This is a genomic window from Streptomyces sp. CA-288835, assembly GCF_050936385.1.
Lineage (GTDB): Bacteria > Actinomycetota > Actinomycetes > Streptomycetales > Streptomycetaceae > Streptomyces.
The window spans coordinates 3,249,921-3,364,029 of sequence record NZ_JBNJMW010000001.1 but is presented as its reverse complement, the minus strand read 5'-3'; the positions used below and the strand labels follow the sequence as shown (position 1 = coordinate 3,364,029).

General features: G+C 69.6%; 107 protein-coding genes and 1 tRNA gene (2 of these 108 only partly in view). 65 read left to right on the top strand and 43 right to left on the bottom strand.

What is annotated here, in order from left to right; translation table 11 throughout:
* Positions 1–238 carry the 5' end (the start) of a VOC family protein gene (locus tag ACQEVY_RS14985; protein WP_432948628.1) on the bottom strand. Its footprint begins 515 nt before the window's first position, so only the first 238 of its 753 coding nucleotides appear in the window; it begins with the start codon at positions 236–238; its stop codon lies off the left edge, out of view.
* A gap of 67 nt (positions 239–305) precedes the next feature.
* Here ACQEVY_RS14985 and ACQEVY_RS14980 point away from each other — a divergent pair, with 67 nt between their 5' ends.
* The 11 genes from ACQEVY_RS14980 (at position 306) to ACQEVY_RS14930 (ending at position 10,515) form a co-directional block, all read left to right on the top strand.
* Positions 306–3,455, top strand: a complete 3,150-nt coding sequence (locus ACQEVY_RS14980; protein WP_432948626.1) for an ATP-binding protein — start codon at positions 306–308, stop codon at positions 3,453–3,455.
* A 143-nt stretch (positions 3,456–3,598) separates the two neighbouring features.
* Positions 3,599–3,973, top strand: a complete 375-nt coding sequence (locus ACQEVY_RS14975) for a gas vesicle protein (RefSeq protein WP_432948624.1) — start codon at positions 3,599–3,601, stop codon at positions 3,971–3,973.
* 150 nt (positions 3,974–4,123) lie between these two features.
* Positions 4,124–4,522, top strand: coding sequence for a gas vesicle protein GvpJ (gene gvpJ, locus ACQEVY_RS14970; protein WP_328768716.1), 399 nt, complete (start codon positions 4,124–4,126; stop codon positions 4,520–4,522).
* A gap of 102 nt (positions 4,523–4,624) precedes the next feature.
* Positions 4,625–5,335, top strand: a complete 711-nt coding sequence (locus ACQEVY_RS14965; RefSeq protein ID WP_432955219.1) for a GvpL/GvpF family gas vesicle protein — start codon at positions 4,625–4,627, stop codon at positions 5,333–5,335.
* Between the two features lie 3 nt (positions 5,336–5,338).
* A complete protein-coding gene (locus tag ACQEVY_RS14960) occupies positions 5,339–5,590 on the top strand; it encodes a gas vesicle protein GvpG (RefSeq protein WP_432948621.1) in 252 nt (83 codons plus the stop codon).
* A gap of 145 nt (positions 5,591–5,735) precedes the next feature.
* Entirely contained in the window at positions 5,736–6,206 is a 471-nt protein-coding gene (locus ACQEVY_RS14955) for a gas vesicle protein (protein WP_432948619.1), read from the top strand.
* Complete coding sequence (locus tag ACQEVY_RS14950; protein WP_432948617.1) at positions 6,203–7,267, top strand: GvpL/GvpF family gas vesicle protein; 1,065 nt, start codon at positions 6,203–6,205, stop codon at positions 7,265–7,267. The genes ACQEVY_RS14955 and ACQEVY_RS14950 overlap by 4 nt, the downstream gene beginning before the upstream one ends.
* Complete coding sequence (gvpJ, locus tag ACQEVY_RS14945) at positions 7,264–7,458, top strand: gas vesicle protein GvpJ (RefSeq protein WP_432948615.1); 195 nt, start codon at positions 7,264–7,266, stop codon at positions 7,456–7,458. Before ACQEVY_RS14950 ends, gvpJ (ACQEVY_RS14945) begins: the two co-directional genes overlap by 4 nt.
* Positions 7,459–7,465: 7 nt before the next feature.
* Entirely contained in the window at positions 7,466–7,771 is a 306-nt protein-coding gene (locus tag ACQEVY_RS14940; RefSeq protein WP_432948613.1) for a gas vesicle protein K, read from the top strand.
* 165 nt (positions 7,772–7,936) lie between these two features.
* Positions 7,937–9,715, top strand: coding sequence for an aminotransferase class I/II-fold pyridoxal phosphate-dependent enzyme (locus ACQEVY_RS14935; protein WP_432948611.1), 1,779 nt, complete (start codon positions 7,937–7,939; stop codon positions 9,713–9,715).
* Positions 9,712–10,515 (top strand): phosphatidate cytidylyltransferase, encoded by an 804-nt coding sequence (locus ACQEVY_RS14930; RefSeq protein ID WP_432948609.1) that lies wholly within the window; start codon positions 9,712–9,714, stop codon positions 10,513–10,515. Before ACQEVY_RS14935 ends, ACQEVY_RS14930 begins: the two co-directional genes overlap by 4 nt.
* Before the next feature lie 128 nt (positions 10,516–10,643).
* Here the strand turns inward: ACQEVY_RS14930 and sodN are convergent, their stop codons facing one another.
* Positions 10,644–11,039, bottom strand: a complete 396-nt coding sequence (sodN, locus tag ACQEVY_RS14925) for a superoxide dismutase, Ni (protein WP_189320739.1) — start codon at positions 11,037–11,039, stop codon at positions 10,644–10,646.
* A gap of 145 nt (positions 11,040–11,184) precedes the next feature.
* On the opposite strand from sodN, the gene sodX reads away from it, so the two are divergent.
* Entirely contained in the window at positions 11,185–11,619 is a 435-nt protein-coding gene (gene sodX / locus ACQEVY_RS14920; RefSeq protein WP_432955218.1) for a nickel-type superoxide dismutase maturation protease, read from the top strand.
* Here sodX and ACQEVY_RS14915 read toward each other — a convergent pair.
* A complete protein-coding gene (locus tag ACQEVY_RS14915; RefSeq protein ID WP_432948607.1) occupies positions 11,523–12,152 on the bottom strand; it encodes a CGNR zinc finger domain-containing protein in 630 nt (209 codons plus the stop codon). The genes sodX and ACQEVY_RS14915 overlap by 97 nt on opposite strands.
* A gap of 95 nt (positions 12,153–12,247) precedes the next feature.
* Between ACQEVY_RS14915 and ACQEVY_RS14910 the strand changes: the two genes are divergently transcribed.
* A complete protein-coding gene (locus tag ACQEVY_RS14910; protein WP_432948605.1) occupies positions 12,248–13,006 on the top strand; it encodes a class I SAM-dependent methyltransferase in 759 nt (252 codons plus the stop codon).
* A gap of 98 nt (positions 13,007–13,104) precedes the next feature.
* Here the strand turns inward: ACQEVY_RS14910 and ACQEVY_RS14905 are convergent, their stop codons facing one another.
* The 3 genes from ACQEVY_RS14905 to ACQEVY_RS14895 are packed head-to-tail and all read right to left on the bottom strand — an operon-like array spanning position 13,105 to position 15,810.
* On the bottom strand, positions 13,105–13,866 hold the full coding sequence (locus ACQEVY_RS14905) for an amino acid ABC transporter ATP-binding protein (protein WP_432948603.1): 762 nt from the start codon (positions 13,864–13,866) through the stop codon (positions 13,105–13,107).
* A complete protein-coding gene (locus ACQEVY_RS14900) occupies positions 13,863–14,813 on the bottom strand; it encodes an amino acid ABC transporter permease (protein WP_432948601.1) in 951 nt (316 codons plus the stop codon). Before ACQEVY_RS14900 ends, ACQEVY_RS14905 begins: the two co-directional genes overlap by 4 nt.
* Before the next feature lie 34 nt (positions 14,814–14,847).
* Complete coding sequence (locus ACQEVY_RS14895; protein WP_432948599.1) at positions 14,848–15,810, bottom strand: ABC transporter substrate-binding protein; 963 nt, start codon at positions 15,808–15,810, stop codon at positions 14,848–14,850.
* A 551-nt stretch (positions 15,811–16,361) separates the two neighbouring features.
* Between ACQEVY_RS14895 and ACQEVY_RS14890 the strand changes: the two genes are divergently transcribed.
* From ACQEVY_RS14890 to ACQEVY_RS14875, 4 genes are all read left to right on the top strand, one after another.
* A complete protein-coding gene (locus ACQEVY_RS14890) occupies positions 16,362–17,585 on the top strand; it encodes an NAD(P)-dependent malic enzyme (RefSeq protein ID WP_432948597.1) in 1,224 nt (407 codons plus the stop codon).
* Between the two features lie 744 nt (positions 17,586–18,329).
* Complete coding sequence (locus ACQEVY_RS14885; protein WP_432948595.1) at positions 18,330–19,298, top strand: zinc-binding dehydrogenase; 969 nt, start codon at positions 18,330–18,332, stop codon at positions 19,296–19,298.
* Positions 19,299–19,385: 87 nt separating this feature from the next.
* Positions 19,386–19,595 carry a helix-turn-helix domain-containing protein gene (locus ACQEVY_RS14880; RefSeq protein WP_010984411.1) on the top strand — a complete coding sequence of 70 codons (210 nt, stop codon included), beginning with the start codon at positions 19,386–19,388 and terminating at the stop codon, positions 19,593–19,595.
* Positions 19,595–20,182, top strand: coding sequence for a Clp protease N-terminal domain-containing protein (locus ACQEVY_RS14875; RefSeq protein ID WP_432948592.1), 588 nt, complete (start codon positions 19,595–19,597; stop codon positions 20,180–20,182). The genes ACQEVY_RS14880 and ACQEVY_RS14875 overlap by 1 nt, the downstream gene beginning before the upstream one ends.
* Positions 20,183–20,249: 67 nt before the next feature.
* Here ACQEVY_RS14875 and ACQEVY_RS14870 read toward each other — a convergent pair whose 3' ends face one another.
* The 7 genes from ACQEVY_RS14870 to ACQEVY_RS14840 all read right to left on the bottom strand — a co-directional run bounded on the left by ACQEVY_RS14870 (position 20,250) and on the right by ACQEVY_RS14840 (position 29,610).
* Positions 20,250–21,299, bottom strand: a complete 1,050-nt coding sequence (locus tag ACQEVY_RS14870) for a helix-turn-helix transcriptional regulator (RefSeq protein WP_432948590.1) — start codon at positions 21,297–21,299, stop codon at positions 20,250–20,252.
* Between the two features lies 1 nt (position 21,300).
* On the bottom strand, positions 21,301–22,218 hold the full coding sequence (locus ACQEVY_RS14865) for a DUF4097 family beta strand repeat-containing protein (protein ID WP_432948588.1): 918 nt from the start codon (positions 22,216–22,218) through the stop codon (positions 21,301–21,303).
* A gap of 228 nt (positions 22,219–22,446) precedes the next feature.
* On the bottom strand, positions 22,447–22,629 hold the full coding sequence (locus ACQEVY_RS14860; RefSeq protein WP_033320086.1) for a DUF6104 family protein: 183 nt from the start codon (positions 22,627–22,629) through the stop codon (positions 22,447–22,449).
* 175 nt (positions 22,630–22,804) lie between these two features.
* Positions 22,805–26,674, bottom strand: a complete 3,870-nt coding sequence (locus ACQEVY_RS14855) for a multifunctional oxoglutarate decarboxylase/oxoglutarate dehydrogenase thiamine pyrophosphate-binding subunit/dihydrolipoyllysine-residue succinyltransferase subunit (RefSeq protein ID WP_432948585.1) — start codon at positions 26,672–26,674, stop codon at positions 22,805–22,807.
* Positions 26,675–26,780: 106 nt separating this feature from the next.
* Positions 26,781–28,037, bottom strand: coding sequence for a HAMP domain-containing sensor histidine kinase (locus tag ACQEVY_RS14850; RefSeq protein WP_432948583.1), 1,257 nt, complete (start codon positions 28,035–28,037; stop codon positions 26,781–26,783).
* A 35-nt stretch (positions 28,038–28,072) separates the two neighbouring features.
* Positions 28,073–28,810, bottom strand: coding sequence for a response regulator transcription factor (locus ACQEVY_RS14845; protein ID WP_328768693.1), 738 nt, complete (start codon positions 28,808–28,810; stop codon positions 28,073–28,075).
* 113 nt (positions 28,811–28,923) lie between these two features.
* Positions 28,924–29,610, bottom strand: coding sequence for a spermidine synthase (locus ACQEVY_RS14840; protein WP_432948581.1), 687 nt, complete (start codon positions 29,608–29,610; stop codon positions 28,924–28,926).
* Between the two features lie 64 nt (positions 29,611–29,674).
* Here ACQEVY_RS14840 and ACQEVY_RS14835 point away from each other — a divergent pair, with 64 nt between their 5' ends.
* Entirely contained in the window at positions 29,675–29,821 is a 147-nt protein-coding gene (locus tag ACQEVY_RS14835) for a hypothetical protein (RefSeq protein ID WP_432948579.1), read from the top strand.
* 26 nt (positions 29,822–29,847) lie between these two features.
* On the opposite strand, the gene ACQEVY_RS14830 is transcribed toward ACQEVY_RS14835, so the two are convergent.
* Positions 29,848–30,303 (bottom strand): ASCH domain-containing protein, encoded by a 456-nt coding sequence (locus ACQEVY_RS14830; RefSeq protein WP_432948577.1) that lies wholly within the window; start codon positions 30,301–30,303, stop codon positions 29,848–29,850.
* A gap of 29 nt (positions 30,304–30,332) precedes the next feature.
* On the opposite strand from ACQEVY_RS14830, the gene ACQEVY_RS14825 reads away from it, so the two are divergent.
* Entirely contained in the window at positions 30,333–30,845 is a 513-nt protein-coding gene (locus tag ACQEVY_RS14825) for an HAD domain-containing protein (RefSeq protein ID WP_432948575.1), read from the top strand.
* A gap of 18 nt (positions 30,846–30,863) precedes the next feature.
* Here the strand turns inward: ACQEVY_RS14825 and ACQEVY_RS14820 are convergent, their stop codons facing one another.
* Positions 30,864–31,523 carry a M15 family metallopeptidase gene (locus tag ACQEVY_RS14820; protein WP_432948573.1) on the bottom strand — a complete coding sequence of 220 codons (660 nt, stop codon included), beginning with the start codon at positions 31,521–31,523 and terminating at the stop codon, positions 30,864–30,866.
* Positions 31,524–31,582: 59 nt separating this feature from the next.
* Positions 31,583–32,182: a DinB family protein gene (locus ACQEVY_RS14815; RefSeq protein ID WP_432948571.1), complete on the bottom strand. Its 600-nt coding sequence runs from the start codon at positions 32,180–32,182 to the stop codon at positions 31,583–31,585.
* A 160-nt stretch (positions 32,183–32,342) separates the two neighbouring features.
* Here ACQEVY_RS14815 and lon point away from each other — a divergent pair, with 160 nt between their 5' ends.
* Together lon and ACQEVY_RS14805 are read left to right on the top strand one after the other, a co-directional pair.
* Complete coding sequence (gene lon / locus ACQEVY_RS14810; protein WP_432948569.1) at positions 32,343–34,760, top strand: endopeptidase La; 2,418 nt, start codon at positions 32,343–32,345, stop codon at positions 34,758–34,760.
* A gap of 143 nt (positions 34,761–34,903) precedes the next feature.
* Positions 34,904–35,386 (top strand): MarR family winged helix-turn-helix transcriptional regulator, encoded by a 483-nt coding sequence (locus ACQEVY_RS14805; protein ID WP_328768684.1) that lies wholly within the window; start codon positions 34,904–34,906, stop codon positions 35,384–35,386.
* A gap of 31 nt (positions 35,387–35,417) precedes the next feature.
* Here the strand turns inward: ACQEVY_RS14805 and ACQEVY_RS14800 are convergent, their stop codons facing one another.
* Positions 35,418–36,203 (bottom strand): protein phosphatase 2C domain-containing protein, encoded by a 786-nt coding sequence (locus ACQEVY_RS14800; protein ID WP_432948567.1) that lies wholly within the window; start codon positions 36,201–36,203, stop codon positions 35,418–35,420.
* A 357-nt stretch (positions 36,204–36,560) separates the two neighbouring features.
* On the opposite strand from ACQEVY_RS14800, the gene ACQEVY_RS14795 reads away from it, so the two are divergent.
* From ACQEVY_RS14795 to ACQEVY_RS14775, 5 genes are read left to right on the top strand one after another with little or no spacing between them, the layout of a single operon-like run.
* Complete coding sequence (locus tag ACQEVY_RS14795; protein WP_432948565.1) at positions 36,561–39,833, top strand: sensor histidine kinase; 3,273 nt, start codon at positions 36,561–36,563, stop codon at positions 39,831–39,833.
* The gene (locus ACQEVY_RS14790) at positions 39,830–40,336 is read left to right on the top strand and encodes a roadblock/LC7 domain-containing protein (RefSeq protein WP_432948563.1); all 507 of its coding nucleotides are present in this window, start codon (positions 39,830–39,832) and stop codon (positions 40,334–40,336) included. The genes ACQEVY_RS14795 and ACQEVY_RS14790 overlap by 4 nt, the downstream gene beginning before the upstream one ends.
* Complete coding sequence (locus tag ACQEVY_RS14785; RefSeq protein WP_432948561.1) at positions 40,333–40,746, top strand: DUF742 domain-containing protein; 414 nt, start codon at positions 40,333–40,335, stop codon at positions 40,744–40,746. Before ACQEVY_RS14790 ends, ACQEVY_RS14785 begins: the two co-directional genes overlap by 4 nt.
* Positions 40,727–41,365, top strand: a complete 639-nt coding sequence (locus ACQEVY_RS14780) for a GTP-binding protein (protein ID WP_432948559.1) — start codon at positions 40,727–40,729, stop codon at positions 41,363–41,365. The genes ACQEVY_RS14785 and ACQEVY_RS14780 overlap by 20 nt, the downstream gene beginning before the upstream one ends.
* Before the next feature lie 48 nt (positions 41,366–41,413).
* Positions 41,414–42,694 carry a styrene monooxygenase/indole monooxygenase family protein gene (locus ACQEVY_RS14775; RefSeq protein ID WP_432948557.1) on the top strand — a complete coding sequence of 427 codons (1,281 nt, stop codon included), beginning with the start codon at positions 41,414–41,416 and terminating at the stop codon, positions 42,692–42,694.
* On the opposite strand, the gene ACQEVY_RS14770 is transcribed toward ACQEVY_RS14775, so the two are convergent.
* From ACQEVY_RS14770 to ACQEVY_RS14755, 4 genes are all read right to left on the bottom strand, one after another.
* On the bottom strand, positions 42,640–43,926 hold the full coding sequence (locus ACQEVY_RS14770) for an NlpC/P60 family protein (RefSeq protein ID WP_432948555.1): 1,287 nt from the start codon (positions 43,924–43,926) through the stop codon (positions 42,640–42,642). The two genes, ACQEVY_RS14775 and ACQEVY_RS14770, sit on opposite strands and share 55 nt — an antisense overlap.
* A gap of 101 nt (positions 43,927–44,027) precedes the next feature.
* On the bottom strand, positions 44,028–44,390 hold the full coding sequence (locus ACQEVY_RS14765) for a hypothetical protein (RefSeq protein ID WP_432948553.1): 363 nt from the start codon (positions 44,388–44,390) through the stop codon (positions 44,028–44,030).
* Positions 44,387–45,112, bottom strand: a complete 726-nt coding sequence (locus ACQEVY_RS14760) for a TetR/AcrR family transcriptional regulator (RefSeq protein WP_432948551.1) — start codon at positions 45,110–45,112, stop codon at positions 44,387–44,389. The genes ACQEVY_RS14765 and ACQEVY_RS14760 overlap by 4 nt, the downstream gene beginning before the upstream one ends.
* A 708-nt stretch (positions 45,113–45,820) precedes the next feature.
* The gene (locus ACQEVY_RS14755) at positions 45,821–46,759 is read right to left on the bottom strand and encodes an AurF N-oxygenase family protein (protein ID WP_432948549.1); all 939 of its coding nucleotides are present in this window, start codon (positions 46,757–46,759) and stop codon (positions 45,821–45,823) included.
* A gap of 143 nt (positions 46,760–46,902) precedes the next feature.
* Here ACQEVY_RS14755 and ACQEVY_RS14750 point away from each other — a divergent pair, with 143 nt between their 5' ends.
* The 3 genes from ACQEVY_RS14750 (at position 46,903) to ACQEVY_RS14740 (ending at position 50,850) form a co-directional block, all read left to right on the top strand.
* Positions 46,903–48,009 (top strand): ferritin-like domain-containing protein, encoded by a 1,107-nt coding sequence (locus ACQEVY_RS14750; protein ID WP_432948547.1) that lies wholly within the window; start codon positions 46,903–46,905, stop codon positions 48,007–48,009.
* Between the two features lie 106 nt (positions 48,010–48,115).
* Positions 48,116–48,718, top strand: a complete 603-nt coding sequence (locus tag ACQEVY_RS14745; RefSeq protein ID WP_432948545.1) for a Uma2 family endonuclease — start codon at positions 48,116–48,118, stop codon at positions 48,716–48,718.
* Between the two features lie 170 nt (positions 48,719–48,888).
* Positions 48,889–50,850, top strand: a complete 1,962-nt coding sequence (locus ACQEVY_RS14740) for a sensor histidine kinase (protein ID WP_432948543.1) — start codon at positions 48,889–48,891, stop codon at positions 50,848–50,850.
* A gap of 30 nt (positions 50,851–50,880) precedes the next feature.
* Here ACQEVY_RS14740 and ACQEVY_RS14735 read toward each other — a convergent pair whose 3' ends face one another.
* Both ACQEVY_RS14735 and ACQEVY_RS14730 read right to left on the bottom strand, forming a co-directional pair.
* Positions 50,881–51,777, bottom strand: coding sequence for an SH3 domain-containing protein (locus tag ACQEVY_RS14735; RefSeq protein ID WP_432948541.1), 897 nt, complete (start codon positions 51,775–51,777; stop codon positions 50,881–50,883).
* A gap of 143 nt (positions 51,778–51,920) precedes the next feature.
* Positions 51,921–52,352, bottom strand: coding sequence for a protein-tyrosine phosphatase family protein (locus ACQEVY_RS14730; protein WP_432955216.1), 432 nt, complete (start codon positions 52,350–52,352; stop codon positions 51,921–51,923).
* A 164-nt stretch (positions 52,353–52,516) separates the two neighbouring features.
* Here ACQEVY_RS14730 and ACQEVY_RS14725 point away from each other — a divergent pair, with 164 nt between their 5' ends.
* On the top strand, positions 52,517–53,320 hold the full coding sequence (locus ACQEVY_RS14725; protein ID WP_432948539.1) for a nuclease-related domain-containing protein: 804 nt from the start codon (positions 52,517–52,519) through the stop codon (positions 53,318–53,320).
* Here the strand turns inward: ACQEVY_RS14725 and ACQEVY_RS14720 are convergent.
* Entirely contained in the window at positions 53,317–54,525 is a 1,209-nt protein-coding gene (locus ACQEVY_RS14720) for an erythromycin esterase family protein (RefSeq protein WP_432948537.1), read from the bottom strand. The two genes, ACQEVY_RS14725 and ACQEVY_RS14720, sit on opposite strands and share 4 nt — an antisense overlap.
* 58 nt (positions 54,526–54,583) lie before the next feature.
* Between ACQEVY_RS14720 and ACQEVY_RS14715 the strand changes: the two genes are divergently transcribed.
* On the top strand, positions 54,584–55,291 hold the full coding sequence (locus tag ACQEVY_RS14715; RefSeq protein WP_432948535.1) for a TioE family transcriptional regulator: 708 nt from the start codon (positions 54,584–54,586) through the stop codon (positions 55,289–55,291).
* On the opposite strand, the gene ligD is transcribed toward ACQEVY_RS14715, so the two are convergent.
* Positions 55,288–56,169, bottom strand: coding sequence for a non-homologous end-joining DNA ligase (gene ligD / locus ACQEVY_RS14710; protein ID WP_432948533.1), 882 nt, complete (start codon positions 56,167–56,169; stop codon positions 55,288–55,290). The genes ACQEVY_RS14715 and ligD overlap by 4 nt on opposite strands.
* A gap of 51 nt (positions 56,170–56,220) precedes the next feature.
* Between ligD and ACQEVY_RS14705 the strand changes: the two genes are divergently transcribed.
* The 7 genes from ACQEVY_RS14705 (at position 56,221) to ACQEVY_RS14675 (ending at position 65,849) form a co-directional block, all read left to right on the top strand.
* Positions 56,221–57,252 (top strand): Ku protein, encoded by a 1,032-nt coding sequence (locus tag ACQEVY_RS14705; RefSeq protein WP_432948531.1) that lies wholly within the window; start codon positions 56,221–56,223, stop codon positions 57,250–57,252.
* Positions 57,253–57,940: 688 nt separating this feature from the next.
* Positions 57,941–58,030, top strand: coding sequence for a K(+)-transporting ATPase subunit F (gene kdpF, locus ACQEVY_RS14700; protein ID WP_067057375.1), 90 nt, complete (start codon positions 57,941–57,943; stop codon positions 58,028–58,030).
* 8 nt (positions 58,031–58,038) lie between these two features.
* Positions 58,039–59,703, top strand: coding sequence for a potassium-transporting ATPase subunit KdpA (gene kdpA, locus ACQEVY_RS14695; protein ID WP_432948528.1), 1,665 nt, complete (start codon positions 58,039–58,041; stop codon positions 59,701–59,703).
* The gene (kdpB, locus tag ACQEVY_RS14690; protein ID WP_432948526.1) at positions 59,700–61,856 is read left to right on the top strand and encodes a potassium-transporting ATPase subunit KdpB; all 2,157 of its coding nucleotides are present in this window, start codon (positions 59,700–59,702) and stop codon (positions 61,854–61,856) included. Before kdpA ends, kdpB begins: the two co-directional genes overlap by 4 nt.
* Before the next feature lie 4 nt (positions 61,857–61,860).
* On the top strand, positions 61,861–62,493 hold the full coding sequence (locus ACQEVY_RS14685) for a potassium-transporting ATPase subunit C (protein ID WP_432948524.1): 633 nt from the start codon (positions 61,861–61,863) through the stop codon (positions 62,491–62,493).
* A 63-nt stretch (positions 62,494–62,556) separates the two neighbouring features.
* Complete coding sequence (locus tag ACQEVY_RS14680) at positions 62,557–63,234, top strand: response regulator (protein ID WP_432948522.1); 678 nt, start codon at positions 62,557–62,559, stop codon at positions 63,232–63,234.
* A 56-nt stretch (positions 63,235–63,290) separates the two neighbouring features.
* Positions 63,291–65,849, top strand: coding sequence for an ATP-binding protein (locus tag ACQEVY_RS14675; RefSeq protein WP_432948520.1), 2,559 nt, complete (start codon positions 63,291–63,293; stop codon positions 65,847–65,849).
* On the opposite strand, the gene ACQEVY_RS14670 is transcribed toward ACQEVY_RS14675, so the two are convergent.
* The 5 genes from ACQEVY_RS14670 to ACQEVY_RS14650 all read right to left on the bottom strand — a co-directional run bounded on the left by ACQEVY_RS14670 (position 65,839) and on the right by ACQEVY_RS14650 (position 73,477).
* Positions 65,839–67,158, bottom strand: a complete 1,320-nt coding sequence (locus tag ACQEVY_RS14670) for a PP2C family protein-serine/threonine phosphatase (RefSeq protein WP_432948518.1) — start codon at positions 67,156–67,158, stop codon at positions 65,839–65,841. The genes ACQEVY_RS14675 and ACQEVY_RS14670 overlap by 11 nt on opposite strands.
* A 125-nt stretch (positions 67,159–67,283) precedes the next feature.
* Positions 67,284–68,042 carry an IclR family transcriptional regulator gene (locus ACQEVY_RS14665; RefSeq protein ID WP_432948516.1) on the bottom strand — a complete coding sequence of 253 codons (759 nt, stop codon included), beginning with the start codon at positions 68,040–68,042 and terminating at the stop codon, positions 67,284–67,286.
* 191 nt (positions 68,043–68,233) lie between these two features.
* Positions 68,234–69,685 (bottom strand): amino acid permease, encoded by a 1,452-nt coding sequence (locus ACQEVY_RS14660; RefSeq protein WP_432948514.1) that lies wholly within the window; start codon positions 69,683–69,685, stop codon positions 68,234–68,236.
* Positions 69,686–70,055: 370 nt separating this feature from the next.
* The gene (locus tag ACQEVY_RS14655) at positions 70,056–71,687 is read right to left on the bottom strand and encodes a PucR family transcriptional regulator (protein WP_432948512.1); all 1,632 of its coding nucleotides are present in this window, start codon (positions 71,685–71,687) and stop codon (positions 70,056–70,058) included.
* Positions 71,688–72,247: 560 nt separating this feature from the next.
* Positions 72,248–73,477 carry a PP2C family protein-serine/threonine phosphatase gene (locus ACQEVY_RS14650; protein ID WP_432948510.1) on the bottom strand — a complete coding sequence of 410 codons (1,230 nt, stop codon included), beginning with the start codon at positions 73,475–73,477 and terminating at the stop codon, positions 72,248–72,250.
* 842 nt (positions 73,478–74,319) lie between these two features.
* Between ACQEVY_RS14650 and ACQEVY_RS14645 the strand changes: the two genes are divergently transcribed.
* Positions 74,320–75,102 carry a polysaccharide lyase family 7 protein gene (locus ACQEVY_RS14645; protein ID WP_432948508.1) on the top strand — a complete coding sequence of 261 codons (783 nt, stop codon included), beginning with the start codon at positions 74,320–74,322 and terminating at the stop codon, positions 75,100–75,102.
* Positions 75,103–75,175: 73 nt separating this feature from the next.
* Here the strand turns inward: ACQEVY_RS14645 and ACQEVY_RS14640 are convergent, their stop codons facing one another.
* Positions 75,176–75,592, bottom strand: a complete 417-nt coding sequence (locus ACQEVY_RS14640) for an arsenate reductase ArsC (protein WP_432948506.1) — start codon at positions 75,590–75,592, stop codon at positions 75,176–75,178.
* A gap of 112 nt (positions 75,593–75,704) precedes the next feature.
* Here ACQEVY_RS14640 and ACQEVY_RS14635 point away from each other — a divergent pair, with 112 nt between their 5' ends.
* Positions 75,705–76,013 carry an ArsR/SmtB family transcription factor gene (locus ACQEVY_RS14635; RefSeq protein ID WP_432948504.1) on the top strand — a complete coding sequence of 103 codons (309 nt, stop codon included), beginning with the start codon at positions 75,705–75,707 and terminating at the stop codon, positions 76,011–76,013.
* Positions 76,010–76,813, top strand: coding sequence for an aquaporin (locus ACQEVY_RS14630; protein WP_432948502.1), 804 nt, complete (start codon positions 76,010–76,012; stop codon positions 76,811–76,813). The genes ACQEVY_RS14635 and ACQEVY_RS14630 overlap by 4 nt, the downstream gene beginning before the upstream one ends.
* 25 nt (positions 76,814–76,838) lie before the next feature.
* Here the strand turns inward: ACQEVY_RS14630 and ACQEVY_RS14625 are convergent, their stop codons facing one another.
* Complete coding sequence (locus ACQEVY_RS14625; RefSeq protein ID WP_432948500.1) at positions 76,839–77,216, bottom strand: ArsR/SmtB family transcription factor; 378 nt, start codon at positions 77,214–77,216, stop codon at positions 76,839–76,841.
* A gap of 258 nt (positions 77,217–77,474) precedes the next feature.
* Here ACQEVY_RS14625 and ACQEVY_RS14620 point away from each other — a divergent pair, with 258 nt between their 5' ends.
* Together ACQEVY_RS14620 and ACQEVY_RS14615 are read left to right on the top strand one after the other, a co-directional pair.
* Positions 77,475–78,857, top strand: a complete 1,383-nt coding sequence (locus ACQEVY_RS14620) for an NAD(P)-binding domain-containing protein (protein ID WP_432948498.1) — start codon at positions 77,475–77,477, stop codon at positions 78,855–78,857.
* A 28-nt stretch (positions 78,858–78,885) separates the two neighbouring features.
* Complete coding sequence (locus ACQEVY_RS14615) at positions 78,886–79,290, top strand: ArsI/CadI family heavy metal resistance metalloenzyme (protein WP_432948496.1); 405 nt, start codon at positions 78,886–78,888, stop codon at positions 79,288–79,290.
* A 38-nt stretch (positions 79,291–79,328) separates the two neighbouring features.
* Here the strand turns inward: ACQEVY_RS14615 and ACQEVY_RS14610 are convergent, their stop codons facing one another.
* The 6 genes from ACQEVY_RS14610 to ACQEVY_RS14585 form a co-directional block, all read right to left on the bottom strand.
* Positions 79,329–80,018, bottom strand: coding sequence for a hypothetical protein (locus tag ACQEVY_RS14610; protein WP_432948494.1), 690 nt, complete (start codon positions 80,016–80,018; stop codon positions 79,329–79,331).
* A gap of 76 nt (positions 80,019–80,094) precedes the next feature.
* Positions 80,095–81,123, bottom strand: a complete 1,029-nt coding sequence (locus ACQEVY_RS14605) for a LacI family DNA-binding transcriptional regulator (protein WP_432948492.1) — start codon at positions 81,121–81,123, stop codon at positions 80,095–80,097.
* A 71-nt stretch (positions 81,124–81,194) separates the two neighbouring features.
* Positions 81,195–82,712, bottom strand: a complete 1,518-nt coding sequence (locus ACQEVY_RS14600; RefSeq protein ID WP_432948490.1) for an alpha-N-arabinofuranosidase — start codon at positions 82,710–82,712, stop codon at positions 81,195–81,197.
* Positions 82,713–82,880: 168 nt separating this feature from the next.
* Complete coding sequence (locus ACQEVY_RS14595; RefSeq protein WP_432948488.1) at positions 82,881–84,644, bottom strand: ankyrin repeat domain-containing protein; 1,764 nt, start codon at positions 84,642–84,644, stop codon at positions 82,881–82,883.
* Positions 84,645–84,822: 178 nt separating this feature from the next.
* Positions 84,823–85,479, bottom strand: coding sequence for a response regulator (locus tag ACQEVY_RS14590; protein ID WP_432948486.1), 657 nt, complete (start codon positions 85,477–85,479; stop codon positions 84,823–84,825).
* A gap of 2 nt (positions 85,480–85,481) precedes the next feature.
* Entirely contained in the window at positions 85,482–86,624 is a 1,143-nt protein-coding gene (locus ACQEVY_RS14585) for a sensor histidine kinase (RefSeq protein ID WP_432948484.1), read from the bottom strand.
* Between the two features lie 254 nt (positions 86,625–86,878).
* Between ACQEVY_RS14585 and ACQEVY_RS14580 the strand changes: the two genes are divergently transcribed.
* Positions 86,879–87,517, top strand: a complete 639-nt coding sequence (locus ACQEVY_RS14580) for a hypothetical protein (RefSeq protein ID WP_432948482.1) — start codon at positions 86,879–86,881, stop codon at positions 87,515–87,517.
* Here ACQEVY_RS14580 and ACQEVY_RS14575 read toward each other — a convergent pair.
* The 4 genes from ACQEVY_RS14575 to ACQEVY_RS14560 all read right to left on the bottom strand — a co-directional run bounded on the left by ACQEVY_RS14575 (position 87,508) and on the right by ACQEVY_RS14560 (position 92,442).
* A complete protein-coding gene (locus tag ACQEVY_RS14575; RefSeq protein WP_432948480.1) occupies positions 87,508–89,634 on the bottom strand; it encodes a TIR domain-containing protein in 2,127 nt (708 codons plus the stop codon). The two genes, ACQEVY_RS14580 and ACQEVY_RS14575, sit on opposite strands and share 10 nt — an antisense overlap.
* A gap of 178 nt (positions 89,635–89,812) precedes the next feature.
* Positions 89,813–90,757, bottom strand: a complete 945-nt coding sequence (locus tag ACQEVY_RS14570; RefSeq protein ID WP_432948478.1) for a hypothetical protein — start codon at positions 90,755–90,757, stop codon at positions 89,813–89,815.
* 436 nt (positions 90,758–91,193) lie between these two features.
* A complete protein-coding gene (locus ACQEVY_RS14565; protein ID WP_432948476.1) occupies positions 91,194–91,931 on the bottom strand; it encodes a DUF1963 domain-containing protein in 738 nt (245 codons plus the stop codon).
* A gap of 127 nt (positions 91,932–92,058) precedes the next feature.
* Positions 92,059–92,442 (bottom strand): AQJ64_40280 family protein, encoded by a 384-nt coding sequence (locus ACQEVY_RS14560; RefSeq protein WP_432948475.1) that lies wholly within the window; start codon positions 92,440–92,442, stop codon positions 92,059–92,061.
* Between the two features lie 379 nt (positions 92,443–92,821).
* On the opposite strand from ACQEVY_RS14560, the gene ACQEVY_RS14555 reads away from it, so the two are divergent.
* Positions 92,822–93,094, top strand: coding sequence for a potassium transporter TrkG (locus ACQEVY_RS14555; protein WP_432948473.1), 273 nt, complete (start codon positions 92,822–92,824; stop codon positions 93,092–93,094).
* 157 nt (positions 93,095–93,251) lie between these two features.
* On the opposite strand, the gene ACQEVY_RS14550 is transcribed toward ACQEVY_RS14555, so the two are convergent.
* A tRNA-Arg gene (locus tag ACQEVY_RS14550) sits at positions 93,252–93,323 on the bottom strand.
* Between the two features lie 184 nt (positions 93,324–93,507).
* On the opposite strand from ACQEVY_RS14550, the gene ACQEVY_RS14545 reads away from it, so the two are divergent.
* The 20 genes from ACQEVY_RS14545 to ACQEVY_RS14450 form a co-directional block, all read left to right on the top strand.
* Positions 93,508–93,960, top strand: coding sequence for a response regulator (locus tag ACQEVY_RS14545; protein ID WP_432948471.1), 453 nt, complete (start codon positions 93,508–93,510; stop codon positions 93,958–93,960).
* Positions 93,961–94,127: 167 nt separating this feature from the next.
* Positions 94,128–95,444 (top strand): ArgS-related anticodon-binding protein NrtL, encoded by a 1,317-nt coding sequence (nrtL, locus tag ACQEVY_RS14540; protein WP_432948469.1) that lies wholly within the window; start codon positions 94,128–94,130, stop codon positions 95,442–95,444.
* 22 nt (positions 95,445–95,466) lie between these two features.
* Positions 95,467–96,858: a diaminopimelate decarboxylase gene (gene lysA / locus ACQEVY_RS14535; RefSeq protein ID WP_432948467.1), complete on the top strand. Its 1,392-nt coding sequence runs from the start codon at positions 95,467–95,469 to the stop codon at positions 96,856–96,858.
* A 178-nt stretch (positions 96,859–97,036) separates the two neighbouring features.
* Positions 97,037–98,329: a homoserine dehydrogenase gene (locus ACQEVY_RS14530; protein WP_432948466.1), complete on the top strand. Its 1,293-nt coding sequence runs from the start codon at positions 97,037–97,039 to the stop codon at positions 98,327–98,329.
* Between the two features lie 6 nt (positions 98,330–98,335).
* Positions 98,336–99,394, top strand: coding sequence for a threonine synthase (thrC, locus tag ACQEVY_RS14525; protein WP_432948464.1), 1,059 nt, complete (start codon positions 98,336–98,338; stop codon positions 99,392–99,394).
* Positions 99,395–99,657: 263 nt separating this feature from the next.
* Positions 99,658–100,575: a homoserine kinase gene (gene thrB / locus ACQEVY_RS14520; protein ID WP_328768607.1), complete on the top strand. Its 918-nt coding sequence runs from the start codon at positions 99,658–99,660 to the stop codon at positions 100,573–100,575.
* Positions 100,576–100,959: 384 nt separating this feature from the next.
* Entirely contained in the window at positions 100,960–103,002 is a 2,043-nt protein-coding gene (rho, locus tag ACQEVY_RS14515; RefSeq protein WP_432948461.1) for a transcription termination factor Rho, read from the top strand.
* Positions 103,003–103,384: 382 nt separating this feature from the next.
* Entirely contained in the window at positions 103,385–104,518 is a 1,134-nt protein-coding gene (locus ACQEVY_RS14510) for an LCP family protein (RefSeq protein WP_432948459.1), read from the top strand.
* A gap of 268 nt (positions 104,519–104,786) precedes the next feature.
* Positions 104,787–105,008, top strand: coding sequence for a 50S ribosomal protein L31 (gene rpmE / locus ACQEVY_RS14505; RefSeq protein ID WP_151478101.1), 222 nt, complete (start codon positions 104,787–104,789; stop codon positions 105,006–105,008).
* Between the two features lie 101 nt (positions 105,009–105,109).
* Positions 105,110–106,186 carry a peptide chain release factor 1 gene (gene prfA, locus ACQEVY_RS14500; protein WP_432948457.1) on the top strand — a complete coding sequence of 359 codons (1,077 nt, stop codon included), beginning with the start codon at positions 105,110–105,112 and terminating at the stop codon, positions 106,184–106,186.
* Between the two features lie 96 nt (positions 106,187–106,282).
* A complete protein-coding gene (gene prmC / locus ACQEVY_RS14495; RefSeq protein ID WP_432948455.1) occupies positions 106,283–107,122 on the top strand; it encodes a peptide chain release factor N(5)-glutamine methyltransferase in 840 nt (279 codons plus the stop codon).
* A gap of 80 nt (positions 107,123–107,202) precedes the next feature.
* Complete coding sequence (locus ACQEVY_RS14490) at positions 107,203–107,850, top strand: L-threonylcarbamoyladenylate synthase (RefSeq protein WP_165340667.1); 648 nt, start codon at positions 107,203–107,205, stop codon at positions 107,848–107,850.
* Positions 107,847–108,518: a protein-tyrosine-phosphatase gene (locus ACQEVY_RS14485; protein ID WP_432948452.1), complete on the top strand. Its 672-nt coding sequence runs from the start codon at positions 107,847–107,849 to the stop codon at positions 108,516–108,518. The genes ACQEVY_RS14490 and ACQEVY_RS14485 overlap by 4 nt, the downstream gene beginning before the upstream one ends.
* A gap of 124 nt (positions 108,519–108,642) precedes the next feature.
* A complete protein-coding gene (gene glyA / locus ACQEVY_RS14480; RefSeq protein WP_328768599.1) occupies positions 108,643–109,893 on the top strand; it encodes a serine hydroxymethyltransferase in 1,251 nt (416 codons plus the stop codon).
* Between the two features lie 130 nt (positions 109,894–110,023).
* Positions 110,024–111,424 carry an MraY family glycosyltransferase gene (locus ACQEVY_RS14475; protein WP_432948450.1) on the top strand — a complete coding sequence of 467 codons (1,401 nt, stop codon included), beginning with the start codon at positions 110,024–110,026 and terminating at the stop codon, positions 111,422–111,424.
* A gap of 259 nt (positions 111,425–111,683) precedes the next feature.
* On the top strand, positions 111,684–112,121 hold the full coding sequence (locus ACQEVY_RS14470; RefSeq protein ID WP_328768597.1) for a hypothetical protein: 438 nt from the start codon (positions 111,684–111,686) through the stop codon (positions 112,119–112,121).
* Between the two features lie 273 nt (positions 112,122–112,394).
* Positions 112,395–113,165: a F0F1 ATP synthase subunit A gene (gene atpB / locus ACQEVY_RS14465; RefSeq protein ID WP_432955214.1), complete on the top strand. Its 771-nt coding sequence runs from the start codon at positions 112,395–112,397 to the stop codon at positions 113,163–113,165.
* 79 nt (positions 113,166–113,244) lie between these two features.
* A complete protein-coding gene (atpE, locus tag ACQEVY_RS14460) occupies positions 113,245–113,478 on the top strand; it encodes an ATP synthase F0 subunit C (protein ID WP_037695385.1) in 234 nt (77 codons plus the stop codon).
* A gap of 41 nt (positions 113,479–113,519) precedes the next feature.
* A complete protein-coding gene (locus ACQEVY_RS14455; protein ID WP_432948447.1) occupies positions 113,520–114,068 on the top strand; it encodes a F0F1 ATP synthase subunit B in 549 nt (182 codons plus the stop codon).
* Positions 114,065–114,109, top strand: the 5' portion of a protein-coding gene (locus ACQEVY_RS14450) for a F0F1 ATP synthase subunit delta (RefSeq protein WP_432948445.1). Its footprint extends 777 nt past the window's final position; the window shows 45 of its 822 coding nt (coding positions 1–45); its start codon is at positions 114,065–114,067; its stop codon lies off the right edge, out of view. The genes ACQEVY_RS14455 and ACQEVY_RS14450 overlap by 4 nt, the downstream gene beginning before the upstream one ends.

Genomic DNA, 114,109 nt, shown 5'->3' with positions numbered 1-114,109 from the left:
CGGGGACGTCCTCGGGACACAGGTCCAGGTGGGCGCCTCCGGGGCCCGAAGTGACGCCCTGTGCTTTTACGCAGGCGTCTCCTGCTTCCGATTCTTCCGCTAGCAGGGTTACGAACTCGTCCTGGTCGCCCCGCGGTGGGGACAGGCGTGTTCCGGTGACCGTCGTCCAGAAGTCGCAGGCCCGGCCGTAGGTTTCGGCGGGGCGGTCGATGAAGGCGTACGTCCAGCGGATGCTCATCGGGGGATCGTAGGTCGGGCCTGGACGGTCGGCATTCCAATAAGCCGGGGCTGGCTAATCTGCTGCGGTGACCATCGAGTTGACGCTGTTGACGCGGGTTTCGTATCGCGACCGGGAGATCACGGGGCCCCGGCTGCGCGGGTTGCTCGCTCTGCTCGCGGAGGATCTGCGGGTAGGGGCCAGTACGGCCCGGCTGGTGGACGGGCTGTGGCCGGAGGAGCAGCCGGAGAACCCGACCAAGGCGCTTCAGGTGCTCGTTTCCCGGGTGCGGTCGCAGCTCGGTCCTGACGTCGTCGTCAGCACCGCGACCGGTTACCGGCTCGCCCTGGCCGAGGACCAGGTCGACAGCTCCGCCGTGCTGCTGTGCACCGCCGAGGCCGCCGCGCACGCCCGGGCGTGCGAGCACGCGGAGGCGCTTGCGCGCGCCGAGGCCGGGCTCGCGCTGTGGGACGGCGCACCGGCCGGCGGCAGCGACGTACACGATGATCCGGTGTCCGCGCTGCGGGCGGCGCGTGCCCCGGCGTACGCGGCGCTGACGCGGGCCCGCGCGCTCGCCCTGTCCCGGCTCGGCCGCCGCGCGGAGGCCGTCGAGGCGCTCGCGCGGCTCGCGGGCGAGTTGCCGCGTGACGAGGAGGTGCTGCTCGAACTGCTGCGCTGCGAGGCCGACACGGCGGGGCCGGCCGCCGCGCTGGCCCGCTACGACGCGTACCGCCGTCGACTGCGCGACGGACTCGGCACCGACCCCGGGCCCGCCCTGCGGGCCCTGCACCAGGAGTTGCTGCGGGGCGAGGCGCCCGTGGTCCGGCACGGGATCCCGTACGAGCCGAACCCGCTGCTCGGCCGGGACGACGACATCGCCGCCGTGGCCGGCCTGCTGCGGTCCTCGCGGGTCGTCTCGGTCATCGGGCCCGGCGGCCTGGGCAAGACCCGGCTCGCGCATGCCGTCGGCCGCGCGGCGGAGCAGCGGGTCGTGCACTTCGTACCGCTCGCCGGTGTCACCTCCGACGACGACGTGGCCGGGGAGGTCGCTTCGGCCCTCGGCGCCGGCGAGTTCGCACGTACCGCCGGGCTGCCCACCGACCTGCTTGCCGGCATCGCGGGCGCCCTGGGACCGTCCGCGCTGCTCATCCTCGACAACTGCGAGCAGGTGGTACGCGGCGCCGCCGAACTCGTACGGGCCCTGGTGTCCACGACCCGCGACCTGCGGGTGCTCACCACGAGCCGGGCCCCGCTCGGCCTGTCCTCCGAATCCGTGTATCTGCTCCCGGAGTTGAGTCTGCCGACGACCGTCGAGCTGTTCGGGCAGCGGGCCCGGGCGGCCCGGCTCGGCGTCGAACTGCCCGCCGGAACAGTTGAGGATCTGTGCCGCCACCTCGACGGGCTGCCGCTCGCCGTGGAGTTGGCGGCGGCCCGGGTGCGGGTCATGGCCGTCGACGAGATCGCGCGCCGCCTCCAGGACCGCTTCACGCTGCTGCGCGGCGGCCCGCGCGACGCGCCGCAGCGGCACCGCACGCTGCTCGCCGTCGTCGACTGGAGCTGGCATCTCCTCGAACCGGACGGACAGGCCGCGCTGCGGGCCCTGTCCGTGTTCCCGGACGGCTTCACCGAGGATTCCGCCCGTCAACTCCTCGGTGATGAGGACGTGTTGGAGGTGCTCGAGCATCTCGTCGACCAGTCGCTGCTCAAGGTCGGGGACACCGTGGCGGGCGTACGGTTCCGGATGCTGGAGACCGTACGGGAGTTCAGCACCGCCCGGCGGGAGGAGGCGGGGGAGAGCGAGCGGGTGACGAGGCAATTCCTCGCGTGGGCCCGGGACTTCGGGAGGGCGCACCACGATGCGGCCTTCGACGCCGAATCCGTGGCGGGCCTGGAGCGGATCCGCGCCGAGCAGGACAATCTGCTGCATGCGCTGCGGCTGGCACAGGTCCGCGATGACCGGCCCGCGATCGTGGGCGTCGCCGCCGTACTCGCCGGGCTGTGGAACATCGACTCCAGCTACCAGCGCACCATCGCGCTGATCGAGGAGACCGGCCGGACCCTCTCCCACTTCCGGCCCGAGCCCGGCTTCGTGGAGGTCACGCGGACCCTGGCGACCCTCTTCGCCTCCAACGTGCTGACGCTGCAGGGCCCGACCCCTCGCGCGCTGCGCGCGGTGACCGTCCTGCGCAGGCTGCCCCCGGCCCCGCCGGACACCCTGGTGCGCGCCGCGGCGATCGTGGTGAGCGGGATCCTGGGACCCGATCCGACCGCGCTCGCGACCCTGTGCGACAGTCCCGAGCCGCTGGTGGCCGGTGTCGCGAACGCCGCCGAGAGCTACGTACGAGAGCGCGAGGACGATCCGGAGGGGGCGCTCAGGACGGCGCGGCGGATGCTGGAGGCGTTCGAGCCGCGGGGGACGCCCTGGATGCTGACCATGGCCCACGCCCGGGTCAGCGAACTGTGTGTCCAGCTCGAACGCGGCCAGGAAGCGCGGCGTCACCTGCTGACCGCACTGCGCCTCCAGGACCAGCTCTTCGGCACCGATGCCGACGACACCGGGGTGCGCTGGGCCCTGGTGATCGCCTCTCTCCAACTCGGTGACATCGACGCGGCGGAGTACTGGCTCGAGCAGACGGTGGGCAAGGCGGACGAGGGGTTCGGGGTGCGGATGTACGACCTCGGGCTGCGGGCGGAGGTCCTCATCGCCCGCGGGGACGCCGAGGCCGGACTCGAAGTGTGGCGGCGTGCCGCCGATCCCTCGGCGAACGCCGACGGTCCGCTCTTCGGGGGCGAGGCGACCGGCCTGGAGCCGTGGACGCTGGAGGCCGAAGCCGTCACCGTGACCGCCCATGCGCAGCAGGGCCGCCTCGATCTCGTGGAGGGCTTGGTCCGTGAACTCCCGCGCAAGACAAGGGCGATGCTCTCCCAGCCGACCGCCGCGCTGCCCGCGTACTACATGGATCTGCCCGTCTGCGGCGCGCTCCTGCTGGCCCTCGCGATGGTCGACCTCGACCGGGGCGCCATCCGTTCGGGAGCCCGCCTGATTGCCCTCGCGGAACGCTGCCGCTTCCTGCGTTCCTTCCAGCCGACCATGTCCTCCGCCCGCGCCCGCGAAGCCGCCCGCAACGCCGACAAGGCGGCCTACGACGACGCGGTGTCGACGTACGCCGCCCTGGGGCGGGACGCGCTGCGGGCTGCCGCGCTGGAGGCGCTCCGGGAGCGGGAGCAAGGTCTCTAAGGGTGGGGCGGTTGAAATCGCGAGCCGATCGGTGAAACCCGGGGGAACTTCGCGCAGGTCGGCGGCGTGGTGGCTGCTGATGGTCACAGGATCTTCGGCAGATCCCCTCCCCACATGGGCCCCGGAGTTGGCACGGTAGGGGCATGGCAAGCACAGAATCGGACGACCCCGACGCACCCACGACCCCCAGGACGCAGCGCGCTGTGAAAGGCGCCACGCCGACGGGTTCCACGAACGAAACGGCCGGGAGTAACGGCCGTGTGACGGCCGCTCAGGCCATGAGCGGCGCGGCGGCTCAGCTCGCCGAACTGCTCGGCACCGCCCCGGATTCCGTTTCCGCGCTCCGGCCGACACAGGACGGCTGGACCGCCGACGTGGAGGTTGTGGAGCTGGTACGGGTTCCCGACACCATGACCGTCATGGCCACCTTCCGCGTCACGCTGGACCTGCGCGGACAGCTCCTCGGCTACGAACGGGTGCGCCGCTACGCCCGCGGCCAACTCGACCAGAAGCGTTGAGACCCCGGCAGTAGACCCCGGCGGTCCGCTGCTCCAACTTCCGCTTCCGACGGCGGTTTTCGGTCGCCCCCGTGAACACGGCCGCTGTGCCTCCCGTACGTACCTGTGGAACGGCGAGCACAGCGAAGGGAACCCGAACCCGTGACCGTCATGACCACAGCAAGCGGAACGCAACCCGTTGCCGCCTCCAGTTCCAGCGGTTCGGGGACCGCCGGGCTCTACGACATTCTCGAACTCATCCTGGACCGCGGGCTCGTCATCGACGTGTTCGTCCGTGTCTCGATCGTCGGCATCGAGCTGATCAAGATCGACATACGCATCGTCATCGCCAGCGTGGACACCTATCTGCGCTTCGCCGAAGCCTGCAACCGGCTCGACCTGGAGTCGGGCCGGAAGGCGCCCGCCCGGCTCACCGACATCGTCGGCGACATGGTCGAGAGCGGGGCCAGGGGCACGACGAACGGCGCGATCAGCGGCGCCGTAGACGGCGTCGTCGACGCGGTCGGCGACTTCTTCGGCGGCGACGACGAGGAGGGGAAGAAGCGGTGAGCAAGGAGGAGGAGCAGCAGAAATGGGGGCGGCGCGGTGAGTGACGCCCCGACCCACCCGGCGCCGGCCTCACCGGTCCCGGATCCGGCACCCGACCCTCCCCTGTACGTCTACGCCATCACCGGCTCCGACCATCCCCTGCGGCTCGACGGACTACGGACCGTCGGCGGCATCGGCGGCTCCCTGAGCGCGGTGGTCCGCGGCTCTCTCGCCGCCGTCGTCAGTCCCGCACCCGCCGAGCTGCGCCCCAAGCGCCGTGATCTCACCGCCCACCAGGAGCTGCAGGAGCGGCTGATGGCGGACGGGGCGGTGCTGCCCATGCGGTTCGGGATGCTCGCCCCCGACAGTGTGACCGTCGGAAGAGCGCTGGAGGAGAAGAGCGAGGAGTACACGCGCAGACTCGCCGAGCTGCACGGCACTACTGAGTTCAACCTCAAGGCCGCACGTGCCCAGGACGACCTGCTGCGCGAGGTGCTGGGCGAGTCCGAAGAGGCCCGCAGACTCAATGAGCTCACCCGGGACGGCAACGGCACGTACGAGGACCGCGTGGCCCTCGGCGAGTTGCTGGCCAAGCAGGTCGACGCCCGGCAGCGGCTGCTGGCCGAACAGGTCGTGCAGCAGTTGTCCTCGCTGGCCCGCGCCAGAGTCGAGGGCCCTCCGGCGAAGGACGACTTCCTCAACGTCTCGTTCCTCGTCGCACGCGCTCACGCCCACGAATTCACCGAGGCGGGGCAGCAGTTGGCGCGCGACTTCGGCGAGGGCTACGACTTCCGGCTGCGCGGCCCCCTGCCCCCGTACAGTTTCGCGGCCTGACCCATGGGCCTGCTGACCGGCATCCTCACGCTGCCACTCGCGCCCCTGCGCACCACGATGTGGGTCGCCGAGCAGGTACGGGACGCCGCCGAAGCGGAGTACTACGACCCGGCCCCCGTCCAACAGGCCCTGACCGAACTGGAACGGGCCCTGCTGGACGGGCGGATCGACGAGGACGAGTACGACCGCCGCGAGGACGAACTGCTGGACCGACTCGACGAGATCACCGCATGGAGACGAGCCTCCGGATCATGACGCCACGACGCAGCACGCAACGAGGCATCACGCCATGGCACATCGGGCGACGACGCGTCACGCCACGACGTATTGGGCAGCGACGCGTCACGCCTCGGTGCATCGGGCAACGACGCGTCACGCCACGACGTATTGGGCAGCGGCCATGACGCAACCGGTGGCAGGCATGCTCGGCGGATCGGCGTCCCGCCTTCCGTCCCCGTACGAGCAGGGGCCGGGCGGGCAGGGCGCCAACCTCGCCGACATCCTCGAACGGGTCCTCGACAAGGGCGTGGTGATCGCGGGCGACATCCGGATCAACCTGCTCGACATCGAGCTGCTCACCATCAAGCTGCGGCTCATCGTCGCCTCCGTCGACAAGGCGAAGGAGATGGGCATCGACTGGTGGGAACACGATCCCACCCTCTCCTCCCGGGCCTCCCAAGCTTCCCAGGCGAGTTCCGGTGCCGCGGAGCAGCCCGTCGCCGAGCGGCCGGACGCGTCGCTCGAGGAGCGGCCGGACGGGCGGTCTCTTGCTGAGGCCGAGGATCCCGTCCGTTCCCTCGCCGAGGAGAACGAACGCCTGCGCGCGGAGATCGCCGCGCTGCGGTCCGCCGACAGGAGCCCTGCCTCATGACGCACACCGATATCGCCACGGACACCGATGTGAAGACCGACTTCGGCACCGGCATCAAGGCCGAGGTCAGAGCCGGCATCGACGCCGAGATCAACGACCGCGTCGAGCCAGGCCTCAAGACAGACCTCAGGACGGACGTCGAGACCGAGGTCGGCACCGGAACCGGAACCGGCACCGGCACTGGCGCGAAGACGGACATCGTCTACGCCTACGCCGTGCTGCGCCGCACCCCGGAGGCCGCCCGTGCGGTCGCGGACCTGCGCGGTGTCGCGGGCGAACCGATACGCCTGCTGGAGTTCGGCGACGACGCACCGGATGGCACTTCGGATGGGTCTCCGGACGAGGCACACGAGGCCCAGGATGGTGCCCGGGACGACGCACCGGACCACCCCCCGGCGCTCGCCGCGGTCGTCGGCACCGTCCCCGCCGCGGAGTTCGACGAGGCGTCCGTCAGAGCCGGCCTGGAGGACCTGGACTGGCTGGAGGCCACGGCCCGCGGGCACCACGCGGTGGTCGCCTCGCTCACCGGCCGCGGCATCGCCGTGCTGCCGCTGCGCCTGGTCACCGTCTACCGCGACGAGGGCCGCGTACGGCAGACCCTGGAGGACCGCCGCGACGACTTCCTGCCCCTGCTGGACCGCGTCACGGGCCACGTGGAACTCGGCGTCAAGATCTACGCGGCTCCCGACACCGAGTCACCCGACCCCGAACCGGCCAAGGGCCTGGGCGTCGGCCGCGCCTACCTGGCCGGACGCCGCCGCCGTAAGCGCTCGACGGAGGACGCCTGGCAGGCCGCCACCGACACCGCCGCTCGCCTGAGGGAACTCGCCGGCACCCTCGCCGTGGACCGCGTGGCCTTCCGCCCGCAGAGTGGCGAACTCGCCGGCTCGGCCCCCGGCCCCAACGTCAGCAATGACGCTTACCTCGTCCCCGAGGACCGGGTAGGCGACTTCCGCACCCGCGTCCTGGCAGCGGCTGAGGGCCTCCAGGGCGTCCATGTGGAAGTGACCGGTCCCTGGGCCCCGTACTCCTTCTCCCTCCCCGCGGAACCCGTCTCATGACCGCAGCCACCGTCGCCGACCGTCCGGTCGCCCTCATCGATGTCCTCGACCGCCTCCTCCAGGGCGGCGTCGTCATCACGGGCGACCTGGTCCTGTCCATCGCCGACGTCGACCTCGTACGCATCGATCTGCGCGCCGTCATCGCTCCGGTCGCCGCCGCCGCTGTCGACGCCGCCGCCCAGCCGCAGTGAGGCCGCCATGCCCCCGCCCCCGGAAGCCCGTACCGCCGCCCGCCGCCTGTCCACCGACCCGGACACCGTCGAACGCGACCTGGTCAAACTCGTCCTGACCGTCGTCGAACTCCTCCGTCAGCTCATGGAACGCCAGGCCCTCCACCGAGTCGACAACAACGACCTCACAGAGGACCAGGAAGAACGCGTAGGCCTGACTCTGATGCTCCTCCACGACCGCATGCAGGACCTCTGCGCCCGCTACGACCTGCGGCTGGAAGACCTGAACTTGGACTTGGGGCCCCTGGGGACGCTGCTGCCGCCGTCCGACTGAGGGTCCCCACCAACTCGCCCGCCACTGGCCCCCGTTGGACGGAGCACGCGGTGGGCGACCGCGCCTGAGTACGCGTACTCAGGCGCACTGTGTCGCTCGGCGCTGTCGCGGCCGACCCGCGTTCCCCACGATGGGACCGGCCCGCCCGCGTCGGAAGAGGTGCTCATGGGACGTGACCTGCAGCTGCGCGCTGCCACTCCGGAGGATCTGGAGTGGATCCACGAACTGCGCCACCGGGTGTACGCACGGGAGCTGGGCCAGCATGCGCCGGTTCCGTCCGGCCGACTGCGCGACGGGCTGGACGGCGACAACGTCTACCTGGTCGCGGCGCGCGGCGCGGACCGGATCGGCTTCGTCAGCCTGACTCCGCCGTGGTTGGGGCGGTACGCACTGGACAAGTACCTGACCCGCGACGAGTTGCCGCTGCTGACCGAGGACGGGCTCTTCGAGGTACGCATCCTCACCGTGGAGCCGCGCTGGCGGACCACCGCCGCGGCACCGCTGCTGATGTACGCGGCGCTGCGCTGGATCGCCGCCCGGGGCGGTCGCCGGGTGGTGGCGATGGGGCGCACCGAACTGCTCGACATGTACCTGGCCGCCGGCCTGCGCCCCGTCGGCCGAACCGTCCACAGCGGTGCGTTGACGTTCGAGGTGCTGACCGGCAGCGTGACCGAGCTGACGAAGGTCACGAGGGACCGTTACGGCACCCTGTTGGAACGTCTGCGGTCCGCAGTGGACTGGCGGCTGGACATGCCGTTCGCACCCCGGCCGGACGGCTGCGAACACGGCGGCGCCTCGTTCACCGCCATCGGCACGGACTTCCGTAGCCTGCACCGGCGCCATCGGGTCGTCGCGGCCGACGTACTGGACGCCTGGTTCCCGCCGGCTCCTGGGGTGCGGGCGGCGCTCGCGGAAGACCCGGCCTGGGCCGCCCGGACCTCGCCGCCGACCGGCGCCGAGGGCCTGCTGGCGGAAATCGCCGCGGCCCGGGAGCTGCCGACTGAGACGCTCGCGGTCGGCGCCGGCTCATCGGACCTGATCTTCCGGGCGTTCGGCCAGTGGCTGACCCCGCAGAGCAGGGTGCTCCTGATGGACCCGGGTTACGGCGAGTACGCCCACGTCACGGAGCGGGTGATCGGCTGCCGGGTGGACCGGTTCCGGCTGCGGCGCGAAGACGGCTGGCGGATCGATCCGGCCCGGCTGTCCGCTGCCGTCGCCTCCGGCCGCTACGACCTCGTGGTGGTGGTCAACCCGAACAACCCGACGGGACGCCACGCACCGGCCGCGGAGCTGCGCTCGGTGATCGCCGCCGCGCCGGCCCGGACCCGCTGGTGGATCGACGAGGCATACCTGGGCTATGTCGACCTGACCGAGTCACTCGCCGGCCTCGCCGCGACGGACCCACGGGTGGTGGTCTGCAGCTCACTGTCCAAGATGTACGGGCTGTCCGGTCTTCGCGCGGCATACCTGGTGGCCGAGCCGACCACCGCAGCCCAGCTACGCCTGCGGACACCGCCCTGGCCGGTCAGCCTCCCGGCACAGCTGGCCGCCGTGGCAGCCCTGCGCGACCCGGCGTACTACAGCGACTGCTGGCTTCGCACCCACGCACTGCGCCGGCAACTGGCCGCCGACCTGGCCGGGCTGGACGAGACCGTCGTGGTCGAGGAAGGGGTGGCGAACTTCCTCACCATGACCCTGCCGTCCGGCGGGCCGAGTGCCGCACAGGTGGTGAACGAGTGCCGCCGCCACGACGTCTACCTACGCGACCTGTCGCCGTTGTCGTCGGCCTACGAGGGACGCACGGTGCGCATCGCGGTCAAGGACACCGCCGAGAACGCGCGCATTGTGGACGGCTTTCAGGCCGCCCTGGAGGTACTGCGACCTGGTTCGGCCTCACTAGTTTCGATGCCTGCGGGTGTTCCCGCCGCCGGATCCGCCCGGTGATCACCGTCGCCTCCCTGGCGCCCTACCTCGGCGGGGCGCTGGCCCTTGGCGGCCTCGCGGTGGTGGCGTCCCGGCGCCGGGAGCTGCTGATCCGGTGGTGCGCCTGGGCAGTCGGAGTGCCACTGGTCACCGGCGCGTTCTGGTGGGGCAGTCCGGGCGCCGCGGCCATCGCCATCGCCGTAGGGGCGATCGCGGCGATGGAGTTCGGCGGGCTGATGCACCTGGGCCGGCCAGACCGGGTCGTACTGGCCGCGGCGGTGGCAGGCGTGGTGCTGACCGCCTGGCTGGCGCCCGGACAGGAGCTCCGGGCGGTCGCGATCGGGGCGCTCGCGGTGGCCGCGGTGCCGCTCCTGTCCGGCGACGCCGACCACGGCCTGCACCGGCTCTGCACCGGTCTGCTCGGGCTGGCCTGGCTGAGTGTGCTGGCCGCGCTGGTGCCGCTCGGGGCGAGCGCGCTCGCGCTGTTCGTGGCGGTCTCGATCGCCGACATCACGGCGTACTTCGCCGGTCAACGGCTGGGCGGGCCGCGGCTGTCGCCCCTGTCACCGGCCAAGCGATGGAGCGGGACCCTGGCCGGGGCGGCGGCCGGCGTCGGCGCGCTCGCCGTGCTGTCCGCGCTGAGCTGGCCGATGGCGGTCGCGGCGGCGGTCGGCGGCCCGGCAGGCGACCTCCTCGAATCCATGATCAAAAGAGGCGCCCAGGCGAAGGATGCCGGTAGTTGGCTACCCGGCTCCGGCGGCCTGCTGGACCGGATCGACTCGCTGCTGATCGCACTGGCCGTCCTGCTGGTCCTGAGCTGACCTGCGCCCGGACAAAAAGGAACGCACCCGGTCCGTCGTGGCCGCCATACTCGGCGCCCCGAGGACCGGGTGCGGAAAGGGAGACGCTGCAACCAACGTAATCGCAGGTCAGAGAGCCTGATCAAGGATCAGGCCTTCTTGGTCTCCCAGAAGATCTTGTCGACCTGGGCGATGTAGTCGAGGGCCTTCTGGCCGGTCGCCGGGTCCGTGGAACCCTTGGCGGCGGAGAGGGACTTCAGGGTGTCGTTGATCAGCTGGTGGAGCTCCGGGTACTTCTCGAAGTGCGGCGGCTTGAAGTAGTCGCTCCACAGCACCGAGACGTGGTGCTTGGCGAGCTCGGCGCGCTGCTCCTTGATGGTCGTCGCCCGGGCCTGGAAGTGAGGGTCGTCGTTGCCGGCCATCTTTTCCTGGATGGCCTTCACCGACTCCGCCTCGATACGGGCCTGGGCCGGGTCGTACACACCGCAGGGCAGGTCGCAGTGTGCGCTGACCTTGACCTTGGGGGCAAACAGGCGGGAGAGCATTGAGCTGTCCTTCCTCGTGATCGTCTTCTCAGGTGGGACATTACTCCGTGCTGGACGGGATTTCGCGAGTGCCCCCATGGGCTTAGGACAAAAGTCCGGGGTCAGACTGAGACTGGTGGAGGATAGGACCGGGGAGGTGCCGGTGATGCCGGAGCTGTCGCAGGAGACCGAGCGCGGGAGGGCTGTCTTGCCTTTCGGGGTGGCCGAAGTGACCGGGCCGTCCATGGTGCCCACGCTGTATCACGGGGATCTGCTCGTGGTGCAGTACGGAGCGCGCGTCAGGCCCGGAGACGTGGTCGTTCTGCGTCATCCGTTCCAGCAGGACCTGCTGGTCGTCAAGCGCGCCGTGGAGCGGCGCGAGGGCGGCTGGTGGGTGCTCGGGGACAACGCGTACGCGGGCGGGGACAGCACGGACTACGGGACCGTGCCCGAGGAATTCGTCCTCGGAAAGGCATGGTTCCGGTACCGGCCCCTGAAGGAGGGTCAGCGTTCGCCGCTCGCGGTCGCGCGCTGGGCGCTCTCGGCCGCGCGGCCGGTGTTCCCCGACCGGTCGGCCTCCAGGCGCTTGCGGGCGCGGTAGGCGGCGACGTTGGCGCGGGTCGCGCAGCGGTCCGAGCAGTAGCGGCGGGAACGGTTCGTCGAGGTGTCGAGGTAGGCGTTGCGGCACGGCGCGGCCTCGCACAGGCCGAGGCGGTCCACGCCGTACTCGGTGAGGTGGAAGGCCAGACCCATCGCGGCGATCGCGGCATAGCCGGCGGTCGCGTTCGAGGGGTGGTCCGCCAGGTGCATGTGCCACAGCGGGCGGCCGTCGTCGTCCCGGAAGTCGTGCCCGGAGATCTGCGGGCTCACCGGGAACTCCAGGAGCAGTGAGTTCAGCAGGTCAACAGCGAGCGTCTCGTCGCCGCCGTCCGCCGCCTCGAAGACCGCCCGCAGCCGCGCCCGTACGCCCCTGAAGCGGGTGACGTCGGCGTCCGTGGCGCGGCGGGCCGCCGAGGCGTTGACCCCGAAGAGGTCGCGGACGGCCTCGACCGAGGTGAGCGAGTCCTTGCCCCGGGCCGGTTCCTCGGTGTTGACGAGACGTACGGCGTAGTCCGAGTAATAGGCCAGTTCCACTTGTAGTCCTTACGAGGGCGCTCTATGGTCGTGCTGCGAGCGAGTAATGGCTGACTGTGATTCCAGGGTATTACTCCTGGAGGGGAGGGGCTTCCATGACCACCGTGACCGGAGCCGACTGGCATGCCTGGCAGGAGAGCTGGGACCGGCAGCAGGAGTGGTACCTCCCGGACCGTGAGGAACGCTTCCGGGTCATGCTCGACATGGTCGGGGCCCTGGTCGGCCCCGCACCGCGCGTACTCGACCTGGCATGCGGTACGGGAAGTATCACGGCCCGGCTCCTGAAAAGGTTCCCGGAGGCCGTCAGCACTGGCGTCGACCTCGACCCCGCGCTGCTGGCCATCGCCGAGGGCACCTTCGCCGACGACGACCGCGTCACCTTCGTCACGGCCGACCTGAAGGACCCCGACTGGACGACAAAGCTGCCGTACGACTCGTACGACGCCGTCCTCACCGCGACCGCCCTCCATTGGCTGCACCTCGAACCCCTCGCGGCCCTCTACGGTCAGGTCGCGGAACTCGTCCGCGACGGTGGTGTGTTCATGAACGCGGACCACATGATCGACGAGTCGACGCCGAGGATCAACGCAGCGGAGAGCGCGCAGCGGCAGGAGCGGATGAACCGGGACAAGGAGGCCGGCGTACTCGGCTGGACCGAGTGGTGGCAGCTCGCCGCCCAGGATCCGGTACTCGCCGAGCCGACCGCCCGCCGCTTCGAGATCTACGGAGAGCACGCCGACGGCGACACCCCGTCCGCCGAGTGGCACGCGCGCGTGCTGCGCGAAAAGGGCTTCGCGGAGGCCCGGGCCGTGTGGCGTTCGCCTTCGGACGCGCTGGTCCTCGCGCTCAAGTGACGAGGACGTGGCGGCACGTTGGGGCATGACGGCACATGAGTAAGGGGCGGTACGGGCATCCCGTACCGCCCCATCTCGTACGTACCGTCAGAGGACCTTCAGAGAACCTTGGACAGGAACGACTTCGTCCGCTCGTGCTGCGGATCCGTCAGTACGTCGCGGGGGTGGCCCGACTCGACGACCACGCCGCCGTCCATGAAGACCAGGCTGTCGCCGACCTCGCGGGCGAAGCCCATCTCGTGGGTGACGACGATCATGGTCATGCCGGACTCGGCGAGGTCACGCATGACGTCGAGGACGTCGCCGACCAGCTCCGGGTCGAGGGCCGAGGTCGGCTCGTCGAAGAGCATCAGCTTCGGCTCCATGGCCAGCGCGCGGGCGATCGCCACGCGCTGCTGCTGGCCGCCGGAGAGCTGCGAGGGGTACGTCCCGGCCTTGTCGGCCAGGCCCACCCGCTCCAGCAACTGGCCCGCGCGCTCCCGCGCCTGCGCCTTGCTGACGCCCTTGACCTGGACCGGGGCCTCGATGATGTTCTCGAGAGCCGTCATGTGCGGGAACAGGTTGAAACGCTGGAAGACCATGCCGATGTCCCGGCGCTTCAGGGCGACCTCGTTGTCCCTGAGCTCGTACAGCTTGTCGCCCTTCTGGCGGTAGCCGACCAGCTCTCCGTCGACGTACAGACGGCCCGCGTTGATCTTCTCGAGGTGGTTGATGCACCTCAGGAAGGTCGACTTGCCGGAGCCGGAGGGGCCGATGAGGCAGAAGACCTCGCCGGACTGTACTTCCAGGTCGATGCCCTTGAGGACCTCGACCGGGCCGAACGACTTGTGGACGCCCTCGGCCTTCACCATGGCGGTCATGCGGCACCTCCCGGCGTCGATCCTGGACGGTTGGAGAGGGACAGCATGTTCGCCTTGATCTTCTGGAACGGGGTGTCCGGGAGCGTACGGCTGGAACCGCGGGCGTAATACCGCTCCAGGTAGTACTGGCCGACGCTGAAGACCGAGGTCAGCACCAGGTACCAGGCCGCGGCGAGGAACAGCATCTCGGCCGGGGCGCCGGACGTCTGACCGATGTCCTGGGCGACACGAAGCAGCTCCGAGTACTGGACCACGGACACCAGCGAGGTCGTCTTCAGCATGTTGATGACCTCGTTGCCCGTGGGCGGCACGATCACGCGCATCGCCTGCGGGATGACGATCCGGCGCAGGGTCTTGCCGTGGCTCATGCCGAGCGCGTGCGAGGCCTCGGTCTGGCCCTCGTCGACCGAGAGGAGGCCGGCGCGGCAGATCTCCGCCATGTACGCGGCCTCGTTGAGGCCGAGGCCCAGCAGCGCCGTCAGGAACGGGGTCATGAACTGCGACCACTCGTCCTTGTAGACCGGCCCGAGGTTGATGTACTCGAAGACCAGGCCCAGGTTGAACCAGACGATGAGCTGGACCAGGACCGGGGTGCCGCGGAAGAACCAGATGTAGAACCACGCGATGGACGAGGTGACCGGGTTCTTCGACAGCCGCATCACCGCCAGCAGGATGCCGCCGACGACGCCGATCAGCATGCACAGCACCGTGAGCAGCAGCGTGTTGCCGACGCCGCTGAGGATGCGGTCGTTGAAGAGGTAGTCCGGGATCGCGCCCCAGTTGATCTTGCCCTGGGAGAACGCGTAGATGACCCCGCCCAGCAGGGCGAGGGCGATGACGGCGGAGACGTACCGTCCGTAGTGACGGACCGGGATGGCCTTGATGGCCTCCGGGCCGGCCGGCGGGGTGTCCGCCGGTCCGTCCGTCTTGTCGATGTCAACAGTCACGGGTGTTGCCTTTCAGTGCCCGCCGGCCGCGCGGTCACTTGCCGCCGTTGATGGTGGCTTCCTTGACGGCGCCGTCCTCGACGCCCCACTTCTTGATGATCTTGTCGTACTCGCCGTTCTCGATGATCGCGTCCAGGGCGGCCTTCAGCGCGTCCCGCAGCTCGGTGTTGTCCTTGGCGACCGCGATGCCGTACGGGGCGGCCTCGACCTGCTCGCCGACGAGCTCGAAGTCCTTGCCTCCGCCCGAGGTCTTCACCGCGTACGCGGCGACCGGGAAGTCGGAGGAGCCGGCGTCGGCGCCGCCACCGCGCAGGCGGGTCTGGGCCTGCTGGTCGTTGTCGAAGGCCTCGATGGTGATCGTCTTGCCGCCGGTGCACTTCTTCGCCTCGGCCTTGGCGAGGTCCTCGGAGACCGTGCCGCGCTGCAGAACGATCTTCTTGCCGCACAGGTCGGACCAGGTCTTGATGCCCTGGTCGTCGCCCTTCTTGGTGTATATCGAGACACCGGCGGTGAAGTAGTCGACGAAGTCGACGCCCTCGCCGACCTTCTTGCCCGTCTCGGAGTCGACGCCCTCCTGGCGGTCCTTGGTGTCGGTCATCGCGGACATGGCGATGTCGTACCGGTCGGAACGCAGACCGGTGATCAGCGTGTCGAACGTGCCGTTCTCGAACTCGAACTTCACGCCGAGCTGCTTGCCCATGGCGGCGGCGATGTCGGGGTCGATACCGACCGTCTTGCCGGAGTCGTCCTTGAACTCGACCGGCGCGTACGCGATGTCGGAACCGACCTTGACGACGCCCGCGTCACGGATCTCCTTCGGCAGCTTGTCGGCCAGCGGGGCCGCTTTCGCCGAAGAGGTGTCGGTGCTGTCCGAGCTGCTGCTCTCGGTCTGGTCACCGCAGCCCGTGAGTAGCAGGGCGCCGGCGACCGCGATCGCACCGACCGCGGCCATCCGGGAGCGGGCGGCGGTCGTACGACGGGTGGAGCTTGCGGTCATGGTGATTCCTCCGGCGGAAGGGTGGAGTGCCGATGGGTCGACGAGAACACACACCTTTGTGGGTGTCGCGACCTCGTGTGATGACGGCAATCTTGCCATTCGGACGGATCCCCTCAGGGTGCCCGCTATGTCAAAATCGGATAACGGGTGACCCCCGACCCGTGCCGGACCGGTCGATCATGACCGGATCTTGTGCGGATTCTTCGCCTTCTGGCCGGAAGATCTTCGGTGCTTCGCGCGATGCGAGCGGCCGCCTCTGCGCACTTGCGGCGCCCTGCTGACTTGTCAGGATGTGTCTGTGTATACGGGCACAATTCCTGCCAGCGTCATGTGACCTTGGTGTTATGGACTCGTCGGCGACGGCGTCCGTCCGGTAAGAAGGTTCCTTACACCCCTCATCCGGGGCTCAGGGCGCGTGTGCGGCGCGCCCGTCGCGTATGTGCCCGTACGTACCCGTACGTAGCCGTCACATCAGGGACATACGCGGTGCCCGCCCACCCCTCACCCGGAGTGGACACCCTCAACCGTTCAAGACTTAAGGGGTAAAACAAGTGGCAGCGGAGATCGTCAATCCTCGCAGCGACGGCAGTACGGATAAGGACGGCGGCGCCGAGCCTCTCGATTCCATCGACCCGGCGTTCGCCCTGCACCGGGGCGGGAAGATGGCCGTGCGGGCCACCGTTCCCGTCCGGGACAAGGACGACCTGTCCCTCGCTTACACGCCCGGCGTCGCGAAGGTGTGCAGCGCCATCGCCGAGCAGCCGGAACTCGTCCACGACTACACGTGGAAGTCGTCCGTGGTGGCCGTGGTGACGGACGGTACGGCCGTGCTCGGGCTCGGCGACATCGGGCCCGAGGCCTCCCTCCCCGTGATGGAGGGCAAGGCGATCCTGTTCAAGCAGTTCGGCGGGGTCGACGCGGTGCCGATCGCTCTGGCCACGACGGACGTCGACGAGATCATCGAGACCGTGGTGCGGCTCGCGCCGTCATTCGGCGGGGTCAACCTCGAGGACATCTCGGCGCCCCGGTGCTTCGAGATCGAGCGGCGGCTGCAGGAGCGGGTGGACATTCCCGTCTTCCACGACGACCAGCACGGGACCGCTGTCGTCACGCTGGCCGCCCTCAGGAATGCGGCTCGGCTGACGGGGCGGTCGCTCGGGGATCTGCGTGCGGTGATCTCCGGTGCGGGGGCGGCCGGCGTCGCCATCGCCAAGTTCCTGCTCGAGGCGGGGCTCGGGGATGTCGCGGTCGCGGACCGCAAGGGTGTCGTGTCCGAGGACCGGGACGATCTGACGCCGGTCAAGCGGGAGCTTGCCGCGCTGACCAACAAGGCTGGGTTGTCGGGGTCGTTGGAGGCCGCGCTCGCCGGCGCCGACGTCTTCATCGGGGTGTCCGGCGGTACGGTTCCGGAGCCGGCCGTCGCTTCCATGGCCGAGGGCGCGTTCGTGTTTGCGATGGCCAACCCGAATCCCGAGGTGCACCCCGATGTCGCGCACAAGTACGCGGCTGTGGTGGCGACCGGGCGGTCCGACTACCCCAACCAGATCAACAACGTGCTGGCGTTTCCCGGGATCTTCGCGGGGGCGCTGCAGGTGCGGGCGTCTCGGATCACGGAGGGGATGAAGATCGCGGCGGCCGAGGCGTTGGCTGCGGTCGTCGGGGACGACCTTGCCGCGGATTACGTCATCCCGTCGCCGTTTGACGAGCGGGTTGCTCCTGCGGTCACGGCGGCGGTCGCCGCTGCCGCTCGGGCGGAGGGTGTCGCTCGGCGTTGACGCCGGCGTCGCCTCCGGCGGTTGGGCGGTTGGGTTCGTTGTCGACCGCGGGTTGAGTGTGGCTGGTCGTGCCCACGCGGCGGAGCCGCATATGTCACAGCCTCGCGCCGCTTGGGTTTGTGGTGGGTGCGGGGCCGCGTCGGGGGTGTCCGTCCTCGGACCGGCGCGCGTTGCGGTTGGCTGGTAGAGGGTGCTCGGGGTGGCGCGCCGGCCGCTGCGGGCGCACACCCCCGCCCCGTCCCCTTGCCGCCGTGGGCGGCCGCGGGGCCATGGGGGTGCGGGCTCCCTCCGGGCGGGCTTCCCGGGCCGCGGGCTTGCTCGGGGCGCGGGCGCCTTCCCGGCCGCGGGCTGCCCGAGTGCGGGCGCCTCCCCGGCCGCGGGCAGTCGCAGGCTTTTGCTTTTAGGGGCGCGGGGAACTGCGCGACCAGCCACAATGCACCCGCAGCCGCGACACGACTGTCACCCCCACCCCGGTAGGCACCCCACTCACCCGGAAATCCACCCACCCGCGGTAGGCGCCCAGCTCCTGGAGGCACCCCGCCCATCCCACAAACCCACCCACCCGCCGAAGGCGCCCCCCACCCCGCCGGAGGCAGGGGGCCTGGGGGCGCAGCCCCCAGTTTCGGGAAGGGGCGGGGCTGGGGGAACTACGCGACCACCCACGACGGACCCGCAGTCGCCCACGCACCGAACCCACCACCCCCGTGGGCGCCCCGCTGAACCGAAGCCGGTTAGGGTCGGCACATGTTTGCTGCATACGCTGCACGTATTGATCGGGATCAGCCCTTGAACGGGCTGGAGTTGGGCGAGCGGCCCGCCCCCGTGGCTCGGGACGGCTGGGCGACCGTGAACGTCAGGGCCGCTTCCCTGAACCACCATGACCTGTGGTCGCTACGGGGCGTGGGCCTCCCGGAGGACCGGTTGCCGATGATCCTCGGGTGCGACGCCGCCGGGGTCGACGAGGACGGCAACGAGGTGGTGCTGCACTCCGTGATCGGGCAGACGGGACACGGGGTTGGACCCAAGGAACCGCGTTCCATCCTCACCGAGCGGTACCAGGGAACGTTCGCGGAACAGGTCTCCGTACCCGCCTGGAACGTACTGCCGAAGCCCAAGGAGCTCTCCTTCGAGGAGGCTGCCTGTCTGCCCACCGCCTGGCTGACGGCGTACCGCATGCTCTTCACCAACGCCGGCGTACGCCCCGGCGACTCCGTTCTCGTACAGGGCGCCGGAGGCGGTGTGGCCACCGCCGCGATCGTGCTGGGGAAGGCTGCGGGGCTGCGGGTCTTCGCCACCAGCCGTGACGAGGCGAAGCGTAAGCGGGCCGTGGATCTGGGCGCCGTGGAGGCCGTGGAGTCCGGTGCCCGGCTGCCGGAGCGGGTGGACGCGGTCATCGAGACCGTCGGTGCCGCCACCTGGTCCCACTCCGTCAAGTCCCTCAAGCCCGGCGGCACCCTCGTCATCTCGGGTGCCACCAGCGGCGACCGTCCCTCGCACGCCGAACTGACCCGCATCTTCTTCCTCGAACTCAAGGTCATCGGCTCCACGATGGGCACGAAGGATGAGCTGGAGGACCTGTTGTCCTTCTGCGCCGCGACCGGTGTGCGTCCTGTCATCGATGAAGTCCTGCCGTTGGATCGTGCCCGTGAGGGGTTCGAGCGGATGGAGTCGGGTGAGCAGTTCGGGAAGATCGTCCTCAACCCCGCCTCCTGACGCGTCTGCCTCCGTGCCTGTTCCTTGCACACCCCTTGATGTCAACCGCGGTTGACATCAAGGGGTGTGTCAACGTACGTTGACGTCATGACCGAAGCAACAGATCTTGCCGAGCGCGCGGGTGACCGCGATCCGCGGATCGGGCTGCGGGCCGTCTCCGCCTTGCGGCGGCTGCTGGAGCAGCTCGAAGCGGTGCAGGTGCGCAGTGCGCGCAATCAGGGTTGGTCGTGGCAGGAGATCGCCGCGGAACTGGGTGTCAGCAGGCAGGCCGTCCACAAGAAGTACGGGAGGCAGTGATGTTCGAACGGTTCACCAAGGACGCCCGCGTGGTGGTGCTGGGCGCGGTCGAGCACGCCGAGCGGATGGGTGCGGAGACGGTTGAGGAGCAGCACGTGCTGTTGGCTCTGCTCGATCGTGAGGGCAGCCGTGGGGCGTTCGCTCTCGCCTCCCTGGGGCTCGACCGTCAGAAGGAGTCCGTGAAGGAGGCCCTGGCCGAGGCACGGCGACGGGGTGGGCTGTCGCGCGCCGAGGCGGACGCCCTGTCCGGTCTTGGCGTTGACCTCTCGGAGATCGTCTCCAGGGTCGAAGAGGCCCATGGCGTGGGCGCGTTGGGGGCCGACGGGAAGGACAAGGGGCGCGGCAAGGGGTGGTGGTCCGGGTTCATCGGCGGTCATCGTCCTTTCACTCGTGGCGCCAAGAGCCTTCTTACGGAGTCCCTGCGCATCGCTACCGCTCACAAGGACCGGCATATCGGTGACGAGCACCTCCTGATCGCCCTCACTTCCCGCCCCGGCGTCCCTGCGGAGGTGCTGGCCGATCATGGCGTGACGTACGCGTCGCTGCGGCGTGTGCTCTACGGCGGCGGCGAGGCCAAGGCCGGCTGAGGCGAAGGGTCAACTGGGGTGCGGCGCCCGGCGCTTCCGAGGGCACCGCACCCCGAGGGCTCCCCGCTCAGCCCTTGGGCCGCAACACCACCCCTATGTGTGCCGCCGCCGTCGACAAGTGGCGGCGGCACTCGCGCAGTTGGTCCTCCGTCACGCCGTTGTCGCGGGCCGCGTCGCGGATGTCGTCGCGGAAGCGGTCCAGGAGGCGGTCGAGGTCGCGGGTGGGTTCGCCGGTCGAGTCGTCGTGCGCCCAGGCGGGTTCGTAGTCGGCGGGGAAGTCCTCGGGGGTGACCGTGTAGTCGGGCTCCGGTGTCCGCTCCCTCTCCGGCCGGCCTGCGCCGGCGTCCTTCCCGAAGCCCTTCCCGAACTCGCCGAATTCCTTGGCCAGTTCGGTAAGGCCCTCCCGTACGCCCGTGGGCCAGTCGCCCCGTGCGAAGTGGTCCTGTACCTGGTCCTGGACGCGCTTGGCGACGCGCTGGAGTTCCTGAGCCTGGGCCCGCGCCCTTTCCTGCGCCTCCTTGGCCTGTCGGCGCGCCCGCTGGGCCTCCTCGCGGGCCCGTCGGCTCTCGTCCTTCGCGCGCCTGGCCTGTTCCTTCCACTCCTGCTTGACGCGGCGCATCTCCTCCTTCGCGGTACGCCACGCCTCCTTCTCCATGTACTCCGTGGAGTCCCCGTGGGCGGCCTCGTGCTCCCCCTGCCACCCCTTGGCGCCGCCCGAGTTGGGCCTCCGGCGCGCCTCGCTCGCCGCCGCCCGCATCTCGCGGCGCAGGTCACCTGCCGCGCCCCGTACATCGGCCCGGATCTCGGCGGCCAGCTCCGCCACCGACTCGCGGATCTCCAGCTCCAGGTCGGCCAACTCGCCGCTGCGGTCGGCCAGCTCGGCGCGGCCCGCGTCCGTGATCGCGTACACCTTGCGGCCGCCCTCGGTGGTGTGGGTGACCAGGCCCTCGGCCTCCAGCTTGGCCAGGCGGGGGTACACGGTGCCGGCCGAGGGCGCGTACAGGCCCTGGAAGCGCTCCTCGAGGAGCCGGATCACCTCGTACCCGTGGCGCGGCGCCTCGTCCAGCAGCTTCAGGAGGTAGAGCCGCAGTCGTCCGTGGGCAAAGACGGGAGGCATGTCAGAGCCCCTTCTTGTCGTTCGGGCTGTCGGACGGGGAGTCAGCGGGGCTCTCGTCGGATGGGCCGGTGCCCGTAGTGGTGTCCTTCGGATCGGCGTCCCATGGCTCGTCCTCCGACGGAGGCCTCCGTAGCAACGCGATCGAACCCGAGACCGTCGTCGCCTTCAGCTTTCCGGTGCCCGAGCCCAGGCGGCCGGTGATCTTGTGGGCGCCCCACTGGCCGCTGACCCGGAGGTCGTCGAAGGCGTTGGAGACGGTGCCGCTCGCGGTGTCGACCTCGACCTCCGCGTCCGCGGGGTGCGGCAGCCGGACGGCGATCTCCCCCGAGACGTTGTTCAGCCTGACGTCGGTGGGGCTGTCCGTGTCGAGGTCGACGATCATCGAGCCGCTCACCGAGTCCGCCCGCACGCTGGAGCCCGAGCCCTCTACGACGGTGAGGTCACCGGAGACGGAGTTGAAGCGCAGGTCGCCGGTGACGGCCTGGGCCTCCAGGTTCCCCGAGACCGTGTCGGCGCGTACGGGGCCGGAGAGGCCGACGAGTGTCGTGTCTCCCGTGACGCCCTTCACCACCGTCGGGCCATCCACCCCGGAGACCACGGCGGCGGCGCCGACCACACCCACCTCTACGCGTGCATGCGCCGGAATCGCCAGCGAGACCACCGCCCCGCGGCGCCAGCCCTTGCGGTCGAGCCACTTGAGGAAGCCCTTCCACGGCAGGTCCTCGTACGCAACCGTGAGCGTGCCGTCCTTGTGGGTCACCACGAGAGGTGGTCCCTCTATCTCGGTCACCTCGAGGCGGGTGGAACCTTCGTCCACCCCCACGACGTTCACCGTTCCGTTGACGAGTCGCACGTGGAGTTCCGTCACGGGGTCATCGAAGGTGAGCTTCTTGGGCTCGGCGACTGACCACTCGGACATGGTGCTGACCTCCTCGACGCGAACGAACGGACGTTGCGGAACATCGCGACAGGCGGCACCGGCCAGCACTAGCCCAGACCGGTCGCGCCATATCGCGTCTTCCGTTATTCACGATATATCGCGGTCACGGAAAGTCAAGACACCCGTTCCAGTGATCTCGCAGGAGGTGAATGCGCAGGTTCGACGGGTCCCGACGGGTCCCGATGGATTCGACGGGCGTCGCGAGCCCTACTCGTCGTCCTCGTCGTCGTCCAGCCGCGCCAGCCAGGTCGCCAGCCGCTCCACCGGCACCTCGAAGTCCGGGTTGAGATCGACGAACGTACGGAACTGCTCGGCGAGCCACTCGAAGGTGACCTCTTCCTCGCCGCGCCGCTTCTCCAGTTCCTCGATGCCACGGTCGGTGAAGTACACGGGTGCTCTCCTGGGGGCGTAGGTCTGACGTCTCCAGGTTATGCGGAGCCGGACCTTCGGCCGCACGCGCCCGTACGGGCCCGCACGCACCCGGATACGCCGGAGGGCCCGGCCCCGAGACGAACTCGGTGCCGGGCCCTCCGGACGGTGCCCTTCAGGGACGTACGCCCGAGACTTACGCCTCGAACACCTCCCGTACCAACTGCTCCTGCTCAGCCTGGTGCCGCTTCGCGGAACCCACCGCCGGAGACGAGCCGTGCGGGCGGGAGATGCGCCGCAGGCGCTCGCCGTGCGGGATGTCCGCGCCGACCGCGAGGTCCAGGTGGTCGATGAGGTTGAGGGCGATGAAGGGCCAGGCGCCCTGGTTCGCCGGTTCCTCCTGGGCCCAGAGGTACTTCTCTACGTTCGGGTACTTGGCGATCTCGGCCTGGAGCTCGGCACCCGGGATCGGGTACAGGCGCTCGATGCGGATGATCGCCGTGTCCTTGGCGCCGCGCTTCTGACGCTCGGCCTCGAGGTCGTAGTAGACCTTGCCGCTGCAGAAGACGACCTTGCGGACCGCCGCCGGGTCCACCGACGCGTCGCCGATGACCGGCCGGAAGCCGCCCGTCGTGAACTCCTCCGCCTTCGACGCCGCGGCCTTCAGACGCAGCATCGACTTCGGGGTGAAGACGACCAGCGGCTTGTGGTGCGGGTTGTGGACCTGCCAGCGCAGCAGGTGGAAGTAGTTCGACGGGAGGGTCGGCATGGCGACCGTCATGTTGTTCTGGGCGCAGAGCTGGAGGAACCGCTCCGGGCGGGCCGAGGAGTGGTCCGGGCCCTGGCCCTCGTAGCCATGGGGGAGGAGCAGCGTGACGCCGGACGTCTGCGCCCACTTCTGCTCCGCCGACGAGATGAACTCGTCCACGACCGTCTGGGCGCCGTTGACGAAGTCGCCGAACTGCGCCTCCCACAGGACCAGCGCCTCGGGGCGGGCCAGGGAGTAGCCGTACTCGAAGCCCATGACCGCGTACTCGGAGAGCAGCGAGTCGTAGACGTTGTAGCGCGCCTGGTCCTCGGAGAGGTACTGGAGCGGGGTGTAGTCCTCGCCGGTGTTCTGGTCCACCAGGACCGCGTGGCGCTGGCCGAACGTGCCGCGGCGGGAGTCCTGGCCCGACAGACGGACCGGGGTGCCCTCCATCAGCAGGGAGCCGAAGGCCAGGGTCTCGCCCATGCCCCAGTCGATCGTGCCGTCCTCGATCATCGCCGCGCGCCGCTGCATCTGCGGCATCAGACGCGGGTGGACGGTGATGTGATCGGGGATGTTGACCTGCGACTCGGCGATCCGCTTCACGACCTCCTGGGAGACCGCGGTGTCCACGTGGACCGGGAACTCCGCCTCGGGCTGCGGGACATGCACCTCGGCCGGAGCCTGGGCGGCCTCGCGGACCTCGGTGAAGACCTTCTCCAGCTGGCCCTGGAAGTCCTGCAGCGCCTGCTCGGCCTCTTCCAGCGTGATGTCGCCGCGACCGATGAGGGACTCGGTGTAGAGCTTGCGTACCGAGCGCTTCTTGTCGATCAGGCTGTACATCTGCGGGTTCGTGAACGACGGGTTGTCGGTCTCGTTGTGCCCGCGGCGGCGGTAGCAGATGAGGTCGATGACGACGTCCTTGTTGAACGCCTGCCGGAACTCGAAGGCCAGGCGCGCGACGCGGACGACGGCCTCGGGGTCGTCGCCGTTCACGTGGAAGATCGGCGCCTCGATCATCCGGGCCACGTCGGTGGAGTACATCGACGAGCGCGCGGACTCCGGCGGAGCCGTGAAGCCGACCTGGTTGTTGATGATGATGTGGACCGAGCCGCCGGTGCGGTAGCCGCGCAGCTGCGACATGTTCAGGGTCTCGGCCACGACGCCCTGGCCCGCGAAGGCCGCGTCGCCGTGCAGGGCGATCGGCAGGACCGTGAAGTCCGTGCCGCCCTTGCCGATGATGTCCTGCTTGGCGCGCGCGACGCCCTCCAGGACCGGGTCGACCGCCTCCAGGTGCGAGGGGTTCGCGGTGAGCGACACCTTGATCTGCTCGCCGTCCAGGCCCGTGAACGTGCCCTCGGCGCCCAGGTGGTACTTCACGTCACCGGAGCCGTGCATCGACTTCGGGTCGAGGTTGCCCTCGAACTCGCGGAAGATCTGCGCGTACGACTTGCCGACGATGTTCGCGAGCACGTTCAGCCGGCCGCGGTGGGCCATGCCGATGACGACCTCGTCCAGGCGGGACTCGGCGGCGCTGTCGATGACCGCGTCAAGCAGCGGGATGACGGACTCGCCGCCCTCGAGCGAGAAGCGCTTCTGGCCGACGTACTTCGTCTGCAGGAAGGTCTCGAATGCCTCCGCCGCGTTCAGCCGGCGCAGGATGCGCAGCTGCTCCTCGCGCTCAGGCTTGGTGTGGCCGCGCTCGACGCGGTCCTGGATCCACTTGCGCTGCTTCGGGTCCTGGATGTGCATGAACTCGACGCCGGTGGTGCGGCAGTACGAGTCGCGCAGGACGCCGAGGATGTCGCGCAGCTTCATCATCGACTTGCCGGCGAAGCCGCCGACCGCGAACTCGCGCTCCAGGTCCCACAGCGTGAGCCCGTGCTCGGTGATGTCCAGGTCGGGGTGCTTGCGCTGCTTGTACTCCAGCGGGTCGGTGTCGGCCATGACATGGCCGCGGACCCGGTAGGAGTGGATCAGCTCGAAGACGCGGGCGGCCTTCGTGACGTCGTCGTCGTGCGAGGCGTCGATGTCCTTGAGCCAGCGGACCGGCTCGTACGGGATGCGGAGGGCCTCGAAGATCTCGTCGTAGAAGCCGTTCTCACCGAGGAGGAGGTTCGCGACGATGCGGAGGAACTCGCCGGAGGCGGCGCCCTGGATGACCCGGTGGTCGTACGTCGACGTCAGGGTCATGACCTTGGAGATGCCCAGCTTGTTGAGCGTGTCCTGGGACGTGCCCTGGAACTCTGCCGGGTAGTCCATCGAGCCGACGCCCATGATGACCGACTGGCCGGGCATCAGGCGGGGCACGGAGTGGACGGTGCCGAGGCCGCCGGGGTTGGTCAGGGAGACCGTGACGCCGGAGAAGTCGTCCATCGTCAGCTTGCCGTCGCGGGCGCGGCGGACGATGTCCTCGTAGGCCTGCCAGAACTCGAAGAAGTTCAGCGTCTCGGCCTTCTTGATGCCGGCGACGACGAGCTGACGGTCGCCGTTCGGCTTCACCAGGTCGATCGCGAGGCCGAAGTTGACGTGCTCCGGCTTGACCAGGGTTGGCTTGCCGTCCTTCTCGGCGTAGTGGTAGTTCATCGACGGCATGGCCTTGAGGGCCTGCACCATCGCGTAGCCGATGAGGTGGGTGAAGGAGATCTTCCCGCCCCGGGCGCGCTTGAGATGGTTGTTGATGACGATGCGGTTGTCGAAGAGCAGCTTCACCGGGACCGCACGCACGGACGTTGCCGTGGGCAGCTCCAGTGAGGCGTTCATGTTCTTCGCCACGGCCGCGGCGGGGCCGCGCAGCGGTACGTACTCAGGGCCGCCCGGTGCCTCGGTCGCGGGAGCGGCCTTGGCGGGCGCGGCCTTCGCGGCGGCCGGCTTGGCGGCGGCAGCGGGCTTGGCGGGAGCCGGGGCCTGAGCCGGGGCGGCGGCTGCGGGCTTCGGCGCCGCGGGGGCGGCCGGAGCGGGCGCGGCCGGAGCCTGGCCGTCGGCGGAGGCCGGGGCGGCGGGAGCCGGAGCCGCGGGCGCGGCCTGAGCGGTCGATGGGGGTCCCCCCGCGCGAGTGGATTCGAGCGTGGGGGAGGTTCCTGCGGCCCCCGCGGCCGCAGTACGCGACGTGGCCGAGGCGGCGACGCCACCCGGCTTGTAGTCGGCGAAGAAGTCCCACCAGGCGCGGTCTACCGAATTCGGGTCCTGGAGGTACTGCTGATAGATCTCGTCGACGAGCCACTCGTTCGGACCGAAGGCGGCGGCCGGATTCTTCCCGGCCTTCCCGGCTTGGTCGTCTGTGGAGATGCTCGAGTTACTGGGGGACTGTGGCGACACGGCGGCAACCGCCCTCTTCCGCTTCACAAGGTGATGGACAGCGGGAATTAAGGCTACGCCTCCATAGCCGCTGCATGCAGGCCGGGCGGGTTGATCGTCATGTAAGTCACATCGAAACGCGTGTTTCGGTGCTGGAAATGGCGGGAAACAAGCGCGGTTGCCCTGTGGATGCCCCGCGGAATCCGTGCATCTCGCCCTGCTCTTGCGACTCGGGCTCGAACGCCGCGTCAGCCTTGAGCGGAGGAAGCCCCGGAAGAGTGACCTTGATCCGGCAGCCGCGCTGGGATTCGGCCACTCCGATCCGGCCGCCGTGCAGATCGACCGCCCACCGCGCGATCGCCAGCCCCAGACCCGTACCGCCGTCGCTGCCCGGACCGTGCGGTGCGGCGACTCCACCCCGGTTGAAACGCTCGAAGACCCGGTGCCACTCCGACTGCGGAATCCCGGGGCCCTCGTCCAGCACCTCCAGATCGAGCGACTCCGGATACTCCCCGCGCCGCGCCTTCACCGTCACGCGGCCGTGCGGCGGGCTGTGCTTGACCGCGTTGTCGATGAGGTTGGCGACGACCTGGTGGATTCGCTCCGGGTCGGCGTGCGCGGTCAGCTCGGGCGGCGACACGTCCAGGTGCAGATGCACGTCCGTACGCGTGTGAGTGCCCGACCCCGAGGAGATGCCGCCGCGCGCGGAGACCACCATGTTGGCCTCCTTCAGTACGCCCGACAGATACGGCCACACCTCGAAGCGGCGCTTGCGCAGCGGTACGACGCCGTTGTCCAGCCGGGACAGGTCGAGCAGCGTGTCCACCAGGCGCCCGAGGCGCTCGGTCTGCTTCAGCGCCGTACGCATCGTTTCGGGATCGGCGGCCGAGACGCCGTCCACGACGTTCTCCAGGACCGCGCGCAGTCCGGCGATCGGCGTCCGCAGCTCGTGCGAGACGTTCGCGACGAGCTCCTTGCGCTGGCGGTCCTGGGCCTCCAGGTCGTCGGCCATGCGGTTGATCGTCTGGGCCAGGTCGCCCAGTTCGTCGCGGCGGTCGGCGCCCTTGACCCGGCTCGTGTAGTCGCCGTGCGAGATGTTCCGGGCGACGGTGTTCATCTCGTCCAGGGGAGACGTCAGCGAGTGCGCCACGAACTGCGTGATCAGCAGGGTCGCGATCATCGAGAAGACGGTGATGAAGCGCAGCTCGGTCTCCGTGCGCACCGCGATCATCATCAGCACAGTGGTGATGAAGACCGAGACGACGACCAGCGCGCCGAGCTTCGTCTTGATCGAGAAGGGCCGTACGCCCGCCCAGAGGCTCGCGCTCCAGCCGCTCGCCGCCCTCTTGCGCGGATCGTCGCGCGTCTCGTCGGCCTCGCTCATGGAACAGCCTCCTCAGAAGATCGGGCTCGTCGGACTCAAGGAGTGGGAGTCTCCAGCGCGTAGCCGACGCCGTGCACCGTACGGATCCGCTCGGCGCCGATCTTCCGGCGCAAGGCCTTGATGTGACTGTCCACGGTACGGGTGCCGGAGGCGTCCGCCCAGTCCCACACCTCGGCGAGCAGCTGCTCGCGGGAGAGCACCGCACGCGGCGTATTGGCCAGGCAGACCAGCAGATCGAACTCGGTGGGCGTCAGATGAACGTCCTCGCTGCGCACCCGCACCCGCCGCTGCGCGTGGTCGATCTCCAGCTCGCCCAGGCGCAGGATGCCGGAGCGAGGCGTCGACGCGGCGACCACGGCGCGCTCCACGCGGCGCAGCAGCACATGGACGCGCGCTGCCAGCTCGCGCATGGAGAAAGGCTTCGTCATGTAGTCGTCGGCGCCCACGCCGAGCCCGACGAGCATGTCCGTCTCGTCGTCGCGTGCCGTCAGCATCAGCACCGGCACCGGGCGCTGGGCCTGCACGCGGCGGCAGACCTCCAGGCCGTCGAAGCCCGGCAGCATGATGTCGAGGATCAGCAGATCGGGCTGCCAGGCCTCGGCCGTGTCGACGGCGGCCGGTCCGTCACCGGCGGTTTGCACGAGAAATCCCTCGGCCCGCAACCGGGCGGCGATGGCGTCCACGATCGTCGGATCGTCCTCGACCACCAGCACCCGGCGCTGTGCGCCCTGCGTCGCCGCCGCGCCGTTGTGGGAGGTGTGTGTCTGCTCCATCGCCCGCCCCTGAGGTGTGCTTTCCGGAATCGTGGGGGTGATTCCATGACTGCGCTTGACGCTTGAATGATCTGCGTCAGGTCAGCAGAGTACGGGCAGTGACCACCGCTCGGCTATCCAGGCCCGACAGCGAGATGTACGACGTCCGGAACGCCCCGGGCAACCGGGATCTCTTCGGTACGCACCTGCCGGAACCCGGCATTCCTCAACCTTCCCTCGAAATCAGACGAGGGCTGGGCCGACCACACGGCCAGCACCCCTCCTGGCCTCAACACCCTTGCGCACGCGGCGAGTCCGGCCGCCGAATAGAGGCTTTCGTTGCCCTCCGTCACGGTCCATCCCGGCCCGTTGTCGATGTCGAGACAGAGCGCGTCGTATGTGTCGGATGTCTCATTGACATAAGCGATCAAATCGTCATCGACGATCTCGGTACGCGGATCCGCGAGCGCCACGGCCGAGATCTCCGACAACGGCCCGTCCAGATGCCAGTCGATGACGGCCCGCTCCCGCTCGACCACCGCGATACGCCCCCACCGCGGATCCCCGGCCGCATGCGCCAGCGAGAACCCGACCCCGAGCCCGCCGATCAGCACACTCGGCTCCGGCCGCCCGTCCAGCGCATCCCGAGCGGCGTCAACGAGCAACCGCTCGGACCGCCCGTCCGATGTGTCCATCAGAAAACACCCGTTGGCGATGATCTGCAGCAACTCGCCATGCCGCCGCAGCACGACTTCGCCGTACGGGCCGTTGCGGCGGTCTATGACTACGGGGGCTACGGGGCTGTCGTACGCGGTGGTCATGCACCCATCTTGGCAAGTCCTTGAGGGGAGGGTCAGCCGGTGCACGGGGGCACGTGGTGGGCGCGTGCGACTCGATGTGGTGCGGGAGTGCGGCCAGTTGGGGGTGGTGCGTGGGGAGTACGACGGTGGGGGCGCCGCTTTCACGGAGATTGAGGGCGGTGCAGGCCAGGCACGGCAGGTGAGCCGGGTGCCGACCGGGTGCGGCACGTGAGGCGGGTACCGACCTGGGGCGGCAGGTCAGCCGGCGGAGCGGAGGTCGGAGACGAGCCGGAAGCGTTCCAGGACGGCGGGCGTCGTGTCGTCCACGGTGAAGCCGGGGTCCAGCAGCTCCGCGCGCATCTCCTCGCTGTGCCAGAACCGTTCGTGGCCGGCCCGCCACTCGGCCACGCTGGTGTATCCCTCACCCTCATCCACCGCGTGGGCGAGATCCACCTGCGCCAGCGGGACGACGCGGGCGCCGGTCAACTCGATGACTCCCACCGGCCGGTCGTCGGAGTCGAGGACCACGGAACGGCTCCCGGCCTCCGGGAGGGGCTCCCCCTCGTGCTCGTACTCCACAAGAAGCTGCGTCGTGGAGGTCTTGGATCCGTCGAGGATCGCCGCGACAAGCCGGTCGCGCAGCGGGCCGGGGAAGGCGAACTCGGCTTTGGGCAACGATGCGAGGCCTTCGGGCGAGGCCGAGTCGGTCGTCATGTGGTGACGGTAGTCCGTAGCCTGCGGTCATGGCCGAACAAGCCGAACAAGCGGAGCGCCCGCTGCTCTTTCTGGACGTCGATGGAACGCTCCTGCCCTATGGGGGAGCGCGTCTTCCCTCGGTTCTCGAGGACTGGGACGCCTGGCAGGACGTGTCGAATCCGCAGCTGGCGAAGATCGATCTCGCGCATGGTCCGCGTTTGCTGGCGCTGTCCTGCACCTTGGTGTGGGCCACGGCCTGGATGGACGATGCCAACGAGGTGATAGCTCCGCTGCTCGGCCTGCCCGAGCTTCCCGTGGCGGACCTGCCGGACGCTCCGGAGGAAGACGAGGCAGGCGGGCTGCACTGGAAGACCCGAGCCCTCGTCGAGACCGCGGCGGGACGCCCGTTCATCTGGGTCGACGACGAGATGACCGATCTCGATCGCACCTGGGTGTCAACGCACCATCCAGGGCAGGCACTTCTCCACCGCGTCGATTCAACGATCGGCCTCGTCGATACGGACTTCGCCGTGCTCGAGGAGTGGCTGCGCGCAGCGTGAGTGACGGCCCCGGGCGCCTCAGGCAAGCTCCCGTGGCCCGTAGACGGCGTGGTCGGCGCCCGTGGCGAGTGCCCAGTAGCGGTCGCCGTAGGACCAATGCCACCACTCGGTCGGGTAGTTGACGAGGCCCACCGCCGTCAGCGCATCAACGAGAAGCTGCCGGTTGGCTCGCGCTTCCGGGCCGATGTTGGGGGCGGCGGTGTAGCAGGCTCCTTCGCTCTCCTCTGGGCTGGCGTTCACCCGGGTTCCCATGTCGAGTTCCTGGCCGTCGGCCGTGACGAGGGTGAGGTCGACGGCGGCGCCGGCGCTGTGCGGGGCGATCTCCGGAGGGGACACGTAGCGGCTTGCGGCAGAGCGGAGTTGTTCCGGGGTCCAGTCGGGGTTGTTGCTCCGAAGCTCGTCGGCGTACCCCTCGAAGTACGAACGCTGCAAGGCGGGTGGCCGGTATCCCTCGACGAACAGCAGACGGACGCCGTCCGGCAGCAGCTCTTGTGCGTCGAGGAGCCGGGTCAGGACGCCTTCCCGCAGGTGGGCGAAGGCCCCTGAGGCATCATTTCTGCGGGCGTCGATGTCGATCGGGAAAGGCTCGTGGAGCCGGACGTCGAGGAGCGGTTCGCCGCAGTCCACCACGGGTATGGCGGCGATCTTCGGGTCTGACATCAAAACGATCTCGGGCATGGACCGATCATGGCCTAACGACTCCCGGCGTCAGCCCCAATCGTCTGCCTGGTCCGACGTCACGCGTCCCGTTCGGCTTCCCGAGCCGCACGCTCCAGCCGGGTTCGATAGTTCTCCCACCACGCTGCGTCGCCCGGCGGCAGGCTGTCGTTGCCCTTGTTCATTCCTGCGGTGCCGTCCATGAGTTCCCGGAGGATGTCGGCGTGGCCTGCGTGCCGGTGTGTGTCGGCGATCATGCGGACTACGGCGTGATGCAGTGTCACCTCGTCTCTGCCGTTGGGCCACCACGGCACCCTGCCGATCGTGTCCAGCGCCAGCGCGTCGATCGTGGCGTCCGCGTGGGCCCACGACCGCCGGTAGAGCCCCACGATGTACTCGCGTGACTCGTCGGCCGTGGCCCACATGTCCGCGTTGGTTTCCGCACCGTCGTCCATCCAGGGCAGCGGCTCGCCGGACGGTCGTCCGAAGGTGTCGCCGAGGTAGGCCAGCTCCATGGTTGCCACGTGTTTGACCAGGCCCAGGATGTTGGTGCCGGTCGGCGTCAGGGGGCGGCGGGCGTCGTACTCCGAGAGTCCTTCGAGCTTCCAGAGCAGGGCGTCGCGGGCGGACTGCAGGTAGAAGTGCAGGTCGGCCTTGGGATCCGGGTCCGGTGCGGTCATGGGGTCAGTCTGCCGTTCGGGTGATCAATGTTCACCGGCTTTGTTCACCCGTTGAGGTGTCTGTGATCGCTGACAGCGAACGGCCCTTGGCGGCGGGAACATTCCACAACCCCTGTGCATTGAGTCTGCATAACTCAACTTGACTGCCATAGGGGAGACCATGACTTCGACGTCCACACCGCTCACCCTGCCCGTGCTGCCGCTCGACGACGAGGTCGTGCTGCCCGGGATGGTGGTGCCCCTGGACCTGAACGATGCCGATGTACGAGCCGCGGTGGAGGCCGCGCAGGCCGCCGCACGGTCCAGTGGGAGTAGCAAGCCGAAGGTGCTGCTTGTTCCGCGGATCGACGGCACGTACGCGAGTACGGGTGTGCTCGGAACCGTCGAGCAGGTCGGCAGGCTGGCCGACGGCGACCCGGGCGCGCTGATCCGCGGGCGTGGGCGGGTGAAGATCGGGGCCGGGACCACCGGGCCAGGCGCCGCCCTGTGGGTCGAGGGGACGAGGCTCGACGAGAGCGTGCCCGATCCACTGCTCGGTCAAGTGACCGACCTCGTCAAGGAGTACAAGGCCCTCGCCACCAGCTGGCTGCGCAAGCGCGGTGCCTGGCAGGTGGTCGACCGGGTCCAGGCGATCGACGACGTGTCCGCCCTCGCCGACAACTCCGGGTACTCGCCCTTCCTGACCACCGCCCAGAAGGTCGACCTCCTCGAGATCGCCGACCCCGTCGCCCGGCTGAAGCTCGCCACCACGCAGCTCCGCGAGCACCTCGCCGAGCAGGACGTCGCCGAGTCCATCGCCAAGGACGTACAGGAAGGCGTCGACAAGCAGCAGCGCGAGTTCCTGCTGCGACGGCAACTCGAGGCCGTACGCAAGGAATTGCGCGAGCTGAACGGCGAGCAGGACGGCGAGGAGTCCGACGACTACCGGGCCCGCGTCGAGGCCGCCGATCTGCCCGAGAAGGTCCGCGAGGCCGCCCTTAAGGAGGTCGACAAGCTGGAGCGGTCGAGCGACCAGTCGCCCGAGGGCTCCTGGATCCGGACCTGGCTCGACACCGTGCTCGAGCTGCCCTGGAACGAGCGCACGCAGGACGAGTACGACATCCAGGGCGCCCAAGCGATCCTCGATGCCGAGCACGCCGGTCTTGAGGATGTGAAGGAGCGGATCACCGAGTACCTGGCCGTGCGCAAGCGGCGCCTGGAGCGTGGACTGGGAGTCGTGGGCGGGCGGCGCGGCGGTGCCGTGCTCGCGCTCGTCGGGCCGCCCGGTGTCGGCAAGACCAGCCTCGGCGAGTCCGTCGCGCACGCGATGGGGCGCAAGTTCGTACGGGTCGCCCTCGGCGGCGTACGCGACGAGGCCGAGATCCGCGGTCACCGGCGTACGTACGTGGGCGCGCTGCCCGGTCGTATCGTCCGCGCCATCAAGGAAGCCGGGTCCATGAACCCGGTCGTGCTGCTGGACGAGATCGACAAGGTCGGCTCCGACTTCCGGGGCGACCCCGCCGCCGCCCTGCTGGAAGTCCTCGACCCCGCCCAGAACCACACCTTCCGCGACCACTACCTGGAGGTCGAACTCGACCTGAGCGACGTGGTGTTCCTCGCCACGGCCAACGTCCTGGAAGCCATTCCGGAGGCGCTGCTCGACCGGATGGAGCTCGTACGGCTCGACGGTTACACCGAGGATGAGAAGGTCGTCATCGCCCGCGACCACCTGCTGCCGCGGCAGTTGGAGCGGGCCGGGCTGGAAGAGGCCGAAGTCACTCTCGACGAGAGCGCGTTGCGCAAGCTCGCCGGTGAGTACACGCGCGAAGCGGGTGTACGGAACCTGGAGCGGGCCATCGCACGGCTGCTCCGCAAGGTCGCCGCTCAGCATGAACTCGGCGAGCGGAAGCTGCCGTTCACGGTCGGCGAGGGCGATCTGCGCGGGCTGATCGGCCGGCCGCACCATGTGCCCGAGTCCGCTCAGGACCCGGCCGAGCGCCGTACGGCCGTTCCCGGTGTCGCCACCGGGCTCGCGGTCACCGGCGCGGGTGGCGATGTGCTGTACGTGGAGGCGTCGTTGGCCGATCCGGAGACGGGTGCCTCCGGTCTGACCCTCACCGGTCAGCTCGGCGACGTGATGAAGGAGTCCGCGCAGATCGCGCTCTCCTTCCTCCGCTCGCACGGCGCCGAACTCGAGCTGCCCGTGGGCGACTTGAAGGACCGGGGCGTGCACATCCACTTCCCTGCGGGCGCGGTTCCTAAGGACGGGCCGAGCGCGGGCGTGACGATGACGACGGCGCTTGCCTCGCTGCTGAGCGGGCGGCTCGTCCGTACGGATGTGGCGATGACCGGTGAAGTCTCGCTGACCGGGCGGGTGCTGCCCATCGGCGGCGTCAAGCAGAAGCTGCTGGCCGCGCATCGGGCCGGTGTCAACACCGTCATCATTCCCAAGCGGAACGAGGCCGATCTGGACGATGTGCCCGCCGAGGTTCTGTCGAAGCTCGACGTGCACGCCGTCACGGATGTTCGGCAGGTGCTGGAGCTGGCGTTGTCGCCTGCGGCTCGCGGGGCGGGTTCGGAGGTTCCGGTCGCGGCGTGACGGACGTCACCGGGAGGTGAGAAGGCCCGGGTTCCCTTGCGGGGCCCGGGTCTTCGCTACGTCCGGGAAATACCCCCGGAGCTGCGGGAATGGCTAAGCTTCGGCGAAACTTTCAGGATCGTGCAGCTTAGTCAGGGGCCGATGTGGGTGAGGGTGGTAACGGTGAGGGGCAGGCGTTGCGGGCGGGGCAGGGTGTGGATCAGGAATTCCTGGCCCTGGAGCGGGAGTTGACCGTTCTGCTGCGGCGTGCGCGGGCCTCGTCCGGGGAGATGGCCCGGGAGGTTCACCCCGACCTGGAGTCCGCCGCGTACGGGCTGCTCGCACGCCTGGACGAGCGGGGCGGTCAGCGTGCCACCGAGCTTGCCGCCTTCATCGGTGTCGGCAAGGCCACCATGTCTCGGCAGCTGAGGGCCCTCGAAGAGCTGGGCCTCATCACCCGCGAGCCCGACCCCGCCGACGGCCGCGCCTGGCTCGTCCACCTCACGGAGGAGGGCCGGGCCCGGTTCCGTACGGTCCGTGATGCGCGGCGGGCGCGTTACGTGCGGCAGCTCGCGAACTGGGACCGTAAGGAAGTCGCTGAACTGGCCCGGCTTCTTCACCAGTTGAACCGGAGGAGCGAGGGCTGAACTGCGGGGAGGGCAGGGGCGTACAGGTGGATCACAGCTCGACGTACACCACCGTCGCGTCATCATGCACCTTGCTCCGCCCCAGGAACTCCCGCTCCGTATCCCCCCGTTCGAGTGCCCGCACCCGGTCCACCAGCGACTGAGCCCCCTCCTTCCGCACCAGCGTGACGAGGTCCGCCCAGTCGCCCTGCCGGAACTTGTCCACCCAGCGCGTGGCGCCGTCCGTCAGGGCGGTGAGCGTGCGGACTTCGGCGCGGGGGAGCGTGCCGGTCACCGCGCGGGTCGCCACCGACGGGTCCGCGGCGGCGGTGAAGAAGCCGCCCTCCTTGTTGCGGATCGTCGCATCGGTGATCGCGTGTGTGGCCAGGGAGGCGCGGGGGACGCGGGCGAGGCGGTCGTCGAGGAGGGGCGTGACCGTGCCGGAGGGGGACTCGGCGAGGAGCGCGGAGTCGGAGAGGACCAGGTACTCGATCTCATGCGCGGACCAGCGGGCGAGGACGACAGTTGCCTGAGGGGTTCGTGGGTGAGAAAGGTCACAAGTGGCGCGATGGGCGTCTGCGGTGCGTGAGATGGCCTGCGCCAGCACCTCGGCGAGGGTGAGATCTCGCCGTGAAGCGGACAGTTCACCCAGCGCCCCGCCGAGCCGTGCCGTGAACCACGGGACCGAGTGCCGGCAGCCCACCTCGGTCGCCGGCGGAGTCACTCCGTCAAGCACGACAAGTGAACCGCCCTGACCGGAGGCGGGGAGCCCGGCCGCCGCGTAGTCCTCGTTCGGGCGGGCAGGATCACCGGGGACCGAGATCAGTTCCGTGCGCATCCGGCCAGTCTGCACGAGCCCTTCACAAGCTTCGTCAAAGGCTGGCAATCGTCGCCGAATTGGCGCGGAGGAGCAGGTCACCCGCCGGAAATGAGGCGGAATAAAGGGCTCCGCCGGAGCGCGGCGGCGCATCTTGCCACCGGCTGCCGCGGGAGTCCACCCGGCCCGCCACGCAAGGTCGCTGCACAGGCCAGAAGAACTTGCCCACCCCTGCCTCACCGATGTTCACTCCTTTGGGTGGCGGGTCAGGCGTTGCGCGGCCACTGCCCACCGGCACTGGGAGGGTCGGAAGCCGTAACGGTGACGACACGTTCGCTGACGGACCGTCACCAGGGCCCACGGGTAAACGAGTCAAGAATGCGAGCATCGGTGCAGAAGATGCGGCCTCGGCGCAAAGGCAGTCAGTCGGCCTCGGGAGAGGCCCCCGGGCGCACGCCGGGCTCCCCGGGCTCCCCGGAACCGGCCTCGTCGGCGGCGCCGGAGCACACGCGGAACTCCCCGGCAGGGACGCCGGGTTCCCCCGACCCCGCAGGAACCGCCAGAGTCACCGGAATCGCCGGACAGGGCCGCCCTGCCCACGTACGCACCCGCCTGATCGTCGCCGTCGCTGTGGTGGCCGCCGCGATCGCCGCAGCCGGTGCCCCCTCCATCGTCACCGCCTCCAGCGACCTGAACGACTCCCAGAACCTCGTCACCCTCGCCGACCGCACCAAGGACGCGCTGACCCTCGCCCACGCGCTGGCCGACGAACGCGACGAGGTCACCTCCTACATCGCGGCCGGCCGCCCCGACGGCGAAGGCCCCTCCGAGCGGCACAGCGCCCGCGTCGACCGGCAGGTCGACGAGCTGAGCACCGAGGAGGCGCCCGCCGAGCTGCGCAAGGACCTCGACGAGATCTCCTCCGTTCGCAGAGCAGCGCTCACCGGCAAGAGCACCGCTCTCGAAGCGCATCAGGCGTACTCCGCCGCCATCGCCGAACTCCACGGCCTCGCCGAGACCCTGGCCGAGCGGCTGCCACCCCGCGCGGGCTCCGGCGCGCACGCGCTCGCCGACCTCGACACCGCCGTCCAGCAGGCCGCCGCCACCCGCGGACTGCTCCTCGCCGCGCTGAACGTGCCCACCAGGACCGAGACCGTCACCGACCCGGCCACCGGCGAGACCAGCAGGAAGTTCACGTCGTCCACGGCCGACACCCGGACGCGCAACGCCCTCACCGCCGCCGCCCAGCAGGCGAACGTCCGCGAGCAGGCCGCGCTCGCCGACTTCCACGACGGCGCGCCGAGCACCGACAGCGCCTCGTACTACTCCACGGTGACCGGCCCCGACGTCACCTCCGCCGAGAGGTACCTCGCCACCCTCGTCGACCGGGCGACCCTCTCAGAGTCCGAACTCGGCACCAACACCGAGAAACTGGACGCCGCGCTCTCCGCCCGCGTCGAGCAGATGCGGGGCATCGAGGCCTCCCTGAACAGCCAACGGGCCAAGGATCTCGCCCAGTTGCGCGACGACGACGTCACCGCGCTGGAGATCCGTATCGCGCTCCTCGGCTTCCTGATGCTGGTCGCCGTCGGCGTCTCCACGGCCATGGCCCGTACGCTGACCCGCCCGCTCGCCGTCCTCCGTCTCGGCTCGGCCCGGCTCGCCGCCGACCCGGCCGCCGAGGAGCCGGTGAAGTTCACCGGCCGCAACGACGAGTTCGCCCAGGTCGTACGCTCCGTAAACGCCCTGCACGCGCACGCCGTCGCCCTCCACGAGCGGCTGAAGACCCTGGAGAGCGACCGCAAGCACCTCATCGGCGGGCGGCAGGTCATGGCCGACGAACGCGACAAACTGCGCCGCGAACTCGCCGAGGCCGGCGCCCACTTGGCGCAGGTACGGCAGAGCATCCACGGCACCTTCGTCAACCTCTCGCTGCGCACCCTCGGCCTCGTCGAGCGGCAGCTCTCCGTCATCGAGCAGCTCGAGGAACGCGAGCAGGACCCCGACCGGCTCGCCACGCTCTTCCGCCTCGACCACCTCGCCACCGTCATGCGCCGCCACAGCGAGAACCTGCTGGTCCTCGCGGGCGCCGAACACGGCCACCAGCACCCCGAGCCGGTCCCGCTCGTCGATGTCGCCCGCGCCGCCGTCAGCGAGATCGAGCGCTACGAACGGGTACGGATCGCCGCGTTGCCGCCGCACGCGCACCTCGCCGGGTTCGCGGCGGACGACATCAGCCATCTGATGGCCGAACTCATGGAGAACGCCACGTCGTTCTCGCCGCCCGACATCCCCGTCGAGGTCTCCGGCTGGCTCCTCGAGAGCGGCGAGGTCATGCTCTCCGTACACGACGAGGGCATCGGCATGACCACCGAGCGCCTCGACCAGCTCAACACCCGCCTCTCGGACTTCGACCCTGAAGACGCCTACGACACCTACGACCCGGAGAGCGGCGAGGGCCTCGGGCTCGGCCTGTACGTGGTAGCGCGGCTCGCACACCGGCACGGCGTACGGGTACGGCTGCGCGAGCAGAAGCAGGGCGGTATCGCGGCGGTCGTGGTCCTGCCCAAGTCACTGCTGGCCGCCGCCCCAGCCATAGCGGTCCCGTCGGCGACCCACCCGACACTCGGCAGCGCTAAGTCCCTGTCGTTCCCGGGCGCCGACTCCGAGGCCAACTCCAATGTGCTGCACGGCCGTTCGGGCCAAGCGGGCCAAGCGGGCCCTGCGGGCCGGGACCCGCTGATCGCGGCGGCGGAGGAGGCGGCACGGGAGGACACCGGCGCCGGCGCCGATTCCGGCGCGGGCGCCGAGGACGTCGTACGGGACGAGGCGTCGTCCTTCGCGCCTGCTGATTCCGGCGCGGGCGGCGAGGAGGTCGTACGGGACGAAGCGGCGTCCTCTGCGCCTGCCGATTCCGGTGGGGGCGGCGAGGAGGTCGTACGGGACGATGCCGCGCTCTTCGCGTCGGCCGATTCGGACACCGGCGCCGGGGAGGTCGTACGCGACGAAGCGGCGCCCTTCGCGCCCTCCGCACCGGAGACCGAGCCCACAGCCGCGGAAGCCGCCCAGCCCGCCGAGGCCGCGGAACCCGCAGAGTCCGCCGAGGCCCCAGCGCCCACCGAGCCCCCGGAGTCTGCCGAGCCCCCCGAGCGACCCGGGCCCCCCGCCCCCTCCGCCCCCGAGACCACCATGGCGCTCATCGCCATCCCCGCGCAGGCCGGCAACCCCGACCCGTACGCCATCGGCCCCGACTCCCACGAGCGGGCCCACGACGACCGTTTCGCACACGACCGTTTCGCGGACGAGCGGGTCGCAGGTCAGCAGGTCGCGGCCGAGCCGGGCGAGGGCGAGCCCGAGCGGGTCACCGACAAGGGGCTGCCCAAGCGGACGCCCAAGGTCAACGCACCCCGGCCGGCGGCCAGGCCGCGTGCGGCGTCTGTGGATGCCGAGGCGTTGCGCCGCAGGCTGGGCGGGTTCCACCGGGGCGCGATCGAGGGGCGCCGCGACGTCGAGGCGGAACTCGCGGGGCAGGCGGCGCCCACAGGGGAGCGCGAGCGCGCATCTGAACCCGTAGGGGAACGCGCACCAGAAGTCGTGGAAGCCGAGGGGGACAACGTCCAGGGGGACACCGTCGAGGAGGCAAGCAGTTGAAGGCGCCGAGTACCTTCGGACTGAGCAATGAGGCCCGCAATCTGCACTGGCTGCTGACGAACCTCGTCGAGGAGGTGCCGGGCATCCTGTCGGTCGCGGTGGTCTCCTCCGACGGGCTGATGCTGCTTTCCTCCGACCCCGGGAGGAACGCGGAGGCCGTAGCGGTGGCGGGCACCGGCGGGCCCACCGGCCCCAGGGGTTCCTCCGCCGACCTGGCCACCGTCGTCTCCGGCATCGGCAGCCTCACCATCGGCGCCGCCCGGCTGATGGACTCCGGCGGCGTCAAGCAGACGATGGTCGCGATGGAGGAGGGCAGCCTCTTCGTGATGTCGATCAGCGACGGTTCGCTGCTCGGCGTGCACGGCGCCCCGGACTGCGACATGAGCGTCGTCGCGTACCACATGGCGCTCTTCGTGGGCCGCGCCGGGCACGTCCTGACCCCCGAACTCCGCAGCGAGCTGCGCCAGTCGATAGAGGACGCGTCGGTAGGGAGCACCCAGTGAGCAGCCAGGCGCCCAAGCTTCCGATACGTGGCGGCGACAGAAAACCGGCCCGCGTACGCCCGTACTCGCTCACCGGCGGCCGTACGCGCTTCGGCCACGTACTGCTCGTCGAGACCTTCGTCGCGAGCACCGCGGCGCTCGAAGCCCCCGAGGAACGGCGGGAGTTGACGAACGGCTCGCTCAACACCCGTGTCATGCCCGAGATGCGGGCCATCGTCGAACTCTGCCGCCGCATGCGCACGGTCGCCGAGATCGCCGCGCTGCTGAAGATGCCGCTCGGCGTGGTCCGCGTACTCATCAGCGATCTCGCGGACCAGGGAAAGCTCCGCGTCTACGGAACCGGTCACGGCACCGGACAGCCGGACCGCGCACTGCTCGAAAGGGTGCTGAATGGACTCCGCCGTCTCTGAGGCCGTCGCCGGCCCCGTAGCCGTCCCGGACGCGGACGAGAACCTCCAGGCCTGGCAGACGGACCCGACGCGCGCCCCGATCGCCACGAAGATCGTGGTGGCGGGCGGCTTCGGCGTCGGCAAGACCACGCTCGTCGGCGCCGTCTCCGAGATCACGCCCCTCGAGACCGAGGCGCTGATGACCGAGGCGAGCGAGGACACCGACGACCTCACCGCGACGCCCGAGAAGCTGACGACGACCGTGGCCATGGACTTCGGCCGCATCACGCTCGACGACGACCTGGTGCTCTACCTCTTCGGCACACCGGGCCAGCAGCGGTTCTGGTTCATGTGGGACGACCTCGTCCGCGGGGCGATCGGCGCGGTCGTCCTCGCCGACACCCGCCGCCTGAAGGACTGCTTCCCCGCGCTCGACTACTTCGAGAGCTGCGGACTGCCGTACGTCGTCGCCGTCAACCACTTCGACGGCACCGAGCGGTACGAACCCGAAGACGTGCGCGAAGCCCTCACCGTGCCCGCACACATACCTGTCATGATCATGGACGCGCGCCGCCGGATCTCGGTGATCGAGACCCTGCTGGCCCTCGTCGGCCACGCGCTCGCCGTCAGCCCCGAGTAGTCGCCAGTAGTTCCAGGCCAGTAGTTGCAGGTAGGAGACATCACCCGCATGCGGAAGATACTCGTCGTCGGAGCCGGTCAGTCCGGACTCCAGCTCGCCCTCGGACTCCAGTCGCACGGGTACGAGGTCACCCTGATGTCCAACCGGACGGCGGACGAGATCCGTGCCGGTCGCGTCATGTCCACGCAGTGCATGTTCCACACGGCCCTGCAGCACGAGCGCGATCTCCAGCTGAACTTCTGGGAGTCCCAGGCCCCGAAGATCGAAGGACTCGGCGTCTCGGTCGCCGCCCCCGGCTCGCACGACCCCGGCCCCACTCAGAGGGCGATCGACTGGGTGGGCAGGCTCGACGGCTACGCGCAGTCGGTCGACCAGCGCGTGAAGATGGCCGGCTGGATGGAGACGTTCGCGCAGCGCGGCGGCCAGCTCGTCGTCCACGGCGCGGCGGTCTCCGACCTCGACTACTTCTCCCGTACGTACGACCTGGTGCTGGTGTCGGCGGGCAAGGGCGAGCTGGTCTCCATGTTCGGCCGGGACGCCGCCCGCTCCCCGTACAGCGCGCCGCAGCGCGCCCTGGCCGTCGCGTACGTCCACGGCCTGGGCCCGCGCCCCGAACACCCCGACTACGAAGCGGTCCGCTGCAACCTGGTCCCCGGCGTCGGCGAACTCTTCGTCATGCCCTGCCTCACCACGTCCGGGCGGGCCGACATCCTCTTCTGGGAGGGCATACCCGGCGGCCCGCTCGACGTCTTCCAGGGCGTCAAGGACCCGGCCGAACACCTCTCCCTGACCCTGGAACTCATGGAGAAGTTCGTGCCGTGGGAGTACGCGCGGGCCACCAAGGTCGAACTGACCGACGCGAACGGCGTACTGTCCGGCCGCTATACCCCCACCGTCCGCAACCCCGTCGGCCGCCTCCCCGGCGGCGGACTGGTCCTGGGCGTCGCCGACGTGGTCGTGGCGAACGACCCGATCACCGGCCAGGGCTCCAACTCCGCCTCGAAATGCGCCGCTTCTTACCTGGACTCGATCCTCTCGCGCGGTGAGCGGCAGTTCGATGAGGCCTGGATGCGGGGGACCTTCGAGCGCTACTGGGACACCGCCCAGTACGTCACCAAGTGGACCAACGCGATGCTCGGCGCCCCGCCGGAGCACGTCCTGAACCTCATCGGCGCGGCAGGCCAGCTCCCACCGGTCGCCGACCGCTTCGCCAACGGCTTCAACGACCCGGCGGACTTCGAGAACTTCTTCTACGAGCCGGAGAAGACCGAGGCTTATCTGGCGTCGGTGGCGGGTGCGTCAGCCACTGATGGGGCTTCGCCCTCGTAGCCCTCGTATCCCTTGTCCGATCCGTCCGTCGCGCCCGGGGGGAGCTTCGGTGGCGTGTACTGCCGTAGGGGCTCCCCGGACGGGTCCGGGCGGACCGCGCCGAGGACGGGGTTGGCCGCGAGCGGTGAGACCTTGACCTTCGCGCCGGGCCGGGGTGCGTGGATCACCTTGCCGTCGCCCAGATAGAGGGCGACGTGGGTGGCCTCGGGGAAGTAGACGACGAGGTCCCCGGGACGCAGTTCGCTCAGCGGGATCCGGGGTAGTTGGTCCCACTGCTCCTGGCTGGTACGGGGGATGGGCTCGCCCGCGTACCCCCAGGCCTCGGACGTCAGCCCCGAGCAGTCGTACGTGTCCGGGCCCTCGGCGCCCCACTCGTACGGCTTGCCGATCTGCTCCACGGCATACCGCAACGCCGCCTCGCCCTTCTGCGAGGGCAGACGAGCCGCGCTGCTGCCGAGCGCGCCGGAGGCCACGAGCTCCTCCTGCGCCTCGGTCTCCGAGGCCTTCTCCAGCTCGGCCAGTTCGGCGAGCTGCTCCGCGCTGAGGGAGGCGAGCAGTTCTTCGACGTCCTCGAGGCGCTTCCGTACGGTGTCCCGGTCCTTCTTCTGCCGTTCGGCGAGGGCGAGTTGGCCGTCGAGGGCCTTGCGGGCGGCGCGGGCGAGTCTGTCGGTCCTCTTCTCGTTCCCGGTCAGCCGGTTCACCGTCGCGGCCCGCCGCTTGGAGAGCTGCCGGATCACATGCGCCTGGTCGAGGGCGTGCTGCGGGTCGCGGGCGAGGAGCAGGCGTACGTACGGGGAGATCTCGGTGCTGCTGCCCTGGTACTGCTGCCGGGCGAGCCGGGCGGCGGCGCTGCGGCTGTCGTGCAGGGAGAGCCGGGCCTTGGCTAGCCGCCGGTTCAGCTTCGTGACCTCGGCTTGTTGGTTGTTGAGCTTCTCCTCGGTGGCGTTGTAGGTCTCGGTGGCTTGCTCGGCTTGTCGGTAGAGGCGCTGAAGGTCTGTCAGCAGCTCGGCGATGGGACGTTCGCCGGGCTCGCCGGGCTCGCCGGGCTCGCCGGGCTCGCCGGGCTCGCCGGGCTCGCCGAGCTCGGCGGGTTCGCTGGGATCAGCGGGTTCGCCGGGGTCGGCGGGTTCCGCTGCGGCCGCGGGTACGGGTGCGGGTGTGAGTGCCGGCGAGAGTGCCGCGCTGGCTGCGATCGCCGCCGTACAGACCAGACGCAGAAGCCTTCCTGACACGTCTTCACCTCCGGTACGGGGTGGCCCCTCCACCCCGTACCGCGAGCATCAGACGGCTGCGTCGCGCTCGCGCGGGCAGTGGTCGGTTCGGCGCAAGGGGGTCACTCGTCGGCGGTGTCGGGCTTCGTGCTCGGCGTGGCGCGTGGCTTGGTGTGCGGTGTGGCGTCCGGTGCGGTGTCCGGCCTGGTCTCCGGCTTGGACCATGGCCACTTGAGCTTGCTGCCCTTGCCGCCCTTGTTGCCCTCGGGGTCGAACTCGTACTTCCACCCCGGGTGGAGGGCGAGCTTTCTGCCTTGCGCCGCTGCCGGCATGCGCCGGTAGACGAGATCGGTCGGTGGGCCGCCCGCCGCGTTCGGGACCGGGACCCGGTACACCTTCGGCGGGTGCCCGGTCATGCCGAGCAGCACCGGCAGTACGCGGCCGTCGAGAGGCCCGCCCACGAAGGGAGTGTCTTCGCTCTTCACGGGTCCAGTCTCACAAACGGGGCGTCGCCGATCACGGGGAGCACCCTGTGGACCAGGTCGCCGAGCGGTCCCTCGGCGCTCTCCATCGCGAGCGCGGCCCGTACGACGCCGGCGGTCTGCGGGTCGCGTCCGGCGGTCGCCACGAGCGTGGCCACGAACTGCTCGACCAGCCAGTCGCGCAACTCGTCCAGCGGCGGTTCCTTCTCCTCGTCCAGCCAGATGAGGGAGGCGGCCTCGACGGCGGTGATCCACATCCGCACGGTCATCCGGAGCCGTGGCCCCGGGTCCTTCACATCCAGGTGACTCAGGATGTGCTCGGCGGCGGCGCGGCGGACTCCGTCCACGATGGCGGTCGTCCTTGACGTCTCGATGACGCTTCCGCCCTGGAGGAGGGCGCTGAACCCCGCGTCGTGCTCGTCCACGAAGGCGAGGTAGCGGTCGAGTGCGCTCGCCAGTCTCTTCGTCAGCGGGCCCTCCGGGGGCTCGGCGAAGCAGTGCTCGAGCTCTTCGGCGGCGGAGCGCAAGGCGGCTTCGTACAGCTGCGGCTTGCCGCCCGGGAAGTACCGGTACACGAGGGGGCGCGACACCCCCGCGGCTTCCGCCACATCGTCGAGGGACACGTCCTCCGGGACCTGCCGGGCGAACAGCTCCAAGGCCGCGTCCAGCAGCTGGCCGCGCCGCTGCTCGACGGTGAGCCGCCGGTATGTGCGGGCGGTGGTCATATCGGTCAGGGTAGCCCTCCGGCGGTTTGAAGCTGCGGGTTCGTTGTGGTTGCTCGCGCCCACGCGGCGGAGCCGCATATGTGACAGCCTCGCGCCCCTTGGGTTTGTGGTGGGTGCGGGGCCGCGTCGGGGGTGTCCGTCCTCGGACCGGCGCGCGTTGCTGTTGGCTGGTAGAGGGTGCCGGTGTTGGCGCGCCGGCCGCTGCGGGCGCACACCCCCGCCCCGTCCCCTTGCCGCCGTGAGCGGCTGCGGGGCCATGGGGGTCCGGGCTCCCTCCGGCGGGGCTTTCCGGGCCGCGGGCTTGCCCGGGGCGCAGGCGCCTTCCGGGCACGGGCTGCTCGGGCGCGGGCCCCTTCCGGGCTGCGGGCTGCTCGGGTGCGGGCGCCTTCCGGGGCCGGGCTTTTCCGGTTCGCTTGCTCGTCGGGGTGCGGCAGTCGCAGGCTTTTGCTTTTAGGGGCGCGGGGAACTGCGCGACCAGCCACAACGCACCCGCAGCCGCGACACAGCTGTCACCCCCCACCCCGGTAGGCACCCCTCCCACCCGCGGTAGGCGCCCACCTCCCGGAGGCACCCGCCCACCCCACAAACCCGCCGAAGGCGCCCACCCAAGGGGCCTGGGGGCGTAGCCCTCCCACGCGGCGGAGCCGCAAATTGATACAGCCGGGAAGGGGCGGGGCTGGGGAAAAGAAACGTCTGGCCCGCGCCGCGTCACGGCAGCAACCCGGACGACCTCCACAAGCGCCGCCCGGCACCCCGCAACACCCCGATGTCATCGAGAAAGTCCGTCAACCGCCGAGCCCCCGTCTGCATGACCTCCCGCCGATGCGCACTGGCCCGCACCTGGGCCAACGCCTCACGGCGATCGAGCCCGACGTTCGTATAGACGTCGGGATTGACGAACGCGACAGAGAAGACGCGCGCGAACTCCCCGGAGGAGACCCGGGTGAACTCCCGCGACCAGCGTGGCGCGGTCACCATCTGCCGGCGGAGCTCCTCACGGGCGTAGCGCACGTGACGGGCCTCCTCGACGACATGGATCCGGGTCACGCCGCGGATCAGCGGCTGGACGCGTTCGTCCGGGAACGTAAGCCGCTGCATCCAGTCGAGGACCTCCTCGCCGAGCAGCGTCGCCGTGAAGGAACCGGGGGTGGTGGAGATCGTCTTGAAGAGCCGGCCAAGGTTCTGGTGGACGCGGCTCACCGCGTAGTACGGCGTGCCACCCCGGCTGATGAGGCGGGCGAACATCTTCGAGTGACGGCACTCGTCCTCGATCTCGGTCAGCGCATAGCGCACGTGTGCACTGGTCGCCGCCTTGTCATAGATATGCCGTACGAGCAACTGCATCAGGATGATCTCGAACCAGATCCCCAACGAGGCCAGCGCCGCGGCCTCATGCCGGGAGAGCAGGATGCGCTGCTCCTCGGACATCCGCCGCCACAGAGGCGTGCCGTACAGCGACACCAGCTCCGGCGGCCAGAACCACTTGCCGTCCTCGAACGGCGCGTCCCAGTCCAGCTCCTCGTCGGGGTCGAAGGAGTGCTTCGCGGACGCGTCGAGCAGCCGTGCGGCCACCTGTTCCCGGTCCCTGAGCAGGCCAAGGGCATCGCGCACGCCTTCGAGCGCGTCGGCTTCCGTCACGGTCGTCATGGCCGAGCCACCTCTTCGAAGATCCGGACAGGCAACGGGAGTTACCGGTGGTCAACGCTTATGAGACCGCCTGTCAGCAAGCGCGTCAATCCCTTGCGTGAGACTTGTTGACACTTCGTCTAGCACGCGGGAGCCTGCGCACCATGCCGACGTATGACCTCTATGCCCAGGACCCGGGAGACCCCCTCTGGCAGGTGCCCGCGAGCGGTGCGGCACGGTTCAGCTGGGAGTACGACGACGGACGCGAACGGCTGCTCGCCTTGTACCAGAAGGGCAAGGACAAGCAGTGGGACGGACAGCGGCGTATCGAGTGGGACCTGGAGGTGGACCCGTACGACCCGCTCGGTATCCCCGACGAGTCACTCACCCTCTACGGCACCCGGCACTGGGCGAAGATGACGGAGCGGGACAAGGGCGAGCTGCGTAAGCACTACGCCTCCTGGCAGTTCAGCCAGTTTCTGCACGGCGAGCAGGGCGCGATGGTGTGCGCGGCGCGGATCGTCGAGTCCGTGCCCGACCTGGACGCCAAGTTCTACTCCGCGACCCAGACGATGGACGAGGCCCGGCACGCGGAGATCTACGGACGCTTCCTGCACGAGAAGATCGGGCTGGTCTACCCGGTCAACGACAACCTCCAGTCCCTGCTCGGCGACACCCTGCGCGACTCGCGCTGGGACATGCCGTACCTGGGAATGCAGGTCCTGATCGAGGGCCTGGCTCTTGCCGCCTTCGGCATGATCAGGGACACGACCGACAAGCCGCTGCCTCGGCAGATCCTCGCGTACGTCATGCAGGACGAGGCCCGCCATGTGGCCTTCGGCCGCATGGCGCTCCGCGACTACTACAAGCAGCTCTCCGACGCCGAACTGCGCGAACGCGAGGAGTTCGTCATCGAGGGCTGCTACTTGATGCGCGACCGGCTGCGCGGCGTCGAGGTCCTGGAGAACTTCGGCATCCCCAAGGGGGAAGCCGAGGAGTACAGCGAACACTCCGAATTCCTCGCCCTCTTCCGCCAGTTGCTCTTCAGTCGCATCGTCCCCTGCGTCAAGGACATCGGCCTGTGGGGCAAGCGCCTGCAACAGGCATACGTCGACATGGGCGTCTTCGAGATGGGCAACTCGAATCTGGATCTGCTGATGGCCCAGGACGAGGAGATCGCGGAAAAGCTGGACGCGGAGCGCTTCGCGGAGGAGGAGCGGGTGCGGGTGGCTGAGGTGGAGGGGGCGATCGAGGCGGGGGCGGACGGCTGAGGCGGGTCAACGCCGCGCGGGCTGATCACTCGATCGTCGGGCGAATCGGCATATTCCCCCGAGTACGCTGACTGTGCCCGGCAGACACCGTCACATGGGAGCGATCATGAGTGCCGCACGCGACTACGGGGTGGACGACGACTACGAGTGGGTCCGTCCGCCGCAGGGTGGCTGGACGGCCGACGACCTGGACGAGCTTCCCAACCTTCCTCCGCACACGGAGCTGATCGACGGGAGCCTTGTCTTCGTGAGTCCGCAGACGTCGTTTCACATGCGCACGATTCGAATGCTGGACAATGCACTGCTCGACCAGGCACCGGACGAGTTCGACGTCTACCGCGAATTCACCGTCACGCTCGGCCGCCACAACCGCCCGGAGCCGGACGTCCTGGTGGCCCGCGCCGGCGCTGATACCGGGCCCAAGGACACGCGGCTTCTGCCCGAGGATGTCGTCCTCGCCGTCGAGGTCGTGTCCGAGGACTCCGAGGAGCGCGACCGTGAGACCAAGCCCCGGAAGTACGCCAAGGCTGGCATCAGTAACTACTGGCGGATCGAGCAGAACGACGGACTCCCCGTGGTCTACGTCTACGAGCTCGACCCCGCGACCACAACGTACGTCCCGACTGGCATCTTCCACGACAAACTCGAACTGACCGTCCCCTTCCCCATTGAAATCGACCTCACCGCCGTCAACCGCCGCCGTCGCTAGACCGAGCAGCCCAGCCCCTCCGGGGAGGCCGTGCCGCCGGGGGGCCGCGCCTCCCGTCCCCTTACCTCCGCTTCTCACAACTGCCGCTGACGCAGGGTGAGTTCCTGTGCACCGATGTCTTACGGGTGGGAAACCGCCGCCTCACCGGCCCGTCCGTAGCGTCGCGGGGCATGACGGGGAACGTGCTGACCAAACTTCCCACCCTTCCAGCCCTTCCCGGCTGGAACTCCATCCGTGGGCGCATGGCCATCGTGCTGGCCGTGCCGACCTGCCTGCTGCTCGTACTGACGGGGCTGGGCGTCGCCGACCGTGCCGCCGACTGGTCCGCCGCTCAGGAGACCGAGGCGCAGGTGGGCGTGCTGCTGCGGGTGCAGGATCTGGTACGAGAACTGCAACGCGAACGCGGGCTCACCAACGGGCTGTTGGGCGGTGCGGAGGAGTACGAGGACGACGTACGGAACCAGCGGGGCCGTACCGACGACGCCTCCGCCGCACTGCGAGCGGTGCTCTCGGAGGAGAGCGGTGATCTGCCGGGCGCCGCCGCCTCCGCCCTCGACGATGCCCAAGTTCCTCTCGTGGATCTCGCCGCGACCCGCGCCGACGTCGACGGCGGCACCGCCGACCGGGCCGGCACTCTCACCTACTACACCAAGGCCGTCACCGCCCTCATCGACGCCGAGTCCGCGGGTGCGGCCCACGGCGAGCGCCGTATCACCGAGGGCGTCCAGGCCCTACAGGCCCTGGCCCGCGCCACCGAGGCCGTGGCCCTCGAACGCGGCTCCCTCAACGGGGTGTTCGCGGCCGGGCGCTTCCGCGGCGGCGAGTACCTCGACTTCACCGAGATCCGCGCCACTCGCCTCGCCGCGCTCGGCCAGTTCCGCCAACTCGCCACGCCCGCCCAGCAGTCCGACCTCGACGCGGCCTTCAAGACGGCGGCCGCCCGGCGCGTCGGCGGCTACGAGGCGCAGGCCGAGGATGGTGCCGATGGGTCGCGGCTGGACATCGCGCCGGCCCGTTGGTGGCGGGACATGACGACCGTCGTCGACGATCTGCACGACGTACAGCGCACCGTTGGCGACGACGTGCGCGCCGACGCCGACGACAGCGGCGCCGCCGCCACCCTCGAACTCGGCGGCTTCCTCGGCCTGGGCGCGCTGATCGTCGCCGTGGCCACCGCGCTCGCCGTCATCTCCGCGCGCTCCATCACCCGTCCCCTCGGCGCCCTCGCCGACGAGGCCGACGCGGTCGCGGGCACTCGGCTGCCCACGGTCGTCAAACGCATCCAGGAGGCCGACCCCGACACTCCCCACCCGGGCGAATCGGAAGGTCAAGACCGGACCCAACTCCCGGGCACCGCACGGGAGATCGCCCGCCTGGCCGCCGCCCTACGCAACGTCGAGCACACCGCCGTGGGCCTCGCCGCCGAACAGGCCGTCCTGCGCCGCAACAGCACCGAGTCCCTGGCCAGCCTCGGCCGCCGCAACCAGACGCTGCTCAGGCGGCAGCTCGGCCTGATCACCACCCTCGAGAGCCAGGAACTCGACCCGGACGCCCTCGCCGAACTCTTCGAGCTCGACCATCTGGCCACGCGGATGCGTCGCAACGCCGAGTCCCTGCTCGTTCTCGCCGGCGAGGAGGCTCCCGCCCGGTCCTTGCCGGGTATGGTCACCGTCGCCGAGGTGGTGCAGTCGGCCGTTTCGGAGGTCGAGCAGTACCGCCGGGTGGCGGCCGTCGACGTCGAGGCCTGCCGTATCCGCGGCCATGCCGTTGCCGAGCTGTCCCATCTGCTGGCCGAACTCGTCGAGAACGCCCTGATGTTCAGCCCGCCCCAGCAGGCGGTCGAGGTCTACGGCTGGCGGGACGGCGCCGAGTACTGCCTGGCGATCGTCGACCGCGGCATCGGCATGACCCAGGAACGTATGGCCGAGGCCAACGCCCTGCTGTCCGGCAGCGGCTCCTTCCTCACGGCACCCACCCGCTTCCTCGGCCACCATGTGGTGGGTGCGCTCGCCTCCCGCCTCGGCGCCCATGTGGAGTTGCGGCCGACTGCCGGTTCGGGTGTCACGGCGTACGTGGCGCTGCCTGCCGCGCTTGTCCGGGAGCCGTCGTCAACGGCCGTGGTGAGCGGGTGAGTTGGGCACCGCCGTCCCGTTGGGCCGGGCTCAGCAGGAGCGGGGCTCGTGGCCGGAGGTGTCGATGTAGCGGGCGGATCCCCAGGCCCAGACGCCGTCGGCGAGGAGGTACCAGAAGCGGTTGCCGTCGACGGTGGATCCCGGCGTCTGGCAGAAGATGCGTACGGTCGAGCCCTGGGGGGCGAAGCCGATCTGCCTGCTGTCGGCGGTCGGCCTGTCGCGGAGGGTCAGCCCGCCGACCGCGGTGACACGGCCTTCGGTGAACTCTTGGTTGTTGCCATTGCCATTGCCATTGCCATTGCCATTGCCATTGTTGTCCGGGCGGTTCCAGCCGCCGTTGTCGGGACGGCTCCAATTGTTGCCGTTGCCGTTGCCGTTGCCGTTGTTGTTCGGGCGGCCCGTGTTGTTGGTGTTGTTGTCGGGGCCGTTCCAGTCGTTGCCATTGTTGTTGGGGCGGCCGGAGTTGTTGGCGTTGTTGTCCGGGCGGTTCCAGTTGCCGTTGTCGGGGCGGCCCCAGTTGTTTCCGTTTCCGTTCCCGTTGCTGTTGGGACGGCCTGTGTTGTTCGCGCTGTTGTCCGGGCGCCCCCAGTTGTTGCCGTTGCCATTGGCGTCAGGGCGGCCCATGTTGTTCGCGTTGTTGCCGGGGTTGTCCGTGCCGTTGCCGTTGTTGTTGGGGCGCCCCCAGTTGTTGCCGTTGCCATTGGCGTCAGGGCGGCCCATGTTGTTCGCGTTGTTGCCGTTGCCATTGGCATTGGGCTGGCCCGTGTTGCTGGCGTTGTTGCCGGGGTTGTCCTGGCGGCTTTGCCAGCCGCCCCAGTTGTTGCCGTTGTCCTCGCCGTTCGCGAAGGCGGGGGCGGGGGCTGCGAGGGCGAGGGTGACGGCGGCGGTGGCTATGCCGAGGCGGGTGGCAGTGGAACGCAGGGACATGGCGAGTCCTCCTGAAGGGTGCAGGGGTGACTGTTGGTGACTGATCGCCACGCTATGAGTCGACCTCGGAGAGTCGCCTCTCCTGCTGCGCCATCGGGGTGCGTTCCGGTCTCAGCCGGTCGTTGAGCCAGTCGTTCGGCTGCTCATTCGGCCAGCTCTTCGAGGACTCGGACCGTGTCGAGGCCGGTTTTCAGGTACTCCACGAAGAGATCGTTGTGCAGCGCCCACCGGGAACGACGGCTGCGGATCAGGCCGATCGCCTCGTCGGGGGTGTGGCCCGCGCGGATCAGGGCGTGGGCGACGACCAGGCCCGAGCGGTTGTAGCCGTGGTAGCAGCGGACCAGGACCCGGCGGCCCTGCGTCAGCCCCTCGCCCGCGGTCCGTGCGAGCCGCAGGACGCCGGCGAGCTGCGTACCGTCGAGAGGGCCGTCCGGGATCGGCCATACGTGGTGTTCCACGTGGCCGTCGGGGCCGTGGCCGGGTAGTCGGAGCAAGGTCAGGACGAGGTCGAACTCGTCGCGTACGACGGCGAATTTCAGCCCGCCGGAGCCGTCCGCGTACTCATGCCCGCCCATCCACAGGCCGGGCACGATCTCACTCCACGGGTCGTCCGGAGCCGGCGCATCGGGTCGCTTGCTAGTGGGCCGCAACGGCACCTCCTGCTCAAGTCGTGACAAAGGTAACCGGGTTCTTGCCCCTGGAGTACCCCGCCTGTTCCCATGGTCTGGGGTGATGGTGCATGAGCGGACTGCGCGTTGTACCGACCTGGCGGCACGGTCAGGAGCGGCTGTACGTCTGTCACACCGACGGCAGGAACGTCGCCTGGTACGACAGGGATGCGGGCCGGGTCAACCTGCTCAGCGACGACCGGCGCGAGGACGTTCTCGACGCGCTCGGCCCGTTTCTGACCGGCCCGGTGACCGTGGGGCCACCGCCGGTCCCCACCCCCGCGGAACTCGCCCGGCTCACCCTGCACCCGGACGACGACCTCGCCCCCAACCGGCCCGGTGAGGCCCTCCAGATCGACCTGGACCGCGATCCGTCCGCCCCGCACCGGCTGAGGCCCGATCCCCGGCGGCGGGCGCTTTCCGCGGAGCTGGCGGTGGGGGAGGCGCTGGACGAGCTGGAGGGGGCGGGGTGGCATGCGCTGCACTCCGTTCCGCTGCCTGGAGGCGACCGGCTTCACCACCTGGTGATCGGACCGGGTGGCCTGTTCGCCGTCCATACGCTGTACGCCCGTAAACAGCGGGTGCTGGTGGCCGATCCCATGGTGACGGTGGGCCGCCGGGAGCCGTCGCCGTTGCTGCGCCGGGTCCGGTCCGTCGCGGACCGGGCCTCGTACGCGCTGACGGCGGAGGTGCATCCGGTGCTGGCCCTGTTCGCGCCGTCGAGGGTTTCGGTCGAGCCGACGCCGCGTGAGGTACGCGTCCTTCAGGACACGGACGTCTCGTCCCTGGCCCGTACGGGAGGTGTGCTGAAGCCCGCGGACGTCGAGGCGCTCCATGCGATGGCGCGGGACCGGGGGACCTGGGAGCGGGTCTAGGTCTGGTTCTGCCCGGCGTCCTTCACGAACACGATGCCGTCGGTGCCGGTCAGGTGTGCCGGGTTCAGCGGGGCGTAGCCGTACCAGGGGGACTCGCGGGGCGCGGTCGGCGCGTCGGCGAGCGTGGCGGCCAGTTCGCGAGGGTCGACCAGGTAGCGCTGCTGGGGGAGCGCGTACAGGAGCCCCTCGACCGTGTCTGGTGGCGGGGTATCCACCCCCTGGTGGCGGATCGTGCCGAGAGCCGTGGCCAGGAAGGCGTACGACTCTCCTAGCCGGGCGCTGACCATCGAGCCTGCGCTCCACCATTCGCCCGGCAGGTCGCCCATCCGCATCGTGCCTTCGCGCTGGAGGTGGCTGTTGTGGGCGTTGACCAGGGTCGGGCCGCGTTCGGCGAGGGCGAGCAGGTTGGCGGCCATCATCGAATCCCGTAGACCGCCCAGCCGGGCCAGGCGGTTCGGGGATGTGTCGGCCATCCAGTAGTGGTAGCGCAGCAGTCCGGTGGCGGTACGGCCGTACAGGCGTGCCCGGTGCCAGTCCTCCCGCGTGGACGTCGCGATCAGGTGCGGCGTCTGCGCGTCGAGGAGGGCCACCAAGTCATCGGCGAGCAGGCGCAGTTGCTTGGCCTCGGGCGTCCGGCCCAGGGACTGGGACGGGTCCATCATCGCGGCGGGGTTTGTCCAGCGGTCGTCGGCGCCGAGCAGGCCGTTGAGGGTTTCCGCGGTGCAGGGAAGCAGGTCGGCGTCCACCCGGGCTGCGAGGTAGGAGTGGAGTGCGGTGAGGGGCTGGCGGGGGCTCGCGGCGTGGGTCATCTCCAGTGGGGCGTCGAAGCCGGCGAAGCGGAGCTGCTCGGGCGCGGGTCGGCCGTCGTTGTACGCACGCATCCAGCGCACCAGTTCGCGGTTGGGGGCGGACGCGTTGAACCACTCGTGGCTGAAGCCCCGCTTCATGACCTCGTCGAGGGTGCCGGTGCCCGAGGTGACGTAGTCGTCCACGGCCAGGCCCATCAGGCAGTCGCTCTCGATCGCGATGGTCCGGTAGCCCTCCTGCTCGACGAGTTGCCGGAAGAGCTCGTTGCGCAGGTCGAGGAGGGTGTCCTCGCCGTGGGTGGGTTCGCCGAGGGCGAGTAGGCGTGGCTTGGCGGGGAGCAGCCCCATGACGGTTGCGGGGTCCACGGCATGAGCCGCGGCTGTGACATCAGCAGGCATGCCTTCAACGGTATCGTTGAACCAGCGATGGAAGCTTCTCGTCGATATTGGCAGGACAGTGGGGCGAAACCTTCAAAGCGGTGGTCGGCTCAGGCCGGTCGACCTGGCACGAGCGCACGGACTGTCCACGCAGGCGGTCCGCAATTACGAGGACGCCGGGATCCTTCCGGCCGCGGAACGCACCTCGCACGGCTACCGCACCTACACGCCCCGGCACGCGCAAGCCCTGCGCGCGTTCCTCGCTCTCGTGCCCGGACACGGCCATCAGACGTCCACGGCGATCATGCAGGCGGTCAACCGGGGCGCCACCGAGGACGCACTGCGGCTCATCGACGAGAGTCACGCCCAACTGCTCGACGACCGCCGCACTCTCCAGTCGGTCGAAGCCGCGCTCCGCGACCTCGAGCCCGTACCGCAGGAACGCGGCGAGATGTTCGTCGGCCCCCTGGCGAGAAGGCTCGGCATCCGCCCGGCCACCCTGCGTAAATGGGAACGCGCCGGCCTGGTCCGGCCGCGCCGCGACCCGCGGACGGGCTACCGGGTCTACAGCGCGGCCGACGTACGCGACGCCCTCCTGGTCAACCAGCTCCGACGGGGCGGCTACCTGCTCGAACAGGTCGCCCCGTTGATCGCCCAGGTCCGTTCCGCCGGAGGCGTCGCGCCGCTCGAGTCGGCGCTGGAGGACTGGCACGCCCGCCTCTCGGCGCGTAGCCGCGCCATGCTCAGCGGCGCCGCCGCGCTGGATGCCTACCTCACCGATGGCTAAGGAAGCTGGTGGGCCTGGGCCGGGTCGAACAGCGGGGACAACAGGTCGCCGTGCTCATCCAGCCGGGCAGCCAGGTCCGGGGCGTGGAACGTCAGGTCGGCGGGGCGGGTGCAGCTCGTGACCTCCGGCCAGGTCACCGGCGTAGAGACCGTGGGCGCCTGGCGGGCCCGGAGGGTGTACGGGGTCGCCGTGGTCTTGCGGGCGGCGTTCTGGCTGAAGTCGACGAAGACCTTCCTGGGGCGCAGGCTCCGCGTCATGCGATGCGTGACCAGAGGGGCAAGCTCCGCCTCGGCCTCCACCGCCAGCGACTTGGCGTATGACGTGACCTCGGAGGACGGCGTCGGCTCCAGCGCGGCGAGGAGATGCAGGCCCTTGGAGCCGGAGGTCTTCGCGTAGGCCTGCAGGCCGTCCGCCGCCAGGCGGTCCCGGAGCCACAGGGCCACCCGGCAGCACTCGACGATTGTGGCGGGCGCGCCCGGGTCGAGGTCGAAGACCAGGCGGTCCGCGAGGTGGGGAGTGTCCGCACGCCACTGGGGGGTGTGGAACTCCGTGACCAGGTTCGCCGCCCACATCAGCGAGGCGAGGTTCTGGATCAGGACCATCCGGGCCGCCCCCTCCGACCGCGGCACCTCCGTCGTACCGACCCACTCGGGCGTACCCGGCGGAACGTTCTTGGCGAAGAAGACCTGGCCGTCGGGCCCGTCGGGGTAGCGCAGGAAGGACAGGGGGCGGTCGCGGAGGTGGGCGAGCAGCGGGTCCGCCACCGTCGCGTAGTAGTGCAGCACCTCGCCCTTGGTGAAACCGGTCGCCGGATAGAGCACCTTGCCCAGGTTGCTCAGCGCGAGCTTTCGCCCCTCCACCTCCGTGATCGGCGTCATACGATGAGAATCCCACGTATCGGGACAAAGCGACCTGAAACGACCTGAAAGGTGACGGACGTGAGATCCATCTGGAACGGCGCCATCTCCTTCGGCCTGGTCAGCATCCCGATCAAGCTGGTGAACGCCACGGAGCACCACTCGGTCTCCTTCCGTCAGATCCACACCGAGGACGGCGGCCGTATCCGCTACCGCAAGGTGTGCGAGCTGGAGGAACGGGAGGTCGCGTCCGAGGAGATCGGCAAGGGATACGAGGAGCCGGACGGCACGATCATCCCGATCACCGACGACGATCTGGCCGCGCTGCCGCTGCCGACCGCGAAGACGATCGACATCGTCGGGTTCATCCCGGCCGAGCGCATCGATCCGCTCCAGATGGACGCCGCGTACTACCTGATGGCGAACGGGGTTCCCGCCGCCAAGCCGTACACGCTGTTGCGGGAGGCGTTGAAGCGGAGCGGGCGGGTGGCCATCGCCAAGTTCGCGCTGCGGGGGAGGGAGCGGCTCGGGATGCTGCGGGTCGTCGACGACGTCATCGCCATGCACGGGCTGCTGTGGCCGGACGAGGTCCGCGCGCCGGAGTCCGCGACGCCGGACGCGAGCGTCACCGTCCGCGACAAGGAACTCGACCTCGCGGACGCGCTGATGGACACGCTCGGCGAGGTCGACCTCGAGGAGCTCCACGACGACTATCGCGAGGCGGTCGAGGAACTCATCGCCGCGAAGGCCTCCGGCGAGAAGATCCCCGCCGCGCCTGCCGGCGACCGGGGCGGCAAGGTCATCGACCTCATGTCCGCGCTGGAGTCCAGCGTTCGGCAGGCCCGCGCCTCTCGTGGCGAGGAAGGCGAGGAGGAGGCGGCGGGGGAGGAGGCCGAGGTCAGCCGGCTTTCCGCCCGCCGGACCGGCGCCCGTAAGACGGCCCGTACGTCTCCCAAGGAGACCGGCGGCAAGAAGTCGACCTCGGCGGAGAAGAAGCCCGCCGCCGCCTCCGGCGAGAAGGGGGCGGCCAAGAAGACCACCGCCAGGAAGTCGGCCACGAAGAAGACGGCCGCCAAGAAGACGACGGCCCGCAAGCGGGCCTGACGTGCGCGTTTTGGCTGCGGCGCCGTTGTGGCTGGTCGCGCAGTTCCTCGCGCCCCTTGGGTGGTTGGTGGGTGCGGGGCCGCGTCGGGGGTGTCCGTCCTCGGACCGGCGCGCGTTGCTGTTGGCTGGTAGAGGGTGCCGGTGTTGGCGCGCCGGCCGCTGCGGGCGCACACCCCCGCCCCGTCCCCTTGCCGCCGCGGGCGGCAGCGGGGCCATGGGGGTGCGGGCTTTTCCGGGTCGCTTTCTCGTCGGGCTGCGGGCAGTCGCAGGTTTTTAGGGGCGCGGGGAACTGCGCGACCAGCCACGAAGCACCCGCAGCCGCGACACGCAGTGTCACCCACCACCCCCTGGCGGGGGGCCGGGGGCGCAGCCCCCGTTTCGGGAAGGGGTGGGACTGGGGAGAACTGCGCGACCAGCCAAGACGGCCCGCAGTCGCCCATGAACTGAACCCACCACCCCCGTAGGCGCAGTGCTGCCGTAAGAGATGCGTCAAAGGCGGACGCCCCCGCGTATGGGACCCGTCAACGGCCGCCGAATCCGGCCGGAGCGGATGTTTCCTCGAACAGTCATGTTCGTTCCCGCATCCCGTACCTCATCCAGGAGCTCCGATGGCCGACGTGGCTTTCGTCGTCACCACGATTGCGGTGTTCGCGCTGGTGGCGCTCATCGCCAAGGGGGTGGCGAAGCTGTGACCGTCGAGAACATCGTCGGCCTCGTCGTGGCCGTCGCCCTGCTGGGCTATCTCGTCCTCGCGCTGATCTTCCCGGAGAGGTTCTGACGCCCGACATGAGCCCCGAACTTGCCGGTGTGCTCCAGCTGCTCGCGCTCATCGCGGCGCTGGCGCTGGCCTACCGACCCCTCGGCGACTACATGGCCCGGGTCTACTCGTCCGACAAGCACCTGCGTGTCGAGAAGTGGATCTACCGGGGCATCGGCGCCAACCCGAACACCGAGATGCGCTGGCCCGCGTACCTGCGCGGCGTACTGGCCTTCTCCGCGGTCAGCGTGCTCTTCCTGTACATCCTGCAGCGCCTGCAGGGCAGCCTGCCCGGCTCGCTGGGCTTCGCCTCGATCGACCCGGACCAGGCGTTCAACACCGCAGCGTCCTTCGTGTCGAACACCAACTGGCAGTCGTACTACGGCGAGCAGGCCATGGGCCACGTCGTACAGACCGGCGGCCTGGCCGTGCAGAACTTCGTCTCCTCGGCCGTCGGCATCGCGGTGGCGGTCGCGCTCGTACGGGGCTTCGCGCGGTCCCGTACCGGTGAACTCGGCAACTTCTGGGCCGACATGGTCCGGGGTGTCGTACGCATTCTGCTGCCGCTCTCCGTGATCGCCGCGATCGTGCTCGTCGCGTGCGGCGCCATCCAGAACTTCTCCGGGATTCATGAAGTCGGACAGTTCATGGGCGGCTCGCAGGAGTGGAACGGCGGCGCCGTCGCTTCCCAGGAAGCCATCAAGGAGATCGGCACCAACGGCGGCGGCTACTTCAACGCCAACTCCGCCCACCCCTTCGAGAACCCCGGCCCCTTCTCGAACCTCTTCGAAGTCTTCCTGATCCTGCTGATCCCGTTCTCGCTGACGCGGACCTTCGGCCGGATGGTCGGCTCGCTGCGGCAGGGGTACGCGATCCTCGCCACGATGGCGACCATCTGGATCGGCTTCATCTGCCTGATGTGGTGGACCGAATTCACCCACCACGGCCCGGCGTTCGAGATCGCCGGCGGTGCGATGGAGGGCAAGGAGCAGCGCTTCGGTATCGGCGCCTCGTCGATCTTCTCGATCTCCACGACGCTGACCTCGACGGGCGCGGTGGACTCCTTCCACTCGTCCAACACCGGTCTCGGCGGCGGCCTCAACCTGCTGGGCATGCAGCTCGGCGAGATCGCGCCCGGCGGTGTCGGCTCCGGTCTCTACGGCATGCTGATCATGGCGATCATCGCCGTGTTCATCGCGGGCCTCATGGTGGGCCGTACGCCCGAATACCTCGGCAAGAAGATCGGCACCCGCCAGATCAAGCTGGCTGCCTGCTACATCCTGATCACGCCGGCCCTGGTGCTCGTCTTCACCGCCTTCGCGATGGCGCTGCCCACCCCGGCCAACTCGATGACCAACAGCGGCGCGCACGGATTCTCCGAGATCCTCTACGCCTACACCTCCGGCGCCAACAACAACGGCTCGGCCTTCGCCGGTCTGAACGCGGACACGCAGTGGTTCAACACCACGATCGGGATCGCGATGCTGCTCGGCCGCTTCCTGCCGATGGTGTTCGTCCTGGCGCTGGCGGGCTCGCTCGCCGAGCAGACGCCGGTGCCGGCCACGGCAGGCACCCTGCGGACCGAAAAGCCGCTGTTCACCGGGTTGTTGGTGGGCGCGATCCTGATCATCACCGGTCTGACCTACTTCCCGGCACTCGCGCTGGGCCCGCTCGCCGAGGGGCTGGCGACATGACCACCGACATCACGAAGCAAGACATCAAGAAGCAAGAAGAGGACTCGATGTCCGCAGCCACCACTCCGACCCGCGCGCCGCACAGTGATGTGCCTACCGGGCACAAGGGTTCCCCAGAAGGGCGTGTCGGCGCGGGCCTGTTCGACCCCAAGCAGCTGGTCAGCTCGCTGCCGAACGCCTTCCGCAAGCTCGATCCGCGGGTGATGGTCAAGTCCCCCGTGATGTTCGTGGTGTTGGTCGGTTCGGTGCTGACGACCGTGTTCTCCTTCAAGGACCCGGGCGACTGGTTCGGCTGGACGATCAGCGCCTGGCTCTGGCTCACCGTGATCTTCGCCAACCTGGCGGAGGCGGTGGCCGAGGGTCGCGGCAAGGCGCAGGCCGACACTCTGCGCAAGGCCAAGACCGACACCGTCGCCCGGCGGCTCGTGGACGACCGCGAGGAGCAGGTGCCCGGCACGGAGCTGCGTATCGGCGATCTTGTGGTGTGCGAGGCGGGCGACGTCATCCCCGGTGACGGTGATGTCGTCGAGGGCGTCGCGTCGGTCGACGAGTCGGCGATCACGGGGGAGTCGGCGCCGGTCATCCGCGAGTCCGGTGGCGACCGGTCGGCCGTCACGGGCGGTACGAAGGTCCTGTCCGACCGCATCGTCATCAAGATCACGACGAAGCCGGGCGAGACCTTCATCGACCGCATGATCAACCTGGTCGAGGGCGCGGCCCGGCAGAAGACGCCCAACGAGATCGCGCTGAACATCCTGCTCGCCTCGCTGACGATCATCTTCCTGCTCGCCGTGGCCACACTGCCGCCGTTCGCGGACTACGCGGGTACGCACCTGACCATGGTCGTGCTGGTGGCTCTGCTGGTCTGCCTGATCCCGACCACCATCGGCGCGCTGCTCTCGGCGATCGGCATCGCGGGCATGGACCGGCTGGTGCAGCGCAACGTACTCGCCATGTCGGGCAGGGCAGTTGAGGCGGCGGGCGATGTGTCGACCCTCCTGCTCGACAAGACCGGCACCATCACGCTCGGCAACCGGCAGGCCGCCGAGTTCCTGCCGGTGAGCGGCACCACCGAGGACGAGGTCGCCGACGCCGCCCAGCTCTCCTCGCTGGCCGACGAGACGCCGGAGGGCCGCTCCATCGTCGTACTGGCGAAGGAGAAGTACGGGCTGCGGGAGCGGCAGCAGGGGGAGTTGGCGGACGCCGAGTGGATCGAGTTCACCGCGCAGACCCGGATGTCGGGTGTGGACGTGGACGGGCGCAAGGTCCGCAAGGGCGCGGCCGGTTCGGTCATCGCCTGGGTGCGGGAGCAGGGCGGGACTGTTGCGGATGACGCAGACACGCTCGCGAACCGCATCTCCGAAGCGGGCGGTACGCCGCTGCTCGTGGCCGTCCAGGACGCGGACGGGGCACGGGTGTTGGGCGTGATCCACCTCAAGGACGTCGTCAAGGAGGGCATGCGGGAGCGGTTCGAGGAGCTGCGCCGTATGGGCATCAAGACTGTCATGATCACGGGTGACAACCCGCTGACCGCCAAGGCGATCGCGGACGAGGCGGGCGTCGACGACTTCCTCGCGGAGGCCACTCCCGAGGACAAGATGGCGCTGATCAAGCGCGAGCAGGCAGGCGGCAAGCTCGTCGCCATGACGGGTGACGGTACGAACGACGCACCCGCGCTCGCTCAGGCGGACGTCGGCGTCGCGATGAACACGGGCACGTCGGCCGCCAAGGAGGCCGGCAACATGGTCGACCTCGACTCCAACCCGACCAAGCTCATCGAGATCGTCGAGATCGGCAAGCAACTCCTCATCACCCGGGGCGCGTTGACGACCTTCTCGATCGCCAACGACGTCGCGAAGTACTTCGCGATCATCCCCGCGCTGTTCGCGGCGGTCTACCCGGGCCTGGACAAGCTCAACATCATGGGCCTGGCCTCGCCGGACTCCGCGATCCTCTCCGCGGTCATCTTCAACGCGCTGATCATCATCGCGCTCGTACCGCTCGCCCTGCGCGGGGTGCAGTACCGGCCGATGAGCGCCGACAAGATGCTCCGCCGCAACCTCGGGATCTACGGCCTCGGCGGGCTGATCACCCCCTTCATCGGCATCAAGATCATCGACCTGCTCATCTCCCTCATCCCAGGAATCGGCTGACCCCATGAACAACTCGGTTACGAACACTGCCCGGTTGCTGGGGGCAGGGCTGCGGGCGCTGCTCGTACTGACGCTGGTGTGCGGTGTGCTCTACCCGCTGGCCATCACCGGTGTCGCCCAGGCGCTGTTCAACGACAAGGCGAACGGCTCGGAGATCAAGTCGGACGGCAAGGTCGTCGGCTCCTCGCTCATCGGCCAGCAGGGCTACAGCCTCGACTACTTCCAGCCGCGGCCGGCCAACGGGCTCGGTGAGAACTCGGTCAACACCCAGTACAAGCTGATCCTTTCCGGCGCGACCAACCGCGCCGGTGACAACCCCGAACTCATCAAGTGGGTCCGGGAGGCCAAGGCCAAGGTCGTCAAGGACAACTCGACCGCGGACTACAAGGTGAAGCCCTCCCAGGTCCCCGCCGACGCCGTCACCTCCTCCGGCTCCGGCCTCGACCCGGACATCTCCCCGGCGTACGCGGACCTCCAGGTCCACCGCGTCGCCGAGCGGAACGGGCTCTCCGTCGCCCAAGTCCAGAAGCTCGTCGACGAGCACACCGAAGGCCGCACCCTCGGCTTCATGGGCGAGCCCCGCGTCAACGTCCTCGAACTCAACATCGCGCTCAAAGATCTCGTGGCCAAGGGCTGAGTCCGGTACGGGCCGACTCCCCGTGCGAGTCGACTCCCGACACGAAAGGAAGGGCGTACGCCGATGACGCGGGTACTGGTGGTCGAGGACGACCCACAGCTCGTACGCGCCCTCGTGATCAACATGCAGGCCCGCCAGTACGGCGTCGACCCGGCCCCCGACGGCGCCACCGCCCTTCGGCTCGCCGCCATGCGCCGGCCCGACGTGGTCGTACTCGATCTGGGGCTGCCCGACATGGACGGCGTGGACGTCATCAAGGCCCTGCGCGGCTGGACCCGCGTACCCATCCTGGTGCTGTCCGCGCGCCGGGCCTCCGACGAGAAGGTCGCCGCGCTGGACGCGGGCGCCGACGACTACATGACCAAGCCGTTCAGCATGGACGAGCTGCTGGCCCGGCTGCGGGCCGCCGTCCGCCGTACGGAGGCCGTGGCGCCCGAGACCGTCGAGGTGACCACGGAGGACTTCAGCATCGATCTGGTCGCGAAGAAGGCGACGCGCGCCGGGCGTGATGTACGGCTGACGCCCACGGAGTGGCATCTGCTGGAGATCCTGGTCAGCAATCCGGGACGCCTCATCACGCAGAAGCAGCTGCTTCAGGAGGTGTGGGGCGCATCGCAGAGCAACAAGACCAATTACCTACGTGTCTATATGGCCCAACTCCGGCGGAAGTTGGAGGCCGATCCCGCACATCCCCGCTATCTCATCACCGAACCCGGTATGGGTTACCGCTTCGAGCGCTGAGACTTCGCGACACCGAGACCTCGCGAGACCGAGACTTCGAGAACTGAGACGACACCATGGCACGCGGCAGACTTCGGATTTACCTCGGTGCGGCGCCGGGCGTCGGCAAGACGTACGCGATGCTGTCCGAGGCGCACCGCCGCGTCGAGCGGGGCACGGACTGCGTGGTCGCCTTCGTGGAGCATCACAGACGGCCGCGCACCGAGGTGATGCTGCACGGACTGGAGGAGATCCCACGCAAGGAGTTGGAGTACCGGGACTCGTTCTTCACGGAGATGGATGTGGACGCCGTGCTGGCCCGGCGCCCCCAGGTCGCGCTCGTCGACGAGCTGGCTCACACCAACATCCCCGGCTCCCGCAACGACAAGCGCTGGCAGGACGTCGAGGAGCTGCTGGTGGCCGGCATCGATGTCGTCTCTACGGTCAACATCCAGCACCTGGAGTCGCTGGGTGACGTGGTCGAGTCGATAACGGGCGTACGGCAGAAGGAGACCGTGCCCGACGAAGTCGTCCGGCGGGCGGATCAGATCGAGTTGGTCGATATGTCGCCTCAGGCGCTGCGGCGGCGGATGGCACACGGCAACATCTACAAGCCGGACAAGGTCGACGCGGCCCTGTCGAACTACTTCCGGCCCGGCAACCTGACTGCGTTGCGCGAGTTGGCGCTGCTGTGGGTCGCCGACCGGGTCGACGAGTATCTGACCGAGTACCGCAGTGAGCACCGGGTGTCGAAGATCTGGGGTTCGCGGGAGCGGATCGTGGTCGGGCTCACCGGTGGTCCGGAGGGACGGACGCTGATCCGCCGGGCCGCCCGGCTCGCCGAGAAGGGGGCGGGCGGTGAGGTGCTCGCCGTCTACATCGGCCGCAGCGACGGACTGACGTCCGCTTCGCCGAAGGAACTGGCCGTCCAGCGCACGCTCGTCGAGGATCTCGGCGGCACCTTCCATCACGTCATCGGGGATGACATCCCGTCCGCGCTGCTGGAGTTCGCGCGCGGCGTCAATGCCACGCAGATCGTGCTGGGAGTGTCCCGCAGGAAGGGCTGGCAGTACGTCTTCGGGCCCGGCGTCGGCGCCACGGTCGCCCGCGAATCTGGCCCTGACCTGGACGTCCACCTCATCACGCACGACGAGGCGGGCAAGGGGCGCGGTCTTGCCGCCATGCCGCGCACCCGGCTCAGCCGCGCCAGAACCATGTGGGGCTGGCTGACCGGCATCGGCGGTCCGGCCCTGCTCACGTTGCTCCTGGAGGCCGCACCGGGTCTCGGTCTCGCCAATGACGTACTGCTGTTCCTGACGCTGACGGTCGCCGCGGCCCTGCTCGGCGGACTGCTCCCGGCACTGGCCTCGGCCGCCCTCGGCTCCCTGCTGCTGAACTACTACTTCACGCCCCCTGTCCACCGGCTGACGATCGCCGATCCGAAGAACATCCTCGCCCTGGCGATCTTCGTGGGCGTCGCCGTGTCGGTGGCGTCGGTCGTGGACCTGGCGGCCCGGCGTACGCATCAGGCGGCCCGGCTGCGCGCCGAGTCGGAGATCCTCTCCTTCCTGGCGGGCAGCGTGCTGCGCGGCGAGACCACCCTGGAGGCGTTGCTGGAGCGGGTGCGCGAGACCTTCGGCATGGAGTCGGTCGCCCTGCTGGAGCGTACGAGCGACGTCGATCCGTGGACCTGCGCGGGCAGCGTCGGCCCCCGGCCCCTGGTCGAGCGGCCCGAGGAGGCGGACGTCGACATGCCGGTCGGCGACCACATGGCGCTGGCCTTGTCCGGCCGGGTGCTGCCCGCCGAGGACCGCCGGGTGCTGGCCGCGTTCGCCGCCCAGGCCGCCGTGGTCCTGGACCGCCAGCGCCTCCAGTCCGAGGCGGAACAGGCCCGCACACTGGCGGAGGGCAACCGCATCCGTACGGCGCTCCTGGCCGCCGTAAGCCATGATCTGCGCACGCCGCTCGCCGGGATCAAGGCGTCGGTCTCGTCCCTGCGGTCCGACGACGTGGACTGGTCCGAGGAGGACCAGGCCGAGCTCCTCGAGGCCATCGAGGATGGCGCCGACCGCCTCGACCACCTGGTGGGCAACCTCCTGGACATGTCCCGCCTCCAGACCGGCACGGTCACGCCGATGCTCCGCGAGATCGACCTGGACGAGGTCGTCCCGATGGCGTTGGGGGGCGTGCCGGAGGACAGCGTGGAGCTCGACATCCCCGAGACGCTGCCCATGGTGGCCGTCGATCCGGGGCTGTTGGAGCGGTCGGTCGCCAACATCGTTGAGAACGCGGTGAAGTACAGCCCCGACGGGGAGCCGGTGCTGGTGGCCGCCAGCACACTCGGCGAGCGGGTGGAGGTACGGGTCGTGGACCGCGGGCCCGGCGTCCCCGACGAGGCCAAGGACCGCATCTTCGAACCGTTTCAGCGCTACGGCGACGCCCCGCGCGGCGCCGGCGTGGGCCTCGGGCTGGCGGTCGCCCGTGGCTTCGCCGAAGCCATGGGCGGCACGCTCGACGCCGAGGACACCCCGGGCGGGGGCCTCACGATGGTGCTTACGTTGCCGACGGCGCCGGTGGCGGTGGGCGCGACCGGCGCGACGGTTGAGGGGGACGTATCGGCCGCGGTCACGTCGTAGCGGTGTCGGTGCTGCGGCCCGCGCCCTCGTCCGCGCCCTCTTCCTCGTCATCGTTCTCGGTGGAGGAGCGGGCGTGGGGCGGGACGGTGCGCGAGGTGGTCTCAGCGTGCGAGGTGGTCGCCTCCGACTCCGGAGCCGTGGCCGACTCGGGAGCCGTGGCCGTCTCGGTGGTCTTCTCGGCAGCCGTCGGCTTGCGGAGCAGCAGCAAGGCCGCGTCGTCGTGCAGGCGGCCGCCCACGTGGGTCAGCAGTTCCTGGTGGAGGGCGGTCAGGGTGCGGTCCGGGTTGTCGGTCAGGTGCCGTTCCAGGCCTTTGGCCACGGGATAGAAGTCGCGGTTGTGGTCTCGGGCCTCGGTGACACCGTCGGTGTAGAGCAGCAGTTGGTCGCCGTCCGTGAAGGGCAGGACTTGGAGGCTGGGGACCTCGCCGGTGAGGGCGCGCAGGCCCAGGGGCGGCGTCGGGTGCGTGGGCTCGGCCGGGACGGCCTTGCGGTCGCGTACCAACAGGGGAGGCGCGTGGCCGCAGTTGACCACTTCCAGGCGGCCTTCGCGGGGGTAACCGGCGACGATGGCGGTGACGAAGTCGTCGCCGCCGAGGTTCCGGGCCAGGCTCCGTTCGATCCTGTCGACGACGGCGAGGAGATCGGGTTCGTCGTAGGCGGCCTCGCGGAAGATGCCGACGACGAGGGAGGCAGTGCCCACGGCCGGCAGGCCCTTGCCCCGCACATCGCCGACGATCAGACGCACCCCGTACGGCGTCGGCACCAGCGCGTAGAGGTCCCCGCCGATACGGGCCTCCGCCGCAGCGGCGCTGTAGCGGACGGCCGTCTGGAACGGCCCGACCGTCGCCGGCACGGGCTTGAGCAATGCATGCTGCGCGGCCTCCGCCACCGAGCGAACAGCGGCGAGCACCTGCTCCCGACGCCCGCGCAACGCGCTGGCCAGCCCGCTCGCCAGCGTGACGGCCGCCAAGGCGGACAGCACGACGACCAGCTCATGACTCGGCACACCGTCACGGACGCCGAGCGCGGTGCCAAGACCCACGGCGAGCAGCCCGACCCCCAGGACCCCGAGCGGCCCACTGGTGGTGGCGGCCAGCGCGGGCCCGACGGCCAGCAGCGGCAGCCAGATCATCCCCGAACCGCCGAGCAGATCGACGAGCACGATGACGAAGACGACGAGTACGGGCAGTACGACCGTACTGGCGGCTACGTGCGCGGCGGCTCGCAGCCGGGCCCCAGGACACTCGACTCGCTTGCTGAACTGCCGTATCGGCCAGTGGTCGCCACCGTGGTGTCGGGCCTGAGTCATGTGGTGTCCGCAGTCCTCACCTGTCGTGGGGTCGCCCCCAGGAATGTCCGGTTCATCCAGGAAACGGGCTGGACAGGGGCTGCCGCAAGGAGTGCGTTTTCAGATGATGAGCAAAGGGTCCACGGTCACGTGGTGAGCGAAAGCCCCCTGGTCACCCGGCTTGCCGTCGGGATCAGCCGCGCCCGGATCTCCTCGAGCTTGGAGAGCCGGTCCTTCGGCAGAGATACGCCGAGCGAGCCGAGCGTGTTCCCGCTGTAGACGGGCACCGCGACGCAGACGGTGCCGAGCGTGTACTCCTCCAGATCCGTGACGGCCGGCGCCACGGGCGAGGAGTCGACGCGCCGGAGCAGTTCTGGAGGGCTGGTGATGGTACGAGGCGTGAGGTCGGACATGGTGTGCCGGGACAGGTAGTCCTTGCGCGACTCGTCATCCAGCTCACGCAGTACGGACTTGCCCAGCGCGGTGGCATGCCCGGCATCCTCGAACCCCACCCAGAGATCGACCCGAGGCGCCCGAGGCCCGTCGACGATCTCGGCAACCCGGATCTCACCGTCCTCATAGAACGTGAGGTAGGCAGCGGTAGAAAACTCATCCCGCAACGCGGCAAGCGTCGGCCGAACCCGACTGAGCAGAGCCTGCCCACGCCCAGCGGTGTGCAACGTCTCCAGCTTGTCGCCCAGGATGTACCCGCCGTCATCCAACTTCCGCACGTACCCGTCATGCACCAGCGTCCGCAACAGGTGATAAGCGGTGGCCAGCGGCAACTCCGTCTCGCGAGCCAACTGCTTGGCCGGCGCCCCATTCTCATGCGCACTGACAGCCTCCAGCAGCCGCAAAGCCCGCTGCACGGAACCGATGAGGGTAGGCCCTTCACCACCAGCCATACGCCCAGCGTGCGCCTGGCACACGACATGGGCAACATTCGCGCCCCGTAAGGGGCGCGGGGAACTGCGCGACCAGCCACAAACGGACCGGCACCCGAAATGCGACCCGGGGGGCCTGGGGGCGCAGCCCCCAGTTACGGGAAGGGGCGGGCTTGGGGAAAGAAACCCCACGCCCGCCCCAGCCGGCAGCGCTACCGCGAAACCAAGCTATCCGCGTCCCGCCGCGACCGCTCCCGCACAAACGAGATGGCGACGACGATCGCAGCCACAAGCACCGACAACAGCACCTGACTACGCCCGCCCCCCTCCTTCTCATCCGTAAGCATGTACAGCAACACGAACGAGATCATCCCGATAGTCGCCCACGTCAGATACGGAAACAGCCACATCCGTACAACAAGCTTCTCCGGGTTCTCCCGCAAAATGATCCCCCGCATCTTCAACTGCGAGAAACAGATGACCAGCCACACGAACAACGCCACCGCGCCAGACGAGTTCAGCAGGAACTGGAACACGGTGTCCGGCCACAGATAGTTGAACCCGACCGCCACAAACCCGAAGACCACAGAGGCCAGAATCGCCGCCTGCGGAACACCCCGCGAATTCGTCTTCACGAAGGACGCCGGAGCGTCACCACGCTGCCCGAGCGAGAATGCCATCCGAGAGGCCGTGTAGAGCCCGGAGTTGAGACACGACAACACCGCGGTCAGCACGATGAAGTTCATGATCTGACCCGCGTGCGGGATGCCGATGGCGTCGAGGGCAGCGACGTACGAGCCCTTCTCGGCGATCGAGGGGTCGTTCCACGGCAGCAGGGCCACCACGACGAGGATCGAGCCGACGTAGAAGACACCGACCCGCCAGATCACGCTACGGGTCGCCTTGGCGACCTGCCGCTGCGCGTCCGGGGACTCGGCCGCGGCGAGGGTCACGATCTCGCTGCCCATGAAGGAGAAGACGACCAGCAGAATGCCGGTGAGGATCGCGCCGGGCCCCTCCGGTAGGAAGCCGCCGTGCGCGGTGAGGTTGGCGAATCCCGTGTCGGCGTCGGAACCGGGCAGCAGACCGAAGATCGCCAGCCCGCCGAGCACGATGAAGCCCGAGATGGCGACGACCTTGATGCCCGCGAACCAGAACTCGAACTCGCCGAAGGAACCGACCGAGACCAGGTTCGTGGCGGTCAGCACCACCATCACGATCAGCGCCCAGGCCCACTGCGGCACGGCCGGCACCCAGCTCTCCAGGATCACCGCACCCGCGGTCGCTTCTACCGCGAGCACGACGACCCAGAAGAACCAGTACAGCCAGCCGATCGAGAACCCGGCCCAGCGGCCGAGCGCCCGGTCCGCGTAGGCGGAGAAGGACCCGGAGGACGGGTTGGCCGCGGCCATCTCGCCGAGCATGCGCATCACGAGGACGACGAGGGCGCCGACCAGCGCGTATGACAGGAGAATGCCGGGTCCGGCGGCGGCGATACCGGAGGCGGAGCCCACGAAGAGCCCGGCGCCGATCACGCCGCCGATGGCGATCATGGACAGGTGGCGGTTCTTGAGACCGGCCTTGAGACCGTCCTGCTCCGGGGGCTGACCGCTGGCGGGTGGAGCGGTGTCAGGGGCCAGGGGTTCTGGGGGACGTGTAGTCATGTCGACATCCAGATGAGTGGTTGGGGGAGTGTCGTGCGGGCGTGGCTGCCCGGAACGCCGGGTCGCCTCGATGGCGGGGGATGGGGCGGGCCGGGCTGCGCCGTGGGGGCGTGCGCAGGGGAGAGCGGTCAGGGCACTGACGATTCCCGTAAGCGTTCACGGTGCGGTTCGCGGTATCCGGATGGCGTGCTGGTGAGTTGGTCGTCACCAGCACGTCCGCGATTCGCTCCGTCTCCTCGTGGGAGGTGGGCCGCATCACTTGCGGAATTGGATTTGCGCAAGCGTATGAGGGGACATGGGGCTACGGGTTTGTGAAGGCTGAACAAACTCGCCGTCGATGGCTGTACGAACGGCCAATGCGAAACCGGACTCAGTCCGTGGGCGGCAGCCTCAGCTGAAGCATCGCCAGCAGCCGCTGATCAGGGCGGCTGAGATCCAGACCGGTGAGTTCCTCGGCCCGGCGCAGGCGGTAGCGCAGGGTGTTGGGGTGCACGTGGAGCTGCGCGGCGGCGGCCCGTACGTCTCCGAAGGAGTTCAGGTACGTCAGCAGGGTCTCGGCGAGGCGGCCCTGGTGCCGGTTGTCGTGCGCGACCAGGGCGGTCAGCCGTGGATCCCGTATCTCGGGGTGCGCGGAGAGCAGCGTCAGCATCTCGCTGACCAGCACTTCCGCCTGGATGTCGGGCAGCGCGGCGACGGCGGCGGACACCCGGGCGCTCACCATGGCGTCGAGGATGCGGTCCGCCTCCCGACGCGACTCCGGTACGGCCCCGAGCCCCGGCACCAGGCACCCGACCGAGCCGCGCAACGGCAGCCCCAGGTGGCGGCGTGCCGCGTCGGTGATCTCCAGGGCCCAGCCGCGCAGGGTGTCCGTGTCGATGCTGCGGGGCAGCTGCGGCAGGAGTACGTAGATACGGGAGTCGACCTGGGTGACCAGGGAACTGCGGTGCCGGGCGGCGATATGCACGGACACCAGGTTGGTGACCTCGGTGTGAGCCAGCTCCGGGGCGGCGACGGCATCCCCGGCCTCGTACGCCTCCGTCGTCCCGTGCGAGAAGCCCAGCACGGCGGCAGGGCGGGCCGCGTCGAAACCCAGGTGGGTGGCCAGCGGCTGCGGTCCGGTGCTGCCGTCCATGAGTCCGGCGAGCAGGGTCCGTACGAGCGTCACATCGTCCGAGAGTTCCCGGCGACGGCGTACGAGATGAAGCGCGGCGACTCGGGCGGCGCCCAGCAGCGCCTGGCGTGAGCGTTCGGACAGCGGGGTCGAGCTCTCCTGTACCCAGATCGTGCCCAGCTGCCGGTCACCGGAGCGGATGGCCACCGCGAGCCGACGGCGGATGCCGAGCTCCGGGTGGCTGTCGATGGCGATCACCTCGTCGCTGGAGTGCAGGTGCTGGAACACGCCCCACTCGCGCAACTTCGCGAGGTACGCCTCCGGTCCCTGCCAGCCGAGGATGGAACGCCGCCGCAGGTCGTCCGCCTCGTCGGAGTCGGTGGTACGGGAGTACGCCAGTACGCGGTTCGCGGCGTCCTCGATGCTGACGATGCCGCTGGTCAGGATGGCGGTGGTCTGCGCGAGCGAGAACAGGTCGCCCTCCTCGGCCGCCGCGCCCGGATCCTCCGGCGGGGCGTCGTCCAGGGCGGCGCGGGCCAGCGCGCTGACCTGCTCCCAGCGGGTCTCGCCGCGCAGGCTGAGCAGGGCGACGCCGGCCTCGGTCGCGGTCTCGCTGAGGCCCGCGGCCTGGGCGGGCGCGTCCAGCTTGACCACGACGGCGGTGGCGCCGTCTCGCCCTGCGGCGCGCAGGGCCGGGAAGGCGGCCCGTCCTCGCGATCCGATCGCGAGGACCAGGTCGCCCGGGTGGGCGGTCGGTGGGTCCTCGGGGTCGAGCAGGGCGACTCCGTGGATCTCCACGTCCAGCCCGGCGGGCGCGGCCTGCACCTCGAGCATCGAGTCGCCCAGCGCCATGACTAGGTGGCGGAGGGTGATGCTCGGGGCGGGGTCCATGGGGGGTTCGCCTTTCTCTGCCGGTTGCCTCCGGCGGTGGGGCGGCTGCGGGTCCATTGTGGCTGGTCCCGCAGCCCAGCGGGGGTGCCTCCGGCGGTTGGGCGGGTGCGGGTACGTGGTGGTTGCTCGCGCAGTTCCCCGCGCCCCTTGGGTGGTTGGTGGGTGCGGGGCCGCGGTCCGGTGCGTCAGCCCGTCGCCAACAGGGCATACGACCCCGTGCTGACACAGGGCGCAGCTGTGCCCAGACCGAAGCTAAGCGACGGGCATAGGACGCACCGGCCCACGTCCCCTCCCGCCGGGGGGAAGCTGCGGGTAGTCGGGGGTCCGGGCTTTTCCGCGCGGGCGGGTACGGGGCGCTGGCCCTTCCGGGTCGCGGGCTTTTTCGGTTCGCTGGCTGTTCTGGGTGCGGGCAGTCGCAGGTTCTTTAGGGGCGCGGGGAACTGCGCGACCAGCCACAACGCACCCGCAGCCGCGACACGACTGTCACCCCCGAGGTCTTCGGCCCGGACCTGTGGAGACGGCCGACACGGCCGACGCTGCGTGAGCCTGCCTAGAGGTGCCTAGAGGCTGATGACGACCAAGGCCGTGTCGTCCGTGCTGCCCTTGGACGGGAGCAGGTCCGCCAGGAGGGCATCGGCCAGGGGCTCGGGTTCGGACTTGCGGTGGCGGGTCAGGGAGTCGGCGAGGCGGGCCAGGCTGGTGTCGATGTCCTCGGTGCGGCGTTCGACCAGGCCGTCCGTGTACAGGACCAGGGCGGAGCCTTCGGTGAAGGGAAGGTCGGCCTGGGGACGGGGGACATGATCGGGTCTGGCGCCGAGCGGCGGGTCGGTGGCCCCGTCGAGGAAGGTCACGGTGCCGTCGGGCTGGAGCAGGGCCGGCGGCAGGTGACCGGCACTGCTGTAGGAGATGGTGTGGGTGTCCCAGTCGATGTAGGCCTTCACCGCGGTGGTCGACTCGGCTCCGTCGACGAAACGGGCGTACAGGCCGAGGACCTCCAGTGCCTGCGCCGGACCGTCGGCGACCCGGGCGGCCGCGCTCAGCGCACTGCGCAGCTGCCCCATCACACAGGCGGCCGCGAGCCCGTGGCCGACCACGTCACCCACGGCGACCGAGATGCGGTTGCCGGGCAGTTCGACCAGGTCGTACCAGTCGCCGCACACGTTCAAGGCCCCTATGGCGGGCCGGTAGCGCACGGCCACCCGGTGGTTCCCGAGCGGGCGGGGAGCGGGCAGCAACGCCGCCTGCAGGGCCAGCGCGACCTCGCGTTCGCGGGCGTGTGCCCTGCGGAGGCGTTCGTTGACCTCCTGCAGTTCACGGGAGCGGGTGTAGAGCTCGGCCTCCAGCACACGGGCCTGCGGGTCACCGCCCGGGCCGCCGCGGGCGCGGATGAGTTCGGTGACCTCCTCCACCCGGTGCACGATCAGCACTACCTTCCCGTCGGGGCCGTGGACGGGTGCGTTGACGGGGCTCCAGTAGTGCTGCTGCCAGTGGCCGGGGCGCTCGGGGTCCTCGATGTCGTAGCGGAGCAGCGCCATGGTGTCGCGCTCCCCGGTTTCCACCACCCGCAGCATCGACTCCCTGGTCTCCCGCATACCGGCCGCGGCCGGGTCGTTCGGGTTCTCCGGGAAGACGTCGAAGATATAGCGGCCCAGCAACTGCTCACGGGTACGCCCGGCCAGCCGCAGAAAGTCCTCGTTGGCGTCGGCGTACACAAGGTCGGGCGTGAGCAGCGCCACCATGCCGGGAAGCGCCCGGAAAACGGCCGCGTAATCGATCTGCGGTTCCCTCATGAGCTGCCCGCCTCGACGCCGACCGTTCAGTGTGCTTCCACGATAGAAGCGAACGCTGCGAGCGGCCCGGTCACGGTAGCGGACGGTTCCGCAGGTTCCGGCGCACCTGCCGATGTCCGGTGCCGCACCGTGCCGGCTTGAGGGGCCGCAGGCCCCGAAAGGGGCGACCAGCCACAACGGACCCGCAGCTTCGAAACCGCACCCAGCGGAGCGCTGACGCGGCGTCCCGGTCGCCCTCACCGGGAGGCAAGCCTCAGATGCGAACCCGTACCCAGCTCACCCTGGCGGCAGCCATCTCGTGCGCCGGGCTCGTCCGATCGAGGCGTCGACGTACGGCCTGCATGTCACTCGTTCAGGTGGTCGACTCCGAACGTACGGTTCTGCCTCGCGCAGGTGTGTACGTTCGGTGCTTGTGAAGCAGACCGGAACGGCTCCCGCAACATCCGCGCACGCGCGTGGGAGTTGTGGCGACGCGGGGCCCAGTCAACGGCCCCTGACCCACCCCCGAAACGTCGGGGTGGGGATGGACGCAAACGCAGCATCACACCCAGTGATGCCCGTTGTGCAAGCCCAGCGCTTTAGCGACGGGTAGTTGACTAGCGGCAGTCGTAGTAGCCGCACGACGATGAGCCGGCCCTGCCGGGACATCCATGGTGGGCCGCCCGCGACCGCGCCCAACTCGTCGTCATCGCCTACCAGACGGGCCTCGTACGACCCGAATCGTCCAGGTTCTGAAGGGAGTTGACGGTCTGTAGGGCAGGGGTTCTGGGACCGGTCCCGGGCGCGACGGCTTAGGGTGCGCGTCGGCCCGTACCGCAGTCCCCGACCGTGAGGAACCCTTCATGCCCAGCACCCGGACGCTCGTACTGGCGGGCATCACCGCGGCCGTCTCGACCGCCGCGTTCACGCTGTCCGCGCAGGCCGCCACGTCGCCCTCGTACGAGCCGGCCGGCGCCCGGTGCGCGTACCCGGCGGACGTCCTCGACCTGACGAACTGGAAGCTGACCCTGCCCACCGGCGACGACGAGGACCCCACCGAGATCACCCAGCCCAAGCTGGCGACCTTCTCCGCCAAGCCCTGGTTCCGGGTCGAGGACGGCTGTGACGCGGTCCTGTTCCGGGCCGCCGTCAACGGTGTGACGACCGGCGGCTCCAGTTACCCGCGCTCCGAGCTGCGGGAGATGACCGACAACGGCGCGGACGAGGCCGAGTGGTCCACCACGGAGGGCAAGCACACGCTCGTGGTCAACGAGGCGTTCATGGCGCTGCCCAAGGAGAAGCCGCAGCTGGTCGGCGCGCAGGTGCACGGCGGGGACGACGACGTCACGGTCTTTCGTCTCGACGGCAAGAAGCTCTACATCACCGACGGCGACGACAGCCGCCACCACCTCGTCACCGATAACTACAAACTGGGCACCGAGTTCGAGGCCAAGTTCGTGGCGCAGGACGGGGAGATCGACGTGTACTTCAACGGCAAGCTGGAGACCACGATCGAGCACGACGGCGACACCAACTACTTCAAGGCCGGCGCCTACACCCAGGCCAACTGCGACAACTCCGACCCGTGTGCCAAGGGGAACTACGGCGAGGTCCGCATCTCCGACATCAAGGTCACCCACTCCTGACGGACGGACGGACGTACGAACGGGAGGGCTGGCGGACGGGCGGACGCGGCGGTGGGGTCGGTCCCGCCGCCGCTCAGGCCGTCTTCTGCTCCGGGGCGATCTCCTCGATCAGGCCCTCGATGAGCTTCTTGATCTCGTCACGGATGGGCCGTACGGCCTCGACGCCCTGGCCCGCCGGGTCCTCGAGATCCCAGTCCAGGTAGCGCTTGCCGGGGAAGACGGGGCAGGTGTCGCCGCAGCCCATGGTGATGCAGACGTCCGACTCCTTGACGGCGTCGACGGTGAGCATCTTGGGGACCTCGGCGGAGATGTCGATGCCGACCTCGCGCATGGCCTCGACGGCGGCCGGGTTGACCTGGGCGCCCGGGTTGGAGCCGGCGGAGCGGACCTCGACGCGGTCCCCGGCCAGGTGGGTCAGCCACGCGGCGGCCATCTGGGAACGGCCGGCGTTGTGGACACAGACGAAGAGCACGGAGGGCTTGTCGGACATCAGGAGGTCTCTCTTGTCTCTTGTTCTCTTGTCTTGTCTCGCGTCGGCATCAGGCGGGGCTGACATCAGCATCTGGTGGTGTCAGTCACCGCTGATGTGACAGTATCAGCCCATGATGACGTCAGTCGACACTGACCTGATCCGGGTGCTGGCCGACCCGCTCAGGCTCCAGATCGTGACCCTGCTCGCCAAAGAGACGCTGTGCACCACGCACCTCGTGGAGGAGACGGGTGCCCGGCAGACCAACCTCTCCAACCATCTGAGGGTGCTGCGTGAGGCGGGGGTCGTCGAGACGGAGCCGTGCGGCCGGTTCACCTATTACCGGCTCAAGTCCGACGTCATCGCTCAGCTCGCCGGTCAGTTCGCCGACCTGGCCGAGTCCGCGCGCAGCGCCGCCCAGAACAAGCGGGCCTGCCCGTGACCGCCGCCGAGGCCGCCACGAACGCGGAGGCCGCGACGAGCGCGGAGGCTGCGACGTCCGCCGCCGACCCCGCCTCCGTCGCGCCTGCGCCCGCGCCGGGTGCCACCCCGCCGCGTAACCCTTTGGTCTCCCGGGCCGCCGCCGAACTCGTAGGAACGGCGCTGCTGGTGGCGATCGTGGTCGGCTCCGGCATCCAGGCCACGGACCTGACCGACGACGTCGGCCTGCAACTGCTGGCCAACTCCACGGCCACCGTCTTCGGCCTCGGCATCCTGATCCTCCTGCTCGGCCCGGTCTCCGGAGCGCACTTCAACCCGGTGGTCACGCTGGCCGAGTGGTGGACGGCACGACGCGGCGGCGCGGGCGTCACGCCGCGCGAGGTGGCGGTGTACGTACCCGCGCAGATCGTCGGCGCGATCGCGGGCGCGATCCTGGCGGACGCGATGTTCGGCGAGCCGTTGGTGAAGTGGTCCACGCACGACCGCTCGGCGGGCCCTCTGCTGCTGGGCGAGGTCGTCGCCACGGCGGGTCTGATCCTGCTGATCTTCGGCCTGGCCCGCGCCGGCCGGCTGCAGTACGCCCCCGTGGCCGTCGCCTCCTACATCGGCGCCGCGTACTGGTTCACGTCGTCGACGTCCTTCGCCAACCCGGCCGTGACTATAGGCCGCGCCTTCACCGACACCTTCGCGGGTATCGCGCCCGGCTCGGTCGCGGGGTTCATCGCGATGCAGGTCGTCGGGGCGGTGGTCGGGCTGGGGCTGGTGGCGCTCATCTTCATGCCCGGACGATCGGCTGAATGAGCCGCAGAACGCGGGTCGGGTCGGGTCAGGCCACGGGGGCGGCCGCGGTCAGCATCTGCCCCATCGCGGCCATGACTGACGGCTCCACCCGGTAGTACACCCAGGTGCCGCGCCGCTCGGAGGTGAGCAGTCCGGCTTCCTTGAGCTTCTTCAGGTGATGGGACACGGTCGGCTGGGAAACGCCGACGTTGGAGATGTCGCATACGCATGCCTCGCCGCCCTCGTGCGAGGCGACGAGCGAGAACAGGCGAAGGCGGACGGGGTCGCCGAGCGCTTTGAACATCGCGGCGGTCCGCTCGGCTTCCTCGGCCGTCAGGGGCCGCTCGGTGAGCGGCGGGCAGCAGGGCACGACACCCTCGGCGACCTCGGGGTCCAGCAGCGGCAGCGCCTTGAGCTTCGACATACGCCTATGTTGACATACGTCGAACCAGGCGCCTAGCTGGCCTTTTCAAGGTTCGGCGCGATGAGGCGCCCCTTCAGGGGTGCGGGGCTGTATCAATTTGCGGCTCCGCCGCGCGGGCGCGACAAGCCACGACGGACTCGCAGCTTCGGTCCGGCCCTCCGGTGGCACTGCTTCGATGGGCGTCTATGTTGACGCTCATCGAACCCGGTGTCATGCTGGGGCACAAGAGATTGACGCCTATCGATATAGGGGAACCCCGTGCCAGCGCCCACCAGCAACGCGCCCCACGCCGACCAGCTGCCCGTCGCGATCATCGGCGCCGGCCCCGTCGGCCTGGCCGCCGCCGCGCACCTCGTAGAGCGCGGCATCGAACCCCTCGTCCTGGAAGCCGGCCCCGCCGCGGCAAGTGCCGTACGGGAGTGGTCGCACGTGCGGCTGTTCTCGACCTGGGGTGAACTTGTGGACCCGGCAGCCGAGAAGCTGCTCGCCCACACCGGCTGGGTCCGCCCCGACGCCGCGACCTACCCGACCGGCGGCGACTGGGCCGAGCGCTACCTCCAGCCCCTCGCCGACGTCCTGGGGGACAGGGTCCGTTACGACGCCACGGTGACCGGCGTCGCCCGGGCCGGCCGGGACCGCATCGTCGACGCGGGTCGCGACGAGCAGCCGTACACGGTGCACGTCCGGGCCGCCGACGGCACCGAGGAACGGCTCACCGCCCGCGCCGTCATCGACGCCTCCGGCACCTGGTCCACCCCGAGCCCTGCCGGCGCGAACGGCCTTCCCGCCCTCGGCGAAAAGACGGCCGCCGACCGCATCTCGTACCGAGTCCCGGACCTCAACGACCCATCCGTACGGGCCCGTTACGCGGGCAAGCGCACCGCCGTCATCGGCTCCGGCGCCTCCGCCTTCACTGCCCTCGCGCTCCTCGCCGACCTGGCCGGGGAGGAGGCGGGGACACACGCGGTGTGGATCCTGCGACGCGGCATCAGCGCGAGCACGTACGGCGGTGGCGAGGCCGACGAACTCCCCGCTCGCGGCGCCCTAGGCCTGCGCGCCAAGGCCGCGGTGGAGGCCGGCCACGCGAGCGCGGCCACGGGATTCCGTACGCAGGCCGTGGAGCGGGCGGACGACCGGCTCGTCCTCGTGGCCGAGGACAGCCGCCGTCTCGACCCGGTCGACGAGGTGATCGTCCTGACCGGCCTCCGCCCGGACCTTTCCTTCCTCTCCGAGGTCCGCCTCGGCCTCGACGAACGCCTCCAGGCCCCGACCGCGCTCGCCCCGCTGATCGACCCGAACGTCCACTCCTGCGGCACGGTCTACCCCCACGGCGTGCGCGAGCTCTCCCACCCGGACCAGGGCGTCTACCTGGTCGGGATGAAGTCGTACGGCCGGGCCCCCACGTTTCTCGCGATGACCGGCTACGAGCAGGTCCGTTCCATCGCGGCATCGCTCGCCGGCGACCAGGAGGCCGCCGAGCGCGTCGAACTCACCCTCCCCGAGACCGGAGTGTGCGGCGGCGCGGGCCTCTTCGACGAGCCGGAGAACGCCGAACAGTCCGGCGGCGGCTGCTGCGCACCGGCCCCGACCACCCTCCAGATCGGCGGCGGTGCTCCGGCCGCAACTACCGGCGGCTGCTGAACTCCCCACCCACCCAAGGAGGTTCGCCATGACGTCCCGCGTACAGCTCGCCCTCCGCGTCCCCGACCTCGCCGAATCCGTCGCCTTCTACACGCGGCTCTTCGGCACCGAGCCCGCCAAACTCCGCGACGGCTACGCCAACTTCGCCATCGCCGAGCCCCCGCTCAAGCTCGTCCTGATCGAAGGAACGGCGGGCGAGGCAACCCGCATGGACCACCTCGGCGTCGAGGTCGAGACGACCGAAGCGGTCCACGCCGCCACCGCCCGCCTGAGCGAGGCGGGTCTGCCCACCGACGAGGAGAACGACACCACCTGCTGCTACGCCCTCCAGGACAAGGTCTGGGTCCACGGCCCCGGCCGGGAACCCTGGGAGGTGTACGTGGTCAAGGCGGACGCCGGCTCTCTGGCCAAGCAGGTCCCGGACCGGCCTTGATCGCCTTCATCGTCAGGGGGATTTGCGGCGTCGCGGTTCTACCAGTCCTCGTACAGCAGGTCACCCTTGGCCGGGGCACGAACATCCAACGGCTTGTCGAAGGCGCTGAACGTGGTGGTGCTCCGGTGGTTGGCGCCTTTGTAGACGACCTTGAGGATGTAGGGCTTGCCCTCGGACGCGACGTAGAAGGTGTAGGTGCCCTCCTTGTCCTCCTTGTCGGTCACCACCAGCGGAATTGCCGCGCTGCCGTTGACCTTGGTCGGCTGGCCCTTCGTCGCTTTGCCGAACGAGGTGAACGGCCGAGTGCAGTCCGGGAGCTCTGGGCCGACTAGGTCGACGGGGGTCTCGACCCAGCGTTCGTACTCCTCGGCGTTGGTCACGGTCTCGCCGTCCTGCTCCAAGAACGTGCGGTTCGGGCGAATGTAGGCCGTTGCGCCGATCCGGATCTGTTCGAAGCTGGCGCCTGTGTCCCAGGTCGTTTTGCCCGCACACCTGCCCTTGAGATCGGTCGTGAGGTGAGTGGAGAAGGGGCCACTCACGGCGGTCTCGGTGATGTCGCCGTCGATGGTCACCGACTTGAGCGCCTTCATCGTGTCGTTCGCGTCGTCAAGCATCTGTTTGGCGGAGGGGCCCTCAGTGGTGGCGCCCTCCGCCGAGCAGCCGCCCACGGCGACCCCCACCACTAACCAGCCCAGTGCGGCCGCCACGACAGCCGATTTCGTTCGCATGATCCCCCCAGGGTTCACACAAGATCCCCCCGGACCTTGAGCGGATCATGCTAACTGAGCCGACCGCACGCCCCGTTCAGCCGCCGGTCGACTCCCGTACCACCACGGAGAAGCGGCTCACGAACTCCTCGCGGTCCGCCCCCGGCTCCCCGGGCTCCGTCTGTTCGATCCGTGCGGCCAGCAGCTCGATCGCTCGCCGTGCCATCGTGTCGTGGTCCGGATCGATCGTGGACAGCGAAGGGATGAGGTACTCGCTCTCCTGGACGTTGTCGAAGCCGATCACCTTCACCTGCTCCGGCACTCGTACCCCGGTGTCGGCCAGCCCGCGCAGTACGCCCATCGCCACGGTGTCCGTCACACAGAACACCCCGTCGAAGTCGAGCCCACTCCGCACCATCTCCCGCGCACACAGCGCACCCGCGCGCATCGTGAGCGTCTCCAGGCTCTGTACGAGGCCGAGGTCGGCGGGCAGGCCGGCGCTCCGCAGCGCCCGCTGATAGCCCGCAAAGCGGAGGCTGGACACATCGACTTCCTCCTCCACCGAGTCTCCCCCCGGCCCCCGGACGATCGCGATGCGGCGGCAGCCCCGCTCGATCAGATGGCGGGTGGCCGCCTCCGACGCGTCAACGTTCGGCATGGCCACGTGGTCGACGGGACCGCCGAAGATCCGCTCGCCCAGGATGACCACCGGGTAGTCCACCTTGAGCAGTTCGACATCGGCCGGTCCCATGCCGACCGTGCTGAGGATGAGCCCGTCGTAGAGCCGGTTGCGCGACAGGGACAGCGCGTCCAGTTCGTTCTCCCGCGAGGCGCCGGTCTGCTCGATGCACACCCGCAGGCTGTGCCGCTCGGCAGCGGCGATGATGGCGGCGGCCAGGCGACCGTAGTACGGGCTGTTCACCTCTGGGACGGCCAGACCGACCGTGCCGGTGCGGCCCTTGCGCAGATTGCGGGCCGCGACGTTGACGCGGTAGTCGAGCCGGGCCATCGCGGCGAGGACCTTCTCCCGCGTCGCCTTGCGCACGTTGGGATGGTCGTTGATGACGTTGGAGACGGTCATCGCCGAGACTCCGGCCGCCTTCGCCACGTCCTGAATCGTTGCCACGCTCACCCCAGGTCTGCGGTACGCCCCACCGGGCCCCATTACACCGCAGACCTGGTCACTCGCCGCCGGAGTCAGACGAGCGGTGCCTGGACGGTGAGGAACGAGTGGGGCGGCAGCGTCAGCGTGAGCCCTCCGTCGGTGACCTTCAGAGAGTCGTACGGGCGTGGGCAGACCGCTTCCGGCGCCTCCGCGGTGTTGTGGTCCTGAAGCCGGTCGGCGGTCAGGATGCGGGCGGTCGCCTCCCCGACGGAGCGGCCGCGCAGGTCGAGCGTCACCTCGGCGGGCTCCTCGGCGTCGAGGTTCGACAGCGAGATCAGTACCGTTCCGTCCTTGACGCTGGCCGAGGCGGACAGGGTCTCCAGCTCGGCGTCCCCGACCGGGCGGCGGGCGTTCTCCGCGCGCAGATGGACGCCGAGCGAAGCGGCGTCCTGGTGCCCCTTGCTCATCTCGAACACGTGGTAGGTCGGAGTCAGGACCAGTGCGTCGCCGTCGGTGAGGACCATCGCTTGCAGGACGTTGACGGTCTGGGCGATGTTCGCCATGTACAGGCGCTCGGCATGCTTGTGGAAGATGTCGAAGTGCGTGCCCGCCACGAGCGCGTCGCGCAGGGTGTTCTGCTGGAACAGGAAGCCCGGGTTGGTGCCCGGCTCGACGTCCCACCAGGTGCCCCACTCGTCCAGGACCAGGCCGACCTTGCGGCCAGGGTCGTAGATGTCCATGACGGTGGAGTGGCCGGTGAGGATGCGGTCGATCTGCCGGGCGGAGAGCATCGTCCGGTAGTAGTCGTCCGTGCCGAAGCCGGTGGCGCTGCCCTTCGCATCCCAGGTCCCGGTCATCGTGTAGTGATGGACGGAGATTCCCTGGAAGAAGGTGCGCGGGGTGGCTTCGCAGCCGAAGCAGTTGATCTGCTCCATCAGCGTCCGGGTCCACTGGTAATCGTCGCCGGAGGCACCTGAGGCGATGCGGTACAGCTTGTTGTCGCCATGATCGCGGCAGTACGTGGCGTACTGCCGGGCCAGGTCCGCGGAGTACTCGGCGCGCATGTTGCCGCCGCAGCCCCAGGTCTCGTTGCCGATGCCCCAGAACTTCACGCGCCAGGGCTCCTCGCGGCCGTTGGCCTTGCGCAGCCGCACCATGGGGCTGTCGCCGTCACGGGTCAGGTACTCGACCCACTCGCTCATCTCCTGAACGGTGCCGCTGCCGACGTTGCCGCTGATGTACGGCTCGGCGCCGAGCAGTTCGCACAGGGCCATGAACTCGTGGGTGCCGAAATGGTTGTTCTCCTCGACGTTGCCCCAGTGGGTGTTCACCATGCGGGGTCGCTGGTCCCGCGGGCCGATGCCGTCCTTCCAGTGGTACTCGTCGGCGAAACAGCCGCCCGGCCAGCGCAGGTTGGGGATGTTCAGAGCGCGCAGGGCCTCGACGACGTCGAGACGGATGCCGCCCTCGTTGGGGATCGTCGAGTCATCGCCGACCCAGAAACCGCCGTAGATACAGCGGCCGAGGTGCTCGGCGAAGTGACCGTAGACGTGACGGTTGATCTTCGGGCCCTCGATGTCGAGGTTGATGATCGCGGTGGCGTTGGCCACGGGGGTACTCCCGGGGAGATGGTGGGCGCTGGCGGGTTTGTATCGATAAAAAACTGCCTCCTGTGCGGCAAAGGTGTCAAGAGAGGTGCGGGAACTGTCTGGGCGTCACGTCGCTGGAGCGGTGCGTACGCATTCCCACGCGAGCGTGAGCAACGACCGATGGGTCACTCAGCGCTGAAGCCGCGCAGGCAGTGGCACCCAGCGGCGTGGGCCGCGGCGGTCTGCCGCTTTCCGGCCGTCGCTGATCCGCAGGCCGGCCGCGCTGCAGGCGTAGGCGAGGGTGTCGGCGTCGTGGGGGAAGGGGTGCTTGCGCTGCCAGAAGCGGAAGTGCCAGTGGGCGGGGGGATCCGACTCGTACGGCGGGAGGCCGATCTCCTCGCTCTCGACGATCTCTCCGTCGCGGGCCAGGGTGCCGAACGTCCCGCCCTTGGCGTTGAAGTAGATGCCGTACGCGCTGGTGTCCGCCGTGATCGCCCGCAGCAGGGCGTCGTCGCGCGGCCTGTACCCCTCCTGTGTGATCACGCAGCCGCCGGGATCGCCGGGCACGCTTGTCACGCCCACATAGCGGAGGGACTCGTTGTAGTCGTCCAAGTCGAAGGGCGCGTCCTCGAGTTCTGCTCTCAGGCACTGCGCGGGATCGGCGCCCAGCCGTCGGATCACCTCGTCGTCGCTCAGCCCTCGTACGAAGGCTATGCCGAGCCCTTCGGTCCACATTTCCTGCTCGCCGAAGGCCGCGATGAGTTCGTCCGCCGCCCGGAAGGCGGCGGCCTCCTCGGCGGGCAGCTCCACCGCTCCCGGCAGGCCCGCGACGAGCGGCGCGAGCGGCGTGGTCAGCAGCAGCCGGCCCGGTGACCAGGGCCCGGTCTGCGGCGTCCACACATCGGCTCCGGCGTCGATCAGCGCGCGCACGCTGCCCTCGTCCGCGTTACAGGCGGCGTACCACAGCGGTGTGTGCTCCTCTTCGTCGCGTGCGTCGGCCACCGCGTGGTGCGACAGGAGCGCGGCCACCGCCTCCGCCGACCCTTGTTCCGCCGCCAGGTGCAGTGGGGTGGTGCCGGGCCATCTGATGACGGCGTCGGGCGGCGCGCCCCCGTCGAGCCGGGCCCTGATCAGCGCCGCGTCTCCCCAGTCGCGGTAACCGATGTGCTCCCAGTCGGCCCGCGGCACGTAGCGCATGCGCTCTTCCTCCTGACGGCGCAGCATCTCGCGCTGGCGCCGGGACAGCGGCGGCGCCAGAAAGCCGGGCGGCCCGCTCATCTCCAGGACCGCGAAGGAACTGGGCTGCTCCGACGGATCCGGTGGCTCGATCCCCGGCCACACCTCGAGTGACCGTGCCGACGCGGCATGCAGTGCCGCCACGTCGATCGGGGTGCGCGTCTCGGATATGCCCTCGTCCGGCCACTCGACGACCAACTGGGCTTCGCCGGGCGGTGGGAGTTCCGCCAGATACAGGTCGACGTCGGTTTTGAAGAGGGACCAGCGGGGCCCGCGGGACTGGTGCAGCCCCGGATCCAGCGGAATCAGCCCGACCGCCTGCCGCGTCGACGCCTCGGCCACCTGCCCCGAGGGCGTCGTGTACTGCACCCCCCGCCGCACCGTGCCGTCCAACGAGGTCACCCGGCGGCCGTCGGAGAACAGCAGGCCGACCCGCAGCCCGGACTGCCGGCGCGAGTCCTGGCTCTGCCAGCGGGTCTTGCGGAAGACCGACAGATGCAAGGTGGCCGTACGCGGCCACAGCGACCACCCCGTCAGCAGCACCCGCGTGTCCGGACCGGCCCCGGCTACCGCGAGCTGCGACAGCAGCACCGGCGCAAACCTGTCGACGGGCGGCTCGTACTTCCCGTCGTCTTCCCCCGGCGGTCCCAGCCGGACCAACACGGCCCGCTCAGCGACCGGTTCCTCCGGTAAGACGAGATCATCGAAGAATCCCATGCGCCGATCGTGGCAGAGGGGTCTGACATTGCCCCTGCCTCTGAGTGCTCTGGGGTGTTCGGCCTCGTGGCCGGAACACAGATTCACCCGGCGCCGCCTCTCTCAGGTCGGCTCCGGCCGAGCCCGTCAGCCCTTGTGATCCGCGCCGCTTCTGTGCAGGCCGGGGCACGCCGGGGCCTCACAGCAAGCCGAGGTCCCGGGCGCGGAGTGCCGCCTGGGTGCGGTCGCGCAAGGACAGACGGGTGAGGATGCGGGAGACGTGGTTCTTGACCGTGCCCTCGCTGAGGTACAGCCGCGCGGCGATCTCCCGGTTGGTGTGGCCCTGCGCCACGAGCCGCAGGATGTCCGTCTCGCGCGGGCTCAGGACGACAGCCGGCGACTCGGTGGGGCGCGGGGTCGGCAGCGCGGCGGTGAGGTGGCGGGCGACCGAGGAGTCGAGTTGGGTGACGCCCGCGTGTGCCAGGCGTACCGCGTGCGCGAGTTCCTCGGCCGGCAGGTCCTTCAGCAGGTAGCCGTGGGCGCCGGCCCGCAGCGCCTGTACGACGTACTCCTCGTCGTCGAACGTCGTCAGCATCACCACCCTGCACTCCGGCGCCCGGCCCCGCAGGACGGCCACCGCTTCGACCCCGTCCATCTCCGGCATCCGTACATCCATGAGCACGACGTCCGGGACCAGTTCGAGCGTTTTCGCCACGGCGTCCCGGCCGTCCACGGCCGTGCCCACGACCACGATGCCCGGCCGGATGGAGAGCAGGGAGGCGATGCCGTCCCGGATGAGCCGCTGGTCGTCCACCACCAGCACCCGTACCGGCGGCGCCGGCTCGTGGTCGTCCATACTCATCTCTCCTCGGCCTTCCCGCGCGGAACGGTCACCGTCAGCCGCGTACCGGAGTCCGGACCGCTGTCGATGTCCACGCTCCCCGCCACCAGTTGCACCCGCTCCTTCATCCCGAGCAGCCCGAACCCGGTGACGGTCGCGTCCCGCGCGAAGCCGCGGCCGTCGTCGGTCACTTCCAGCCGCGCGGCGTCCTCGGCCAGGCGGACCGTGACCGTCACCCGTGTGGCCCGCGCATGGCGGCGCGCGTTGGTCACGCCCTCCTGCGCGGCCCGGTACAGGGCGGTCAGCTCGGCCGTGCCGTAGCCGTCCTCATCGCCGCTCACCTCGACGGTGACCCGCGGCGATGCCGTACCGCTGTGTGCCAGGCCGGCCAGCGCGGCCGCCAGCGTGGGGTGCGCCGACTCGTCCCGCAGCGCGCGAACCGACTGCCGGACGTCGCCCAGCGCGAGTCGCACCGAATGCCTCGCCTCGTTCAGGGCCCGCCGGGCCGCGTCGGGGTCCAGATCTCGGAAGTCCGAGGCCATCTCCAACTGGACGGACATCGCCGTGAGATGGTGGCCGAGGCTGTCGTGGATGTCCCGGGCCAGCCGGTTGCGCTCGGCGGCGGCGGACAGCTCGGCGACCTGCGCGGCGTAGGCCTCCAGTTCGCGCCGGGCGCGCTGTTCGCCGACGGCCACGGCGGCCATCGAGATCGCCAGCACCAGTCCGACGGAGAGCATCAGCAGGTCGGACACGCGCTCCAGGTCGCGATACCAGCCGGGTGCGGTCAGCACGTACGCGATGAGCGGCCCGGCCAGGCACAGCGCGCCCAGCGCGATCGCCGTCGTGCGGCCGAAGGCGAAGTAGGCCGTGAACGGCAGCAGCACGAACAGCACTTGGGACAGGCCCGAGGAGTCGAGGAACACGACCGCGCCGATCAGCCCGCACCGGGCCAGCAGCAGCGGCACCCGCGCCGCGGGCCGGTGGCGTCCCGCCGCTTCCAGAGCGAACAGCGCCCCGAGCGCGGCCACAAAACCCGACACCCGCCAGGCCGCCGGTCCAGGGTCGTCGCCCAGGCCGGCCACCGCGTAGTACACACCGCCGACGAGCACCGCGCCGTACAGCAGCGGCGCCACCCACCGCACGGGCCCATACGCCACCATGCGCACCCCCTCAACCCGCTGCAGCCAGGCTAAGCGTCGCCCAAGCCGAACACGACCGCCGAGGGACATCGGCGCGAAACTCCAGCCGGTTCGGGCCGATCGGCACATGCCGAACGGCCCAACGCGGCCCGTAGAACGGTGACTTCCGGCTCCGGACGGCCGACGTCCCACACCTCCCGCCACCTGCTCGCCGCTCCCTACGGTGACGGCCCTGACCCACTGTCCGAGCCAGACCGAGAACCCGGAGCGGCCTCATGTCCTCATCCATCACCTCACCGACACCGACACTGGCATCGACATCGGCATTTACGTTCCGTGCCGGCGCCCTGTGCGGGCTGCTGTCCGGCCTGCTGATCGCCCTGCCCGGGCTGGTCGAGGCGTTCACCGGGGAGACCTCCGCGACCAGCGTCCCTCTCGCCCTCTCCACTGCGTTCGCGCTGCCGCTGCTCACCGCGCTGCACCGGCGGCAGGGCCCGGTCGGTGGGCGCTTCGGGGAGGTCGCCCACGCCGTGAACCTCGTCGGGCTCGGTCTGTTCGGCGGTGCCGCGTTCGCCGCGAACCTCGTGCTGTTCTACTTCGACGACGACGTCATCGAAGAGACCCTGACCGGGCCCACGATCCCCGCACTCATCGGCTCTGCCGCGGTCTTCGCTGTGGGCTGCGCCCTGTTCGGAGCCGCGATGATCCGGGCCCGCGTCCTGCCGAGGATCCCCTCGTGGGGGTACGCCGTCGTCCTGCCGCTGTTCGCGTTCCTGACCTCGCTGCCCGACTCCCTGCTCAACAGTGCGCTGCACGTCCTGGTCGGCGTCATCGTGATGTGGCTCGCGGCCGCACTGTGGCGGACAGCCGGAGGTAGCGAGCACCCCGCGGGCGTGATGGGTGCCTATCGCTGATCCGGCGGCAGTTCCGCGAGGAGATCGACGCTGGTCAGTTCCGCGAGGCGGGTGGCGATCCGCGTGAGGGGGAGGCGCAGCCGGTCGAGGTCCGTGCGCATCTCGGCGGCCCGGTCCCAGGTGTGCTCATGCGCCGTAGGACTGGTGCCGTCGGGGCGTCGGGCCTCGTGCTGTTGGAGGGCGGGGTGCCAGTACGAGAGGAAGGGGCGGAGGTGCTCGTTCGCCAGGGCGGCGGCGATGTGGGGCAGGACGAGCGGTGCCGCGGTCTCGGCGGCGACCCGGTGGAGTACCTCCCGGGTGGTGCTGAAGAGGACGTGCAGCGAAGTGAGGGCTTCGCGCAACGAGCCCTGGTCCGGGGCGAGTGGCTGGACGCCGACGCGGGTGACCAGTTCGATCTGGAGGTCAAAGGCCGCGGCGCGCTCGACGGGCCCCGGACCGCGACGCTTGGCCGACGGACCGGTGAGGGTCTGAGTGGTGGGAAGCGGGGGAGGGGCGGTCGTGGCGGGGACGGCGGCCAGGGTGTGCAGGAGCAGCCGGCGGAGATCCTCCTGTCGGGCGGTGTCGGCGTCGTGTCGCCGCACGGCGCGGGCGAGCAACGGGTGGATGGTCCACGTACGCGACAGGCCAGGATCCGGGGGCAGTGCGCCGGAGCCGAGCAGGGACTCGACGGCTTCCGCCACCAGGGGACCGGCTTCCCAGGGATCGTACGGAGAGACTGCCGAGAGCACGTTCTCCAGGGTGGACTGGTGCAGTGGTGCCGGGCAGGCCAGCGCGAGCAGACGCAGGACGTCGTCGACCGGACCGTGCCCGGTCAGCGGGCGGGTGAGGAGGGACACCGCGAGCCGCCCGTTGGTCCGGTCGCGGGGCGGCGAACCGGTGAGCACATCGACTCCTGGAGCATGAAGCCTGTCGCGCGCATGGCCGAAGCCGGTCGATGCCGCAAGGTCGGCGAGTACGTCGAGCGCGTGCGGATGGCCGCCGACATCGTGGACCAGGGCGAGGGCGGCCTGCTGCTCGGAATCGTCGTCGGGAGTGCGTCGCGAGGTGATCAGAGGGAGTCCGTCGCCGTCCGGAAGCGGGCCTACGTCGATGGGCTCGGCGAACGCGGTGTAGTGCAGGGAGCGCGTGGTGACGAGCGTGGCGGCGAGCAGATGGGGTCCGAGCAGCTGGTGGAACTGGCTGTCGGTCAGTCCGTCCGGGACCCCGTCCACGACCCACAGGCACGGGGCGTTCTGCTCGCCGAGGTGAACGGCGAGCCGGCTGAGCAGCCGCGAGAGCGAGGTGATCGATGTGTCGGACACATCGATGCCTAGAGCCGCCAGAACGATGGCCACCTGGTCGGCATAGGCATCCATGGCACGGGCCACGGCACCGGGGCCCTCGGGCTGCTCGGCATGCAAATCGAACCAGAAGACGCCGCCGGGAAAGGCGGAGCTGAAGCGCAGCGCGTATTCCTGCGCGAGGAGGGACTTGCCGATACCGGGCATGCCCCGCAGCTGCGCGGTGCGGCCACTGCCGGCCTGGGACACGAGCGGTGCCTGGTGGCGGTGCAGGGCTGTGTGGATCCGCCACTGCTCGGGGAGCCGGCCGGTGAAGCGGGCCGAGCCGGTGCGCGCGGGAGCGGGGAGCCACGGGACGACGGGGGAGGCGGTGTGGACCCCCATGGGCTCGGAGAGTCCGGCCACATGGTCGTGTACGCGGGTGGCGAGCCGGTTCGCTTCCTCGGCTCCGGCGCGCCAGGGCCAGTAACGGGCATCCCGGAGTTCGACCGGGTGGATGTGGTCGGCGGTCGGCTCGGGATTGACCACGAGGATACGTCGACGGGGGTCGCCCTCTCGCTGGCCCGCCAGGTAGGCGTAGGTGAGTTCCCACTGGCAGGCACGGCGCCGCGGGTAGTCGGACGAGTACAGGGCCAGCAGCACCTTGGCGCGTGCCAGTGCCCTGGTGATGGTGGTGGTGATCGAAGTGAAGTCCTCCACGGCGGTGTCGTCGACGAACACCCTCAGCCCCTGCGCGCGCAGAGCGACGACCACTGCCTCGGCCTGATCGGTTGCGGAGCGGCTGTAACTGACGAACACGTCCCATTCGGAGGGGAGCCGCTCGGGCGAGGCGCTCACGAACACGGACTCCCTCTCCTGCCCTCAGCGCGTCTCCGAGCCGTCTGCACCCGTGACGGGATCAGCCCCGAATACAGCGGGGGGGGGGTGCCGAATGCGGGGGACGCAAAGGTGCACGACGGCTCTTTCCGCGGCGTCGCGCTGGTCGGCCGTGTAGGGATCACCGCCCCATCATCCGTCATCTGTCATCCCTGCGTGATCCGTCGTCCGTGGCGTCGCCAGCGGGATTGGGGCCGGCAGGGGACGCCCCGTCCGTCGTGCCCGTCGTGCCCGTCGTGCCCGTCGTGCCTGTCGTGGTGGGGCGTTGTGCGGGCAGGGGGCGTACGGAGTCGGGCGCCGGCTGACTCGTACGGCGCGCCGACGGGCGCAGGTGACGCTCGGGATCGCGGAGTCCCGCGATCTCGCCGAGAGCCACGAAGTAGGGGCGCAGGTTCTGTTGCAGGGTACGCAGCTCCTGGCGGAAGAGCGCGTTGTCGGGCCAGGCAGACTCGTCCAGGTCGGGGTGTGCCTGCTCGAAGGCCTGGAGCCGGGGGTGCCACTCGGCCAGAAAGGGAGCCAGCTCGAAGTTGAGGATGTCCAGGACCAGTTCGTGCACCGAGTCGCCATGTGGCGGAGGGGGCGGTGCCCCACCCGACTCCAGGGGCTCCCGGTACAGGTCGAACAGCGTCTTGAGCGACGTGAGCGCCTCGCGCAGGTTGCCGCTGCCGTCCTCCAGCGGTCGGGTGGCGATACGGGTCGCGGCCTGGAAGAACATCCGCTGGGCTGCCTGGCGCATGTCGGTGTTCGCCTTGAACGTCATTTCGCTGCCCGGCAGGACGAGACGGACTTCGGTCAACTGCACGGAACGGCGGTACAGGTCGGCACCGAGGGCCGCGGCAACGCCCAGCAGGCCTCCGACCGTCACGGACAGACTCTGCCCGCCTGTCTGGCTGAGCGAGTAGGCGACGATGCCGGCGACGGCCCCGAGCACCCCCGCCAACACGGCCCGTGCCCCCGCACGCAGCACGTTTCGCCACCGCACCGACGCGGTCCCGCCGTCCATCATGACCCCTCCCGTTCCCCGCCCCGCCCAGGCCGGTTCCCGCCCGCCCAGCAGACGTACGCCGTACGACGCTCGCGGCATGCGCCCGTCCACGATAGTGATCAACACCGTTGCCGCGCACGGCCCCCGACACGCTCACCACATCGCGGTAGGCCCACGGCGGAGAACGGCCCTGGTCGGCGGAGGGGGTGGGGGCTGTTGCGGGAACTTGTGACACTTGCACGTGCAAGTGTCACAAGTTCCCGCAACAGGGTGCCCGCAGGTGGGTCCTCGCGGCGGCACCAGCACCCCTGCCAGCTGGCCAACAGTGCGGCCTCGGCCATCGGCTTGCCCTCGGCGTCGAGGCCGCTGATGCCGTCGAGGAACGGGTGCGCTGAAGCCTCGCGGCCGGGTGTGGTCGTACGCCTTCAGGCTGTACGAGCTGATCGCGCGGGGCGTGCGGGTGGAGCCGAGCCGCGCGGCGTCCGCGAGGGCCGAGGGTATGGGCTCGAGGGCATGCGCTTCACCTGAGGCTGCGTCAGCTCATGTCGAAGCAGGCCCGAGCCTGGTCGAAGCGACGGGCGGCCAGGTCGTCCCGGCGGATCACCCAGTCGACGATGCCCAGGTCACCTTCCGTCAGGTCCTCGCCGCCGATTTCGGCGAGCAGCACCCAGTCGCCCGGGCCGTGGTCGTAGTCCGTGGTGGGATCCGCGTTCCAGACCCAGGGGTAGCCGCCCACCTGCACCGATCCGTCCGCCTGCATCTCGTCGCAGGTCTCCCACCACACCTCGCCCAGGTCGCCGGCGTGCGGGAACTCCTCGGTTTCGTAGCCGCGGTTGGGCAGCGAGGGCTCGATCATCAGATGGAGATCTTGGGTGGGGAGGACCCGAGGCGGGTACTCGCCGTCCGGCCCGCGTTCGGAGACGGGCGTGCCGACCGGGACGTAGACGAGCCGGGACCATGCGCGGCCGCTCCACGGGTCCTCCGTGGACGCGAAGAAGAGCAGCGTGCCGTCCTTCGGGAGCGGGAGGTCCGTCGCGCCGGGCGGGATGGCCGCGAGGTCGACCGAGGCGAGGAACGGCAGGCGAGGAACGGGTTCGTCCTTGGGCATCGGCGGCAGCCCGCCGAGCCGTCCGGCTACCGGGCTGCCCGGAGGCGCCTCACCGGCGGTGCCCAGCTTCGCGCAGGGACGGACCGTACCGAGCCACCGCTCGACCTCGTCCTCCGGTAAGTCACGGCTGCGGGCTTCTTTGCGGAACGGGTCCATCGATCTCATGCCGCAGAGTATGTCAGCGGCGATCATGCCCACCTGCCCCGATGAAGCGAACCGATCGCGGGCCCGACGACCGACGCCGCCCCGATCGACCCGCCCGCACTGGCGGGCGTTTCACGACACCAGTGGGTCAGGTGGCGGGACGAGCGCTCCACGCGTTCTGGAGAGCCGGCTGCACGTCTTCCCCGAGAACGGCGTGCGTCGTCCCGCCCGGCAGGGTGGGCAGCTCAGCCCAGTGAGTCACGGTTTCATCAGAGCCGAGGCCGTAGGGGAAAAGGACAAACCCGTCGGAGTCGACGAAGCAGTCCCTGTGCTGTACCCCGTCCTCACTGAAATGCCGATTCTTGAACACCATTGGCCTTACGAGCCAAAATTCCTCACCCAACGCCGTATCGGACTCGGTGGCGCTGTCAGCCGGATACCGGCCCGTGGTCGCCGCTGCCACCGGTGCACCACTCGGAGGCAACCCCTCACGTGCGTCAACCCACGTCACCACGGTGTTCAGATGCGTCATCTCCACCTTCACCTAAGCACTCGGCACATCGTCTTCTGGCCCTGAGCCGGAACATCAGCAAGTGCACTGACCCGACCTAGGCATCTAGCAAGACGGACTGACGCTCACGAGGGTTGCTCGAGCCGGAACGACCACGGCACCAAACGATCCACGCCCACCTCCCTCCCCTCCGTCCTCCCTCTGTCCTCCAGAGTGAGCCGGTGTCGGCGGACGTGGTTCGACCGGGGGGCCGCGCCGATCTCTAGGCTTCCTTGACGACGTGCCGCGTTCCTCAAGGCCCATCCCGGCAGTGATGCTGTGCGGGGGCGGCCGTGTCCACCGGGCGCACTCTGTGACGAGCCGCTGTCGGACCGCGGTCTCAAGGTAGGGGAGGCGGCTGGTGGCGGTGGGTGCGGCGACGCGGACTCGGTGGTTGTGGCTGGCCGCCCACCCCACCCGCGGCGTCGCCTTGGCTTTCGCGGTCGTCGTCACTCTGGGCACGGTCGGCCTGAGCACCGGCATCACCGGCGGCCTTCCCGCGGCGGGCCAACTCACCATCATCGCTTTGATGTTCATCGGCCGCGTGGGCCCGATCACCCTAGCCAGCGCCCTCGCACTCCGCCGACGAGACCGCAGACACACCCTGCCCGAGGAACGCCCCGTCATCGGCTGACACCACAATCGCGGAGAGCATCGCGAACACCGTGTCCCCGAATAGTCCACGGACGCCGACACAGGGCCGCTCAGCGCTGCATACGGCTCCACACACGCAAAGACCCCGCACACAGCGAACACGCTGGTCACGGGGTCTTCAGGCACCTCAGAAAGGGTGCCCCCGGCAGGATTCGAACCTGCGCACACGGCTCCGGAGGCCGTTGCTCTATCCCCTGAGCTACGGGGGCGTGTCGGGCGCTGTGTGTGCGGCGACGGGTAGAACCCTACCAGCTCTTTCGGGGGGTTCAGGAACCGGTTTTGGGGTGGGGGTGCGGGCTCGCGGGCGGGGTGGAAGTGGGGAAAAGCCGGACGCGGGCGGGGGTGCGGACCTAGTCTCGAGTTGTGCCAGGCGCGTCGGGTCGGGTGCTTGTTGTGGACGACAACAAGGTCATCCGGCAGTTGATCAGGGTCAACCTCGAGCTGGAGGGCTTCGAGGTCGTGACCGCGGCTGATGGTGCCGAGTGTCTGGATGTCGTTCATCACGTGCGACCCGATGTCGTCACCCTTGACGTGGTGATGCCCAGGCTTGACGGGCTCCGCACCGCCTCCCGGCTCCGTGCCGATCCGCGGACCCGGAATCTGCCCCTCGCCGTCGTCAGCGCCTGTTCGCAGTACGAGGTCGAGAGCGGGCTCGATGTGGGGGTGGACGCCTTTCTGGCCAAGCCCTTCGAGCCTGCCGAACTCGTGCAAGTCGTACGGCAGTTGATGGAGCGGCGCGGTGGTGGGCGGCAAGGCGGGGGAGCGTCCCTCGGGAGTCCGCTCGGGCCTTCGGGACCCACCGGCGGGACCGAGCGCGTGGAGCGTGCGGGGCGCGCCGGCGGTTGAGGAGGAACTGAGACGGAGGGTGACGGTTCGGCCCTGGCGGGTCGGCGCCCCACGAATCCGTACGCTGCCCCCCTGGTCCAGCACCTTCCACATCCCCCCGTCCACATCCCGGACCCTCCCCAAATCAGCTCGCTTGCCCACCCCCCTCCTCCCATACGCTTGTCCCCGTGACCCCCGTCGAGCTCTCCCGTACCGTCCTGTGCGCCGTGCGCCGCGCTGTGGACGCCGGTGAGCTCAGTGTGGCCGTACCCGCGCGGGCCGTGGTGGCGCCGCCAGGGCCCGGGGGATGCGGTGACTACGCCACGAATGTGGCCCTGCAGCTGGCCCGGCCCGCCGGGCGTCTGCCACGTCACGTCGCCGAGATCCTGCGGCCGCTCATCACTGAGGCCGAGGGCGTCGCACGCGTCGAGATCACCGGGCCCGGCTTCCTCAACATCACGCTCGACGGGGGAGCGGAGGCCCTGGTCAGGGACATCCTGCGGCGCGGCCCTCGGTACGGGCACGCCGAGGAGCCGAGCGGGCAGGTCGTGCAGCTGCACCATCCCTGCGATGTGCGGGCAGCGGTCACTGGGCAGGTGCTCGCCCGCATCCTCCGCTCACAGGGCGCCCTCGTCCACACGTCCTGCGAGACCGAGCCGGACCCCGCATGGGCCGAACCCCTCGGCGTGACCGTCGACAGCCACAGCCGACCCGGCACTCCCGCCCCCTTCGACGTGAACCCCCGTCCGGTACCGGCACCCGAGGCCCCCACCCTCCTCGACGTGCCCCTCCGCCCGGTACCGGCCCCCGAGGCGTCCGCCCCCCTCGCCGTGACCGTCGACACCCACAGCCGCCCCGGCTCTCCTGCCCGCGTCGACGTGACCCCCCGCCCCGCACCGGCCCCCGAGGCCCCCACCCCCCTCGACATAACCCTCCACCCCACACCCGCCCCCAACGACCCCACCCCCCTAGGCCCCGACGCCGCCCGCTGGGCCCTTCTCCACCCCGCCCCCCACGACCGGCCCCGTATCACCGCCGACCACCTCGTGCAGCGCGAGAGCAACCCCCTCTTCCGGGTCCGTTACGCACACGCCCGCGCCCGAGCCCTCAGCCGCAACGCCGCTGACCTGGGCTTCGACAGCGCCCCCAGCGACGTACGCCCAGAACGCCCAGAACGCTCAGAACACCCCGACAACCCGCGCCACCCCGACAACCCTCACCACCCCGACCACGCGGGCCCACCCCCCCTCCTCACCGCCCTAGCCGCCTACCCCCCGGCCCTCGCTACCGCAGCAACCCGCCACGCCCCCGACCACCTGGCCCGCCACCTCGTCGTCATCGCCGACGCCTTCCTCCGCTACCAGGAGGTCACCCGTGTCCTCCCCCTCGGCGACGAGAAACCCTCGGCCGCCCACCGGGCCCGGCTGGCGCTTGCCGAAGCCGCCGGGACGGTGCTGGCCGGCGGCCTGACCCTGCTCGGCATCGACGCACCCGAACACCTCTGAGAGAGCCGAAGAAAGACAAGTCATGAGCCGTTCCGCACACCCCGCCGGGCCCCGTCACGCCGATGTTCTGCCCGAGGGGCACTACACCGCCCCGCCCACCGACCTCAACGCCCTGGACTCCAAGGTCTGGGCGCAGACCGTCACCCGTACGACCGACGGAGTCGTCAGCGTGGGCGGTATCGATGTGAAGAAGCTCGCCGAGGAGTTCGGCACCCCGGCGTACTTCATCGACGAGGCCGACTTCCGTGCGCGGGCGCGCGCCTGGCGTACCGCCTTCGGGGACGACGCCGATGTCTTCTACGCAGGCAAGGCGTTCCTGTCGCGCGCCGTCGTGCGCTGGTTGCACGAGGAGGGGCTCAACCTCGACGTCTGTTCCGGCGGCGAACTCACCACCGCCCTCTCCGCCGGCATGCCCGCAGACCGCATCGCCTTCCACGGCAACAACAAGTCCACCGAGGAAATCACCGAGGCCATCAGCCGTGGCGTGGGGCGCATCGTCCTCGACTCCTTCCAGGAGATCGTCCGCGTCGCGCACATCGCCGAGTCGCTCGGCAGGCGGCAGCGCGTGCAGATCCGGGTGACGGTCGGCGTCGAGGCGCACACGCACGAGTTCATCGCCACGGCCCACGAGGACCAGAAGTTCGGCATCGGGCTCGCGGACGGGCAGGCCGCCGAGGCCGTACGGCGGGCCCTCGCGCTCGACGGACTCGAACTCATCGGGATTCACAGCCACATCGGCTCGCAGATCTTCGACATGGCCGGTTTCGAGGTCGCCGCCCGCCGGGTGGTCAAGCTGCTCGCCGAGATCCGCGACGAGCACGGCGTCGAGCTGCCCGAGATCGACCTCGGCGGCGGCCTCGGCATCGCCTACACCAGCGAGGACGACCCGAGCGAGCCGCACGAGATCGCCAAGGCGCTGCACGAGATCGTCACGCGCGAGTGCGAGTCCGCGAAGCTCCGCACCCCCCGCATCTCCGTCGAGCCGGGGCGCGCCATTGTCGGGCCGACGGCCTTCACCTTGTACGAGGTCGGCACCATCAAGCCGCTCGACGGACTGCGTACGTACGTCTCCGTCGACGGCGGCATGTCCGACAACATCCGCACCGCGCTGTACGACGCCGAGTACACCGTCTCCCTTGTCTCCCGCGTGAGCGACGCCGAACCCATGCTCGTACGCGTCGTCGGCAAGCACTGCGAGAGCGGCGACATCGTCGTACGCGACGCCTTCCTGCCCGCCGATCTCGCGCCCGGGGACCTCATCGCCGTGCCGGCCACGGGGGCGTACTGCCGCTCCATGGCCAGCAACTACAACCACGCGCTGCGCCCGCCCGTCGTCGCGGTCCGGGACGGCGAGGCCCGGGTGATCGTCCGCCGGGAGACGGAGGAGGACCTGCTGCGTCTCGATGTCGGATGAGCCACTGACGTACGCAGCCGGATGACCTGCTGACGTACGCGGACAACCGGCGGAAGATCTCCTGTGATCGGCCGCCGGAGAAATGAAATAGACATCTCACGATCCGGACATGGCATAGAAAGTCCCGTCTGGTAAGTGAGACTGGATCCACCGTGACGGTAAGAGGAAACGAGGTCGGATGATGCGTACGCGTCCGCTGAAGGTGGCGCTGCTGGGCTGTGGTGTTGTCGGCTCAGAGGTGGCGCGCATCATGACGACGCACGCCGACGACCTCGCCGCCCGTATCGGAGCCCCCGTCGAGCTGGCGGGCGTCGCCGTCCGGCGGCCCGACAAGGTTCGGGTGGGCATCCCGGCCGAGCTCATCACCACCGACGCCACCGCCCTCGTCAAACGCGGGGACATCGACGTGGTCGTCGAGCTCATCGGCGGTATCGAGCCCGCCCGCTCCCTCATCACCACCGCCTTCGAGCACGGCGCCTCCGTCGTCTCCGCGAACAAGGCACTCCTCGCGCAGGACGGCGCGGGCCTGCACGCCATCGCCGAGGAGCAGACCAAGGACCTCTATTACGAGGCCGCCGTCGCCGGTGCCATCCCGCTGATCCGGCCGCTGCGCGAGTCCCTCGCCGGCGACAAGGTCAACCGCGTGCTCGGCATCGTCAACGGCACCACCAACTTCATCCTCGACAAGATGGATTCGACCGGCGCCGGCTACCAGGAGGCCCTCGACGAGGCCTCCGCGCTCGGATACGCGGAAGCCGATCCCACCGCGGACGTCGAAGGCTTCGACGCCGCCGCCAAGGCCGCGATCCTCGCCGGAATCGCCTTCCACACGCGCGTGCGGCTCGACGACGTGTACCGCGAGGGCATGACCGAGGTCACCGCCGCCGACTTCGCCTCGGCGAAGGGGATGGGCTGCACCATCAAGCTGCTCGCCATCTGTGAACGGGCCGCCGACGGAGGGTCCGTCACCGCGCGCGTGCACCCCGCGATGATTCCGCTGGCCCACCCGCTCGCCTCCGTGCGCGGCGCGTACAACGCCGTGTTCGTCGAGTCGGACGCCGCGGGCCAGTTGATGTTCTACGGTCCCGGCGCGGGCGGTGCGCCGACCGCCTCCGCGGTCCTCGGCGACCTCGTGGCCGTCTGCCGCAACCGGCTCAGCGGCGCCACCGGACCCGGCGCCTCCGCGTACACCCAGCTGCCCGTCTCACCGATGGGTGAGGTCGTCACGCGATACCACATCAGTCTCGATGTGGCGGACAAACCGGGTGTTCTCGCCCAGGTCGCGACCGTTTTCGCCGAGCACGGCGTTTCGATCGATACGGTTCGCCAGCAGGGCAAGGACGGCGAGGCTTCTCTGGTCGTCGTCACCCACCACGCGTCCGACGCCTCCCTGAACGGGACCGTCGAGGCGCTGCGCAACCTCGACACCGTGCGGGGTGTCGCCAGCATCATGCGGGTTGAAGGAGAGTAACCAGCAATGACCCACCAATGGCGCGGAATCATCGAGGAGTACCGGGACCGGCTGCCGGTATCCGACAGCACGCCGGTCGTGACGCTCCGTGAGGGCGGTACGCCGCTCGTGCCCGCGCAGGTGCTCTCCGAGCGCACGGGCTGTGAGGTTCACCTCAAGGTCGAGGGCGCGAACCCCACCGGGTCCTTCAAGGACCGCGGGATGACCATGGCCATCACCCGGGCCAAGGAAGAGGGCGCGAAGGCCGTCATCTGCGCCTCGACGGGGAACACGTCGGCTTCTGCCGCCGCGTATGCCGTACGGGCCGGAATGGTCTCCGCCGTGCTCGTCCCGCAGGGCAAGATCGCGCTCGGCAAGATGGGCCAGGCGCTCGTGCACGGCGCGAAGATCCTCCAGGTCGACGGGAACTTCGACGACTGCCTCACGCTCGCGCGCAATCTGTCCGACAACTACCCCGTGGCGCTGGTGAATTCAGTCAACCCGGTGCGTATCGAGGGCCAGAAGACAGCCGCGTTCGAAATCGTGGACATGCTGGGTGACGCACCCGACATTCACGTCCTGCCAGTGGGCAACGCGGGCAATATCACGGCCTATTGGAAGGGCTACACGGAGTACGCGGCCGACGGAGTCGCGCAGCAAACCCCTCGAATGTGGGGTTTCCAGGCCTCCGGTTCCGCCCCGATCGTGCGCGGAGAGGTGGTCAAGGATCCGTCGACCATCGCCACCGCGATCCGTATCGGCAACCCGGCCTCGTGGAAGCTCGCACTGGCCGCGCGGGACGAATCGGGCGGTTTCATCGACGAAGTGACGGACCGTGAGATTCTGCGCGCCTACCGGCTGTTGGCCTCCCAGGAGGGCGTCTTCGTCGAGCCCGCCTCCGCCGCGTCCGTCGCCGGCCTGCTGAAGGCCGCCGAGCAGGGCAAGGTCGACCCGGGCCAGCGCATCGTCTGCACGGTGACCGGAAACGGCCTCAAGGATCCGGACTGGGCCGTCGCGGGCGCCCCGCAGCCCGTCACGGTCCCGGTCGACGCGGCAACGGCGGCGGAGCGCTTGGGCCTCGCGTAAGCGCGGCGCTCGGCTTCGCCGGCCTGCAAATCCTGACAGGGGGTGCACAAGGGGCTTACGACACGCATCGTGCGCCTCCCGTGCGCCCTATGTCGCCACGGAACCTTCCTTCGATAGGCTGTACGTAACCCGCCCGCCGCATATGCCGCGGTGCCGCGCCGTCTCTGCGGCCGCCGGGTCTTCCGTGATCTTCCGTTCGTCTCGCAGGATTTCGACACATCTCGACAATCTCGCAGCTCAAGCTCAAGGAGAGTCATCGAGCGATGGCCGGTCCAGCGTTCCGCGCCGCCGCCGTCCGGGTGCGCGTCCCCGCCACCAGCGCCAACCTCGGCCCGGGCTTCGACGCCCTCGGCCTGTCGCTGGGGCTCTACGACGACGTGGTCGTCCGGGTGGCCGACTCCGGACTGCACATCGACATCGCAGGTGAGGGCAGCGAGACACTCCCGCGTGACGAGACTCACCTTCTCGTACGTTCCCTCCGTACCGCCTTCGATCTACTGGGCGGACAGCCGCGCGGACTCGAGATCGTCTGCGCGAACCGCATCCCGCACGGCCGTGGCCTCGGCTCCTCGTCCGCCGCGATCTGCGCGGGCATCGTCACCGCGCGAGCCGTGACCATAGGCGGCGACGCAAAGCTCGACGACGAGGCGCTTCTCGAACTCGCCACCGAGATCGAGGGCCACCCCGACAACGTCGCGGCCTGCCTGCTCGGCGGTTTCACGCTGTCCTGGATGGAGAGCGGTGCCGCGCGCGCCATCAGGATGGATCCCGCCGAATCCATCGTTCCGGTGGTTTTCGTACCCGGAAAGCCCGTCCTCACCGAGACCGCCCGCGGACTGCTGCCGCGCACCGTGCCGCACGTCGACGCCGCCGCCAACGCGGGCCGCGCCGCCCTGCTCGTAGAGGCCCTTACGAGGCGCCCCGAGCTGCTGCTGCCCGCCACCGAGGACCGACTGCACCAGGAGTACCGGGCCCCGGCCATGCCGGAGAGCGCCGCCCTGGTGGAGCGGCTGCGGGCCGACGGAATCCCCGCCGTGATCTCCGGTGCGGGCCCCACCGTGCTCGCACTGGCCGACGAAGCCACCGCCGACAAGGTCTCCCGCCTGGCCGGCGAGGGCTGGGCGGCCAACCGGCTGAGCCTCGATGCCCAGGGAGCGAGCGTGCTGCCGCTTGCCACCTGACACGGTTGCCGGATTTGGAGAGGGGGAATGTTTGTTGGATCCGGTAGTGTTAATCTCAAGTCTGCACCCGACCCCACCATGGCGAGGTGCTTCGTGTCCCCGTCCGGGACAGACCTCTTTCCGGGAGCCTCCCAAACTGCTTTGTGCCACGCATTGGACGCTATGCGCTGAGCAGTCCTGAGCACGCTCCGGAACCGGCGTGACCGAGCCGGCCGACACCGCACCTCAGTGTCACGGCACCCGGAAACGCCATCACCAGATATGCCCTCCGCCTTTTTGGCGGACCACCGCCCCGGCACGGTCCACATCACAGGACCGAAGCCGGACAGCACAACCGGTCGCCGAGCCAGACAGGCCGACGTCCGCTCCAGGGAAGGACCCTTCGTGAGCGACACCACCGATCTGATGGGCGCACGTGTCGAGGAGACCGCTGCCGCGCCCGCCACGGACGCCTCCGCCGCGCCTGCCACCGGTGCTTCAGGCTCCCGTCGGCGCCGCGGCAGCGGCCTTGAGGGCATGGTGCTGGCCGAGCTGCAGCAGGTCGCATCCGGCCTCGGCATCAGGGGCACCGCGCGCATGCGCAAGAGCCAGCTGATCGAGGTCATCAAAGAGGCGCAGGCAGGAGGGGGCGCCCCGGCGAAGACCGCCGAGGCAGCCACCGAGACCAAGCCGAAGCGCCGGACCACCTCGAAGGCTCGTACGGGGGACGACTCCGCAGCGCCCGCCGAGAAGAGCGAGAAGAAGGCCGACAGCGCGGGCAAGGCAGACAAGGCCGAGAAGGCTGAAAAGGCCGTGGCCCAGCAGCAGATCGAGATTCCCGGGCAGCCGGCCAGTGATGATGCTCCGGCCGAGCGTCGCCGTCGTCGGGCCACCGCCGATGCGGGCAGCCCCGAGACGGTCACCGCCGAGGCGAAGAGCGAGCCGAAGACCGAGGCTCCCGCTCAGGCCCAGCCCCAGGGCGAGGCCAGGACCGACTCCGGTGACCAGGGTGGCGAGGGCCGCCAGGGCCGCCAGGGCCGCGACCGGGGCAACCGTGACCGCGACCGGGGCGACCGAGGCGGTCGGGACCGGGACCGCGGCCGCGGCAAGGGCGACGACCAGCAGGGCGGCGGCAACCAGCAGCGCGGCCAGCAGCAGGGCGGCGGCCGTCAGGACCGCCAGGACCGTCAGCAGCAGGACGATGACGACTTCGAGGGCGGCCGTCGCGGCCGTCGCGGTCGCTACCGGGACCGCCGTGGCCGCCGTGGCCGCGACGAGATCGCCGAGCCGCAGGTCGCCGAGGACGATGTCCTGATCCCCGTCGCGGGCATCCTGGACATCCTCGACAACTACGCGTTCATCCGTACGTCCGGCTACCTGCCCGGTCCGAACGACGTGTACGTCTCCCTCGCCCAGGTCCGCAAGAACGGTCTGCGCAAGGGCGACCACGTCACGGGCGCGGTCCGGCAGCCGAAGGAGGGTGAGCGCCGCGAGAAGTTCAACGCGCTCGTCCGGCTCGACTCCGTCAACGGCATGGCGCCCGAACTCGGCCGTGGCCGCCCGGAGTTCAACAAGCTGACGCCGCTGTACCCGCAGGACCGGATCCGTCTCGAGACCGACCCGGCGGTGCTGACGACGCGGATCATCGACCTGGTCGCGCCGATCGGCAAGGGACAGCGTGGCCTGATCGTGGCCCCGCCGAAGACCGGCAAGACCATGATCCTGCAGGCGATCGCCAACGCGATCACCGTCAACAGCCCCGAGTGCCACCTGATGGTCGTCCTCGTCGACGAGCGTCCGGAAGAGGTCACCGACATGCAGCGGTCGGTGAAGGGCGAGGTCATCTCCTCGACCTTCGACCGTCCGGCCGAGGACCACACCACGGTCGCGGAGCTGGCCATCGAGCGCGCCAAGCGCCTGGTGGAACTGGGGCACGACGTGGTCGTACTGCTCGACTCGATCACGCGTCTGGGCCGTGCGTACAACCTCGCCGCCCCCGCCTCCGGCCGCATCCTGTCCGGTGGTGTCGACTCGACCGCGCTGTACCCGCCGAAGCGCTTCTTCGGTGCCGCGCGCAACATCGAGGACGGCGGATCTCTTACGATCCTGGCCACCGCGCTTGTCGAGACCGGCTCGCGGATGGACGAGGTGATCTTCGAGGAGTTCAAGGGCACCGGCAACATGGAGCTCAAGCTCGACCGGAAGCTCTCCGACAAGCGCATCTTCCCGGCGGTGGACGTGGACGCGTCCAGCACCCGTAAGGAAGAAATCCTGCTCGGCAACGACGAGTTGGGCGTCGTCTGGAAGCTGCGCCGGGTGCTGCACGCGCTCGACCAGCAGCAGGCGATCGAGCTGCTCCTGGACAAGATGAAGCAGACGAAGTCGAACGGCGAGTTCCTGCTGCAGATCCAGAAGACGACGCCGATGCCGGGCAACGGCAACGACTGACGTCAGCGTTTTCTGATCGCAAAAGGGGCTGCCCCCGTCACGTCCGTGACGGGGGCAGCCCCTTTTCGTAAGCCGTTTCGGCAGGGCGTTTGTACGTTCCTGAAGGCCCCCGGCGCGAGACCTTCGCCACACCTGTGAAGATCGCCACCCACCGTGAACAGGACGCAGACTTGGCCTGAAATCGCAGGTGAGCGGGCGGACTTCGTCCTCGTAGGTCACTGGTTGCTCACATTCGCCCACAGAGTGGTCACAGTGCGTTGTGCAACCCTTTTTTCGGTTTCAACGTCTGACGTGACGGGTCCTGACATACCAGTCATGACTGACGTGCCATGCCTGACCCTGCACACAGGGGGTAACCGACCGGACGAGGACTGAGGAGCACATGTCTGCCGAGAGCACGCCTGATTCCGGCAACGCGGAAGCCTCCGGCCCCGGCGGCCCGCGCCGCCGCGCCAAGGGCCGCCGCCGCAAGCCGCGCAGCACACGCGGCAAGGCCCTCTTCGTCACGGCCTGGGTCGCGGCGGGCGTCGTGGTCCTCGGCGGTACCGGACTCGGCTACATGTACTTCAGGCTCAACAACAACCTCGACAGCGTCGACATCAACCAGGCCCTCGGCACCGACCGGCCCCTGGACGTCGACAATGGCTCGCAGGACATCCTCGTACTCGGCTCCGACACCCGCTCCGGCAGCAACAAGAAGCTGGGCGGCGGTGTCGACGACGGTTCTGCCCGTGCGGACACGGCGATGATCGTGCACGTCTACAAGGGTCACAAGAAGGCCAGCGTGGTCTCCATACCCCGGGACACCCTCATAGAGCGGCCCGAGTGCACTGACACCGAGGGCAAGACCCATGAGGGCTCGTCGAGCGCGATGTTCAACTCCGCGTACTCCACCGGCGGCGCCGCCTGCGCGGTGAAGACCGTCGAGTCGGTGACCGGGATCCGTATGGACCACTACATGGAGGTCGACTTCAGCGGCTTCCAGAAGCTCATCGACGAGCTCGGTGGCGTCAAGGTCACCACGAAGAAGGACATCTCGGACCCGGACAGCCACCTGGATCTCAAGGCCGGCACCCATCAGCTCACCGGTGAGCAGGCCCTCGGTCTGGTCCGTACCCGGCACGGTGTCGGTGACGGCTCCGACCTCGGCCGCATCCAGCTCCAGCAGGCGTTCATCAAGGCACTGGTCGAGCAGGTCAAGGACATTGGCGTACTGACCAGCCCGAAGAAGCTGTGGGATCTCGCCGACACCGCGACGAACACGGTCACCACCGACTCGGACCTGGAGTCGGTCCAGGACCTGGCCTCGTTCGCCAACGGGCTCAAGGGCATCAGCTCCTCGAACATGACCATGGTGACGATGCCGGTCCAGTACGACCCGGCCGACGGCAACCGGGTCCTCATGCTGAAGTCGAAGGCCGACATGGTCTGGAAGGCCTTGAAGAACGACCGCCCGATTCCGAAGGCGGCCACGGAGGACACGGCCACGGGCAACGCGAAGGGCGTCGTCGGCTAAGGCTGACTTTCCCCCACCCCGCCCCTTCCCGTAACCAGGGGCTCCGCCCCTGCACCCCGCTGGGGGCTGCGCCCCCAGACCCCCATCGGCCTGAACGGCCTCGTCCTCAAATGCCGGACGGGCTGCTGGATGCCAGCCTGGAATAGAAGCGCCCCGCCCCCTGTTTTGGGGGATGACGCCAGTCAATGGCAGACTGGTACGTCGGCCCCGGTTCACGCTCCGCACCCCGCGGCAGCGACCCGGTGCCCTCCCGAAACTAGGAGACACCTTGAAGCGCGACATCCACCCCGAGTACGTCGAGACGCAGGTCAGCTGTACCTGCGGCGCGTCGTTCACCACCCGCAGCACGATCCAGAGCGGTTCCATCCGCGCTGAGGTCTGCTCCGAGTGCCACCCCTTCTACACGGGCAAGCAGAAGATCCTCGACACCGGTGGCCGTGTGGCCCGCTTCGAGGCCCGCTTCGGCAAGGCTGCCGCTGCCAAGAAGTAGCGACCTCACAGCGCCGGTCCTCGTTGTCCCCGCAAGGGGGCTTCGGGACCGGCGCTTTGCATGGTGCAGCCCCTTAAATTCGTACGTCATTGGAGCGGGAGATGTTCGAGGCGGTCGAGGAACTGATCGGCGAGCATGCCGATCTTGAGAAAAAGCTTTCCGACCCGTCGGTGCACGCGGATCAGGCGAACGCGCGCAGGCTCAACAAGCGCTACCACGAGCTGACCCCGATCATCGCGACGTACCGCTCCTGGAAGCAGACCGGCGACGACATCGAGACGGCCCGCGAACTGGGCGCCGACGACCCGGAGTTCGCGGCCGAGGTCAAGGAGCTGGAGAAGCATCGCGAGGAGCTCACCGAGAAGCTGCGGCTGCTGCTCGTCCCGCGCGACCCCAACGACGACAAGGACGTCATCCTCGAGATCAAGGCCGGCGCCGGAGGCGACGAGTCCGCGCTGTTCGCGGGCGACCTGCTGCGCATGTATCTGCGGTACGCGGAGCGCGTCGGCTGGAAGACCGAGATCATCGACGCCACCGAGTCCGAGCTCGGCGGCTACAAGGACGTCCAGGTCGCCGTGAAGACCAAGGGCGGCCAGGGCGCCACCGAGCCCGGCCAGGGTGTCTGGGCCCGCATGAAGTACGAGGGTGGCGTGCACCGCGTGCAGCGTGTGCCCTCGACCGAGTCCCAGGGCCGGATCCACACCTCCGCGGCCGGTGTCCTCGTGACCCCCGAAGCCGAGGACATCGACGTCGAGATCAACCCCAACGACCTGCGGATCGACGTCTACCGCTCCTCCGGCCCCGGCGGCCAGTCCGTCAACACCACCGACTCCGCGGTGCGCATCACGCACATTCCCACCGGAGTCGTCGCCTCCTGCCAGAACGAGAAGAGCCAGTTGCAGAACAAGGAGCAGGCGATGCGTATCCTGCGCTCCAGGCTTCTCGCGGCGGCCCAGGAGGAAGCGGAGAAGGAGGCGGCCGACGCCCGGCGCAGCCAGGTCCGTACCGTCGACCGCTCCGAGAAGATCCGAACGTACAACTATCCGGAGAACCGCATCTCGGACCACCGCGTCGGCTTCAAGGCGTACAACTTGGACCAGGTGCTCGACGGCGACCTCGACGCGGTGATCCAGGCCTGCGTGGACGCGGACTCGGCCGCGAAGCTCGCCGCCGCGTAACGGCCGCCCAGAGCCTCGTAGCGACAGAACAACAGCTCAGCCCGGAGGACCAGCGTGCAGCAACATTTTGGGGGGCGACCCCCGAACCCCCGCAGCGTGCTGCTCGCGGAAGTGGCCCAGGCCACCCAGCGACTCGCCGATGCCGGCGTGCCCTCGCCGCGCAATGACGCGGAGGAGCTCGCCGCCTTCGTGCACGGCGTGAAGCGGGGCCAACTGCACTCGGTCAAGGACGCCGACTTCGACGCCCGCTACTGGGAGGTCATCGCCCGCCGCGAGGCCCGCGAGCCGCTCCAGCACATCACCGGGCGGGCCTTCTTCAGGTACACCGAACTCCAGGTGGGGCCAGGGGTGTTCGTGCCCCGCCCGGAGACCGAGTCCGTCGTCGGCTGGGCCATAGACGCCGTACGCGCGATGGACGTCGTCGAACCGCTCATCGTCGACCTGTGTACGGGTTCCGGGGCGATCGCGCTCGCCCTGGCGCAGGAGGTGCCGCGCTCCCGCGTGCACGCCGTGGAGCTGTCCGAGGACGCGCTCCAGTGGGCCCGTAAGAACGTCGAGGGATCCAGGGTCGAGCTGCGCCAGGGCGACGCCCTGTACGCCTTCCCCGACCTCAACGGGCAGGTGGACCTCGTCATCTCCAACCCGCCGTACATCCCGCTGACGGAATGGGAGTACGTACAGCCCGAGGCACGGGACTACGATCCTCAACTCGCCCTGTTCTCGGGCGAGGACGGACTCGACCTCATCCGCGGCCTGGAACGCACCGCCCACCGGCTGCTGCGGCCCGGCGGCATCGTCGTCATCGAGCACGCCGACACCCAGGGCGGGCAGGTGCCGTGGATCTTCACCGAGGAGCGGGGCTGGGCCGACGCTGCCGACCACCCCGACCTCAACAACCGGCCGCGGTTCGCCACGGCCCGCAGGGCGATGCCGTGAACTCGGCGCGCGGCATTGCGTTCGGCACGCCTTGTTCGAAGACTTCAAGCCAGCAGTACGTGTACGAGGAGGCTCCCTAAATGGCACGGCGATACGACACCAACGACGCGACCGACCGCTCTACGGGGCTGCGCGAGGCCGCGTCCGCCGTACGCCGGGGCGAACTCGTGGTGCTGCCCACGGACACCGTGTACGGCATCGGCGCCGACGCGTTCAGCTCGGAGGCCGTGTCCGATCTGCTGCAGGCCAAGGGCCGTGGCCGCAATATGCCCACGCCCGTCCTCATCGGCTCCCCGAACACGCTGCACGGCCTGGTCACCGACTTCTCCGAGATGGCGTGGGAGCTCGTCGACGCGTTCTGGCCGGGTGCGCTGACCCTGGTCGCCAAGCACCAGCCGTCCCTCCAGTGGGACTTGGGGGACACCCGTGGCACCGTCGCCGTGCGCATGCCGCTGCACCCGGTGGCGATCGAGCTGCTGACGGAGGTCGGTCCGATGGCCGTGTCCTCGGCGAACCTGACCGGGCATCCGGCGCCGGAGGACTGTGACGCCGCCCAGGAGATGCTCGGCGACTCCGTCTCGGTGTACCTGGACGGCGGGCCCACGCCCGGCAACGTCCCCTCCTCGATCGTCGACGTCACGGGCAAGGTGCCGGTTCTGCTGCGTGCGGGCGCGCTGTCCGCCGAGGAGCTGCGCAAGGTGGTACCCGACCTCGAGGTGGCGAATTGACGGCCCCTGACGCGGGGCGTGGCATAGGCAACGGGGACGATACGGGGACCTTCACAGGGCTACCCCGGGACACCTTCCGCATCCTCCACGTCAGCACCGGCAACGTATGCCGCTCGCCGATCACCGAGCGGCTGACCCGCCATGCCCTGGCGGACCGCCTCGGCGACCCGCTGTCGGGCGGTCTGATCGTGGAGAGCGCCGGCACCTGGGGCCATGAGGGCGCCCCCATGGAGGCCAACGCGGAAGCGGTCCTCGCCGACTTCGGCGCGGACGCCTCCGGCTTCGTGGGCCGGGAACTCCTGGACGAACACGTCATCCGAGCGGACCTGGTCCTGACGGCCACCCGCGACCACCGGGCCCAGGTCATCTCCATGGGCCACTCGGCGGGCCTGCGCACCTTCACCCTCAAGGAGTTCACCCGCCTGGTGAAGGCCATAGACCCGGCGACCCTGCCTCCCCTGGAGGACGGAGTGGTCGCGCGCGCACGGGCCCTGGTCCGCGCTGCGGCGGCTCTACGCGGGTGGCTGCTGGCGCCGACGGTGGAGGCGGACGAGGTGTACGACCCGTACGGGGCGCCGTTGCCGTTTTTCCGCTCGGTGGGGGACGAGATTCAGCAGGCGATCGATCCCGTGGTGACGGCGCTGACGGGAGTGCCGGCCCGCACCTGAGCGCTCCCGGGGGTCCCCGGGTCGGGCGTAACAACGGGCGCAGCAGGGGACGCGGTTCTACATTGGACTTACTTCCCGCCGATATCAGGCTGCCCTGTAGGGGGTTGCCGGTCCGGAGTCCACCATGGTGGTCGCACACACGCTTGACGGCCTGCTGCCTGCCGATGTGCTCGCTCGGCAGGATCCCGAGCTGGCCGAGCTCCTCATCGGGGAACTGGACCGGCAGTCGACGACGCTTCAGCTGATCGCCGCCGAGAACTTCACCTCGCCCGCCGTGCTGGCCGCCCTCGGCTCACCGCTCGCGAACAAGTACGCCGAGGGCTACCCCGGCGCCCGCCACCACGGCGGCTGCGAACTCGTCGACGTCGCGGAACGCCTCGCCGTCGAGCGCGCCAAGACCCTCTTCGGCGCCGAACACGCCAACGTGCAGTCCCACTCCGGGAGTTCGGCCGTACTCGCCGCTTACGCCGCCCTGCTCAGGCCCGGAGATACGGTCCTCGCCCTCGGCCTCCCGCACGGCGGCCACCTCACCCACGGCTCGCCGGCCAACTTCTCCGGCCGCTGGTTCGACTTCGTCGGCTACGGAGTCGACCCGGAGAGCGGGCTCATCGACTACGAGCAGGTGCACGCGCTCGCCCGTACCCACCGCCCGAAAGCCATCGTGTGCGGCTCCATCTCCTACCCGCGGCACATCGACTACGCCGCCTTCAGAGCCGTAGCCGACGAGGTGGGCGCTTATCTCATCGCCGACGCCGCCCACCCCATCGGCCTCGTCGCCGGGGGAGCGGCGCCCAGCCCAGTGCCGTACGCCGATGTCGTCTGCGCCACCACGCACAAGGTGCTGCGCGGCCCGCGCGGCGGAATGCTGCTGTGCGGCGCGGAGTTGGCCGAGCGGGTGGACCGGGCGGTGTTCCCGTTCACCCAGGGCGGCGCGCAGATGCACACCATCGCCGCCAAGGCCGTCGCGTTCGGCGAGGCGGCGACGCCGGCCTTCACGGCGTACGCGCATCAAGTCGTCGCCAACGCCCGGGCGCTCGCGGCGGGACTGACCGCCGAGGGCCTCGCCGTCACCACGGGCGGCACCGACACCCACCTGCTGACCCTCGACCCCGCCCCGCTCGGCGTGGACGGCCGCACCGCCCGCGGCCGGCTGGCCGCCGCCGGTCTGGTCCTCGACACCTGTGCGCTGCCCCACCCGGACGTGCGCGGACTGCGTCTGGGGACGGCCGCCGTCACCACGCAGGGCATGGGCGAAGCGGAGATGGCCCGGATCGCCGTACTGCTCGGCAGGGCGCTGCGCGAGGAACCGGCCGGGCGCCTTGTGCGTGAAGAAGTGCGGGACCTGACCGGAAGATTTCCGCCGTATCCGGACTAGAGGTGGGTAGGCGCAAACCCGCACACAGCATCGCGTGCAACCATCTGCTCTACCCGGAAGCTCCCAACCGTATGCGCCGAAAGCTAGGGTGTGGGGCTGAGATGGCCAGCGAGACCTGTGGGGACTGCCTGTGCGTGAATACCTCCTGACGCTCCTCGTCACGGCCGCGGTGACGTACCTGCTGACCGGGCCGGTGCGGAAGTTCGCGATCGTGGCCGGAGCGATGCCGGAGATCCGGGCACGTGACGTGCACCGGGAACCCACGCCCCGGCTCGGCGGCATCGCGATGTTCTTCGGGCTGTGCGCGGGCCTGCTGGTCGCCGACCATCTGACGAACCTCAGCGAGGTCTACGAGAACTCGAACGAGCCGCGCGCCCTGCTCTCCGGGGCCGCGCTGATCTGGCTGATCGGCGTCCTGGACGACAAGTTCGAGATTGACGCCCTGATCAAGCTCGGCGGCCAGATGATCGCCGCCGGTGTCATGGTGATGCAGGGCCTGACCATCCTGTGGCTGCCGGTGCCGGGCGTCGGCTCGGTCTCGCTGACCCAGTGGCAGGGCACGCTGCTGACCGTCGCGCTCGTCGTCATCACCATCAACGCCGTGAACTTCGTCGACGGCCTCGACGGCCTCGCCGCGGGCATGGTGTGCATCGCCTCCGCGGCGTTCTTCATGTACGCCTACCGCATCTGGTACGGATACGGGCTCGAGTCCGCGGCCCCCGCGACCCTGTTCTCCGCGATCCTCATCGGCATGTGCATCGGCTTCCTGCCGCACAACATGCACCCGGCGCGCATCTTCATGGGCGACTCGGGCTCGATGCTCATCGGCCTGGTGCTCGCGGCCGGCGCCATCTCCATCACCGGGCAGGTCGACCCCGACGCGATGGCGCTGTTCGCCGGGTCCGAGAGGGAGGCCGTGCACCAGACGGTGCCGGTCTACATGCCTCTGCTGCTGCCGCTGACGATCATCGCCGTACCGGCCGCCGACCTGGTGCTCGCCATCGTGCGCCGCACCTGGCGCGGCCAGTCCCCGTTCGCCGCCGACCGCGGGCATCTGCACCACCGCCTGCTGGAGATCGGGCACTCGCACAGCAGGGCGGTGCTCATCATGTACTTCTGGTCGGCCCTGATCGCCTTCGGCGCCCTCGCGTACTCGGTGAACTCGGCGTCCATGTGGATCGTGCTCGGCGTCGTGTTCCTCAGCGCGATCGGCCTGGTGCTGCTTCTGCTGCCGCGCTTCACGCCGCGTACACCGGCCTGGGCTGAGCGCTTCGTGCCGCCGCGCTACCGCCGCCGTGGTCCGGTGGCCGAGGAGACGGTGGAGGGCGTGCAGGGGGCGCCTGCGGTCGCGTACGCGGGTGCCGCCGGCGCCTCGACCGGCAGCGCGCCCAGTGAGGCCGGGGAGCCCGCTGGGACTGGTGAGGAACGCCGCACACCGGTCACCGCGGGCGTCTCTGGGGTCAACGGGGCGACGGCTCTCGGCCATCGTCCGCATGCCCTTGACGGACGTAAGGCCGGATCGTCTCGCTGACGGTTTCGCAAACCGCTCCTATACCAGACAAACTCGGCGGCGTACGTGCACAGACGGGCGGGTTCACTCTCATGTGTGACGCCGAGCACACCAACCAGGTAAAGACCTCATCAAATAGTTTGTGATACGGTTCACGAGACTCGGGGATGAGCCGAAGGGCCGCAGTGCGACGGCCCATTGGCGTGAGGTTCCCTCCCCACCCGGGACTACGCTCGTCCATGACGACACCCTGCCCCCTTTAGTAAGCGGAGCTGCCGCCATGCCGTCCAATGACGCCCGGATTCTCCTTCAGGCCGCCGTGCCCACGGCTGGCGTTGGCGCTATTGCTGCCGTCGTCAGTGGTGTGGTCGTCGGGGGCAAGGGAGCGGTCGGGGCGGTCGTCGCGACGCTGGTCGTGATCCTCTTCATGGGGCTCGGGCTTTACGTTCTGCAGCGCACGGCCAAATCGCTTCCGCATCTTTTCCAGGCCATGGGTCTGATGCTCTACACGGCACAGATTTTGCTGCTGTTCATGTTCGTCGCCGCGTTCAAGGACACGACCCTGTTCCACCCCAAGGCCTTTGCGTTCACGCTGGTCGCCGGCACGCTCGCGTGGATCGGCGCCCAAGCCTGGGCCCAGATGAAGGCCAAGATCCTCTACGTCGAACCCGAGTCCTCGAAGGGCGACAAGCCCGAGAAGACAGGGCACTCGTCGTGAGAGGTAGGGCCGGGATAAGCGCACGTAAGACCTCCTGCTATCGTCCGGTGCCAACTGCGGCATCGCGGGCGCGGGCATCCGAGCTGACGCCTGCTCTAGCGCGAGGCTCAATGCCCCACAGCCGCCCCCACATCCGTAAGACCAGTCCAGTGCCGAACCGCGGCTGCGTGCCGCGCCGACACAACGAGGTTGCCGTACCTATGCGTCACGCCGAAGGAGCCCGTGGTGAGTGCTGAACAGACCCAGCTCGCCTTTGACTGGAGCTGTCGGATCATGTCCGACAACGGCTGCGGCTTCCCGGCTCCGGGCCTGCACTCGTTCCTCTTCAAGCCGATCGCCACGGTCGGGGGGTTCGAGTTCAACAAGGTGATGCTGCTCGCCCTCATCACCACGGGGCTCGTCATCAGTTTCTTCTACGCGGCCTTCGGTAAGGCCAAAGTGGTTCCGGGCAAGCTGCAGATGATCGGCGAAGCCGGGTACGACTTCGTGCGCCGCGGCATCGTGTACGAGACCCTCGGCAAAAAGGAGGGCGAGAAGTACGTCCCCTTGATGGTCTCGCTGTTCTTCTTCATCTGGATCATGAACATCTGGTCCGTGATCCCGCTGGCCCAGTTCCCGGTCTCGTCGATCATCTCGTTCCCGTTTGTGCTGGCCGGCATCGTCTGGATCCTCTGGGTCTCGCTGACCTTCAAGCGGCACGGCTTCGTCGGCTTCTTCAAGAACGTCACCGGTTACGACAAGTCGCTGGGCGCGGTGCTCCCGCTCGTGATGGTCATCGAGTTCGGCTCGAACCTGTTCGTCCGACCGTTCACGCACGCGGTCCGGCTCTTCGCCAACATGTTCGCCGGCCACCTGATGCTGGTCATGTTCACGGTCGCCTCTTGGTACCTGCTGAACAGCTGGATGATCCCGGCCGCCGGTGTCTCCTTCGTCATGACCATGGTCATGATCCTCTTCGAGCTCTTCGTGCAGGCCGTCCAGGCGTACGTCTTCGTGCTCCTCGCCTGCTCGTACATCCAGGGCGCTCTCGCCGAGCACCACTGAGCCCGCGCCACTCCGCAAGACCCCAAGAACGTCCGGTGGCCAACCCCCGCCGGTCCATGAAAGAGAAGGAAGAATCAGCATGGCTGCCATGGAGACCCTCGCCGCCCTCGAAGGCAACATCGGTGCTGTCGGTTATGGCCTCGCCGCCATCGGCCCTGGCGTCGGCGTCGGCATCATCTTCGGTAACGGCACCCAGGCCCTCGCCCGCCAGCCCGAGGCGGCCGGCCTGATCCGCGCCAACCAGATCCTCGGCTTCGCCTTCTGTGAGGCGCTCGCCCTCATCGGCATCGTCATGCCGTTCGTCTACGGATGATCGAACCCTGACGAGCCAACTTTTCAACGAAGGGCATTGATGTGATCGCCAACCTGGTACAGCTGGCGACCGAGAGTGAGCAGAACCCGCTCATTCCGCCCGGTCCCGAGCTGCTCGTCGGCACCATCGCCTTCGCCATCGTGTTCTTCTTCTTCTGGAAGAAGCTCCTCCCGAACATCAACAAGGTTCTGGAAGAGCGCCGCGCGGCGATCGAAGGCGGCATCGAAGAGGCCGACGCCATGAAGACCGAGGCCCAGAGCGTGCTGGAGCAGTACAAGGCCCAGCTCGCCGAGGCCCGGCACGAGGCCGCGCGGCTGCGCCAGGAGGCGCAGGAGCAGGGCGCCACGCTCATCGCCGAGATGCGCGCGGAAGGCCAGCGGCAGCGTGAGGAAATCATCGCCGCCGGTCACACCCAGATCGAGGCCGACCGCAAGGCCGCTGCCTCCGCGCTGCGTCAGGACGTGGGCAAGCTCGCCACCGACCTGGCCGGCAAGCTCGTGGGCGAGTCCCTCGAGGACCACGCCCGGCAGAGCCGCACCATCGACCGCTTCCTCGACGAGCTCGAGGAGAAGGCCGAGGCGGCTCGATGACAGCGCACGGAGCGAGCCGCGAGGCAACCGCTGCCGCACGT

Coding starts and splice junctions, on each gene's coding strand:
- ACQEVY_RS14975 (WP_432948624.1), top strand. CDS start 3,599: ATGGCAAGCACAGAATCGGACGACCCCGACGCACCCACGACCCCCAGG.
- gvpJ (WP_328768716.1), top strand. CDS start 4,124: ATGACCACAGCAAGCGGAACGCAACCCGTTGCCGCCTCCAGTTCCAGC.
- ACQEVY_RS14960 (WP_432948621.1), top strand. CDS start 5,339: ATGGGCCTGCTGACCGGCATCCTCACGCTGCCACTCGCGCCCCTGCGC.
- ACQEVY_RS14955 (WP_432948619.1), top strand. CDS start 5,736: ATGACGCAACCGGTGGCAGGCATGCTCGGCGGATCGGCGTCCCGCCTT.
- ACQEVY_RS14950 (WP_432948617.1), top strand. CDS start 6,203: ATGACGCACACCGATATCGCCACGGACACCGATGTGAAGACCGACTTC.
- gvpJ (WP_432948615.1), top strand. CDS start 7,264: ATGACCGCAGCCACCGTCGCCGACCGTCCGGTCGCCCTCATCGATGTC.
- ACQEVY_RS14940 (WP_432948613.1), top strand. CDS start 7,466: ATGCCCCCGCCCCCGGAAGCCCGTACCGCCGCCCGCCGCCTGTCCACC.
- ACQEVY_RS14935 (WP_432948611.1), top strand. CDS start 7,937: ATGGGACGTGACCTGCAGCTGCGCGCTGCCACTCCGGAGGATCTGGAG.
- sodN (WP_189320739.1), bottom strand. CDS start 11,039: ATGCTCTCCCGCCTGTTTGCCCCCAAGGTCAAGGTCAGCGCACACTGC.
- sodX (WP_432955218.1), top strand. CDS start 11,185: ATGCCGGAGCTGTCGCAGGAGACCGAGCGCGGGAGGGCTGTCTTGCCT.
- ACQEVY_RS14910 (WP_432948605.1), top strand. CDS start 12,248: ATGACCACCGTGACCGGAGCCGACTGGCATGCCTGGCAGGAGAGCTGG.
- ACQEVY_RS14905 (WP_432948603.1), bottom strand. CDS start 13,866: ATGACCGCCATGGTGAAGGCCGAGGGCGTCCACAAGTCGTTCGGCCCG.
- ACQEVY_RS14895 (WP_432948599.1), bottom strand. CDS start 15,810: ATGACCGCAAGCTCCACCCGTCGTACGACCGCCGCCCGCTCCCGGATG.
- ACQEVY_RS14885 (WP_432948595.1), top strand. CDS start 18,330: ATGTTTGCTGCATACGCTGCACGTATTGATCGGGATCAGCCCTTGAAC.
- ACQEVY_RS14880 (WP_010984411.1), top strand. CDS start 19,386: ATGACCGAAGCAACAGATCTTGCCGAGCGCGCGGGTGACCGCGATCCG.
- ACQEVY_RS14875 (WP_432948592.1), top strand. CDS start 19,595: ATGTTCGAACGGTTCACCAAGGACGCCCGCGTGGTGGTGCTGGGCGCG.
- ACQEVY_RS14870 (WP_432948590.1), bottom strand. CDS start 21,299: ATGCCTCCCGTCTTTGCCCACGGACGACTGCGGCTCTACCTCCTGAAG.
- ACQEVY_RS14865 (WP_432948588.1), bottom strand. CDS start 22,218: ATGTCCGAGTGGTCAGTCGCCGAGCCCAAGAAGCTCACCTTCGATGAC.
- ACQEVY_RS14850 (WP_432948583.1), bottom strand. CDS start 28,037: ATGAGCGAGGCCGACGAGACGCGCGACGATCCGCGCAAGAGGGCGGCG.
- ACQEVY_RS14845 (WP_328768693.1), bottom strand. CDS start 28,810: ATGGAGCAGACACACACCTCCCACAACGGCGCGGCGGCGACGCAGGGC.
- ACQEVY_RS14840 (WP_432948581.1), bottom strand. CDS start 29,610: ATGACCACCGCGTACGACAGCCCCGTAGCCCCCGTAGTCATAGACCGC.
- ACQEVY_RS14830 (WP_432948577.1), bottom strand. CDS start 30,303: ATGACGACCGACTCGGCCTCGCCCGAAGGCCTCGCATCGTTGCCCAAA.
- ACQEVY_RS14825 (WP_432948575.1), top strand. CDS start 30,333: ATGGCCGAACAAGCCGAACAAGCGGAGCGCCCGCTGCTCTTTCTGGAC.
- ACQEVY_RS14820 (WP_432948573.1), bottom strand. CDS start 31,523: ATGCCCGAGATCGTTTTGATGTCAGACCCGAAGATCGCCGCCATACCC.
- ACQEVY_RS14815 (WP_432948571.1), bottom strand. CDS start 32,182: ATGACCGCACCGGACCCGGATCCCAAGGCCGACCTGCACTTCTACCTG.
- lon (WP_432948569.1), top strand. CDS start 32,343: ATGACTTCGACGTCCACACCGCTCACCCTGCCCGTGCTGCCGCTCGAC.
- ACQEVY_RS14800 (WP_432948567.1), bottom strand. CDS start 36,203: ATGCGCACGGAACTGATCTCGGTCCCCGGTGATCCTGCCCGCCCGAAC.
- ACQEVY_RS14795 (WP_432948565.1), top strand. CDS start 36,561: ATGCGAGCATCGGTGCAGAAGATGCGGCCTCGGCGCAAAGGCAGTCAG.
- ACQEVY_RS14780 (WP_432948559.1), top strand. CDS start 40,727: ATGGACTCCGCCGTCTCTGAGGCCGTCGCCGGCCCCGTAGCCGTCCCG.
- ACQEVY_RS14775 (WP_432948557.1), top strand. CDS start 41,414: ATGCGGAAGATACTCGTCGTCGGAGCCGGTCAGTCCGGACTCCAGCTC.
- ACQEVY_RS14760 (WP_432948551.1), bottom strand. CDS start 45,112: ATGACCACCGCCCGCACATACCGGCGGCTCACCGTCGAGCAGCGGCGC.
- ACQEVY_RS14755 (WP_432948549.1), bottom strand. CDS start 46,759: ATGACGACCGTGACGGAAGCCGACGCGCTCGAAGGCGTGCGCGATGCC.
- ACQEVY_RS14750 (WP_432948547.1), top strand. CDS start 46,903: ATGCCGACGTATGACCTCTATGCCCAGGACCCGGGAGACCCCCTCTGG.
- ACQEVY_RS14745 (WP_432948545.1), top strand. CDS start 48,116: ATGAGTGCCGCACGCGACTACGGGGTGGACGACGACTACGAGTGGGTC.
- ACQEVY_RS14740 (WP_432948543.1), top strand. CDS start 48,889: ATGACGGGGAACGTGCTGACCAAACTTCCCACCCTTCCAGCCCTTCCC.
- ACQEVY_RS14735 (WP_432948541.1), bottom strand. CDS start 51,777: ATGTCCCTGCGTTCCACTGCCACCCGCCTCGGCATAGCCACCGCCGCC.
- ACQEVY_RS14730 (WP_432955216.1), bottom strand. CDS start 52,352: ATGGGCGGGCATGAGTACGCGGACGGCTCCGGCGGGCTGAAATTCGCC.
- ACQEVY_RS14725 (WP_432948539.1), top strand. CDS start 52,517: ATGAGCGGACTGCGCGTTGTACCGACCTGGCGGCACGGTCAGGAGCGG.
- ACQEVY_RS14720 (WP_432948537.1), bottom strand. CDS start 54,525: ATGCCTGCTGATGTCACAGCCGCGGCTCATGCCGTGGACCCCGCAACC.
- ligD (WP_432948533.1), bottom strand. CDS start 56,169: ATGACGCCGATCACGGAGGTGGAGGGGCGAAAGCTCGCGCTGAGCAAC.
- kdpA (WP_432948528.1), top strand. CDS start 58,039: ATGAGCCCCGAACTTGCCGGTGTGCTCCAGCTGCTCGCGCTCATCGCG.
- kdpB (WP_432948526.1), top strand. CDS start 59,700: ATGACCACCGACATCACGAAGCAAGACATCAAGAAGCAAGAAGAGGAC.
- ACQEVY_RS14685 (WP_432948524.1), top strand. CDS start 61,861: ATGAACAACTCGGTTACGAACACTGCCCGGTTGCTGGGGGCAGGGCTG.
- ACQEVY_RS14680 (WP_432948522.1), top strand. CDS start 62,557: ATGACGCGGGTACTGGTGGTCGAGGACGACCCACAGCTCGTACGCGCC.
- ACQEVY_RS14675 (WP_432948520.1), top strand. CDS start 63,291: ATGGCACGCGGCAGACTTCGGATTTACCTCGGTGCGGCGCCGGGCGTC.
- ACQEVY_RS14670 (WP_432948518.1), bottom strand. CDS start 67,158: ATGACTCAGGCCCGACACCACGGTGGCGACCACTGGCCGATACGGCAG.
- ACQEVY_RS14665 (WP_432948516.1), bottom strand. CDS start 68,042: ATGGCTGGTGGTGAAGGGCCTACCCTCATCGGTTCCGTGCAGCGGGCT.
- ACQEVY_RS14660 (WP_432948514.1), bottom strand. CDS start 69,685: ATGACTACACGTCCCCCAGAACCCCTGGCCCCTGACACCGCTCCACCC.
- ACQEVY_RS14655 (WP_432948512.1), bottom strand. CDS start 71,687: ATGGACCCCGCCCCGAGCATCACCCTCCGCCACCTAGTCATGGCGCTG.
- ACQEVY_RS14650 (WP_432948510.1), bottom strand. CDS start 73,477: ATGAGGGAACCGCAGATCGATTACGCGGCCGTTTTCCGGGCGCTTCCC.
- ACQEVY_RS14645 (WP_432948508.1), top strand. CDS start 74,320: ATGCCCAGCACCCGGACGCTCGTACTGGCGGGCATCACCGCGGCCGTC.
- ACQEVY_RS14640 (WP_432948506.1), bottom strand. CDS start 75,592: ATGTCCGACAAGCCCTCCGTGCTCTTCGTCTGTGTCCACAACGCCGGC.
- ACQEVY_RS14635 (WP_432948504.1), top strand. CDS start 75,705: ATGATGACGTCAGTCGACACTGACCTGATCCGGGTGCTGGCCGACCCG.
- ACQEVY_RS14625 (WP_432948500.1), bottom strand. CDS start 77,216: ATGTCGAAGCTCAAGGCGCTGCCGCTGCTGGACCCCGAGGTCGCCGAG.
- ACQEVY_RS14615 (WP_432948496.1), top strand. CDS start 78,886: ATGACGTCCCGCGTACAGCTCGCCCTCCGCGTCCCCGACCTCGCCGAA.
- ACQEVY_RS14610 (WP_432948494.1), bottom strand. CDS start 80,018: ATGCGAACGAAATCGGCTGTCGTGGCGGCCGCACTGGGCTGGTTAGTG.
- ACQEVY_RS14595 (WP_432948488.1), bottom strand. CDS start 84,644: ATGGGATTCTTCGATGATCTCGTCTTACCGGAGGAACCGGTCGCTGAG.
- ACQEVY_RS14590 (WP_432948486.1), bottom strand. CDS start 85,479: ATGGACGACCACGAGCCGGCGCCGCCGGTACGGGTGCTGGTGGTGGAC.
- ACQEVY_RS14585 (WP_432948484.1), bottom strand. CDS start 86,624: ATGGTGGCGTATGGGCCCGTGCGGTGGGTGGCGCCGCTGCTGTACGGC.
- ACQEVY_RS14580 (WP_432948482.1), top strand. CDS start 86,879: ATGTCCTCATCCATCACCTCACCGACACCGACACTGGCATCGACATCG.
- ACQEVY_RS14570 (WP_432948478.1), bottom strand. CDS start 90,757: ATGCCGCGAGCGTCGTACGGCGTACGTCTGCTGGGCGGGCGGGAACCG.
- ACQEVY_RS14565 (WP_432948476.1), bottom strand. CDS start 91,931: ATGAGATCGATGGACCCGTTCCGCAAAGAAGCCCGCAGCCGTGACTTA.
- ACQEVY_RS14560 (WP_432948475.1), bottom strand. CDS start 92,442: ATGACGCATCTGAACACCGTGGTGACGTGGGTTGACGCACGTGAGGGG.
- lysA (WP_432948467.1), top strand. CDS start 95,467: ATGAGCCGTTCCGCACACCCCGCCGGGCCCCGTCACGCCGATGTTCTG.
- ACQEVY_RS14530 (WP_432948466.1), top strand. CDS start 97,037: ATGATGCGTACGCGTCCGCTGAAGGTGGCGCTGCTGGGCTGTGGTGTT.
- thrC (WP_432948464.1), top strand. CDS start 98,336: ATGACCCACCAATGGCGCGGAATCATCGAGGAGTACCGGGACCGGCTG.
- thrB (WP_328768607.1), top strand. CDS start 99,658: ATGGCCGGTCCAGCGTTCCGCGCCGCCGCCGTCCGGGTGCGCGTCCCC.
- ACQEVY_RS14510 (WP_432948459.1), top strand. CDS start 103,385: ATGTCTGCCGAGAGCACGCCTGATTCCGGCAACGCGGAAGCCTCCGGC.
- prfA (WP_432948457.1), top strand. CDS start 105,110: ATGTTCGAGGCGGTCGAGGAACTGATCGGCGAGCATGCCGATCTTGAG.
- ACQEVY_RS14490 (WP_165340667.1), top strand. CDS start 107,203: ATGGCACGGCGATACGACACCAACGACGCGACCGACCGCTCTACGGGG.
- glyA (WP_328768599.1), top strand. CDS start 108,643: ATGGTGGTCGCACACACGCTTGACGGCCTGCTGCCTGCCGATGTGCTC.
- ACQEVY_RS14470 (WP_328768597.1), top strand. CDS start 111,684: ATGCCGTCCAATGACGCCCGGATTCTCCTTCAGGCCGCCGTGCCCACG.
- atpB (WP_432955214.1), top strand. CDS start 112,395: ATGTCCGACAACGGCTGCGGCTTCCCGGCTCCGGGCCTGCACTCGTTC.
- atpE (WP_037695385.1), top strand. CDS start 113,245: ATGGCTGCCATGGAGACCCTCGCCGCCCTCGAAGGCAACATCGGTGCT.